The sequence below is a fragment of the Actinoplanes teichomyceticus ATCC 31121 genome (assembly GCF_003711105.1).
Classification (GTDB): domain Bacteria; phylum Actinomycetota; class Actinomycetes; order Mycobacteriales; family Micromonosporaceae; genus Actinoplanes; species Actinoplanes teichomyceticus.
Map to the genome: position 1 here is coordinate 7,470,690 of NZ_CP023865.1, position 111,702 is coordinate 7,582,391.

Below are 111,702 nucleotides of genomic sequence, written 5' to 3' on the forward strand. Positions count from 1 at the left end.
GTGGACATGCCCAGCCGGAGGGTGCCCAGGGCGTACCGCCGGGCCTGCTCCAGCTCCTCCTCACCGGGTGGGAGGCTGGCGATGCGGCCCAGTTCGTACGTCGTCTCCAGCAGGGACGGGCCGGTCACCTCGGTGGCCACGTCGGCGGCGGCCAGCAGGGCGGAGCCGGCCACGAAGTGCTCGATCACCGAGTGCGAGCCGTACGTGTAGCCCTTGTCCTCGCGGATGTTCTCCACCCAGCGGGACGAGAAGTACCCGCCGAACACCATGTTCGCCAGGGTGAGGGCGGCGTAGTCCGGGTCGGTACGGGTCAGCGCGGGCAGCGCGATCCGCAGCGACGACTGCACCGAGCCGGGCCGGTCGACCAGCAGCAGCGGGCCCGGCCGCAGCGCCGGGGTGGGCGGGACGACGCCGTCGCCGGCCGCGCCGGTCCAGCCGCCCAGCATCTTCTCCGCCAGGTCGATGGCCTGCTCCGGATCGATGTCGCCGACCAGGACCAGGGTCGCGCCGTCCGGCCGGACCCGGTCGGCGTGCAGCCGGCGCAGGGCCTCCGGCTCCACGGCACGGACCTCGTCCGGCTCCGGGGTCTGCACCGCGTACGGGTGGCTGCCGTACATCCGCTTGAGCAGCGCGACCCGCGCCAGGTGCGAGGGCTGGCTGAGGGCCACCTGGATGTGGTCGACCAGGCGCTCGCGCTCGGTGACCACCTCCTCGCCGGGGTAGGCGGCGTCGGTGAGCACGGCGGCCAGGATCTCCAGGGTCCGGCCCAGCCCGCCGGCCAGCGCGTTGCCGCTGATCTGCAGCCGGTCCGGGTCCAGCCCGGCGGCCAGGCCACCACCGACCGCCTGCAGCTCGGCGGCGATGTCCAGCATCGACATCGTGCCGGTGCCGGTGAACAGCGCCTGGGACAGCAGTGTCGCCGGGGCCAGCGGGGCCCGGCCGAACGGGATGCGCAACCGCACCTCGACCAGCGGCACCGCGGCGCGGCGGATGGCGATCACGGTCAGCCCGGTGGGCAGCTTGCGCTCGGCCTGCGGGGGCAGGGTCAGCTCGGCGTCCGGGATCAGGTCCGGCAGGGCCTTGGTCACGCTGGTCATGCTGTGCCTTCCTTCGGCGTGCGCGGTGCGAGGCCGGGCGGCGGCGCGGCGCGGCGCCGCTGGGCGCGGAGGGTCATGCCGCCGCTCCGGGGATCACTTCGACTGCTGCGCGGCGCTCCGGCCGCAGGGTGGCCGCGGCCGCGACGATCTGCTCCGCGGTCACCTCACTGATCAGCTTGGGCAGCTCGTTGAGCAACTGCGGGCGGCCACGCTGCAGCTCCAGCACGGCCATCGGCAGGGCCCGGCCGAGCACCTCGTCGGTGCCCTGCAGCAGCCGGGCGCCCATCCGGGCCTGGGTGCGCTCCAGCTCGCCCGGCTTGAGGCCGTCGGCGACCAGGCGGTCCAGCTCCTCGTCGACGGTGCGCAGCACCTTGCCGGCGTCCCCGCCGGGCGGCATGTGCGCCTGCAGCAGCAGCGCCGTCGGGTTGCGGACCTGGTACTCGTCGCCCATGAAGCCGAGGTAGCCGCCGATGTTGGTGACCGAGCGGTCCCGCTGCACCAGGCGTTCCACCAGGCGGGCGGCGTCGCCGTCGGTGAGCACCTCGGCCAGCACCGCGAAGGGCAGGTACGCGTCGAAGGCGGCGATCGGGTCGGGCACGCGGTAGCCGGCGGCGACCGCGGGCAGCGGGGCGATGCGATCGGTGTACGACTCCCGCCGCTCGCCGTCCAGATCCGGCTCGGCGAAGTCGGGCAGCACCGGGGCCGGGCGGGCCGGCACGTCCCCGAAGTGCCGCTCGATCAGCGCGGTCGCCTCGGCCACGTCGAAGTCGCCGGCCACCGAGAGCACCGCGTTGCCGCAGGCGTAGTAGCGGTCGAAGAAGCCCTGCGCGTCCTCGACGGTGGCGCTCTCCAGATCCGCGAAGGACCCGTAGCCGTCGTGGGCGTTCGGGAAGGTGCGGAACATCACCGGGGGCAGCCGCAGCCACGGGAACCCGCCGTACGGCCGGTTCAGCACGTTGACCCGGATCTCCTCCTTGACCACGTCGACCTGGTTGCGCAGGTTCTCCTCGGTGAGCCGGGGGCCGCGCATCCGGTCGGCCTCGAGGAAGAGCGCCCGCTCCAGCGCGCCGGAGGGCAGCACCTCGAAGTAGTCCGTGTAGTCCAGGTGGGTGGAGCCGTTGAAGCTGCCGCCGGCCCCCTGCACGTGCCGGAAGTGGGCGAGCTTCTCCAGGTTCGCCGAGCCCTGGAACATCAGGTGTTCGAAGAGGTGGGCGAAGCCGGTCCGGCCCTCCGGCTCGCTGCGGATGCCCACGTCGTAGACGACGGCCACGCCGACGACCGGGGCGCTGCGATCCGGCGAGAGGACCACGCGCAGACCGTTGGCGAGGGTGAACCGCTCGACCGGGTATTTCGTCGCGGGAATCTGGATTCTGGACGCCACCAGGTGACATTAGCGCGCCGCGTGACCACCCGTGGGCCGACGTGTGGCGGCGTACGGGGAAGGGGGTTCCGGTCCCGTCATGCGGTCGGACGCTTGACGCACTAAACCTATCTGTTCCACTATTCCCATCCAACAGATAGATTAAGCGAAGTTTGATCCGCTGGGAGGGAGCTCCGCCGTGTACGTCTCGGCACGCACGGACTACGCGGTCCGCGCCATGCTCGCCGTCACCGCGGCGCATCCGCGCCTGGTCAAGGCCGCCGGCCTGGCCGCCGCGCAGGACATCCCGCTCAGCTTCCTGCAGGGCATCCTGCTCGATCTGCGCCGCGCCGGGCTGCTGCACAGCCACCGCGGCGTGGACGGCGGGTACGCCCTGGCCCGCGCGGCCGAGGAGATCACCGTCGGCGACGTGGTACGCGCCGTCGGCGGCGCGCTGACCACGGTCCGCGGCCTCCCCACCGCGACCGCGACCTATCACGGGGCGGCGACCGCGCTGCACGACGTGTGGATCGCCGTCGAGGCGGCCATCGAGGGCGTGGTCGACCACCGGACCCTGGCCGAACTCTCCACCACCTCAATAAAGCAGAACTAGGAGTAAGTGAGCATGAGCTCCCGCGCCGTACGTGCGCTCGCCCTTGCCACCGCCGCGCTCGCGGCGACGACCGCGCTGGCCGCCTGCGGATCCGACGACGACACCGGCGCCAAGGCCGACACGCCGGCCGGCGCCGCCGCCGAGGCGAAGTCCGTCCGGCTGGGTTACTTCCCGAACATCACCCACGCCCCGGCCCTGGTCGGCGTGCAGAAGGACCTCTACAAGAACGCCCTGAGCGGCACCGAGCTGAAGACCCAGACCTTCAACGCCGGCCCGGCCGCGCTGGAGGCGTTGCTGTCCGACGCGATCGACGCCACCTACATCGGCCCGAACCCGGCGATCAACGGCTGGATCAAGTCCAAGGGCAGCGCGCTGAAGATCATCGCGGGCAGCACCTCCGGTGGCGCCGGCCTGGTCGTCAAGCCGGGCATCAACAGCGTCGCGGACCTCAAGGGCAAGAAGATCGCGACCCCGCAGCTGGGCAACACCCAGGACGTCGCGCTGCGCGCCTACCTCAAGCAGAACGGGCTGAACGCCGACACCAACGGCGGCGGCGACGTCTCGATCCTGCCGCAGGACAACGCGACCGCGGTGCAGGCCTTCGCCCAGGGCGCGATCGACGGCGCGTGGGTGCCCGAGCCGAGCCTCAGCAAGATGCTGCTGGAGTCCAAGGGCAAGCTGCTGGTCGACGAGAAGACGCTGTGGCCGAACCAGCAGTTCGTCACCACGCACCTGATCGTCAGCCAGAAGTTCCTCAAGCAGTACCCCGGCACGGTCACGAAGCTGCTGCAGGGCCACATCGCCGCGGTCGACTACATCACCGGGCACGACGCCGACGCGCAGAAGGCGGCGAACGCCCATCTGGAGTCGCTGACCGGCAAGGCGCTCAAGGACGAGATCCTGGCCGCCTCGTTCAAGAACCTGAAGTTCACCAACGACCCGATCGCGTCCTCGCTGTACACCAGCGCGCAGCACGCGCAGGACGTCGGCCTCCTGGCGAAGGTCGACCTCAAAGGCATCTACGACCTGGGCCCGCTGAACGAGCTGCTCAAGGCGGCCGGGCAGCCCGAGGTCAGCGACGCCGCGGCATCCTGACCCATCGACGGGAGGGCGAGCGAGAGCATGAGCATCCTCGACACCACCAGTGTTCGTACCGCATCGGTCGTGCGGATCGAGAACGTCTCCAAGACATACGGTTCGGGCAGCGATGCCCTGCTCGCCCTCGACCGGGTGTCGCTGGACGTCCGGCAGGGCGAGTTCGTCTGCCTGCTCGGCGCCTCCGGCTGTGGCAAGAGCACATTGCTCTCGCTGGTCGCCGGGCTGGACCGGATCAGCGGCGGGACGCTGGACACCGGCGGCCGCAAGGTGGCGCTGATGTTCCAGGAGGCCGCCCTCTTCCCCTGGCTGTCGGTGTCCGGCAACGTCGAGCTGCCGCTGCGGCTGCAGGGCGTCGGCAAGGCCGAGCGCCGCAGGCGGGCGGCCGAGCTGCTGGAGATCGTCCGGCTGGGCGGCTTCGGCGAGAAGCGGCCGCACGAGCTGTCCGGCGGGATGCGGCAGCGGGTCGCGCTGGCCCGGGCGCTCGCCCAGAACGCCGACGTGCTGCTGATGGACGAGCCGTTCGGCGCGCTCGACGCGATGACCCGCGACATCCTGCACGACGAGCTGGAGCGGATCTGGCGCGAGCAGGACCTCACCGTGCTGTTCGTGACGCACAACGTACGGGAGGCGGTCCGCCTCGGGGACCGGGTGATCCTGCTGAGCAGCCGGCCCGGCCGGGTGATCGAGGACTACCCGATCAAGCACCCGCGCCCCCGGCGCATCGACTCCTCCGAGGTCTCCGGCCAGGCCGGCGAGATCACCGACCGGCTCCGCGCGGAGGTCGCCCGTCATGCCAACTGAACCCCCCGCACCGACGAAGTACGCGGGTGCCCGCGCCGGCCTGGAGGGCCTGCTCGCGCCGGAGACGGCCGGCCTCGGCCCGGAGCCGCGGAAGGCCGGGACGCCGAGCTCCGACGAGGTCAGCGGCCTGGACGCCCTGGAGCTGGCCCCCAGGCGGGAGAAGGGCAACCCCGCCCTGCGCCTGTGGAGGAGCGCCTGGCCGAAGCTGCTGGCCGTCGTCATCGTGCTCGCGGCCTGGGAGCTGGCCTACCTGAGCGAGTGGAAGCCGGCCTACGTCTTCCCCTCCCCGTTCGAGGTCTTCCCGCAGCTCGGGGACCTGGTCACCACGGCGGACTTCTGGGACGGCGTGCGCCTGACCATGACCCGGGCGGTCACCGGGTTCGCGCTGGCGGTGGCGATCGGCACGGTGATCGGCGCGGCGGTGTCCCGGTTCGCCCCGCTGCGGGCCGCCATCGGCTCGTTGATCACCGGCCTGCAGACGATGCCGTCGATCATGTGGTTCCCGCTCGCCATCCTGCTGTTCCAGCTCGGCGAGCAGGCGATCATGTTCGTGGTGGTCATCGGCGCCGCGCCGTCGGTGGCCAACGGCCTGATCAGCGGCATCGACTACGTGCCCCGGACCTGGCTGCGGGTCGGTCAGGTGATGGGCATGACCGGCCTGTCCCGGTACCGGCACCTGATCCTGCCGGCGTCGCTGCCGAGCTTCGTCTCCGGGCTCAAGCAGGGCTGGGCGTTCTCCTGGCGCAGCCTGATGGCCGGCGAGCTGCTGGTCATCGTGCCCGGCACGGTGTCGATCGGGGTACGGATGCAGAACGCCCGGGACCTGGCGGACACCCCGCTGGTGATCAGCTACATCCTGGTGGTCCTGGTCATCGGCATCCTGATCGACCAGCTGTTCAACCTCGCCGACAACGCGCTGCGCCGGCGCTGGGGGCTGACCGGCAGCTGACCGGCGCGGGCGTCCACCGGCCCCGCTCAGAGCACCCGGACCGACTCCAGGACGTCCTCGACCACGTAGTCGAACTGCTTGTGGGTGCCGGGCACGGAGACGTACAGCACGGCCGCCGTGGGCCGGCCCACGTCGATGATCGCCACCGCGGACAGCTCCTCGGTGGCGGTCAGCCCGGCCGCCTCGAAGCGAAGCCGGAACTGGCTCACCCAGGCCGGGCGCCCGCCCAGGGTGGTGAGCTCGTCGCGGAGCGGCTCCATGGTGTTCGGTTGCGGGTAGTACTCGGCGCGCACGTCCGCCGCGACCTGCCGGCCCACACACTCCAGGTCCAGCGAGACGGCGTCGTTGTCGGCCGCCGGGACCGCCGCGGACAGGATCGAGGCGTGGTACTCCCCGCCGCTGTAGACCTCGGTCACGAAGTGCTGGCCGACCCGGTAGGGCACCTGCAGGGTGCCGGCCCGCCACACCTCGTTCCAGGCCTGCCAGGGCGCGCCGTACCGGCGGTAGGAGATGCCGGCGTCGCGGTCGACGGTGCGGGCGCCGGCAGCCGGCGGCGGCGCGGTGGGCGTACCCGTGGCGCCGCCGCCCGGCGACACCGCCGGGGCCGGACAGGCCTGGGCCAGCGGCGGCCGGACGTCGGTGGGCGCGGACGCCCGGTCCCGGAACGGGTCCCCGGCGCCGCCGAACGCCACCACCAGCAGCGCCACCAGGCCGCCGGCCAGGATCAGACCGGCCACCCCACCGAAGATCATCAACTGCCGCCGGCGCCGCTGCGGACCGGTCGGCGGCGGCGCCGCCGGCGGCGGTGATGGCGGCGGTGGCACCAGCGGGGGTACGCCGGACGACGTGACCGTGCCCGACGACCACGCCCCGCCCGGCCCCGGCCGGGCGACACCCTGGGACTGCGGCTCGGACATGGCCTCCAGTGAACACCACACCGCCGGGAAGCGTCGCGCCGACGTAGGGCCGGAACACACCCGGACAAAGTCCACCCGTCCCAGTTGTTTCCCAGAGATGTCCGCTACCGTGCTGTCATGGAACTGGTGTATCCCCCGGTAGTGGCGTTGGCCAAGACGATGTTCCGGGTGCTCGACCTGAAGATCGAGGTCGAGGGCGGCGAGAACATCCCGCGCGCGGGCGGGGCGGTTCTGGCGAGCAACCACTCGAGCTACCTGGACTTCATCTTCTGCGGCCTGGGCGCCCAGCCGGCACGCCGCCTGGTCCGGTTCATGGCGAAGAAATCCGTGTTCGACCACCGGGTCAGCGGCCCGCTGATGCGCGGTATGCGGCACATCCCGGTCGACCGGCGCGCCGGCACCGCGGCGTTCCGCGAGGCCACCACCGCGCTACAGAACGGGGAGGTGGTCGGCGTCTTCCCGGAGGCGACGATCAGCGAGTCGTTCACCATCAAGGAGCTCAAGACCGGCGCGGCGCGGATGGCGCAGGAGGCCCGGGTGCCGCTGATCCCGATGGCTGTCTGGGGTCCGCACCGGCTGTGGACCAAGGGCCGCAAGAAGGAGCTCACCAAGCGGCACGTCCCGGTCCTCATCAAGATCGGCGAGGCCGTCCAGATGCCGGAGGGCGCCACGCCGGAGGCCCTCACGGCGGCCCTCAAGCAGCGACTCACCACGCTGCTCGACGCGGTGCAGCGGGCGTACCCGGAGAAGCCCACGGGCGACGACGACCGCTGGTGGCTGCCGGCGCACCTCGGCGGCACCGCGCCGCTGCCCCGGCCCGCGGCCGCGGTCTGACCACCGGCGCCACATCCGGGCCCGGGCTCACGCCCACGGTCCGGCGGGAGACGCGACGCGTCCTGTCCGGCAGGCAGACGCCGCGCCCCCCGGTCCGCTAGCCCGGTCCGCTAGCCCGGTCCGCTAGGCAGACGCCGTGGTCGCGGTCCGGCAGACAGCCACCGCAGTCGCGGTCCGGCAGGCAGCCGCGGCAGCCGCGGTTCCGGTAGGCAGGCAGGTGGAGGAAGGCTCCGGGTGCGCCCGGGGCCTTCGCTGTTCGGCGGCCCCGGAGGCCCGGAGTGCAGCGGGCGTCCACGGGCGGGAACAACGTCGCTCCGCGAGCGCCGCAGACACCGGGGAGCGGGAACAACATCGCCCCCGGAGCACCGCAAACACCCGGGAACGGGAACAACATCGCCCCCGGAGCACCGCAAACACCCGGGAACGGGAACAACATCGCCCCCGGAGCACCGCAAACACCCGGGAACGGGAACAACATCGCCCCCGGAGCACCGCAAACACCCGGGAGCGGAGACGACATCGGCGCCGCGCCCATCCGGGCGCGGCGCCGATTTCACGCGCTGTCACTGGCCGCCAGGTGGCGGCCAGTGATCAGACCGCGCGGATGTTCGCGGCCTGCGGGCCCTTCTGGCCCTGGGTCACCTCGAACTCAACCCGCTGGTTCTCCTCCAGGCTGCGGTAGCCCGACATCTGGATCGCGGAGAAGTGGGCGAAGACGTCGGCGCCGCCGTCGTCAGGGGTGATGAACCCGAAGCCCTTGTCCGCGTTGAACCACTTCACAACGCCGGTAACCATGCTCGTCTCCTAGACGGTCGATCGTTCCCGCCCATCATGGACGGAAACGAGGTGGTAAGACCCGCGTTCTGCGGGGCTCGTGTCGCCGTACTGATCGCCCGTACCGGAGAAACCCGGGTTACGACAAAGAGCGCCTGGGGCAGACTTCCCCACAGGCGCTCCTGAGTACTTGGGAACCAAACTGACAACGCTCGCGAGCGTAGCACGACGAGAGGGGCCGGGACGTGCTTGGCGTACAAATGGCGTGGCGCCTCAGAACCGCCGGACTGGTGTGGAAGCCCAGGCTCGGCGACCGGTTCGCGATACCGGACCGGGATCTCGACGAGGAGGTGTTCGTGCTGAGCAACATGACGGTTCAGGTTCACGACCGGCCGGAAGGGCAGATCATCGGATTCAACGGTACGACCGAGTGGGCCCTCGACGACGTGGAGATCGATGAGACCGTCTGGCTGCCCCGCGAGGATCAGTTGCGGGAACTCCTCGGCGGGACGTTCCGCGAGCTGCGACGCGACCCCGCCGGCTACCGTGTGCGCGTCGAGCTGCTCGGCGACACGCTGACCTTCCCGGCGACCGCGGCCGCGCCCAGCGCCGAGGAGGCGTACGCCACCGCCCTGCTGCACCTGCTCGCCGCGGCCGGCGCCACCCCGGCCACCCCGCCACCCCGGGGCGCCGCGATCACCGCTCCTCCTCCGGGATCTCCGTGATCAGAGCGGCCAGCGCGGCGGCGTCCATCAGATCCGTGGGACGGACGGTGACCTGCTCCCGGACGTAGTGGAACCCGGCCCGGACCCGGTTGACCGGGACGCCGGCCAGCGTGGCCCAGGCGAGCCGGTACGCGGACAGCTGCACCGCGGCGGCCTCGGCCTCGGCGCCGGTCGGGCGGCGGCCGGTCTTCCAGTCGATGACGTCGAAACGGCCGCCCGGGTCGGCGAAGACGGCGTCCATCCGGCCGCGCACCACCACCCCGCCGATCGTGGTGGCGAACGGGACCTCCACGTCGACCGGGCTGCGATCGGCCCACTCCCCGGTCAGGAACGCCTCCTGCAACGCGGCCAGCTCCTCGTCCCCGGCCGCGTGGTCGTCCGCGGCGCCGGGCAGCTCGTCGATGTCGAGCAGCCGGGCCGCGCCGAACCGCTGCTCCAGCCAGAGGTGGAAGGCGGTGCCCCGGCGCGCGTGCGGGGCCGGGCGCTGCGGCAGCGGGCGGCGCAACGAGCGGGCCAGGGCCTGCGGGTCGCGGCGCAGCACGACCAGCTGCGACACGGACAGGTGCGGGGGCAGCGCGACCTCGATCGGGCCGTCCCGGCGGGTGCGTTCCGCCCGCTCGGCGAGCAGCAGCCGGGCCTCGCGACGCCAGCGCGCCACGTCCGGGTCCACCTCCGCGGTCACCCGGTCCGCGGCCGATGCGGCGGCGAGCAGCGCCGCGCGGTCCGGCGCCGGTGCCGTCTCGGCGGGGGCGTGGGCACGGTCGGGCGGCTCCGGGCGTACCGGGAATGGTTGCTCGGCGGGAATCGGCGCGGCACCCGGGCCGGCCAGCCCGGCGAGGTCGGCCGCCAGGCCGGCGCGGGCCGCGACCACCGGATCGGCCGCCGCGAGATCGGCGAAGGCCTCCGCCGCGGAGGCGTCCGGATCGGCGATCATGCGGCGGATCAGGTCGGCGGCCACCGCCATCGCCGGGCGGCGCAGGCCGAGCGGATCGGCCGGCCACTCGGCGGTGGCCACCGCCTCCTCGCTCGGGTTGGTCTCCCCCGGCGCCGGCTCGGGCGCCCAGACCGCCACCACCCCGGCGCCCGCCGCGCACACCGCGCGCACCTCGTCGAGGAAGACCGACGGGCCGCGCGGGCGCTTCACACCGTCACCCCACCAGTACCCGGAGCAGAGCAGCAGGCGGCGGGGGCGGGTCACCGCGACGTACGCCAGGCGGCGCTCCTCCCGCTCGTCGTGCTCCCGCCAGGCCCGGCCGAAATCGGCCAGCGCGGCGGCCACGTCCTTCTGCTCCAGAGCCTCGTCCAGATCCAGCCGCGGCAGCCCGGACGCGTCGCCACGCAGCGGGAACGGCAGCACCCCGAGGCCGCCCAGATAGTGGTCGGAGCCGCGGGCCAGGCCCGGCCACACGCCACGGCTCAGACCGGCGACCGACACCACGTCCCACTCCAGGCCCTTCGCGGCGTGCGCGGTGAGGATCTGCACGGCGCCCTCCACCACGTCCACCTGGCCCGGTTCGAGCCCGCGCTCCTCGGACTCGGCGGCGGCCAGGAAGGCCAGGAAACCGGCGAGCGTGCCGGTCTCGTTCTCGTTGCCGTAGCGGGTGGCGGCCTCGCCCAGCGCGTCCAGGTGGGCGCGGGCCAGACCGGCGTCACCGGCCGCCCAGCCGCGGACCGCCACCTCCACGTCCAGTCCGATGGTCCGCTCGATGTCCGCGAGCAGGTCCGGCAGCGGCTGGTCCAGGCGCTGCCGGAGGGCGGCCAGCTCCCGGCTGTACGCGGCCAGCCGGGCGAAACCCTGCACCGAGTACTGGTGCGGGCTGCCCAGATCGGCCATCGCCTCGACCAGGGTGGCGTCGTCCAGCCGGTCCGCCGTCACCTCGTCCGGCGTCCCGCCCGCACCGGCGTGCGCCGCCCGCGCCGCGGCGATCGCCCGGGCGCGCCGGTGCAGGGCGACTAGATCACGCGGGCCGATCCGCCAGCGCGCCCCGGTGAGCAGCCGCAGCAGCGAGGCGCCGTCGGTCGGGTCGGCGAGCACCCGCAGCGTGCACACCACGTCCCGGACCTCCGGGGTGTCCAGCAACCCGCCCAGGCCGACCACCTCGACCGGCAGGCCACGGGCCCGCAACGCCTCCTCGATCACCGGGATCTGGCTGCGCACCCGAACCAGCACCGCGCTGGTCGGACGGCGCTCCAGCGGGATCTCCTCGGCCAGGGCCTTCGGCATCCCGGCGGCCAGCCGCCAGGCGGTCAGCATCGAGTCGGCGATCCAGGCCGCCTCCTCGGCGTACGTCCGGAGCAGCGCGCAGGAGACGGTGCGGCCACCGACCGCCTCGGCCACCCGGGCCGCCGGTTTCAGCACGCCCACCCGGGCCCGCAGCGGCGCGGACACGGCGTTCGCCACCTTGAGGATCTCCGGGCGGTTGCGCCAGCTCCGGGTCAGGCTGTGCACCCAGGCCGGGTGGCCCTCGGCGTCCGGGAACTCGTCCGGGAAGCGTTCCAGCGTGCCCGCCGACGCGCCCCGCCAGCCGTAGATCGACTGGCACGGGTCGCCCACCGCGGTGACCGGGTGGCCGCCGCCGAACAGGTTGTTCAGCATGGTGACCTGGGCGTGGCTGGTGTCCTGGTACTCGTCCAGCAGGACCACGCGGTACCGGCCTCGCTCGATCTGCCCGACCTGCGGATGATCCCGGGCCACCAGCGCGGCCCGGGCCATCTGGTCGCCGAAGTCCATCGCCTCCAGGTCGAGTTTGCGCTGCTGGTAGAGGCGGACCAGGGGCAGCAGGGTGAGCCGGTGCTGCTGGCGGCGCAGCATCTCGGAGACGTCGGAGTACATCCGGCCCGGGAAGGACTGCACCTCGGCGAAGAAGCGGCCGGTCCAGGCGGCCAGGTCGTCCGGGGTCAACAGGTGCTCGGCCAGCTCGGCGGAGAGCGCCAGCACGTCATCGGTGACCGTGCCCGGCGCGCGGTTCAGCCCGGTCATCTCCCCGGTGTACGCCCGGACCAGGGAGTCCACGATCTGCCAGCGCGCCGCCTCGGTGAGCAGCCGGGCGGACGGCTCGAAACCGCCGCGCAGGCCGTGCTCGGTGACCACCCGGGCGGCGTACGAGTGATAGGTGGCGATGGTGGCCTCGCCGGCCAGCGCGTCGTCCCGCCCGCCCAGCCGGCGGGCCAGCTGCCCGAGCCGGGTGCGGACCCGCTGGGCCAGCTCGCCGGCCGCCTTGCGGGTGAAGGTCAGGCCGAGGATCTCCCCCGGGTGCGCGTAGCCGTTCGCCACCAGCCAGACCACCCGGGACGCCATGGTCTCGGTCTTGCCGGACCCGGCGCCGGCGACCACCAGCAGCGGTTTCACCGGGTGGGCGATGATCGCGGCCTGTTCGTCGGTGGGCGGTGGCAGGCGCAGCAGGCGGGCCAGCTCGGCCGGGGTGTAGCGGGGGCCGGCGTCGGCGTGCTTCCTCGTCATTTCGGGGGTTCCACCACTTGCCTGCCCTTACCGGAGATCGGGCAACTCGTGCGTACCGGGCAGACCCGGCAGCGGCTGTTCGCCACCGCGGAGAACGTCGCGGCGGCCATCGTCTCGGCGGTGCGGCGGACCATCGCGTACGCCCACTGCGGGTCGTTCGCCTCGGTGATCGGCACCTGCATCTGCTCGCGGGCCTCCCGTCCCAGGCCCAGCTGCACCAGCGCGGCGCCGCCGCTGTCGGTGCCGTAGTCGGCGAAGGCGCCCGCGTCGACCGCCGCCTGGTAGCCGGCCAGCTGCGGGTTCTCCGCGACGTCGGCGGCGACCGCGGTCGACTTGCCGGTCTTCAAGTCGATCACCACGAGCCGGCCGGCCTCGTCCACCTCCAGCCGGTCCACCCGGCCGGTCAGCTGGATCGGCCGGTTCTCGTCCTCCAGCCGGACGGTGAACTCGTGCTCGATCGCCAGCAGCCGGCGCGGGTTCGCCGCCAGCCAGCGCAGCAGCTTGTCCACCATGGCCTGGGCGCGTTCCTGCTCCGAGCCGGCCATCCAGCGGGCCGCCAGCTCGATCGTGTCGAAGCGGGCCGAGACGTACTCGACCAGCTTCTCCCGGTCGGCGTGCGCGTCCTCGGCCAGCATCGCCGCCGCGTGCACCAGGTTGCCGATGCCCTGCGCGGGACCGGCCGGTGGCGCGCCGCCGTGGCGTTCCAGCAGCCAGCGCAGGCTGCAGCGGAGGGCACTCTCCATCGCCGACGGGGTGACCTTGACCGGGTCGCCCGCGTCGACCAGGGGGCGGTCGTCGGAGAGCGGGCGCAGGCCCCACCACTCGTCCGGATGGGCGCCGGGCACTCCGGCGGACGCGAGGCGGGCGAGCTCGGCCGCGGCGGCGCGGCGGCGGCTGGGTGTCTCGCCCGCCGACACCACGACGGTACGCAGCTCGGCGACCAGGGCGGGGAGGGTCAGCGCCCGGGGGGCGCGGCCGACCGGGATCTCGACGTCGTGCCCGGCCTCGGTCCCCGGCCCGGGCGCCGTGTCGTGGTCCGCCTCCCGGTCCTGGTCCGCCTCCCGGTCCTGGTCCGCCTCCCGGTCCTGGTCCGCTTCCTGGGCGTGGCCGACTTCGTTGCCGTGCCCCGCCTCCTCGCGGGTGGGTTCGGCCGGCTCGCTGTCACCTTCCGCGCCGAAAGCGGTGTCGCCGGGCAGCGACAGGTCGCCGGACGGGCCGGGGTCGCCCGGGACCGGCGGCTCATCCGACGGGCCGGCGTCGTCCGGGACCGGCGGCTCATCCGACGGGCCGGCGTCGTCCGGGACCGGCGGCTCGGGTGGTGGTGGCGCGTCGGCACCCGGGTCGGCGCCGGGGCCCGGCGGCTCCACGCCGGCCGCGGCCAGCTCGCTCAGGAAGCGGCTGGGCTGCTCCTCGATCGCCGAACCGCCGGTGCCCACCGCGGCCACCGCGGTGGCCACCAGACGGCGACGGGCGCGGGTGGCGGCCACGTAGAACAGCCGCCGCTCCTCGTCGAGCAGCGCGGAGGTCTCGGCGACCACCGCCGCCGAGCCGGACGCGGGCCGCCCGGCGACCGCGTCGACCAGCCGCTCCGACCCGAGCAGGCTGCCGCGCAGGCGTAGATCGGGCCAGATGCCCTCCTGCACCCCGGCCAGCACCACGACGTCCCACTCCAGGCCCTTCGCCGCGTGCGCGGTGAGCAGCCGGACCGCGTCACCCCGGTCGGCGCTCGGCGCGATCGTGTCGGCGGGCAGGTCCTGGCCCAGCACGTGGTCGAGAAACACCCCGACGCCGGCGCCGGGCAGCCGGTCGACGAAGCGGGCGGCGGCGTCGAAGAGCACCACCATGGCGTCCAGATCACGGTCGGCGGCCTCGGCCCGCCACTGCCGGGCCCGGGCGGCCTGCGCCGGGTCGGTGACGCGCAGCTCGCCGGTGCTCATCGCGTACCACCGGTCGGCGAGCCCGCTGGCCCGCCAGACCGTCCACAGCACGTCCTCGACCGAGGCGCCGGGCTCGGCGGCGGCCGTCCGGGCAACGGTGAGCAACCGGGCGATGGTCTGTGCCGGGCGAGCCCAGCGGCGTTCCACCATGTCCAGGCCGGCCGGGTCGCGAACCGCGTCGACCAGCAGCTCGCCGGACGGGCGCCGGTCCCCCGCGGCCAGCGCCAGCGCGCGCAGTCCCTGGCGCAGCCGCCGTTCGGCGAGCGGGTCGGCGCCACCCAGCGGCGAGTGCAGCAGCGCCACCGCGGCCTCCTCGTCGAGCACCTCCGGGTCCAGCGAGCAGCGCAGCAGGAGCAGGAACGGCGCGACCGCGGGCTGCAGGTGCAGCGGCAGGTCCTCGGCGTGGATCACGGTGGGCACGCCGGCCGCGACCAGGGCCCGCTGCACCGAGGGCTGCTGCAGGGTGGCGGAGCGCATCACCACCGCCATCCGCGACCAGGGGATCCCGTGGAGCAGGTGGGCCTCGCGCAGCGCGTGCGCGATGAAGGCGGTCTCCGCGGCGGGCGACCGGAACGTCCGCACGACCGCCTCGGCCACCGGCCCGGCCGGCGCGGCGTCAGCCGGACCCGACGACCGCACCGCGACCGGACCGGACGACCCGGCAACCACCGGCGCGGCGTCAGCCGGATCAGCCGATCGGACCGCGACCGGGCCGGACGACCCGGCAACCGCCGGGTCGGCGGCGGGTTCCGGGCCGGGCTCGGGAGGCGGGACCATCGGGCGGTGCCCGATCGGGCCGCGCATCCGGCGGGCCACCCGGGAGGTCGCGGTGAGCAGCGACGGCGCGGCCCGGTAGTTGGTGTGCAGGATCACCGTGTGGGCCGGAGCACCGGCCGCGGTGCGGAACCGGGCCGGGAAGTCGGCGACCACTTCCGGCGCGGCGCCCCGGAACCCGAAGATCGACGAATCCGGGTCGGCGAACGCGACCAGGGGCTTGCCGCCGCCGGCGACCTGGGCAAGCAGGTCCACCTGGGCCGGGTCGGTCTCGGCGAGCTCGTCGACGAAGACGAAGGCGAGGCGACGGCGCTCCGCGGCCAGCAGGTCCGGCTCGTCGGCGAGCAGTCCGGAGGCGGCCCGCACCAGCTCGGCCGGGTCGTAGGCGACCGAGCCGCGGGTGGTGGCGTCGCGCAGGGCCAGCACCTCGACGTACTCCCGGAGGAAGCGGGCGGCCGCCGACCAGTCGTCGCGGCCCAGGTCCGCGCCGAGCCGGGCGAGCTCGATCGGGCCGACGCCCCGCTCGGCGGCACGCTGCATCAGGTCGCGCAGCTGCTGCGCGAAGGCCCGGGTGGGCAGGGCCGGCCGCAGCTGCTCCGGCCACCCGATGGTGTCGGCGGCGTCCGGGTCCTCCACCACGGCCAGCAGCTCCCGGATGATCAGGTCCTGTTCCGGGCCGGTGAGCAGCCGCGGGGCGGGCTCGCCGCGCTCGGCGGCGGCACGGCGGAGCAGGCCGAAAGCGTACGCATGGAAGGTCCGCACCAGCGGCTCGTGCACGATCCGCCCGGCGTCCCCGGCGATCCGCGCCTCGATCCGGTCACGCAGCGACGCCGCGCCGCGGCGGCCGAAGGTGAGCACCAGGATCCGCTCCGGGTCGACGCCCTCGGCGATCCGGGCGGCGACCGCCTCGACCAGCACGGTGGTCTTGCCGGTGCCGGGGCCACCGACGACGAGCAGCGGGCCGCTGGTGTGCGCGGCCACCCGGGCCTGCACGGGATCGGCGCGCAGCTCGGGCGCGACCGGGCGGGGACGCCGGACCAGGCGGTAGTCGGGCCGGCGCACCGGGGACGGGGGGACCGGCGTGCTCACGGCATCAATAAGAGCACGCCGGTACGACGTTTCCCCGGGGTCACCCGGTGACGGCGGCCTCGATCGCGTCCAGGGCGTCCGGGACGGTGCGGGCCACCAGCACCATGTCCATCGCCCCGGCCCGGACGAACTTCGCGCCGACCAGCCCGTTCAGCCAGCCGATCAGGCCGTCGTAGAAGCCGTCCGGGTCGAGCAGGACCATCGGCCGGCGGTGCACGCCGAGGGTGGCGGTGGTCCACACCTCGAACAGCTCGTCCAGGGTGCCGAGGCCGCCGGGCAGGGTGAGGAAGGCGTCCGACCGGTCGATCATCAGGTTCTTCCGGCCGGCCATGTCGTCGGTGACGATCAACTCGTCCGAGCCGGTGTCGGCCACCTCCAGGTCGACCAGGCGCTGCGGGATGATCCCGACGGTGTGCGCGCCGGCGGCCCGGGCGCCGGTGGCGACCGCGCCCATCATGCCGACGCGGCCGCCGCCGGAGACCAGGGTGTGTCCCCGCTCGCCGATCGCCCGGCCGGTCGCCGCGGCCAGATCGAGCCAGCGCTGCTCGATGGTGTTCGAGGAAGCGCAGAAGACGCAGATGGCGGCCATCAGGCGGACGCCTGCGCCGCGCCGGCGTCCACGATGATCCGGACCGCCTCGTCGACGTCGTCGGTGATCTGGATCAGGCCGAAGTCGGCCTCGCTGATCTTGCTGTCGTCGAGCATCCGCCCTCTGATCCAGTCGAGCAGGCCGCTCCAGTAGTCGACGCCCATCAGGATCACCGGGAACCGGGTGACCTTCCGGGTCTGGACCAGGGTGATCGCCTCGAACAGCTCGTCCAGCGTGCCGAAGCCGCCGGGGAGGACCACGAAGGCCTGCGCGTACTTGACGAACATGGTCTTGCGGACGAAGAAGTACCGGAAGTCGATGCCGATGTCGACCCAGTCGTTGAGGCCCTGCTCGAACGGCAGCTCGATGCCGAGCCCGACGGACATCCCGCCGGCCTCGGTGGCGCCCCGGTTCGCCGCCTCCATCACGCCCGGGCCCCCGCCGGTGATCACCGCGTACCCGGCCCGGGCGAGCGCGGCGCCCAGGTTCGCGGCGAGCTCGCACTCCGCGCTCTCCGGTTTGCTGCGGGCCGAGCCGAAGACGCTGACCGCCGGGGGCAGGTCGGCGAGGGTGTCGAACCCCTCGACGAACTCGGAGAGTATTCGCAGGGCGCGCCAGGCGTCCTTGGTCTTCCACTCACCGCGATGATGTGAGTCGAGCAATTTCTCGTCCGCGGTACTCGGTGGCACGGCCTCCCGACGCAGTGTGACGGCACCGCGATGACGCTGCGGCGCGGCCGGTGGTCGCCCGTTGGTGCTGTCGGTCATGCGTCCAAGGTAGTGCGGACGGTCAGTACCCGGTGAATAACCGGCTGCGTTTCGGTAAGAGGATTGCGGCCCGGAGACCTTTTTGCCAGATTGAAGCAACGGACGGTAGCTCTGGCACGTCTATACAGTTACCGCACCGCGTCCACACGGCAGGCACGGCGCCCGGGCCCCGGGTGTCCCGGTGAAAGGGCGGCCACCGTGACGAACCGATACGAGCGGCTGAGAATGCACCGTCGGATGCAGCGGCGGATCCAGCTGGTGGTGGAGGAACGCCGCGTCGCGTTCGCGGCGCGGGAGTCCGAACCGGGTGTCGATCCGGAGGCCACGATGGAGATCCCGCCACCGGAGCTGCCGGTGGTGGTGCCGCAGCGGGCGATCGGCCGGGTGGCCGTCCCCCAGGCCTGAGACCCCGCCGCGCCGCCGCGGCATCCCGGCTCAGCCGGCCGGGCCCACGAAAGCGCCGCGCCGCCGCGGCTCAGCCGGCCAGCCAGCGGTGCAGGGTGGCCGCGCCGTCCCGGATCCGGCCGATCTCGACGTGCTCGTCGGGCGCGTGCGCCAGCGCCGGATCGCCGGGGCCGTAGTTCAGCGCCGGGATGCCCAGCGCCGCGAACCGCGCCACGTCGGTCCAGCCCAGCTTGGCGGCCGGCACGGCGCCCACCGCGGCCAGGAAGTCACGGGCGGCCGGGGCGCTGAGCCCGGGCAGCGCGCCGGGCGCGGAATCGGTGACCTCCAGGTCGTACCCGTCGAAGACCTCGCGCAGATGTTCCAGCGCCTGCCGCTCCGAACGGTCCGGGGCGAACCGCAGGTTCACCTCGACCGAGCACTCGTCCGGCACGACGTTTCCGGCGATGCCGCCGGCGATCCGCACGGCGTTCAAGCCTTCCCGGTACGTACATCCGTCGATCGTCACGGTCCGCGGGTGGTAGTCCTCCAGCCGGCGCAGCACCTCACCGGCGGCGTGGATGGCGTTCACCCCGCGCCAGGCCCGGGCGGTGTGCGCGCGCCGCCCGTGGGTGCGCACCAGCGCCCGCATCGTCCCCTGGCAGCCGGCCTCGATCGAACCGTACGTCGGTTCGAGCAGCACCGCGAAGTCGGCGCGCAACCACTCGGGGTGACTGGCGGCGACCCGGTTGAGCCCGTTGTACTCGGACTCGATCTCCTCCGCCTCGTAGAACAGGTAGGTGACGTCGTACGCCGGGTCGGGCAGGGTGGCGGCCAGATGCAGCGCGATGGCGACACCGGACTTCATGTCCGACGTCCCGCAGCCGTAGATGAGATCGTCGACGACAGTGGACGGCCAGTTGTCGTTGATCGGCACCGTGTCCAGGTGACCGGCCAGCACCACGCGCTGCTCACGACCCAGGTCGGTGCGCGCCATCACCGTGTTGCCGACGCGCTCGACCCTCAGGTGACCGGCGCGGCGAAGGACGTCCTCCACACAGTCGGCGATCACCTTTTCGTCGCGGGACACGGACTCGATGTCGACCAGGGCACGAGTGAGCTCGACCGGGTCGACCAACACGTCCGGGGTCAGCGGGTTGGCCATGAGCGCACCATACAAGGCCGTCCCGAGCACCGGACGCACCTGATCCACCGACCCCGGCCCTAGTAGGGTTCACCTCGTGGATACCGCGATCTCGACCTCGCCCGCCTGGGGCGTCGGCCTTGCCACCGTCACCGCCGAGGGCCAGGTGCTGGACACCTGGTACCCGTCCGGGTTCCTCGGTCTGGGCGACGAGCCGGCCGACGTGCCGGCCCTGCCGGCCGGGCTGACCGGCCCGAAGCTGCTGCCCGGACTCTCGACCGTCGAGGTCCGGACCACGATCAAGTCGCTGGCCGAGCCGATCGCCGACGCCGCCGAGGCGTACCTGCGGCTGCACCTGCTGTCGCACCGCCTGGTCCGGCCGAACGAGCTGAACCTGGACGGGATCTTCGGCCAGCTCGCCAACGTGGCCTGGACCTCGGCCGGTCCGTGCCCGCCGGACCGGGTCGACGAGCTGCGCTTCCTGGAGCGCGCCGCGGGCCGGCACCTGGCCGTCCACGGCGTCGACAAGTTCCCGCGGATGACCGATTACGTCACCCCGTCCGGGGTCCGGATCGCCGACGCGGACCGCGTCCGGCTCGGCGCGCACCTGGCCCCGGGAACCACGGTCATGCACGAGGGATTCGTCAACTTCAACGCCGGCACGCTGGGCACCTCGATGGTCGAGGGCCGGATCGTGCAGGGTGTGGTGGTCGGCGACGGGTCCGACATCGGCGGCGGATCGTCGATCATGGGCACGCTGTCCGGCGGCGGCAAGGAGAAGGTCCGGATCGGCGAGCGCAGCCTGCTCGGCGCGAACGCCGGTGTCGGCATCTCGCTCGGCGACGACTGCGTGGTCGAGGCGGGCACCTACATCACCGCCTCGTCGAAGGTCGCGTTGCCCGACGGTCGTGTGGTGAAGGCCATCGAGCTGTCCGGTGTGAACAATCTCCTGTTCTGGCGGAACTCGGTCACCGGCGCCCTGGAGGCCCGGCCGCGCAAGGGCACCGGCATCGAACTGAACAGCGCGCTGCACTCGAACTGAATCTATCGGCCTCGCTGGCGTTTGCCGGCCTCGCTCCGCTCGGCGGCATTTCGCCCCTCTGAGTCGATGACGAGAGCGCCGGACACGACCACGCTTCGCTTGTCGTGTCCGGCGCTCTCGTCATCGACGGGCGAAATGCGCTCGGGGCACGGTTACGGCGGCCCGGCGTCCACGGGGACGGAACGCGACCGGGCACGGCGCGACAGCGCGACGTCCACGGAGACGGAACACGACCGGGGCACCGTGCGACAGCCCGGCGTCCACGGGGACGGAACGCGACCGGGCACGGTGCGACGCCCGGGCTTCGACGGGCGGAGCCCGCTTGGGGGGCGCGGTACCGCGGTCAGTGCAGGGCTGCGGCGGCGGCCGATCGTACGGCGGTGGTCAGGGTGGTCAGCAGCGCTGATTCGATTCGCCAGCGCTGCCAGTAGAGCGGGACGTCCAGGTGCCGGCCGGGAGCGAGGTCGACGTACTGACCGGAACGCAGCAGCGGCAGCGCGTTGCGCTCCGGGACCGCGCCCCAGCCCAGCCCCAGCCGGATCGCCTCGTTGAAGGCCGCCGCGGCGGGCACGTGGTGGATCAGCGGGGCGGCCGGCGACAGTCCCAGCAGGGACAGGAACCGGTGCTGGAGCTGATCCTTGCGGTTGTAGACGATCATCGGAGCGCGGCTCAGGTCGGTGACGTCCAGGCCGGGGGCGGCGACCGCGAGGTAGCGCATCGCGCCCAGTCGCTCCACCCGGCAGCCCTGCACCGCCACGTTCTCGGCGGTGACCGCGGCCATCGCGGCGCCGGACCGGAGCAGGTCGGCGGTGTAGTCCTGATCGTCGGTGTGCAGCTCGAACGTGGCGCCCGGGACCCCGGCCAGCACCGGCAGGAACCAGGTGTTCAGCGAATCGACGTTGACCACGATGGAGATCCGGGTGCCGCCCCGGGCCTGGGCCAGCGCCTCCCTCTCCAGCAGCGCGACCTGCCCGGCGAACCGGACCAGCGCCGCCCCGGCGGCCGTCGCCGTGCACGGTCGGGCCCGGCGTACCAGGACCTGCCCGACGGCACGTTCGAGCGCCTTGATCCGCTGGCTGACCGCCGAGGTGGTGACGTGGAGCTCACGTGCGGCCGCCTCGAAACTGCCCTGCTCCACGACGGCCTGGAAGGTCGCCAGCTGCACCCGGTCCATGATTAAGTATCGCTAATCAACCTCAAGAATCTTGAGCTGGAGTGAAGCGGGGCGCCCCCGTAGCGTCGGGGCCATGCTCACCTCCGCCCTGGCCGGTTTCGCCGCCTCCGCCGTACTGATCATCGCGATCGGCGCCCAGAACGCGTTCGTCCTGCGCCAAGGGCTGCGCCGGGAGCACGTGCTCTGGGTGGTCCTCACCTGCGCGCTCTCCGATCTGGCGCTGATCTCGGCGGGCATCGCCGGCCTCGGCGCGGTGGTGTCCGCCCAGCCGGCCCTGGTCACCGTCATCCGGTGGGTCGGCGCGGCGTTCCTGATCGGCTACGCGGCGCTGGCCGCCCGCCGGGCCCTGCGCCCGGCCAGCAGCCTGGACCCTGCCGGCAAAGCGCCGTCCACGCTGCGTGCGACCCTGCTCACCTGCCTGGCGCTGACCTATCTCAACCCGCACGTCTATCTGGACACCGTGCTGCTGCTCGGCTCGGTGGCGCAGCAGCACGCGCACCGCTGGATGTTCGGTGCCGGCGCGGCCGCCGCCAGCCTGGTCTGGTTCACCGCGCTCGGCGCCGGCGCGCACCGGCTCGGGCCCCTGCTCGCCCGGCCCGGCGCCTGGCGGGTGCTGGACGGCCTGATCGCCCTGGTGATGGCCGGGGTGGCGGCGACCTTGCTGATCCCGGCTTGACCCTCAAGCAGGTCGAGGCAGCAGAGTGGGTGGCTGTGCGGAGCGAGATGCGCAACATCGGCGAGGCGGCCCGGGCCAGTGGGCTGACCGTCAGCGCGCTGCGGTACTACGACGGCGCGGGCGTGCTGGTCCCGGCGGCGGTGGACCCGGCGACCGGGTATCGCCGTTACACCGCCGAGCAGATCCGGGCGGCCCGCCTGATCGCCGGGCTGCGCCGGGTCGGCATGCCGGTCGCCGAGATCGCGCGGACGGTGCGCGACCTGGAGCGCCCCGACCGGGTACGGGATCGGCTCGACGCCCACCTGAGCCGCCTGGAGGCCGGCCTGGCCGACGCGCGTCGTGAACTCCTCCGCCTGCACAGTCTGCTCGATCTGGAGGAGAACCGGATGACCCGAGTCACCCTGTCCGCCGCCGACCTGACCGCCGCGCTGGACGCGGTGCGGTTCGCCGCGACCGACCCGATCCCCGGGACGCAGCTGCCCGGCGGCGTGCTGTTCGAGATCGGTGACGGCACGCTGACCGTGGCCGCCACCGACCGCTACCGGCTCGCGGTGGCCACCGCCCCGGCCGCGGTCGAGGGCCCACCGGCGCGGCCGTACCTGCCGCTGGCCTTCACCGACGAGCTGCGGCGGATCGGTTCCGGCCCGCTCATCCTCGACGTCGCCACCGATCGGGTACGCGCCGAAGCCGGCGGCCGTGAGCTGCGCGCCGAACCGCTGGACTTCGACTTCCCCGACCACCGCCGCCTGATCGGCCCCACCGGCACGACTCCCCGCCGGATCACCGTCGATGCCGACGAGCTGCGCCGGCTGGTGAGCGGCGGCCCGGAGGTGCGGCGCGAGCACGACGGGGCGCAGTACCCGGTCACCGTCCTGGCCCCGGACCCGTCCGGGGGGCTGCGGGTGGCCGCCGAGTCGGAGTGGGCCGCCGACGCCGCCGCCCACGTGGCGGTGAACCGTGAGTTCCTGCTCCAGGCGGTCGACGCCGGCGGCCCCGGCCAGCTGCTGCTGGACCTCGACGGTCCGGTCCAGCCGTTGACCATCCGCAGCGCCGCCGACGACTCCCGGCTCTCCCTGCTGATGCCGGTGCGCGCCGGCGATCCGGTGCGTTGAGTCGCGGAATGAACACGGTTCAGCCACGACTTCCGCGCACGGTGAGACCACCGCGACTTTGAGCGCACGCGCTGGCTACCGTCGGCGTGTGCGCAGCAGTCCGCCGGATGACGACCTCAACACCGCAGCCGCCGGCGCGTCCATGACCGGGTGGGAGTTCGCCTGGTTGGACGGGCTGGCCGTGGCGTCCGAGCCGTCCTGGTCGTACCCGGAGATCGCCCGCCCGCTCCTGCGTTCCGCCGCCAGCCTGCTCGACCTGGACACCGGCGGCGGCGAGTTGCTCGCCGAGTTCGCGCCGCTGCCGCCGTACACCGTCGCGGTGGAGAGCTGGGCCCGCAACACCCCGGCCGCCCGGGAGCGGCTCGCCCCGTTCGGCGTGGAGGTGCTCACCGAGCTGCCGGCCGGGGAGAACGAGTTCGACGTGGTGCTCAGCCGGCACGGCCGGCTGCCCGCCGCCGACGTGGCTAGGCTGCTGCGGCCCGGCGGCGTGCTGCTCACCCAGCAGGTCGGCAGCGCCGACCTGGCCGAGCTGAACGACGCGCTCGGCGCCGCGCCGCCACACCCGAGGCGGTGGGACGCGGAGGTCGCGGCGGTCGCCCTGACCGCCGCCGGTCTGCGGGTGACCGACGTCCGCGAGGAGCATCCCGAGCTCGCCTTCCGGGACATCCGGGCGGTGATCCACCATCTGCAGACGGTGCCGTGGCAGGTCCGCAACTTCACCCCGCAACGGTACGAACGGCAGCTGGCCCGCCTGTCGGCGATCATCCGAGCCCGCGGTGAGTTCACCGTGCGCGCGCACCGCTTCCTGGTGCAGGCGGAGCGCCCGACAGAGGTGTAATCCGGAAGCCTCTTTCAGGGGAGGACCCCGGCGATCGGCTTAACCCGTTCGGGGCCGGCGGCCGGGTTTTCGCTGGGCCGCCGCCGGTCCGGACTGCCGGCAGCAGCGTCTCCGGCGGCGCGGCGGCCACCGCTGACGGGCTCGCCGGTGGAGCCGGTGGCGCGACCCGGCTGTCCTACGTCGACCCAGGTCACCGGGTGTGCCCGCGGCTGCGACCGGCCACCGGGCGCCGGTTTGCTCCGCTTTGCTCACTCCTGCGGGGTAACCGGAACAGTTTCGTGGAATAGCCGGATCATCGGCCTCCGGGGGGCTGGAATACCTATCGCCGGGTCTGCTCCGGTCCGCCATCTTTGTCGCAGCGCCGGGCGGCCCACGGGCCCCGGCGGACACCCGATCGACCGCGCCCGGCGGTTCCGTCGCTCCGCAACCGACGGACCGCGCCGCGCGAACCGTTCCCGAAGGAGCCTTCCCATGCGCAAGCTCACCAAGCGTTCCGCCGCCGTCCTGACCGGCGCCGCCGTCCTCGTCATCGGCGCGGGAGCGGCGTTCGCCGCGATCGGCTGGTCGATCGACGGCACCGGCCGGGCCAGCGGCAAGGCGGCCGAGGTCAAGGCCCTGACGGCGACGTCGACGTTCGCCGGGAACCTGTACCCGGGCGCCAGGGTGGAGCTCGCCACCAGGGTGAAGAACCCCAACGAGTTCACCGTCACGCTGGACGGCACGGTCGGCGTCGCGGGCGCCACCGTCACCCCGGCCGACGCCAACGCGACCGACTGCCAGAACACGCTGGTGGGCACCCCGGGCATCATCGACGCCACCTTCCCCGGCACCCCGGACATCCCGCCCGGCCCGGAGTCCGACGTACCGGCCTCGGTACGGATCGGCGATCTGCCGCAGACCTGCGCCGGGAAGACGATCAAGATCGACTACACGTTCAAGGGCGTGAGCAAGGCCGCCTGATCGCCCGCGGAGCGGGCCGGCGACGGCCGCCCGCTCCGCCTCCTCGACCCTCGGGACGGTGCCATGTCGAAGCGCTGGTGGGCCGCGGCCGCATCGGCGGCGGTCCTGGCCGCCACCGCCCTCGGCGCGGCGGGGACCGGGTACGCCGACGCGAGCGGCTGGACCGTGACCGGCCACCCGGCCGAGTTCACCGCGAAGGTGGCCCGGATGCCGCGCGGCGTGGTTCCCGACGTGACCCGGATGCCGCGCGCCCATCCCGAGCGGACCCGGATGCCGCGCGGCACGGATCCGGAGGTGGCCCGGATGCCACACGGCACGGATCCGGAGGTGGCCCGGATGCCACACGGCACGGATCCGGAGGTGGCCCGGATGCCACACGGCACGGATCCGGAGGTGGCCCGGATGCCACACGGCACGGATCCGGAGGTGGCCCGGATGCCGCGCGGCACGGATCCCGGGGTGGCCCGGCCGGACGGCCCGGCCACGGTCCGCTGGAGCGCCCAGGAGATCGTCCCGGGCGTCCGGATGGACCGCTACGTGGTCACCGCGCACCACGTGAGCGAGCCACCGCGACCGGACATCAGCCGCACCGTGACCGCCGGCGGCGGCGCCACCGGGTCGGTCACCTTCACCGCCGCCGAGCTGGCCGGCGCGACGTGGCGGTGGACGGTGGCGCCGCGGTACCGCGCCTGGACCGGCGCGCGCAGCGCCCCCAGCCGCGCGCTCGCCTTCCCCGCCGCGGCGCGGCCGGAGCGCGCGATCCCGGTCACGCCGCCCACACCGGCCGCGGACGCCGGAAAGACGCCACGGTCACCGGTGCCGGCCGCCGGGGAGACGCCACGGTCACCGGCCCCGGACGCCCGGGAGACGCCCGAATCACCGGCCCCGGACGCCCGGCAGACGCCGCGGCCGCCGGCCCCGGACGTTCCGCCCGCGCCGGCCGGCGGCCCGGGAAGCGCTCCGGCGCCGGGGGCGAGCCGATCAGCCGCGGACCCGGACGCCGGTCCGCCGCCACCCGTGCCGTCCGGTCCGGCCACGCCGTAGCCGCCCCCACCCCTCGAGCCCCCGGTGCGCACCCACCGGGGGCTCGAGGCCGTCGGCTCGACGGGTGCGGATTTGGGCTGCCGGGCAGCGGTCCGCTAAGCGGGCATCCGTGCAGGTTGTGGGCGTGTCAAGCGACGACGTGGACGGTTCGGTAGGGACCCTGGAAGGTGGCCGATCCCTCGGCCAGGGTCAACCGGTCGGGTAGATCGTTCCGATTTATGCGCCTACAACGGCAGACGGAAAACCGATCACATCGGACATCTCTATCAGGGAACGTTGTATGAACGCCAGTCCGGCCTTTTCCACCGGCGTCCGAGGAGGAACGAGCCGCATGTCACATCCGAGCGATCCCCCCGCGGCCGCCGCCCCGGGAGCGGACTCGTGATCCGACGTGACGTCCTGACCGGCTTCGGTGCGGGCGCCGGGCCCGACCGCGGCCGGGCCACCGAGACGCGGATCGAGCTCGGCAGCACCGACCTGGAGGAGCCCACCTGGGAGGTGCGGGGGCCGCGGAAACGCCGGTTCGACCGCCGGTCCCGGACCATCCTGGCGGTGGCCGCGGTCGCGGCGCTGCTCGTCAACGCCGGGGCGGCCTGGGCCTACTGGCGGATCACCCAGCCCGGGCCGGCCGCGCAGCCGGTCGCCGTGACGATCGACATGGTGCTGCCCGGCCACAACGACCTGAACCGGACGCTGCGCCCGGGTGGCACCGGCAACCTGACGGTCACGGTCACCAACGAGCGCGACGTGCCGATCAGGATCACCTCGATCCGCACCGGACCCGGCAACGTGGTCGCCGATCCGGAACACCGCGACGCCGGGTGCACCGTCCCGGGCGTACGGATCAATCGGTCGTATTTCCCGGTCTCCTGGGAGGTCGCGCGCAACACGGTCGGCGCGTTCACCGTGCGGGACGCGCTGACCATGCCGCACGGCGTGCCGCAGGCGTGTGTGGGGGCGACCTTCACCGTGCCGCTGCGGGCGCGAGGCGTCGAGCGCTGAGGTTTCCGCTCGGCGCATCCCGGTCAATCCAGGTGTCATGACCAGGATTTCCGTAGTGACCGGCGCGAGTGGTGGCATCGGCCGGGCGGTCGCCCGGCGCCTGGCGGCGCGGGGCGACACCGTCGCCCTGCTGGCCCGCGGCGAGGAGGGGCTGGCCGGGGCCGCCGAAGACGTACGCCGGGCCGGCGGCATCGCGCTGCCGATCGAGCTGGACGTGGCCGACTACGAGGCGGTGGACGCCGCCGCGGAACGGGTGGAGAAGGAGCTGGGCCCGATCGGGCTCTGGGTCAACAACGCGTTCTCCAGCGTCTTCGCCCCGTTCGTCGAGATCGAAATGCCGGAGTTCGTCCGCACCACCGAGGTCACCTACCTGGGTTACGTCTACGGCACCCGGGCCGCGCTGTCCCGGATGCGCACCCGTGACCGGGGCGTGATCGTGCAGGTGGGGTCGGCGCTGGCATACCGCGGGATCCCGTTGCAGAGCGCGTACTGCGGGGCCAAGCACGCGATCCAGGGCTTCACCGAATCGCTGCGGGTCGAGCTGCTGCACGAGAAGAGCAACGTGCACGTGACCATGGTGCAGATGCCGGCGGTGAACACCCCGCAGTTCGGCTGGGTGCTGTCCCGGCTGCCGCGCAAGGCGCAGCCGGTGGCCCCGATCTACCAGCCCGAGCTGGCCGCCTGCGCGGTCGAGTACGCCGCCGACCACCCGAAGCGCCGCGAGTACTGGGTCGGCGGGTCCACCGCGCTCACCCTGGCCGCGAACGCGGTCGCGCCCGGTGTGCTGGACCGGTACCTGGCCCGCACCGGGTTCCAGGGGCAGCAGACCGACGAGCCCCGCCCGGCGGACCAGCCGGCGAACCTGTGGGACCCGGCGGACGGGCCGGGCGAACCGGACCCGGGCGCGCACGGGGACTTCGACGACCAGGCCAAGTCGCGCAGCGTGCAGCTGTGGGCGTCGCAGCACCACGGGGTGCTGGCCGCGGTGGGTGGCGGGCTGCTCGCCGCCGGCGCCGCCTGGGCCTTCGGCCGCCGCTGAGGCATCCGGCCGTCCGGCGACCCGGGGTCAGGCGTCGCCGGGCCGGTCGGGCAGGACCGGCTCGGTGATCGTGACGGTGACCCGGACCCGGGCGCGCACGATCTGCAACTCCGGTTCGAGGGCGAAGCCCGGGCCGCTCCCGTCGCGCGCCGACCCGGCCGCGAAGGCGATCGGGGCCGCCTCGTCCGGGATCGCGTCATTGATCTCCACCAGCCGGTCCACCCGCGCGCCGACCGCGGCCGCGTACTCCGCGGCCCGGGCCAGCGCGTCGGTCACCGCGGCCCGGCGCGCCTCGGCGCCCGCCCGGCCGCCCGGCCGCAGCCGCCAGTACGGCCCCGCGACCTCGGTCAGCTCCTCGCCGGCCAGCCGGACGAGCAGATCGCCGAGCCGGGTGAAGTCGGTGACCAGCACCCGGGTGCCGACGCTGCCGTGGTGGGCCCGCACCTCGTCGGTGCGCCGCCGGGTCTGCGGGTGGACGTGCAGGCCTTCGCTCTCCCGGCGCTCGATCGCGGCGGCGAACTCGTCCAGCACGGCGCCGTGCGCGGCGGCGCGCTCGGCGAGCCGCTCCAGCACGGCCTCCCGGCTGCGGCCGCTGGTGGCGGCCCGGACGTGGACGAGCGCCTGCTCGGGCGGCACCTCCCGGACGGCCTCGCCGTGGGCGACGACGACCGGGGGGCGCTCCACGATCACTGCTCGGGCTGCTCGGCGAACGGCTCGGCGAGCCGGCCGGCGGCCGCGGCCACCCGCTCGTCGGTCGCGGTCAGCGCGATCCGTACGTGCTGGGCGGCGGCCGGACCGTAGAACGCGCCCGGCGCGGCCAGGATGCCACGGCGGGCCAGCCGGTCGACGGTCTGCCAGCAGTCCTCGCCACGGGTCGCCCAGAGGTAGAGCCCGGCCTCCGAGTGACTGATCTGGAAACCGGCCTTGACCAGGGCGGCACGCAGCGTCTCCCGGCGCGCGGCGTACCGGTCGCGCTGGCGCGCCACGTGCTCCTCGTCCTCCAGCGCGGCGACCATGGCGGCCTGCACCGGGGCCGGCGGGATCATGCCGGCGTGCTTGCGCACCGCGAGCAGCTCCCGGACCAGGGCGGGGTCGCCGCCCACGAAGCCGGCGCGGTAGCCGGCCAGATTGGAGCGCTTGGAGAGGGAGTGCACGGCCAGCACGCCGGTGTAGTCGCCGCCGGTCACCTCGTCGGCGAGCACCGACACCGGCTCGGTCTCCCAGCCGAGCGACACATAGCACTCGTCGCTGACCAGCACGGCGCCGCGCTCCCGGGCCCAGGCGACCATCTTGCGCAGGTGCTCGGCGGGCAGGACCCGCCCGGTCGGGTTGGACGGCGAGTTGACCCAGACCAGCTTGACCCGGGCCGGGCCGGCCGCGGTGAGCGAGTCGGACCGGACCACCTCGGCGCCGGCCAGGCGCACGCCGACCTCGTACGTCGGGTAGCAGACCTGCGGGATGACCACCGTGTCGCCCGGGCCGACGCCGAGCAGCGTCGGCAGCCAGGCGACCAGCTCCTTGGATCCGATGGTGGGCAGCACGCCCAGCTCACCCGAGGCGTGACAGGCCCGGGCCAGCCAGCCGGCGATCGCGGCACGCAACCGCGGGGTGCCCGCGGTCAGCGGATAGCCGGGCGTGTCGGCGGCCTCGGTGAGGGCCTGCCGGATGACCGGGGGGACCGGGTCGACCGGAGTGCCGATGGAGAGATCGACGATGCCGTCCGGGTGGGCGGCGGCGAGCCTCTTGGCCGGCTCCAGCAGGTCCCAGGGGAAATCCGGCAGGGCCGACGACAGAGCGCTCAGTGTGCGTCCCCGCGCGGCGGCTGGGCCGCCACGAACGTCGCGTCCTTCTCCACCTTGCCGACCTTGGAGGCGCCACCGGGCGAACCGAGATCCTCGAAGAACTCGTAGTTCGCGTTGGTGTAGTCCTTCCACTGCTCCGGGACGTCGTCCTCGTAGAAGATCGCCTCGACCGGGCAGACCGGCTCGCAGGCACCGCAGTCGACGCACTCATCGGGGTGGATGTAGAGCATCCGGTTGCCTTCGTAGATGCAGTCGACCGGGCATTCCTCGATGCATGCCTTGTCGAGAACATCGACGCAGGGCTCAGCGATGATGTAGGTCACGGGTCTTTCCCTTCAAAGCCATGCCGCGAGAACCGCCGACGACAAATGCAGAGCCTAGTATTCCCGCCGAAGGAGGTAACACGTGCTCCGACAGCAGGATGTGGGACACCGGGTGGTGGTACGGCGAATTGTAGGCGTATCCGCGGATCGGCCGCTGTACACGGATGCGCTCGGCGAGCTCGTGGACCTGACCGAGACCGATCTCACACTCGCCACCGACAAGGGGACCCTGCGGGTGCCGCTGCGCGAGGTGCACCGGGCCAAGCGGGTCCCGCCGGCGCGCCGCCCGCACGCGGCCGCGGTGATCGCCCTGGAACTCGCCGCCGACCAGGCGTGGCCGGCCCCGGTCCGGGCCCGGCTGGGCAGCTGGCTGCTGCGGGCGGCGGGCAACTGGACCGGCCGGGCGAACTCCGCGCTCGCCGTCGGGGACCCGGACCGCCCGCTGGAGGCGGCGATCGACGCGGTCGAACGGTGGTACCGCGAGCACGGCCAGCGCCCGCTGATCAACGCGCCGATGCCGCTGGCCGCCCCGGTCAACGCGATGCTGGACGGGCGCGGCTGGTCCACCCGGCCGCTCACCCTGGTGCAGACCGCCCCGCTGGCCCCGATCGTGGCCGACGCGGCGAGCGCCGACCTGCCGCCGGTCGATCTGGCCGACTCCCCCGGCGACGACTGGTACGCGATGGTGGCCGCGCACAAGGGCCGGTTGCCGGAGGCTGCGATCCGCATCCTCACCGGCGTACCGGAGAAGGTGTTCGCCCACGTCCGCGACGCGGACGGCGACCTGATCGCGGTCGCCCGCGGCGCGATCACCGGGCCGGACCGCTGGCTGGGGATCTCGCTGGTGCAGACCGCGCCGGCCGCGCGGCGGCGCGGGCTGGGGCGGCACGTGGTCCGCGGCCTCGCCCGGTGGGCCGCCCAGCACGGGGCGACCCGCGCCTACCTGCAGGTGGAGGAGCGGAACACGGCGGCGGTGGGGTTGTACACCCGGATGGGCTTCAGCACCCACCACACCTACCTCACCCGTGAGGCGCCGGAGTCCTAGCGCCGGACGACCCGGCGCGGCCGGCTGGTGCGCAGCCGGCTGAACGCCTGCAGCGAGCGGGAACGGTAGTCGCGGGCGAGCATCACGGCGGTCCAGTAACCGACCAGCGTGCCGGCGATCGCGCAGCCGCTGTAGAGCCAGATCTGCGCGAAGAACTCGCCGCCGCCGTTGGCGAACGGCTGGCTGCCGCTGAGGAACGGCCCCACCAGGACGGTCACCAGCATCCCGGCGAGCGCGCCGACGCCCAGGTCGGGCAGCCAGTCGCTGGGCCGGCGGTACTGGCACCAGCGGAACGCGAGCGTCCCGAGCACCACCGCCACCAGCGCGAACATCACGATCGACCCGCGGCCCTGCGCGGTGTCCGAACCACCGAATCCGATGCGGACGGCCAGCCGGGCCACCGCGTTGATCGCGAACAGGGCGACCGCCAGCACCGTGATCCGGAACCAGCGCTGCTGCCTCATCAGTCCTCCCGGGAAACGATTCGTGGGCGGGATCGTAGCGCCGGACGAACCCGCGGTGCTCGATCTCCCGGTCATCTTCGCGGATGGTGCGCGTCGCTTGCTGGAGAGCGCCTGTGAATAGCCTGATAATCAGGGCCGCTTCAGCGGTTTCATGATCATCCGGTACGCGCGGGCGGCGAAGGCGAGGCTGCCGGCCAGGATCATCACCAGGGCCACCCAGTTGTCGCTGCCGAGCAGGTAGTCGCCCTCGGTGGTGCGGGTCCCGGCGGCGGCCAGCATGAGCAGGGTCCACAGCGCCCACGGCACGCCGATCGCCCAGTTCCGTCCGATCGTGGTCAGGGCGAACCAGGACAGCGCCAGGTTGACGCCGACCGTGACCGGGATGGCCAGGCCGACCAGCTGGCCGCCGCCGGCCCAGATCGCCAGGTCGCCGTGGAACAGGCCGGTCACCCCACCCACCCGCAGCACGCTCAGCTGAAGCTCCAGCAGCGTGGCGACCACGGTGGCGGCCACACTGACCAGCACCCCGGCCACCCGCAGCACCGCATCCCAGTCGCGGCCGGTGGCGGCCGGCGCGGTCTGCCCGGGAGCCTGCGACACGGTCATCTGCCGTCCAGATCGAGCCCGGCGAACAGGTCGCTCTCCCACTTGTGCGGGCCCTCGCCCGGGCCGCGCTCGCCCTTGACGAGCGTGTAGTACTCCACGCCCATGAACTCGCCGCCGAAGTCGCCGGCCATGCCGTACAGCCAGGAGTTGTCCGGGATCTGGGTGGCGTGCGCGCGCATCGCGGCGGTCTTCTTCGCGTAGTGGTCGGTGCCGTCGATCCGGGCGGCGATCTGCTCGTCCGGCGTGCCGAACGGCAGGTCCTCCACGCGCTCCACGCCGGCGAACGGGTTGTGCTCCGACTCGCGGAACGCCGCCATGCCGTCGCGCAGCACGCTCAGCGGCATCGCGGTCCAGTAGATCTTCTCCGGGGCGTCCGGACCGGCCAGCTCGGCCGCCCGCATCGCGACCCGGTGCGCCTGGATGTGGTCCGGATGGCCGTAGAAGCCGTTCTCGTCATACGTGATCATGACCTGCGGGCGCAGCTCGCGCATGATCTCCACCAGGTGCCCGGCGGCCTCGTCCAGGTCCGCGCCCCAGAAGGCGCGCGGGTGCTCGTTGGTCGGCAGGCCCATCATCCCGGAGTCGCGGTACCGCCCCGGGCCGCCCAGCATCCGGTGATCCGTGACGCCCAGCGCGGCGCAGGCCCGCTCCCACTCGACCAGCCGGTAACCGCCCAGCTGGTCGGCCTCGGCGGCGGCCAGCCGCGACAGCGCCGGCACGTGGATCTCGCCCTCCTCGCCGAGGGTGCAGGTCACCAGCGTCACGTGGGCGCCGGTGGAGGCGTAGTGCGCCATGGTCGCGCCGGTCCCGATGACCTCGTCGTCGGGGTGGGCGTGCACCAGCAGCAGGCGGCGGGCGGGCAGCGAATCGGGTGCGGTCCGGTCGAGCGTCACGGCCGATACTGTACGCGCGACCACCGACCGCCCGGCTCGGCGAGCCCACGGTTTACCCGGCGGGAGCCGGTCGTGATCAGCGATGCTGGGGGGCGTGGATTACCCCGGACTCGCCGGGCGCACCGGCGACTTCAGCCACGGCGCCCCCCATGCCGTCACGGTCGGCGCCGACGGGGCGCGGGTCGCCTTCCTGCGCTCGCGCGGCCCGCGGGACCCGGACTCCGGGCTCTGGGTGCTGGACGTGGCCGCCGGTGACGAGCGGTTCGTCGCGCCCGGGCCGATCGCGTCGTACGCGGTGGATCAGGACGCCCGGGTGGCCGCCTTCACCCGCGGCGGCCGGCTGTTCCGCGTCGATCTGACCACGGCGACGGTGACCGCGATCCCGACCGCCGGTGCGGCGCACGACCCGCGCCCGGACCCGCAGGGCGTCCGGATCGGCTACCTCACCGATCCGGACGGGTCGGCGTCGCTGCGGGTGCACGGGCCGGAGGGCGACCGGCTGCTGGCCGGCGAGCCGGGCAACGCGTGGCGCGAGCACGGCGGCAGCATCGCGTGGGGGGTGGCCGGAGCCGGCGCCGCCGAGTTCGGCCGGACCCGCGGCTGGTGGTGGTCGCCGGACGGCGGCCAGGTGCTGGCGGTGCGTACCGCGGGCGCGACCAGCCTGCACCTGCTCGACCTGGACGGCGGCTGGGTGGACGTGCACTGGGACCGGGAGACGTACCCGCACCTGGCCCAGGTGCGCTGGTCCGCCGGCGGCCCGCTGATCACCGTGCTGCGCCGGATGCAACAGCACGGTCTGGTGCTGTCGGTGGACCCGCGCACCGGGGAGACCCAGGTGCACGCGGAACTCGCCGACGCCCGCTGGGTGGAGCCGATCCCGGGCACGCCGCGGCACCTGCCGGACGGCCGGGTGCTGGTCGGCGGGGAACTGGCGCACGACGGGTTCGACGCGCGTTGCCTGTTCGCCGACGGCAGCCTGCTCACCCCGCCCGCCCTCTACGTCCGGCGGGTGGCCGGCACCCTGGCCCGCGCCGGCGCGGCCGCCGGGGCGCCGGACCTGATCGTCGAGGGCAATCTGGGCGATCCCGCGGCGCGCGAGGTGTTCCGGGTACGCACCTCGCTGGGCGGGGGCGGACCGGAGGTGACCCGGCTGACCGAGTCCCGCGGCGAGCTCGCCGTCGGCGGGGACGTGCTGGTCGCCGGCGCTCAGGTGTGGCGGGGCGACCGGCGGATCGGCACGCTGCGGTCGCTGGCGGCGTCGCTGCCGTACCGGCCGCGGCCGGTGCTGGAACGGGTCACCGACCGGCGGCTGCCGGCCGCCGTGCTCTACCCGGACGGGTTCGTCGGCGGCAGCCTCCCGGTCCTGCTCACCCTCGGCGACGGGCCGGGTCACCAGCAGGTGTGCGCGGATCCGGCTGCCTGGCAGGAGCGGCAGTGGTGGGCCGACGCGGGGTTCGCCGTGGTCAGCGTCGACTCCCGGGGCACGCCCGGGGTGGCCCCCAGCTTCGAGAAGGCGGTGCACCGGCGGCTCGCCGACCTGGCCCTGGCCGACCAGGCGGACGCCCTGCGGGCGCTCACCGGCAAGCACCCCGACCTGGACCTGACCCGGGTGGTGGTGCGCGGCCGCGGGACGGGCGGGTGGCTGGCGGCGCTGGCCGTGCTGCGCCGGCCCAGGCTGTTCCGCGGCGCGGTGGCCCGCGAGCCGGTGCTGGACTGGGGTGACCTGCCGCGTCCGATCGCCGAGCGGTACCTGGGCGATCCGGCCGACTCGGCGCACGTCTACCGCAACCACAGCCTGGCCGCGGCGGTCGCCGAGGCGGAGCCGCACGGGCCGGTCCTGCTGGTCGGGGCGCAACTGCCGGGACTGACGTCGGTCCCGTCGGCCTCCCTGGCCGAGGAGCTGGCCTTCCTGCGGGAGGTCGTGTCGTGACCGGAAAGATAGGCACGGGACGCGTCGATATCCGACCAGTGCTCGTGCGACGGTCGTCTCCCGACCGGCCGGGAGACGCCATGACCTCCACGATCTTTACCAGCGGCGGCCCTCACCGAGCCGGAGTTGCCGGCCATCGGCGGAACCGCCCGAGCGCATCGAGCTCTGCGACGGGGGCCTCTGCATGACACCCGCGCCGCCCCCTCGCCAGCAGTACTTCTCCGCCGGGCCGGCGGTTCGGCAGGCCCGCCGGCAAGGGCGCCGCCTGCGGTCACCGTGACGATCGCCCCGGCCGAACTGCTGCCGCCGCGGTGAGGTGAGCCGGAATTCGTCGCGCCCGCCCCATAGGGTCGGGGGATGAGCCACTTCGATGAGGCGGGCGCGGCGGTGCAGGCCGCGCTCGACGCCGGCGCCCGCTATGCGGATGCCCGTGTCATGGTCTGCCGCACCGAGTCGATGACGGCCCGCGACGGCGCCGTCGAGGATCTGGGCTCCGACGAGAGCGCGGGCCTGGGCGTGCGCGCCCTGGTCGGCTCGAGTTGGGGCTTCTACGCCGTACCGGATCTCGCGGAACCCTCGGCCCGCGCCGCCGGGCGGCGGGCCGCGCAGATCGCCGCGGCCAGCGCCCAGGTGGCCGGCCCGCCGGCCGAGCTGGTCCCGGCCGCCCCGGTGGTGGCCAGCTGGGCCAGCGACTGCGTGATCGACCCGCTGTCGGTGCCCCTGGCCGACAAGGGCGACCTGCTGGTGCGCGCCACCGCCGCGGCCAAGGAGGCCGGCGCCGACCTGGCGCAGGCGAACTACGCGATCTGGGACACCCACAAGTGGTTCGTCTCCAGCGAGGGCCACCGCATCGACCAGCACATCCGGGAGTGCGGCGGCGGCGTCACCGCGCACGCCATCGGCGACGGCGAGGTCCAGCGCCGCTCGCTGCCCGGGCAGTACGGCACCCGCGGCTGGGAGCTGATCGACGAGCTCGACCTGGTGGGCAACGCGCCGCGGCTGGCCGAGGAGGCGCGGGCGCTGCTCACCGCGCCGCTCTGCCCGGCCGGCGAGACCACCCTGATCCTCGGCGGCTCGCAACTCGCCCTGCAGATCCACGAGTCCGTCGGGCACGCCATCGAGCTGGACCGGATCCTCGGCTGGGAGGCCGCCTTCGCCGGCACCAGCTGGCTCGACCTGAGCCGGCTCGGCACGCTGCGGTACGGCTCGGACCTGATGAACATCACCATCGACCCGACCTTCCCGGGTGCGCTGGGCAGCTTCGGGTTCGACGACGAGGGCACTCCCGCGGCGAAACGGCACGCGGTCCGCGACGGCATCTGGGTGGGCGTGCTGGCCGGGCGGGACTCGGCCGCGGTCGCCGGGCTGGACTACGCCGGCAGCGTCCGGTCCGACGGCTGGGCCCGGCTGCCGATGGTGCGGATGACCAACGTCGGGCTGGAGCCCGGCCCGCACACCCTCGACGAGATCATCGCGGCCACCGACGACGGCGTGTTCATGGACGTCAACCGGTCCTGGTCGATCGACGACCGGCGGCTGAACTTCCAGTTCGGCTGCGAGATCGGGTTCGAGATCAAGAACGGGAAGCGGGGAAGGATGCTGCGCAACCCGACCTACACCGGGATCGGCCCCCGGTTCTGGCAGTCGATGGACATGCTCTCGTCCGAGACGGTCGCCTGGGGCACGCCGAACTGCGGGAAGGGTCAGCCCGGCCAGGTCGGGCACACCGGGCACCCGGCCGCGCCGGCCCGGTTCACCGACGTACGGGTGGGGGTGCGCGGATGAGCGCCGAGCTGCAGATCGCGGCGAAGGTGGTGGAGCTGGTCCGGGCGCTGGCCGGCCGCTCCGCCGAGGCCGAGGTCACGGTCCGGCACCACGCGCTGGCCCTGACCCGGTTCGCCAACTCGGCGATCCACCAGAACGTCGCCGAGGCGAGCACCGGCGTGCGGCTGCGGCTGCACCTGGACGGGCGGACGGCGGCCGGGTCCACCACGCTGACCGGAGCCGACGGGCTGCGCTCGCTGGTCGAGCGGACCATCGCGGCGGCCCGGGTGACCCCGCCCGACCCGGCCTGGGCCGGTCTGACCAGGCCGGCCCCGCTGCACGTCTCGGCCAATCACCCCGGTTCCGGGGAGCAGTCCGGGCTGGCGTTCGGCTTCGACGAGGCGACCGCCCGCGCCACCCCGGCCGAGCGGGCCGAGCGGGTCCGCGCGTTCGTCGACGCGGCCGGCGGCCTGGAGACCGCCGGTTACTGCCGGACGGCGTACATCTCGGCCGCCTTCGCCAACACCGCCGGGCAGGCCGTGACGGGCCGGACGGCGGAGGCGGCGATGGACGGCATCGCCCGCGCCGGCGGCGCCGACGGCGTGGCCCGGCTGGCCACGTCCCGGCTGGCCGGTCTGGACGGGGCGGTGCTGGGCGCGCGGGCGGCGGCCAAGGCGCGCGCCGGGGCCGAGCCGGTCGAGCTGCCCCCGGGGCGGTACGAGGTCGTGCTGGAGCCCACCGCGGTCGCCGACCTGCTGCACAACTTCGCGGTCTTCGGGTTCAACGGGAAGGCGTACGCGCAGAAGCAGTCCTTCGCCGAGCTGGGCACGGCGCAGTTCGACCCGTCGGTGACCATCGTGGACGAGCCGCTGGGCAGCCGTGGCGAGCCGGCGGCCGGCCTGCCGTTCGACGACGAGGGCACGCCGAGGCGGTCGCTGGTGCTGGTCCGCGAGGGGGTGACCCGGGCGGTGACGCACGACCGCACCTCGGCGGCCCAGGTGGGCGCGGAGTCCACCGGGCACGCCGCCCCGGGCTCGCGCTCCTGGGGCCCGTGCCCGGCGCATCTGCGGCTGGAGGCGGCCCCGCTGGCGGCCGGCGGGAGCGACGGCGGGCCGCCGATGATCGAGGCGTCGGCCCGGCCGCTGGTCGCCCGGATGCGCCGCGGCCTGCTGGTCACCGACCTCTGGTACACCCGGGTGCTGGACCCGAAGACGCTGGTGGTGACCGGGTTGACGCGCAACGGCGTCTGGTTGGTGGAGGACGGCGAGGTGACCGGGCCGGTCGGCAATCTGCGCTTCACCCAGTCGTACCCGCAGGCGCTGGGGCCGGGCCGGGTGCTCGGCATCGGCGGTGAGTCGGTGCTGCTGCCGGACTCGTGGGCCGACTCGCGCTACGCCGCGCCCGCGCTGCACCTGGCGTCCTGGAACATCACCGGGAACGCCTCCGGATAGATCAGCTAGCGTATAGGTGACCGTCTTTGCGGACCGGGATGATGTTTTTGTGACGTACTTGGCATCCCCGGTCCGCAAAGTGTCGGACTCTCGGCGTAACGTGTGCCACACATCACCGTCGCGCGAGGACGGCTGACGGCGGGCACCCGTGTGCCCGCGCCCGGCCGGCCCCGCGCACCTGACGCGGCACCGGCAGGGGGATGGCATGACGACCACGGCGACGAGGCCGGGCGCGGGACGGGCACGCGCGGCGATCTCGGCACGGACACTGCGCACCGATCGGTGGTGGCTGGCGCCGCTGATCACGTTCCTCGGGCTGAGCGCCTGGGTGGCGTACGCGACGGTCCGGGTCTTTCTGCACAGGTGGTTCTACGTCGAGGACTACCACTATCTGACGCCGTTCTACTCACCGTGCCTGACCGACCGGTGCGCCGGCGCGGCCGAGTTCGGCACTCCCCTGCCGAACGTCGCGCTGATCCCGGAGGCGGCGTTCACCCTGCCGTTCCTGCTGCTCTTCCGGCTGACCTGCTACTACTACCGGAAGGCGTACTACCGGGCGTTCTGGCTGTCCCCGCCGGCCTGCGCGGTGCCGGACCGGCACCGGACGTACTCCGGCGAGACCCGGTTCCCGCTGATCTTCCAGAACGCGCACCGGTACGCGTTCTACGCCGCCTTCGTCATCTCGATCATCAACACCTGGGACGCGGTCCGGGCCCAGACCACCGGTCTCGGCCTGGGCAACGTGATCCTCTGGGTCAACGTGATCATGCTGTGGGCGTACACGCTGTCCTGCCACTCCTGCCGGCACATCGTCGGCGGCCGGCTCAAGCACTTCTCCGCGCACCCGGTGCGATACCGCTTCTGGACCCTGGTGTCCACGCTGAACACCCGGCACATGCAGCTGGCCTGGATCACCCTCGGGACGCTGGCGCTGACCGATTTCTACATCATGTGGGTCTCGGCGGGCTGGTTCGGCTTCCACGACCTGCGACTCATCGGCTGAGAGGCATCGACGATGACGAACACTGTCGAACGCCACCTGTACGACGTCGTGGTGATCGGCGCCGGCGGGGCCGGACTGCGCGCCGCGATCGAGGCCCGGCTGGCCGGCAAGCGCACCGCGATCATCTCCAAGTCGCTGTTCGGCAAGGCGCACACGGTGATGGCCGAGGGCGGCGCGGCGGCGGCGATGGGGAACGTAAACAGCCGGGACAACTGGATGGTGCACTTCCGGGACACCATGCGGGGCGGCAAGTTCCTGAACAACTTCCGGATGGCCGAGCTGCACGCCAAGGAGGCCCCGGAGCGCATCTGGGAGCTGGAGACGTACGGCGCGCTCTTCGACCGGACGAAGGACGGCAAGATCTCCCAGCGCAACTTCGGCGGGCACGAGTACCCCCGGCTCGCGCACGTCGGCGACCGCACCGGCCTGGAGCTGATCCGCACCCTGCAACAGAAGATCGTCTCGTTGCAGCAGGAGGACCACGCCGAGACCGGCAGCTACGACTCGCGGATCCGGGTCTTCCAGGAGACCACGATCACCGAGCTGCTGCTCGACGGCGACCGGGTGGCCGGCGCGTTCGGCTACTACCGCGAGTCCGGTGACCTGCTGCTGTTCGAGGCGCCCGCGGTGGTGCTCGCCACCGGCGGCGTCGGGCGCAGCTACAAGGTCACCTCGAACTCGTGGGAGTACACCGGCGACGGCCACGCGCTCGCCCTGCGGGCCGGCGCGACGCTGATCAACATGGAGTTCCTGCAGTTCCACCCGACCGGCATGGTCTGGCCGCCGAGCGTGAAGGGCATCCTGGTCACCGAGTCGGTCCGGGGCGACGGCGGGGTGCTGCGCAACTCCGAGGGCAAGCGGTTCATGTTCGACTACGTCCCGGACGTGTTCCGCAAGCAGTACGCCGAGACCGAAGAGGAGGCGGACCGCTGGTACGACGACCCGGACAACAACCGCCGCCCGCCCGAGCTGCTGCCCCGCGACGAGGTGGCCCGGGCGATCAACAGCGAGGTCAAGGCGGGCCGTGGCAGCCCGGCCGGCGGCGTCTTCCTGGACGTGTCCACCCGGATGCCGGCCGAGACGATCATCCGGCGGCTCCCGTCGATGCACCACCAGTTCAAGGAGCTGGCCGACGTCGACATCACCAGGGAGCCGATGGAGGTGGGCCCGACCTGCCACTACGTGATGGGCGGGGTCGAGGTGGACCCGGACACCGGCGCGGCGTTCGGCTCGGTGCAGGGGCTGTTCGCGGCGGGCGAGGTGTCCGGCGGCATGCACGGCTCGAACCGGCTCGGCGGCAACTCCCTCTCCGACCTGCTGGTCTTCGGCAAACGGGCCGGGGAGCACGCCGCGGCGTACGTCGACACGCTGCCGGCCCGCCCCCGGGTGTCCCGGGTCGACGTGGCCGCGGCGACCGAGGTGGCGCTTGCCCCGCTGGTCCGCGCCGAGGGCGAGAACCCGTACACGTTGCAGCAGGATCTGCAGGCGGTGATGGGTGACCTGGTCGGCATCATCCGCCGGGAGGGCGAGCTGACCGACGCGCTGAAACGGCTGCACGAGCTGCGGCTGCGGGTGGCCACCGTCGCGGTCGGCGGCGGCCGCCGCTACAACCCCGGCTGGCACCTGGCGCTCGACCTGCGCAACATGCTGGTCGTCTCGGAGTGCACGGCGAAGGCCGCGCTGGAACGCGAGGAGTCGCGCGGCGGGCACACCCGCGAGGACTTCCCGCGGATGAGCCCGCAGTGGCGGCAGATCAACCTGGTCTGTTCGCTCGACGAGACCGGCGAGGTGCAGCTGGAGCGCAAGCCGGTGCCCCGGATGCGCGACGAGCTGCTCCGTCTCTTCGACCACAGCGAGCTGGCGAAATACATGACCGACGAGGAACTCTCCGAGTGGGAGGCGCGGTGAAACGCCATTTTCGTGTCTGGCGGGGTGACTCGTCCGGCGGGGACCTGCAGGACTTCGACGTCGAGGTGAACGAGGGCGAGGTCGTACTCGACATCATCCACCGGTTGCAGGCCACCCAGACCCCCGATCTGGCCTGCCGGTGGAACTGCAAGGCCGGCAAGTGCGGCTCCTGCTCGATGGAGATCAACGGCATGCCGCGGCTGGGCTGCATGACCCGGATGTCGACGTTCACCCCGGACGAGACGATCACGATCACCCCGCTGCGGACCTTCCCGGTGATCCGCGACCTGGTCACCGACGTCTCCTTCAACTACGAGAAGGCCCGCGAGACCCCGGCCTTCGCGCCGCCGGCCGGCGTCGCGCCCGGGCAGTACCGGATGCAGCAGGTCGACGTGGAACGCAGCCAGGAGTTCCGCAAGTGCATCGAGTGCTACCTCTGCCAGAACACCTGCCACGTGGTCCGCGACCACGAGGAGAACAAGACCGCCTTCTCCGGCCCGCGCTTCTTCATCCGCGCCGCCGAGCTCGACATGCATCCGCTGGACGCCCGCACCGACCGTAAGCAGTACGCCCAGCAGAGCCAGGGCCTCGGCTTCTGCAACATCACCAAGTGCTGCACCGAGGTCTGCCCGGAGCACATCAAGATCACTGACAACGCCATCATCCCGATGAAGGAGCGCGTCGTAGACCGTCGATACGACCCATTGGTCCGCCTCGGCCGCAAGATCTTCCGCCGCGACCAGCTCCCCGACCCGCCGGACAACATGGCCCCGTCCCGCAGCGAGGGCGTCAGCGGCGTCGGCGCCGGCATGACGTACACCAGCGCCCGCCTCCCGGAGGGCCCCCCGGTCGGCCCGGACGGCCGCCTCGAGATCGCCGAACTCGCGGCCCCGCTGCAGGGCGGCCTCTCACCCTTCGGCGAGGACATGACCTTCCCGCTCCCTCCGGAGCGCGTCGCCTACCACCACCCCGACCCGGACCGCCCGGCCGCCGATCCGCCCACGGCAGGCGGCCGGCACTGACCTTTCCCGGTACGACCGGGGGAGCCCCGCCCGCGGTCACGCGCCCCGTGCCGGTCCCGCGCGGCGCGGCCCCCACCCCGGACCGCAACGCGCCCCGAGGCGGCGCGGGGCACGGCGGCGCGGGGCACGGCGGCGCTGGGCGCGGGGTCACGGCGCGGCCGGGCGCGGGGTCACGGCGCGGCCGGGCGCGGGGTCACGGCGCGGCCGGGCGCGGGGTCACGGCGCGGCCGGGCGCGGGGTCACGACCGAACGCGACATCGCGGCCAGACGCAGGGTCGTGGCCGAGCGCGAGGTCATGGCGTAGCGCCGGATCGCGGCCAGACGCGAGGTCGCCGCCGGGGAGCAGGAGCGCACCGGGCCACCGGGTGAGGGCGACGGGCGCGGTGGCGCATAGAGTCCGCGCATGCCCTCGCTCGTCACACCGGCCCTCGCCACCGGCACGCTGGCCCACTCGGCGCAACCGGAGATCACCGGGGACGGTGTGCTGCTGCGGCCGTGGTGTGCGGCGGACCGGCCGGCGGTCGTCGCGGGGTATGCCGATCCGGCGATCCGGCGCTGGCACTGCCGGGCCATGAACGATGACGAGGCGGCGGCCTGGATCGCCCGCTGGCCCCGGCGCTGGCAGGAGGAGAGCGGCGCCGGCTGGGCCGTGACCGTCCCGGCCGGCGACGCACCGGATCTCCGCGTGGCGGGGCAGATCAGTTTCCGGAGGATCGATCTCGCCGAGGGCGTGGCCGAGCTCTCCTACTGGGTACTGCCCGAGTTCCGCGGCGGCCGGATCGCCCCGCGCGCGCTGACCGCCCTCACCACCTGGGCCTTCACCGGTCTGGGCCTGCACCGGCTGGAGCTGAACCACTCGACCGCGAACCCCGCGTCCTGCCGGGTAGCCGCCCGGAGCGGGTACCCGGCCGAGGGCACCAGACGCAGCGAGGCCCGGCACGCCGACGGCTGGCACGACATGCACCAGCACGCCCGCCTCGCCACGGACTGACCGCTCACTCCCCCACCGCACGGTGACGCTCGGCCACCGTGCGGCCGGCCGATCCCGGCCCCGCGCGTAACCGCCGTCGGCACCGGCTCGGGAAACGGTGGCGCGGGGTGACGTCGTAACGCGGGTTGCGCACGCGCCGGGGCATCGGCGCTGCGATGTTCCGGGACCGGGCAGGAAGCCGGGAGTGCGTGGGCGGGTCAGTGCGGGTCGGCGGGCCGGCCGCCGTCCGCGGTCAGGGTGAGCTGCATGATGGCCACGTCATGCCACGCGTCGTGTTTCCAGCCGATCCGGGGATGGGTGCCGACCGATCGGAAGCCCAGGGCGGCGTGCAGGCCGAGGCTGGCGTCGTTCGGCAGAGCCGTCTTGGCGACCGCGACGTGGTAGCCGCGGGAGGCCAGGCGGGGCAGCAGGACCCGGTACAGCGCACGGCCGGCGCCGGTGCGGCGGCGACCGAGCTCCAGGTAGACGCTGACCTCGCAGGACCATCGGTAGGCCGGGCGGGCGGCGAACGGCCGGGCGTACGCATACCCGATCACCCGGCCGGCGTCCTCGGCGACGAGCCAGGCGTGCGTGGCGGCGGCCTCGGTGATCCGGCCGGCCATCTCGGCGGCGCTGGGCGGCTCGGTCTCGAAGGTGATCGCGGTGTCCAGCACGTACGGCCGGTAGATGGCGGCACAGGCTTCCGCGTCGGCGGTGGTGGCGTCCCGGATGGTCAGCGACATGTCGATCATAGTAATCAGAATCGCGCACTATAGTGACAGCGTGCCCGACGACCTGACCGAGGAACTCGCCGCCACGTTGCGCGCCGTGCGTACCGAGAGGGAACTGACGCTCAACGCCCTCGCCACGCGCTCCGGCGTCTCCCGGGCGATGATCGCCAAGATCGAGCGCGGCGCGGCCCAGCCCACCGCGGCGCTGCTCGGACGCCTCGCGGCGGCACTCGGGATCACGCTGTCCGAGCTGTTCTCGCGTACCGAGAAGGATTCTCGGCGGTTGATCCGCCGCGCCGACCAGGCGGTGTGGATCGATCCGGAGACCGGCTACCGGCGGCGCTCGGTCTCACCGCCCGGCGGCGCCGCCCAGCTCGTGGAGGTGGAGTTGCCGCCGGGGGCGTCGGTGGCCTGTCCCGCGGACGCCTTCGCCCCGGCCCGGCACCAGATCTACGTGCTGGACGGGCGGCTGCGCTTCCGCGAGGGCGACGTCGTGCACGACCTGGACGCCGGGGACTGCCTGGAGCTGGGCCCACCGGCGCCCGGCGAGTACCACAACCCGGCCGGACAGCCCTGCCGTTACCTGGTGATCCTCAGCCCGGGCCGAGGGCTGCGGGGCTGATCCGCGACGAGCACGGCCACGGGCGTACGGATCAGGGGGCCCGGGTCCCGGGTTTTCCGGCGGGCCGGAGAGCCAGGCCGTCGGGCAGCCGCTCCAGCACTGACACGAAGGCGTCACGCGTCGATGACCCCGGGCTGGCCCGGCGGCGTTCGTCGGCGCCATCGCCGGGACCTCGCGGGTGGGCGTGACCGCCGGGACCCCCGTGGGGGCGTGACCGCCGGGACCGCCGTGGGGGGCGTGACCGGCGGGACCTAGGCCGTCGCCGGTCTCGTACCCGCGCCGCGGTTGTCCACAGGGACCGGCGAGCCGTCGAACGTCAGTACTAATATGGCGGCATGAGCAGCGCTTACCAGCCTTCGATGCTCGATCTCGTGTCGGGTCCGTCCCCGGCGCTCGAGCCACTGTCCGGGCTCACCCGGCACCGGCTCACCGCGGGCGCCTGGGTCGACGTGCTGCCCGGGTGGTTGCACGGGTCCGACGCGGTCTTCGAGACCCTGCTCGGCATCGACTGGCGGGCGGAGCGGCGCAAGATGTATGACGGCGTCGTCGACGTGCCGCGGCTGCTGCGCTGGTTCGGCGAGGGTGAGCCGCTGCCGCACCCCGCGCTGACCGAGGCGCGCCAGGCGCTGAACTCGCACTACGCCCAGGAGCTGGGCGAGGAGTTCGTGACCGCCGGGATGTGCCTGTATCGCGACGGGCGGGACAGCGTGGCCTGGCACGGCGACACGATCGGCCGGTCGTCGACCCAGGACACCATGGTGGCGATCGTGTCGCTGGGGTCGCCGCGCAATCTGCTGCTGCGTCCACGCGCCGGTGGCCACGAGACGTTGCGATTCCCTCTGGGACACGGCGACCTGATCGTGATGGGCGGTTCGTGCCAGCGGACGTGGGAGCACGCGGTGCCGAAGACGGCGCGGGCGGTGGGTCCACGCGTCAGTGTGCAGTTCCGGCCACGGGGCGTGGCCTGACGGCAGTCAGCGAGCCGCCGGGCGGGCCCGGGAGCACGACCTGACGGCAGTCAGCCAGCCGCCGGGCGGGCCCGGGAGCACGACCTGACGGCAGTCAGCCAGCCGCCGGGCGGGCCCGGGAGCACGACCTGACGGCAGTCAGCCAGCCGCCGGGCGGGCCCGGGAGCACGACCTGACGGCAGTCAGCCAGCCGCCGGGCGGGCCCGGGAGCACGACCTGACGGCAGTCAGCCAGCCGCCGGCGGGCGCAGGCATGGCCCGGCGGCGGTCAGCCAACCGCCGGGCCGGCGCGAGCACGACCCCACGGCGGCCAGCCATCTCCGGGCGGGCGCGGCGGATAAAGCGCCGTGGCGCGCCGGCGTGGGTGCATCCCGGCGGCATGGCCCGACATTGCGGCCATCAAGGCGACGAGCGCCGTGGCCACAGCCGGCGCAGCGATCGATCCCGCGCAGCGGCGGCGGGTCAACGCTCGGGGCGTGGATCGTTCGGTGGAACGCTGCCGCGTCAGGTCAGCGGTGGCGCACCGAGTCAGGGCGGCACGACTCGCTCATCCGGGCGCGCGTTCCGACTGATCACGGGGTGGGGCCGAGGCAACGGTCGCCTCGGGTAACGGGGACGTTGCAAGTAGTTGACGAGACGGATCAGAAAGTTACACTCCTAGTGTAAATAGTTGACCATCACTCTCCACTGTGGACCACTGGGTCCGATAGAGGTGGCCATGTCGACGAAAGCCCCTGCTCACGAGCTTGCGCTCGACCACATAACGGTTCGCTTCGGCGGGCTGACCGCTCTCGATGACGTCTCACTGCGCGTACCCGCGGGGCGGATCGTCGGCGTCATCGGGCCGAACGGCGCCGGTAAGACCACGCTTTTCAACGTCATCTGCGGATTCGTCACGCCGACGTCCGGCCGGCTCACCCTGGGTGGCCGGCCCTGGCGACCCCGGCCGCACCACCTCAACCGGCTGGGCATCGCCCGCACGCTGCAGGGGGTCGGCCAGTTCGGCGGGCTCACCGTGCTGGAGAACGTGCAGGTCGGAATGCGCGGCCGACCCTCGGACCAGCCGGAAGGCGGCATGTCCGCGCGGGCAAACGACGGACACGTGCGGTCCGGGAACACCACGAACGACCCGGCAAACGACGGACACGAGCCGTCCGGGAACACCACGAACGACCCGGCAAACGACGGACACGAGCCGTCCGGAAACACCACGAACGACCCGCGGAACAACAGACACGAGCCCGCCAGCAACACCACGAACGACCCCGGGAACGACGGACCCGGGCCGGCAAACGGCATGAACCGCCCGCGGTCCGGCGCGCCGGACCCGCTGGGAGGCGGTCCGGGGAGTTCGCCCAGCGGCCCGAACCCGCGGGCCGGCGACCCGACCGGGGCGCGCAGCACCGCGGACCGGCGGGCGGACGGGTCGGATGGGCGGGCGCGCAGCACCGCGGACGGGTCGGATGGGCGGGCGCGCAGCACCGCGGACCGGCGGGCGGACGGGTCGGATGGGCGGGCACGCAGCACCGGGCGCGGCTGGTGGGCGGGCCGGGAGCGGTGGTCCGAGCGGGAGGCGCTCGCCGCCCTCCGGAGGTGCGGCGTCGCGCAGTACGCCAACGAGCTTCCCGGCGCGCTGCCGTACGCGATTCGCAAGCGCATCGAGCTGGCCCGCGCGCTCGCCGCCCGGCCGCGGATCCTGATGCTCGACGAGCCGGCCGGTGGGCTGGATGCCGAGGAGATCTGGTGGCTGGCCGAGCTGATCACCACGGTGGGCACCACGGTCCTGCTGGTCGAGCACCACATGGACCTGGTCATGTCGGTCTGCGACGAGATCCTGGTGCTCGACTTCGGCAAGCCTGTCGCGCTCGGCTCCCCGGCCGAGATCAGCGCGAACGAGAAGGTCACCGAGGCGTACCTGGGAGCGGCGGCGTGAGCCGCGGGGGCCGTGCCGGCAACGGCCGCCCGGAGAGGGACGGCATCGGGACCAGCCGCCACGAGCGGGCCGGGAACGGCCGGCCGGAGAGGGACGGCACCGGCACGAGCCGCGGGGAGCGGACCGCCAACGGGCACCGGGAGACGAGCGGCACCGGCCTGAGCCGCGGCGAGCGGGCCGCCAACGGCCGGCGGGTGGGCCGGGGCGGCGGCATGAGCCGGGACGAGCGGGCCGGGAACGGCCGGCGCGGCGCGGGCGGAGAGCCGGAGTGAGCGCGCTGCTGGAGGTGGACGGGCTGACCGCGGGGTACGGCGCGGCGCCGGTGCTGCACGGCGTGCGGCTCAGCGTGCAGCCCGGCGAGATCGTCGCGGTGCTGGGGGCGAACGGGGCGGGCAAGACCACGCTGCTGCGTGCGCTCTCCGGGCTGGTCCGGGCGACCGGGGGCACGGTCGCCTTCGACGGCGAGGATCTGCGCCGGGTCCCGGTGGAGCACCTGGTACGCCGCGGGATCGCGCACGTGCCGGAGGGCCGCGGGGTGGTCACCGAACTCACCGTGGACGAGAACCTGCGGCTCGGTGGGCTGTGGCGGCGTGACCGCGCGGACGCGGCGCGCGCCCTGGACGAGGTCTACGACCTCTTTCCGGCGCTGGCACAACGGCGTGCCAGTGCCGGGCACCAACTCTCCGGCGGTGAGCGGCAGATGCTGGCGCTGGGCCGCGCCCTGGTCGGCCGTCCCCGGCTGCTGCTGCTGGACGAGCCGTCGCTGGGCCTGGCGCCGCGGATCACCGCACAGATCATGGCGCTGCTGCGGGACCTGCGGGAACACACCGGGTTGACGGTGCTGCTGGTCGAGCAGAACGTCCGCAGCGCACTGTCCATCGCGGACGCGGGGGTCGTGCTGGCGCTGGGCCGCGTGGTCACCCGCAACAGCGCGGCGCGCCTGCGTGACGACGCCGACCTGCGGCACGCCTATCTGGGTTTCTGAGCCGGCACGGCGACCCCCGGACCACACCGACGACCCGCGCGGCGGCCGGCACACCGGCGAGCCACGGCCGCCGCGGCACACCGGCAAGCCACGCCGCCCCGGCACACCGGCGAACCGGAGCGCCCCGGCACACCGGCAAGCCACGGCCCGCCCCGGCACACCGGCGAAACCGGAGCGCCCCGGGGACCACGCACCCGGCGCGACATGGCACGAGAGCAGCGGCGACGACGGGACCGACGAGAGATGACGACATGGACAGATTCGTTTACCTGACCTTCGACGGACTCAGCCGCGGCGCGGTCTACGCCGCGTTCGCACTGGCCCTGGTGCTGATCTGGCGGGCCGCCCGGATCGTCAACTTCGCCCAGGGCGCGATGGCGGTGGCCGCCGTCTACGTGGCGTACTCGGTGACGAACGCGACCGGCTCCTACTGGCTCGGGTTCGCCGCGGCGATGGTGTTCGGCCTGCTGCTCGGCGTCGCCGTCGAGAAGGCCGTGATGCGCTTCGTCGACCACTCCTCCCCGCTCAACGGCGTGGTCGTCGCACTCGGCCTGGTCCTGATCGTGCAGGGCGTGCTCGGCATCGTCTACGGCAACGAGTACCGCCCGGTGGCGACCCCGTTCCGGCGCGACGCTTTCGAGATCGGCGGCATCGCGGTGCTCAGCCGCTACGACGTCTTCGTCTTCGCGGCGGTGGGTGCGGTGGTCGTCGCGCTCACGGTGCTGTTCACCCGTACGGCGATCGGCCTGCGGATGCGTGCCGCCGCGTTCGCCCCGGACGTCTCCCGGCTGCTCGGGGTGTCGGTGAGCGGGATGCTGACGCTGGGCTGGGCGCTCGCCGCCGCGGTCGGCTCGCTCGCCGGGATGCTGGTCGTCCCGACCGAGCTGGGCCTGCATCCCACCGCGATGGACGTGGTGTTCGTGTCCGCGTTCACCGCCGCCGTGGTGGGTGGCCTGGACAGCCCGATCGGCGCGGTGACCGGTGGCCTGATCGTCGGGCTGCTCCTCTCCTACGTCAGCGGCTACCTGGGCGCGACGGTCGCCCCGATGGCGGTGCTGGCGCTGCTCGTGGTCGTGCTGCTGGGCCGGCCGGGCGGGTTGTTCGCCAGGTCCCGGGCGAGGCTGGCATGACCGGCAGCGTGACCGAGGTGGCGCGGCCCGGCACGGCCACGCCCGTACCCGAGATCCGCGGACGACGGCGGATCCCGCCGATCGTGCCGGTCCTGATCGGCGCCGTGGTGGTGGCGGCACTCAGCTACGTCCTGCCGCCGTTCCGCAACTACCAGCTCGCCACGGTCGGCGCGTACTTCACGGTGACCGCCGGGCTGACCGTCCTCACCGGACTCAACGGCCAGCTCTCGCTGGGGCACGGGGCGCTGATGGCGACCGGCGCCTACGCCTTCGCGCTGGCGCAGAACAGGTGGCTGACCATGCCGCTGAGCTTCCTGGCGGCGATCGCCGCCACGACGCTGGCGGGTGTGGTGATCGGGCTGGCCGCGGCCCGGCTGCGCGGCCCCTACCTGGCCGGGCTGACCCTCGCGGTGGCGGTCGTGGTGCCGTCGGTGACCAGCACGTTCGACGAGACGTTCCACAGCGACATGGGCCTGTCGGTGGCGCTGGACCCGCCGCCCGGGACGATCCCGGTGGAGCGTTGGCAGGCCTGGCTGTGCTGGGCGGGCGCGCTGGTCACCGTGCTGCTGCTGGCGATGCTGGTGCGCGGCCGGTTCGGGCGGGACCTGCGCGCGGTGCGCGACGACGAGACGGCGGCCCGGCTGGCCGGGGTGCACGTGGCCCGTACCCAGGTGCTGGCGTTCGTGGTCAGCGCGGCCTGCGCCGGCCTGGCCGGCGCGCTGTTCGCCGTGCTGGCGCAGAGCGTCTCCCCCGGCGCGTTCCCGCTGACCCTGTCGCTGTTCCTGGTGATGGCCATCGTGATCGGCGGTCTGGGCCGGCTGACCGGCGCGCTGTGCGGGGCGGTGCTGCTGGTCGCGCTGCCCGCGCTGGCGCAGACCGCCGGGGAGCGCTCCGGTTCGCAGCATCTGGAGGGCAACCTCGCCTTGGTGATCTTCGGCGTGGTGCTCGTCGTCGTCATGCTCGCCGCTCCGGGCGGCCTCGCATCCATCAGATTCACCAGACAGTCCAGGAGGAACCGATGAAACGCACCACGGCGGCTCTTCTCGCCGTCCTGCTGCTGGCAGCGGCCTGCGACAGCTCCGGCGGGGGCGGGTCCAGCACGAGCGACGTGCCGGGGGTGACCGATTCCGAGGTCGTTGTCGGCACGCACATGCCGCTGACCGGCCCGGCCGCGGCCGGCTATTCCAAGATCGCACCGGCCACCAAGGCGTACTTCGACTTCGTCAACGCGAACGGCGGGATCCACGGACGGAAGATCACCTACAAGATCAAGGACGACGGCTACAACCCGGCGACCACCCAGCAGGTGGTGCGGGAGCTGGTCCTGCAGGACAAGGTCTTCGCGATCCTGAACGGCCTGGGCACCCCGACCCACTCCGGGGTGCTGGACTTCCTGAAGACCAACCGGGTGCCGGACCTCTTCGTGGCCAGCGGCAGCCGCAGCTGGAACCAGCCGGACAGGTACCCGGGCACGTTCGGCTTCAACCCGGACTACACCGTCGAGGGCAAGATCCTGGGCACCCACGTCAGGAGCGCGTACCCCGGGAAGAAGGTCTGCTTCCTCGGCCAGGACGACGACTTCGGCCGGGACAGCCTGGCCGGGGTCGAGAAGATCCTCGGCCCGGTGGCGGCCAAGCAGACGTACGTGACCAGCAGCCCGAACGTCGGCCCGCAGATGGGCGCGCTCAAGGCGGCGGCCTGTGAGGTCGTCGTGCTGGCCACCGTGCCGGGCTTCACCGCGCTGTCGCTGGGCACCGCCTCGAAGATCGGCTTCAAGCCGCAGTTCGTGGTCAGCAACGTGGGCGCCGACCCGGCCACCGTCGGCAAGGCGCTGGGTACGGCCGCGCCGCTGCTGGAGGGCGTGGTCTCGGCGAACTACCTGCCGCTGACGACGGACGACGCCAGCCCGTGGATCCAGCTCTTCAAGAGGGTCAACGCCGAGCACAACGGCGGCGCGGAGTTCGACAACAACGTCGTCTACGGGATGTCGGTGGCCTACCTGTTCGTGCAGTCGTTGCAGGCCGCGGGCCGTGACCTGACCCGGGACGGGATCGTCGCCGCGGTGCGCCGCAACGGCTTCCAGGGGCCGGGTCTGGTGCCGCTGCGGTTCGCCGACAAGGATCATGCGGGGTACGGCGGGGAGCGGCTGACCCGGGTCGAGGGCGGCAAGGCGGTGTTCTTCGGGCCGGCATACACCACCGACGACGGTGACGCGGCGGTGCAGCCGCACACCGGCCCGGTCGTGACACCGCCGCAGAACGGCATCCCGGCGGCGTAATATCCGCACTCTGAGTGCAGAAAACTAGGAGGTAGTGCGATGGCGGATCAGGTGGCGATCGTGACCGGAGCCAGTCGCGGCATCGGATTCGCCGTCGCGCAACGCTTCGTCGCCCAGGGCGCGCGGGTGGCGATCACCGGGCGGGACGCGGACGCGCTGGCGGCCGCGGTGCGCGAGCTGGGCGGCCCGGACGTGGCCCTGGGGATCGCCGGCAAGGGCGACGACCCGGCACACCGGGCGGCCGTGATCGACGCGGTGGGCGAGCGGTTCGGGCCGGTCACCACGCTGGTCAACAACATCGGGATCAACCCGGCGTACGGGCCGCTGGCCACCCTGGACCTGAACGCCGCCCGCAAGATGGCCGAGGTCAACCTGATCGGCACGCTCGGCTGGGTGCAGGAGGCGCTGCGCGGCGGGCTGGCCGACGCCGGCGGCTCGATCGTGAACATCTCCTCGGTGTCCGGCGTGCGACCGGCGCCCGGCATCGCGTTCTACGGCACCACCAAGGCCGCGCTGATCCACCTCACCGAGGAGCTCGCCGTCGAGCTGGCGCCGAGGGTCCGAGTCAACGCGGTCGCGCCGGCCGTGGTCAAGACCCGCTTCGCCACCGCTCTGTACGAGGGGCGCGAGGAGCAGGTGGCGGCGACGTACCCGTTGCAGCGGCTCGGCACCACCGACGACGTGGCCGGCGCGGTGGCCTTCCTCTGCTCCGCCGACGCCGCCTGGATCACCGGCCAGACCATCGTCATCGACGGCGGGGTCACCCTCACCGGGGCGGTGCAGTGAAGCGGGTCGTGGTGACCGGCGCCGGCGGCGGGATCGGCGCGGCCCTGGCCCGGCGGTTCGCCGCGGACGGCGCCCGGGTGGTGGTCAACGACCTGAACGCCGACGCGGCCGCCGCGGTGGCCGGACAGATCGGCGGCGTCGCGGTCACCGGCGACGCGGCGTCCGAGTCCGACGTACGCCGCCTGGTCGCGACCGCCGAGGCCGAACTGGGCGGGATCGACCTGTTCTGCTCGAACGCCGGCGTGCTGACCGCCGGTGACGAGAACACCCCGGACGAGAGCTGGCAGCGCGACTTCGGGGTCAACGTGATGTCGCACGTGCACGTGACCCGCGCGCTGCTGCCGACGTGGCTGGACTCGGGCCGGCCGAAGCGGCTGCTGATCACGGTCAGCGCGGCCGGGCTGCTGACGCTGCTGGGCAGCGCGTCGTACTCGGTGACCAAGCACGCGGCGCTGGCCTACGCCGAGTGGCTGCGGGCGACGTACGCCCACCGGGGTCTGATCGTGCAGGCGCTCTGCCCGCAGGGGGTCCGCACCGACATGCTGACCGGCGGCGCCGCCCGCGGCAGCGGGAGCGCGGCGCTGCTCGCCGAGGGGGCGCTGGCCCCGGAGGCGGTGGCCGACCTGGTGGCCGAGTCGCTGACGGGCAACGGGTTCCTGATCCTGCCGCACCCGGAGGTGGCCGACTACTACCGCTTGCGCGCCACCGATCCGGACCGTTGGCTGGGTGGCATGAACAAGTTGCAGCGCGGCATCGAGGAGGGCGCGGCGTGATCGGGCGCGTGGGAAGCGGATCGCCGGTGGGCGCGGTGAAGGGCCTCGACCTGGAGCGGCTGCGGACCTACCTGGACAGTCCACCGCTGAGCGCGGCGATGTTCGCCGGCGGCCGGTCCAATCTGACGTACGCGGTCACCGACGGGACCAACCGCTGGGTGCTGCGCCGCCCGCCGCTCGGGCACGTGCTGCCCACCGCCCACGACATGGCCCGCGAGCACCGGGTCCTGGCGGCGCTGTCCCGGGCCGGTTTCCCGGTGCCCCGGCCGCTGCTGCTCTGCGCCGACACCGACGTGATCGGGGCGCCGTTCTACCTGATGGAACACGTCGACGGGACGATCTACCGGGACGCCGCGGAGCTGGCGAAGATCGATCTGCGCCGCCTGACGCTCACCCTGGTGGACACCCTGGCCGACCTGCACGCGCTGGCGCCGGAGGAGATCGGGCTGGGTGACTTCGGCCGGCCGGAGGGCTTCAACGCCCGCCAGGTGCGCCGCTGGAAACAGCAGCTGGACGCGTCGCGCAGCCGGGAGTTGTCCGGTATCGAGGAGTTGCACGCCCGGCTGGCCGCCGACATCCCGGCCGGCGGCCCGGGCGCGGTGGTGCACGGCGACTTCCGGCTGGACAACGTGCTGATCGGCCCCGACCTGGCGGTCAACGCGGTGCTGGACTGGGAGATGTCGACGCTCGGCGACCCGCTCAGCGACCTCGCCCTGATGCTGGTCTACGCCGGCCGCCCGTTGCTGGTGCGCGACGGCACGCCGGTCGCCCCGCTGGACCTGTCCGGCCACCCCGGGCTGGACGAGATGGCCGCCCGCTACGCCGCGCGCAGCGGCCGCGACGTCGGTGATCTGCACTGGTACGTGGGATTCGCCGCGTTCAAACTGGCCGTCATCCTGGAGGGCGTGCACTACCGCTTCACCAGGGGCCAGACCGTCGGCGCCGGCTTCGACACCGTGGGCGCGATGGTGCCCGAGCTGATCGAGCAGGGCCATCGAGCGCTGGAAGGACACTGATGGACTTCGAGTTCGACGCGAGGACCGAGGACTACCGCAAGCGGCTGCTCGCCTTCATGGACGAGCACGTGTACCCGGCCGAGGCGGAGTTCCATGCCGGGGGCGACGGCTGGGAGCCCCCGGCCGTACTGAAAGAACTGCAGGCCCGGGCGAAGGACGCCGGCCTCTGGAACCTCTTCCTCCCGGGCGAGCACGGCGCCGGGCTGACCAACCTGCAGTACGCGCCGCTCGCCGAGATCACCGGGCGCAGCCCGGCGATCGCCCCGGCGGCGCTCAACTGTGCCGCGCCGGACACCGGCAACATGGAGGTGCTGGCCGAGTTCGGCACTCCCGAGCAGCGGGAGCGGTGGCTCAAGCCGCTGCTCGACGGCAGCATCCGCTCCGCCTTCGCGATGACCGAGCCGCAGGTGGCCTCCTCGGACGCCACCAACATCGGCACCCGGATCGAACGGGACGGCGACGAGTACGTCATCAACGGCCGCAAGTTCTACATCACCGGCGCGATGAACCCGAACTGCCGGATCTTCATCGTGATGGGCAAGACCGACCCGGACGCGGACCGGCACGTGCAGCAGAGCCAGGTGCTGGTGCCGCGCGACACCCCGGGGCTGACCGTCAAGCGGGGCATGACCGTTTTCGGCTACACCGACGGCGACCACGGCGGCCACGCCGAACTTGTCTTCGAGAACGTCCGGGTGCCGGTGGGCAATCTGATCGGCGTGGAGGGCGGCGGCTTCGCGATCTCCCAGGCGCGGCTCGGCCCGGGCCGCATCCACCACTGCATGCGGCTGATCGGCATGGCCGAGCGCGGTCTGGAGCTGATGTGCACCCGGGCGCTGGGCCGCATGCCGTTCGGCAAGCCGCTCGCCGAGCAGGGCGTGATCCAGGACTGGATCGCCGAGTCCCGGGTCCGGATCGAGCAGGCCCGGCTGCTGGTGCTCAAGGCCGCCTGGCTGATGGACACGGTCGGCAACCGGGGCGCGCACACCGAGATCCAGGCCATCAAGATCGTGGTGCCGTCCGCCGTGGAGTGGATCCTGGACAAGGCGATCCAGGCGCACGGCGCGGCCGGGGTCAGCCAGGACACGCCGCTGGCCGCGCTCTGGACGGCGGCGCGCACACTGCGGCTGGCCGACGGCCCGGACGAGGTGCACAAGCGGTCGCTGGCGCGCCGCGAGCTGAGCCGTCACCGGAGCCGTCCGTGACCACACCGCCACGCGTGGACGGCCGCACCGCCCGGTCCGAGCGGACCCGCAACGCGATCGTCGACGCCCACCTCCAGCTGATCGCCGACGGCGACCTGCGCCCCACCGCGGACCGGATCGCCAAGCTGGCCGGCGTCTCGCTGCGCGCGCTGTGGAGCCACTTCGCCGACATGGAGGCGCTGATGGCGGCCAGTGGGCAGCGGGTGCTGGCGCAGCGCGACGCGTCGTACCGGCCGATCCCGCCGGACCTCCCGCTGCCGGAGCGGATCGAGCGGTTCTGCGCGCAGCGGGCCCGCCTGCTGGAGGAGATCGGGCCGGCGGCGCGGGCGTCCGCCCTGAAGGAGCCGTTCTCCGACGCGCTGCAGCGCTACCGGCGACTCCACGTCGCCCGGGTACGGGACGAGCTGACCAGCACCTTCGGCGAGGAGATCGGGTCGGACGAGGACCTGCTGAACGCGCTGACCGCGATCAGCCTGTGGCCGGCCTGGTCGACCTGGCGCGAGGCGATGGACCTGCCGGTGGAGGCGGCGCAGGCCGCCCTGGCACGCGGCGTGCACGCCCTGCTGCACGGCTCGGACTGAGCCCGCCGGGCGCGGCGGCGGACCACGCCGGTCCGCCGCCGTGCCCGGTCAGAGCTGGACCACCGAGCGGGCCCCCTCGCCGCGGGCCATCCGCTCGAAGGCGGCCGGCACGTCGGCCAGCCGGATCCGGTCGGTGATCAGGTGGTCCAGCGACAGCCGGCCGTCGAGCACCTCGCGGGCCAGGGCCGGCACCTCCAGGTCCGGGTCGGCCTGGCCGTACACCGACGCCCGCAGCGTGCGCGCCGACGAGAAGACGTCCAGCGCGCCGATCTGCACCATGTCGTCGGCCGCGCCCATCCCCACCACGGTGACCTGGCCGCCGCGCCGGGTGGCCCGCCACGCCGCGCGGATCGTCGACGCCCGGCCGACGCACTCGACGGCGTGGTCCGCGCCGCGCCCGCCGGTGCGTTCCCGCACGTCCCTGGAGAGCGCGTCGGAGGACACCACGAACTCGGTCGCGCCGGCCGCCTCGGCCAGCCCCTTCTTCGCCTCGCTGACGTCCACCGCGATGACCTGCCCGGCGCCGGCCGCCCGGGCCGCCGCGACCACCGACAACCCGACCCCGCCGAGACCGATCACCAGCACCGACTCGCCCGGCTGCACCCTGGCGGTGTTGCGCACCGCGCCCGAGCCGGTCAGCACCGCGCAGCCGAGCAGCGCGGCCAGGGCGAAGTCGAGTTCCCGGGGGACCACGATGACCGCGCTCTCCGGCGCCACGACCTGCTCGGCGAAGGCGCCCAGCCCGAGACACACGTGCACCGGGGCGCCGTCCAGGGTCATGCCGTTCTCCAGCGCGGCCACCCCGGACGAGGTGGCGCACAGCCACGGCTGCCCGTGCTCGCAGAACCAGCACGAGCGGCACGGCGGCTGCCAGTTGAGCACCACGTGGTCGCCGACCGCGGCCCGGGTGACGTGCTCGCCGACCTCGACCACCTCACCGGCGGCCTCGTGCCCGAGCACCAGGGGGTGCGGCGGCCGTAGCGTCCCGTTGACCATCGACAGGTCGGAGTGGCAGACACCGGCCGCCCGGATCCGGACCCGCACCTGGCCGGGACCGACCTCGGGCAGGCGCAGTTGCTCGACGCCGGCCGGGACACCGGCCGAGCGGACCACCAGAGCGGGAATGTAGTGGCTCATCGCTGGATCGCCTTCACCTGCTGGAACTCCTCCAGACCGTACCGGCCCAGCTCGCGGCCCACGCCCGACTGCTTGTATCCGCCGAACGGCGCTAACGGGTTGAACGGGCCGCCGTTCACGTCGACCGCGCCGGTGCGCAGGCGCCGGGCCACCGCGAGGGCGTGCTCGGCGCCGCCCCAGACCGCGCCGGCCAGGCCGTACCTGGAGTTGTTGGCGATCGCCACGGCCTCGTCGTCGGAGTCGAACGGGATGATCGACAGCACCGGCCCGAAGACCTCCTCCTGGGCGATCTCGCTGTCCGGGTCGACGTCGGCCAGCACGGTGGGCGCGACGAAGTGGCCGGTCGGCGGCACCGGCGCGTCGAGCCCGCCGGCGACCGGGCGGGCGCCGGCGCGCTCCAGGAAGCCGCGGACCCGTTCCCGCTGGCCGGCGGAGACCAGCGGGCCGAGCCGGGTGGCCGGGTCGAACGGGTCGCCCGTCGGATAGCCGGCCGCGGTCTTGGCGGCCAGCGCGACCGCCTCGTCGTAGTGGCTGCGGTGCACCAGCATCCGGGTCCACGCGGTGCAGGTCTGGCCGGAGTTGAGGAACGCGTTGCCGACCCCCACCTTGACCGCCTTCACCACGTCGGCGTCCGAGAGGATCACGTTCGCCGACTTGCCGCCCAGCTCCAGGGAGACCTTGGCGATGCGGTCGGCGGCGGCGTGCGCGATCGCCCGGCCGGTCGCGGTGGACCCGGTGAACGAGATCATGTCGACGTCCGGGTGGCTCGCGATCGCCGCGCCCACCACCGGGCCGGTCCCGGTGACCAGGTTCAGCACGCCGGCCGGCAGGCCCGCCTCGTCGGCGGCGTCGATCAGCAGGTACGCCACCAGCGGGGTGAGCTCGCTGGGCTTGAGCACCACCGTGCACCCGGCCGCCAGCGCCGCCCCCACCTTGGCCACCACCTGGTGCAGCGGGTAGTTCCACGGGGTGATCGCGCCGACCACGCCGGCCGCCTCCCGGGCGATCAGCGAGTTGCCGATCGTCTCCTCCTCGACCGGCTGGGCGGCCAGGTCGGCGTACCCGCGAAGCACCGTGAGCGGCAGCCCGGCCTGCACCGCCTGGGCGACCTTGAGCGGACAGCCCAGTTCGAGCCCGACGGTGCGGGCGATCTCGCCGGAGCGCGCGGAGAGCGCCCGGTGCAGCCGGTCCAGGGCGGCGCCGCGCTCGGCCGCCGGAGCGCCGGCCCAGCCGTCGAAGGCCTGCCGGGCGGCGGAGACCGCGAGGTTCACGTCCTCGGCGGTCCCGGCCGGCACGTGCCCGATCACCCGCTCGGTGTACGGGTTCTCCACCTCGATCCGGTCGCTCGACTCGGGCGGCACCCACGCGCCCCCGAGGTAGAGCTTGTCGCGGAATTCCGACGTCATCGGCGTACCCCTTGGTCGTAGTGGTCGGACAGGCCGGCGATGAGCACGTCCAGCCCCAGTTCGAAGGCGCCCTCGTCGACCGCGGCGCGGTGGGCCGCCAGTTCGTGGGCGCGGTGCAGGTGCGGGTAGCGGTCGTAGAGCTCCGGGTCGTCGGCGAAGCCGAGCGCGAACGAGCCGAGCGCGGATCCGGTGATCAGGTAGCGCATCAGCGCGCCGATGTGGGTGGCCCGCGACCGCGACCAGCCGGCGTCGATCAGCGCGCCGTAGACCGCCTCGGCCATGGCCAGCCCGTGCGGGCGCCGGCCCGGACCGGTGGCCAGCACCGGGACGATGTTCGGGTGGGCGGCGAGCACCGCGTGGTACGACCTGGCCCACAGCCGCAGCCCCTCGCGCCAGTCGCAGTCGGCGAACACCCCGATGTCCACCTGCGCGACCACCGCCTCGGCGACCGCGTCGACGATCTCCGCCTTGGTGGCGAAGTGGTTGTACAGCGACGGGCCCTGCACGCCGAGCTCGGTGGCGAGCCGGCGCATCGACAACGCCTCCAGCCCTTCCGCGTCGATGAGGGCGGAGGCGGCCTCGACGATGCGCTCGCGGGTGAGCAGCGCCTGCCGGGGCCTGGCCATCTCGGAAACTCCCTGGGAATCGGAAATCAACACTGGACGCGCAAAAACTTACGCCGCTAGTTTATGCGCAAGCTGCGACGTACATCACTTCGCGAGCCGCGGAGCGAGGCGCAACAGACGCAGGACGATCGGAGGGCACCCAGCATGACGACTCTGTCCCTGGCCACCGTTCTCGCCGAGAGCGCACGGCGCCACCCGGAGACGGTCGCGGTGATCGACGCGGGCGCCCGGATCACCTATCACCAGCTGTGGGAGCAGACCCGGGCGTACGCGGCGGGCCTGCGTGAGCTGGGCATCGGGCCGGACGACACGGTGGCCGTGATGATCCCGAACGTCGCCGACTTCCCGCGGGTCTACTACGCCGCGCTGGCCGTGGGCGCCCGGGTGGTGCCGGTCTCCCTGCTGCTCACCCCGGAGGAGGTCGCCTACGTGCTGGCCGACAGCGGCGCCCGCCTGCTGGTCACCCACTCGGCGATGCTGCAGGTGGGCGCGGCCGCGGCACGGATCTCCGGGACCCCGCTGGTCAACGTCGGGCCGCTGCCGGCCGATCTGCCCAGCTCGCCGGACCGCCTGGAGGAGGTGTCCGCCCGGGTGCCCGCGCTGCCCACCTACGTGACCCGCGAGGCCGAGGACGTCGCGGTGATCCTCTACACCAGCGGCACCACCGGCAAGCCGAAGGGCGCCCTGCTCACCCACCTCAACCTCGTCATGAACGCCGCGGTCAACGTGTTCGACGTGCACCCGCTCACCCGCGAGGACGTGGTGCTCGGCTGCCTGCCGCTGTTCCACACCTTCGGCCAGACGGTCGGGATGAACGCCACGTTCCGGCTGGGCGGCACGCTGGTGCTGCTGCCGCGGTTCTCCGGCGAGGCGGCGATCGAGCTGATGCTGCGGGAGAACGTGACCATCTTCCACGGCGTGCCGACGATGTACATCGGCCTGCTGGAGGCCGCTGCCAAGGCGGAGCGGCTGCCCCGGCTCAAGCTGTGCGTGTCCGGCGGGGCGTCGCTGCCGGTGGCGGTGCTGGAGCGCTTCGCCGAGGCGTTCGGCTCGCACATCTGGGAGGGGTACGGCCTGTCCGAGACGTCCCCGACGGCGACCACGAACCAGCCGGCGTTCGGCGCCCGGGCGGGCACCGTCGGCCACCCGATCTGGGGCGTCGAGGTGGAGATCGCCCGTCCGGAGGTGCCGGAGCGGATCGAGTTCCTGCCCACCGGCGAGCTGGGCGAGATCGTGATCCGCGGGCACAACGTCTTCGCCGGCTACCTGAACCGGCCGGAGGCGACCGCGGAGGCCGTCGTCGACGGCTGGTTCCGCACCGGCGACCTGGGGGTCAAGGACGCCGAGGGCTTCATCAGCATCGTCGACCGGACCAAGGATCTGATCATCCGGAGCGGCTTCAACGTGTACCCGCGCGAGGTGGAGGAGGTCATCGCCCGGCACCCGGCGATCCAGCAGGTCGCGGTGATCGGGGTGGCCGACGCGACGCACGGCGAGGAGATCTGCGCGGTGGTGGTGCCCGGCGACAGCCCGCTGACCGAACAGGAGCTGATCGACTGGTCCCGGGAGCGCCTGGGCAAGCACAAGTACCCGCGTCAGGTCCGGTTCGCCGAGTCGCTCCCGCTCGGGCCCAGCATGAAGGTGCTCAAGCGGGAGCTGCGCAAGCAGTACTCAGGTCAGTAGCCGTCGGAGCTCCGCGACGATCGGGACGTCCGCGGGCAACCACGGGACGCTGTCCAACTGGTCCACGGCCAGCCAGCGCAGGGCGGAGTGCTCCAGCGCCTGCGGGACGCCGCCGTCGAGCACCTCGACGGCGTAGACCCGCAGCACGGCCCGGCCGTGGGCCAGCGGCACGTCCGGGCCGACCCGCGACCCGACCTCGACCGTGATGCCGAGCTCCTCGGCGCACTCCCGGGCCAGCGCCTGCTGCTCGGTCTCCCCCGGCTCCACCTTGCCCCCGGGGAACTCCCACTTGCCGGCCGCCTCCGGCGGGGCGCTGCGCTGGCAGGCGAGCACCCGCCCACCCGCGGTGATCACCGCCGCGACAATCACCCTGGGTGATGGCGGCGCCTTGACGTACTGTTCCGACGGCATGAGATCCAAGATCGCACAAAAGTTCACCGATCAGGTTGCCCGAGCCGCCCCGATCGTCACGCAAACACGGATATGTGGGCGTGGACACGGCTGTCCCGACGGACGACACTGTGCGTACCGACCATGACGACACGGCGACAGTTCGGCCACAAGCCGGCAACGACGCTTTGGGGGGTGCGGCCATGCGGGCTAGAAAACGCCGGAACAACACCGGCTCCGACTATCTGAACGACGCCCTCGCGCTGTTGAGCGGCTGGACCCGCGACGGCGTGCAACTGCGCCGTGATCTCGCCTGCGACGACAGCCAGCACGCCGCGCTGACCGAACGGATCAAGGTGGCCGCGGACACGCTGTCGATCCGGCCGAGCATCCGGCGCGTCGACGGCCACACGCAGATCTGCCTGGGTGATCGGGACGGCGAGGCCATCACCGACGGTGACGTAACGCTCGCGGCGCGCATCGAGGATTTCTACCGCACCGTGGTCCAGACCCCGTAGGGCCCGCGACTACGCTGCGCCGCATGACTGACGTCGCATACGACAACAAGGGCCAGCTCGAACAGATCCAGAGCGGCCTGCTCGACGGAGAGACGATCATCGCCGTGTACGACGCGATCGGCGCCGGCACCGGGTTCATCGGCCTGACCGACCGGCGGATCATCATCCAGGACCGGTCCTTCGTCGGAAAGAAATTCGCCATCACCAGCATCCCCTACTCCAAGGTGAGCTCGGTGAGCGTGGTCAGCAACAAGAGCTGGGCCGGCCAGTTCTTCTCCAGCGGCGAAATCGCGATCACCGTCGGCACGCACGTCTACGAGATCGAGTTCCGCGGCTCGGACAAGGCCCACCACGTGCACCAGGTCATCCTGAGCCACGCCGCCTGACGGCTCACCGCCCGCCGACCGCCTGGGTCAGATCCCACACGTAACGGCGGCCGGCGGGTTTCTCGTCGCGCCAGATCACCTCCCACCGGCCGGACGGATCCTGCACCGGCTCGCTGAGCGCGCCGTACCCCTGCCGCTCCTTGACGCTCGGCGGCTGATCGTTCTGGGGGAACGCGAAGGTCACCACGAAGCGGGTGAACGCCGACGGCGTGCCGCTCGCGGTCGGCAGCCGGTCCTCCCAGATCAGCTGGTCCCAGCCGCGCTCGCGCAGCGGGCGCCACAGCCCCAGCGGCCGGTACTCGACCTGCCACTCGGTCGGCGTGGTCATCGCCGGGTCGAAGATCATCCAGACGCGCAGCAGCCGGGTCTGCTCCAGCGGCAGCGCGGTGATCGTGCCGGTGGTCTGCCGGCGCGCCTTGAACGCGATCTCGTCGAGCCGGGCGATCCGGTCGTCGTCGGTCGGGATGATCGGCCGCATGGTCCGGTGGGTGACCAGCGGCTCCGGGGTGGTGACCCGCTTCTCGACGATCCGGTCGCTGTCGTCGTCGTCGCCGACCGTCACGATCACCTCCAGGGTCTCCTGGAAGAGCGGCTTCTCCCGGTCGCTGATCCGCTGGATGGCGTCCAGGTAGTGCTGGTGCCCGGCCCGTTGCAGGGCGAGCGCCTTGGTGGCCTCCTGCAGTTCGGTGCGCAGCTGGCGGATCTTCAGGACGAAGGCGATCTGCCAGAACCGGATGACGAAGTAGAGCAGGCAGGCGAGGAAGGACGCGGTCAACGTCCACTGCGCCGCCCGGTCCGGGATCTCGACCAGCTGCGCGACGCCGGAGGCCAGCCCGATGAGCACGACCAGGACGTTCAGGGTGCCCCTGAACACGGTCTGATACTTGGACGGCGTCGCTGGCATTCTCCCCATGATGCCGAGCGATCCTTACCGGACAAATCCCATCGAAGAGTGACGTGACCCGATCCGGGACCCCTGTTCGGCCTGGCTTTGCGAGCCGTTCGGTGGACGTCACATGCCACTTCGGCCACCGCGCTGGCGGTTACCAACTAGTAACCGTTGCTGGGCGAAATCCGCTCACCGCATGCTACGGGAGTTCACCGCAATCGATCGGTGCCCCCTTGACCCCCGGAGGAGATGCCGGTGCTGGCTCACGTGCAGAAGCCGCTGGCCCCAAGACCCGGCCACGACAGGCTCGGCGGTGATCTCGATCCGGCTCCCGCGGGCGGCGGGGAGGGGGGTCAGCCGCACCGGCTCGCGATGCTCCTCGGCGCCAACACGGTCCTCGCGTTGGCGCTGATGCTGTCCGCGGTGCTGGTCGTGCTGGCGACCGCCGCGCTGCACTGACCCCCGGTCGCGCCGTCAGCGGAAGCTGCCGCCCTCGCCACCACGGGTGCGGGGCCGCTTCGCCATCGTCTTGCCGGTCCGATCGGACATCGCTCTCCTCGACAAACGTTCCCTGGCGCCACCGCCCGGCGGTGGCGCGCCGCCTGACTGCGGGTGACTCCGCAGACTCAAACGGAGTCGATCGCGGTGCGGTTGTGGTCCGCCGGAGAGTCTAGCCGGACAAGATGTTCAGTTCGGATATTCCGGGAGAACCCGGGTTGGCAGCGCGGTCTCGGTCACGCTGCCGTCGGCGGCGCGCCGGAGCTCGTACCCCTGTGGCCCCTCGCGGTCCGCGACCACCTCCACCAGGGACGTGCCGCGGTACACCAGCCCCGCGCCGTCGTCGGTGGCGAAGCCGTCCGGCAGCGTGCCGTCGCCGATCAGCTCGTGCATCTTCGGCCGGCGCTGCTCCTCGGCGTCGTAGTGCACCCCGTTGCTGTACGGCAGCCAGCCCAGTCCGTCGGTGAACCCGCGCAGCCGGAGCCCGAAGCTGTCCGTGCTGCCGCCGGCGTGCCAGCAGATCGAGCCCGCCGAGACGCCGCTCATCACCACGCCGGCCTGCCACGCCTCGTGCAGGATCTCGTCCAGACCGTGCACCCGCCACACCGCGCACAGGTTCGCCACGCTGCCACCGTCCACCCAGATCACGTCCTGGGCCAGCAGGTGCGAGCGGATGTCGTCGACGTTCGGCATCGGGAACAGCTGCAGGTGCGACATGGTGAACCGGGTCCCGGCGAAGGCCGAGTAGAACGCCCCGATCCGGCTGTCGGGGTCACCGGTCGCCTGGGTCAGCACACAGATCTTCGGCGCGGCGCCGGCGTTGGCCAATTCGGCCGCGAAGTGGTGGATCCGGCCGGGCCGGATGTCGAAGTTGCCCCGCCGGCCGCGCTGGAACCCGGCGCTGGTGGCGAGGATCGTGGGAGTTTCCGCCGTCATCGCAACATCATCGCGCAGGCCTCGGTCGTCTCCAGCACAAGATCCGCGGCGATGTCGATGGCCAGCGTGAGCCGCACCGGATCGTTGCCGACCGCGGCGAACGCGGCGTCCACCCGCTCGGCGAACTTCGCCGGCGCGCCGGGCAGCCGCCCGGCCGCGGCCACCGCGCCCTTCTCGTTGATCAGGTACTGGCCGGCCGCGCCGTGCAGCGCGTGCGCGCAGACCCCGGCCAGCCGGAACAGGCACCCGGCGACATAGCCGGTGTCGCATCGGGACACCCCCTTGCGGGCCAGGCCGACCAGGAAGTCGGCCTCCCACAGGCCGGCGACCAGCGCCTCGGCCAACGGTCGCGGATAGACCACGACGCGGCGTCGCAGCGCGGCCAGCTCGCCGGTCGGATCGGCGAGGATGCGACCCAGGGCCAGTTCCCCCGGGTACGCGAAATCCGGGACCCCGAGCGGGTGACCGGCCTGGGTGTGGAACTCGTACCGCCCCTGCTCCGCGTCCGCCCAGCACCGGTGCACCCGGTCCAGGTCCCGGTAGATCCAGTCCACCGGGTGGTCGCCGATCCGCAGCCACCCGCCGCCGTCCACCCACGGCCCCCACTCGCCGGGGGCGGTGACCCGGGCCTGCTCGCCGGCCACCTCGACCGCCAGCTCGCCGAGCCGGCCGGTGTCGAACGGCGCCCGGTAGTACACCCCGAGGTCGGTGTCGGACTCGGGGGTGTGCGCCTGCCGGGCCCGGCTGCCGCCCAGCACCACGCCGACCACCCCGGCCACGGTGGTCAGGCGCTCGGCCATCCCGGTCAGCTCGGCATCGGTGAGAGCCATGCCGCCACCCTATGCCCGCCGGCCGCCCGATTCAGCACTCGGTGGCCGGTTCCCGTCGTACGTCGGCCGGCGCCTCCGGATCGATCACGTCGAGATCCGTACCGGCGGCCGCGTCGCGCTCGGCACCGGCGGCCGCGTCGCGCTCGGCACCGGCGGCCGCGTCGCGCTCGGCACCGGTCTCCGGCGCCGGCGGCGCGGATGCGTCGGCGACCGGCCGGTCCGGCTCGGCCGGGCACGCGGTCCGGCCCAGCGGGACGCAGAGATCCAGCGCGCTGACGCACCGCGGCTCCCGGTGCACGCCGAAGACCACCACCCGCTCCTCCGGCTGCCGGGTGACCGTGGTGTCCAGCACCCGGCGGTCGCTGGGCTTGCCGTCGATCAGGGTGACCAGGTAGCGGACCGTCTCCTCGCCCGGCACGCCCGGGGCCTGCACCTTCCGGATGCCGCGCGGCAGGCTGTGGTCGCGGATCACCCGGGTCTCGAACGGGATGGGCCGGGTCTCCACATCGGTCCGGGTGGTGACCACCGGCCGCGCGGCGGCGGAGCTCTTCGCGGCGGTCTCGCGCCGCCTCGGCGCCGCGGAACGCGGTTGCCGTGATCCGGTGCGGTCGGCCGGGTCCTCGGCCCGGGCACGGCTGAGCTCGGCGCCGGTCGCCGCGGCGGTCCGTGCCGGCTTGGCGACCGGCGGCGGGGCCGGGCGCACCGGCACGTGCACCCGCCGCCGCGGCGGCGGGGCGGCCGCGGCCGCCTCCCGGCTGACGATCTCCGGACTCTCCTCCAGGCGCGCGGCGCCCGGGTCGGCGGCCAGGGCCTGCTCGACGGCCGGCTGACCGCCCTCGTCCCCGGCCAGCATCGCTGCGCCGGCCGCACCACCACCGAGGACCACCAGCAGCGCGCTGATGCCGGCGGCCATGCGGACACCGAACGGCAGGCGGGCCCACCAAGACTTTCGTGGCATTTGAAGCAGTTGCTGCCATGAGTCACTAGTTGTCTGGTTTTGCACCAAAGCATTGTGACTCTCCGAGAGCGGAAGGCAAGTGTCCCCCGGTCCCCCGAAATGCTGACCGGCGCCGCCCGTAACCGTGCCGGCGCGTTCCCTTCGCGGGGAGACAGCGCCGTCCCGCCCGGGCGCGCCCGGTCACCGGCCCGGCGAACGACCGGTCACGGGTGTGCGCACCGGCCGTACGATCACAGACATGCCACCAGCCCCCGGCCCTCTCGACCCCCTGAGCCCGGAGGAGGAGGCGGTGATGCGCGCGCTCGGCCGGTTCCTCCTCGTCATTCCACGCGCCCTGGACGCCGACCTGATGCGCGAGCAACGCATGTCAGCCAGCGAATACTCCGTGCTGCGCCACCTCTCCGAGGCCCCGGACCACCGGATGCGGATGAGCGAGCTCGCCGCCGCCTGCGACATGTCGCTCAGCGGCATGACCCGGCTCGCGGCGAAACTGGAGTCCCTGGGACACCTCGAACGCATCCGCTGCGAGGAGGACGCCCGCGGGGCCAACGCGGTGCTCACCGACCGCGGCCTGGAGCGGCTGCGGGAGGCCTGGCCGACACATCTGGCCAGCGTGCGGCGGCACATCTTCGACCACCTGGGCGAGCTGGACCTGGACCGGCTGGCGGCGGCGTTCTCCGCGATGGCCACCGACGTCTGACCGGGCGCCTCAGCGGTCCCGCAGGTCACGCTCGAAGCAGCGGGAGATCGTCGAACCCCGGTACACGCCGTAGAGCGGGATCTCGCGGTAGCCCTCCCGCCGGTAGAACCGGATCGCCTCGGGCTGCTCGGAGCCGGTCTCCAGGCGCAGCGTCGTCCACCCCCGACGCACCGCCGCGTCCTCCAGGGCGCGCAGGATCGCGGTGGCCACCCCGGAGCCGCGGTGCCCGGGCGCCACGTACATCCGCTTGATCTCCGCGCTGTGGTCGGTGAGACGCCGCAGGGCTCCGCAACCGATCGCCGGGGCGCTTCCCGGCCGCGCGCCGCCGGCGGATGCGGCGCGCCCGGATCCGCCGGCGGCGCCGGCCGGGACGGCGTCTGCCGGGACGGCGGCGGGCGGGACGGCGTCTGCCGGGTCGGCGGCGGGCGGCTCGGCGACGGCCGGGTCGGCGACGGCCGGGTCGGCGACGGCCGGAGCTTCTCCACAAGCGACCAGGAAGAGGTCGATGTCGGACGCGGACGGCGGGCCGCCCGGCTCGTGGTCGTCACAGCCGTAGCGGGCGTCCAGTTCGGCCCGCTGCGCCCGGCGCAGGGCGGCGCCGGCCGGGTCGCTCCAGGACCGTTCCTCGATCGTCCAGGTCATGGCACCCACCCATCGCCGCGAAGTCATAACAAGCGTTACGGTAACATCCGTTACGAAAAGGGGGTGCGACCCGTGTCACGATGGTCCGACCGGTCCGCGCAGGCCGAGACGCTGTCCCGGGCGGTCTGGGACGTGCTGGCCACGCAGGGCCTGGAGCGCCTCACCGTGCGAAGCGTCGCGGCCGCCGCCGGCTGCACCACCGGCCTGGTCATGCACCGTTTCCCGAACCGGCGCGCGCTCCTGCTGCACGCCCGGCAGCTGCTGCACGAGACCACCCGGGCCCGGGTCGAGGCGCTGGAGGCCGCCGCCGCGAACCCGCGGGCCGCGCTGCGGGCCGTCCTGCTGCAGGGCATGGCGACGGACGAGCGGACCCGGCAGGAGTCGATCGTCTGGATGGGCTTCCTGGCGGCCGCGTTTTCCGACGGCGAGCTGATCGCCGAACATCGCCGGAACAACCACGCCTGGCGTACCCGGGTGGAACGCCTCACCGCCGCCGCCGCGCCGGACTGGCCCGCCGCGCGGGTCGCCTCCGCGGCGCTGGCGCTGATCGCCATGGCCGAGGGCGCCGCCGCCTTCGCCGCGGCCGATCCGGCCGCCTTCCCGGCGGCGCGGCAGGCGGAGATGTTGGACGCCGCACTGACCGCTTTCGGTCTCCTCGACCGTACGACGTAGCCGCCCCGCCCCGGTCGGCGGCGGCGCGCTCAGCGCAGCGCCGGGAAGATCACCCCCGCGACCACGGCGCCGGCCAGCGCGCCGGCCACCACCTGCGCCGGGGTGTGCGCGGTCAGCCGCACCCGGGCCCACCCGCCGAGCAGCACCAGCGGCGCCCCGAGCAGCGCCGCCGGCCCGTAGATCGCGGTCAGCGTCGCCAGGGTTCCGGCGGCCACCCCCGCGTGGATCGACATCTTCCACCACCGCGTGACCAGCGCGAAGATCACCAACCCGACGCCGCCCGCGGCCAGCAGCGCCAGCACCTCGCGCGGTGCGCCGAGCAGCACCAGCACGACCAGCCCGGCGGCGAGCGACCCCAGCCCGAACAGCAGCGGCACCCGCCGGTCGGCCCGATCCGGGATGTGATGGTCGGTCAGGCGTCCGGTCCGTACCCCGTGCAGCACGTACCCCAGCGGAATGACCGCCGCGAACACCGCCCCGGGCAGGCCCCACCAGCGCGAGACGCCCGGCGTCTCGCCGGCGTGCCAGCCCACGACCATCAGCAGCGCCGCCACCAGCACCGCCGGTGCGAGCACCTCGGAAATGATGCGGGCGATGCGGTCGCCCACGGCCGGCCCGGCGTTGATCACGCCCCATTCTGGCAAACCGGTCACCGGCGATCCGGCTCGACGACCGGAACCGCCCGGAGCCCGGGCTTCCCACGCCGTTCCCGGCCGATCTGGAGATCGGCCGGTGCCGGGTCGCAGCGGCTGAGCCGGATCCCTCCGGGTCGGCGCACCTTCGGGAGGTTCGGGAACCGGAACTTCCCTCGCCGCTGAAAGACCTGCGGGGCCGGCCGAAGCATGCTCCGGGGCCAGCCAGCCGATGAGGGATCACCTCCGAAGCGGCGGCCGGAGTAGAGCTCGGCCGCCGCACCCTGTCCTCTACCAGGGAGCACCGATAGCCATGCAACCCACCATCGGGGAGACCATCGCGCAGATCCGGCGGGCCCGGCCGTTGACTCAGGAGCAGCTGGCCGAACGCGCCGACATCAGCGTCGAGACCATCCGCGAACTGGAGCAGGGCACGTCCGGCGGCCAGCCCCGGATGTCGACCCTGAACACCATCGCCCGGGCACTGGGGGTGCCGACCTCGCGCCTGCTCGGCAACGCCGCGCACCCGGGCTGGCACGCGTCCTGGCTCGCCGCGAACTACGCCCGGGGGGTGGGAACGACCCGCCGGGTTCGCCGCCTGGCGGCCCGGCTGGTCCCTGCCCGGCGCCGATGATCTGCGTCGGCTGCCCGAGGACGGGGTGGCCAGGGTGCCGTGCGTGTTCGGTCCGAGTATCGCCGAGCTGACGGCGCGGATCGCCGCGATCGAGGCGCGCCATGCCGATGCGGAGGCCGAGTCGGAGAGGTCCCGGGCGTCGATCCGGCGGGGGATCAGGTAGGCCGATCGCCGGGGGCCGCACCCGCAAGGGTGCGGACCAGCGGCCCCCGAGAAGCGGCCCGACCAGGGCTGATGACGCTGAACTACACGTTGAAGCGGAACTCGACGACGTCGCCGTCCTTCATGACGTAGTCCTTGCCCTCCATGCGGACCTTGCCGGCGGCCTTCGCCGCCGCCATGGAGCCGGCCGCCATCAGGTCGTCGAAGCTGACGATCTCCGCCTTGATGAAGCCGCGCTGGAAGTCCGAGTGGATGACACCGGCGGCCTCGGGGGCGGTCGCGCCGACCGGGATGACCCAGGCGCGGGCCTCCTTCGGGCCGGCGGTCAGGTACGTCTGCAGGCCCAGCGTCTCGAAGCCGACCCGGATCAGCCGGTTCAGGCCCGGCTCGGACTGGCCGGTGGACTGCAGCAGCTCCAGAGCCTCGTCCTCGTCCAGCTCGATCAGCTCGGACTCGATCTTCGCGTCCATGAACACGGCCTCGGCCGGGGCGACCAGGGCACGCAGCTCGTCCAGGAACGCCTCGTTACCCAGCTCCGCCTCGTCGACGTTGAAGACGTACAGGAAAGGCTTGGTGGTCAGCAGGTGCAGCTCGCCCAGCAGCGACAGGTCGATGCCGGCGGAGGCGGCCCCCTGGTACAGCGTCACCCCGTCGTTGAGCAGCTTGAACGCGGCCTCGGCCGCGGCCACCGCGGCCGCCTTCTCCTTCTTGAGCTTCGCTTCCTTCTGCAGGCGCGGCAGCGCCTTCTCCACCGTCTGCAGGTCCGCCAGGATCAGCTCGGTGTTGATCGTCTCGATGTCGTCGGCGGGCGACACCTTGCCGTCGACGTGCAGCACGTTCGGGTCGGAGAACGCCCGGACCACCTGGCAGATCGCCGACGCGTCACGGATGTTCGCGAGGAACGCGTTACCCCGGCCCTGGCCCTTGGAAGCGCCCCGGACCAGGCCGGCGATGTCGACGAAGCTGACCGGCGCGGGCAGGATCTTCTCGCTGCCGAACAGCTCGGCGAGCTTCCCCAGCCGCTCGTCGGGCAGCCCGACCACGCCGACGTTGGGCTCGATCGTCGCGAACGGGTAGTTCGCGGCGAGCACGTCGTTCTTGGTCAGGGCGTTGAACAGGGTGCTCTTGCCGACGTTGGGCAGGCCGACGATTCCGATGGTGAGGCTCACGGAACGCCAGTCTACGGGCTGTCCACCGCCGGTCCGGCGGCCGCCGGTGCACGCCGCCGGCCGCCGGGTGGGGCCCGGCCGGCGCACAGGCCACGCCGATGTCCGAAACCCGCCAGCCGACGGGCGCCGGATGAGCGCAGACTCGACGGCATGGAACTGGACTTCGAGCGGTGCTACCGGGCGGTGGACAGCCGTGACCAGCGGTTCGACGGCTGTTTCTACACGGCCGTACGCACCACCGGGATCTACTGCCGCCCGTCCTGCCCGGCCGTCACGCCGAAACGCGAGAACGTCACGTTCTATCCGAGCGCGGCCGCCGCCCAGCGTGGCGGCTTCCGAGCCTGCCGCCGGTGCCGTCCGGACGCGGCGCCCGGCTCACCGGAGTGGGACGCCCGGGCCGACACCGTCGGGCGGGCGATGCGGCTGATCGGCGACGGTGTCGTCGACCGGGAAGGCGTCACCGGGCTGGCGAGCCGGCTCGGATACACCGAACGGCACCTCAACCGGATGCTGACCGCGGAACTCGGCGCGGGGCCGCTGGCGCTCGCCCGGGCCCAGCGGGCGCAGGCCGCCAGGATCCTCGTGGAGACCACCGATCTCGGACTGGCGGAGATCGCGTTCGCCGCCGGATTCGGCAGCGTGCGGCAGTTCAACGACACGATGCTCGAGGTGTACGCGCAGGCCCCGGGAAAGTTGCGGGAGACGCGGCCGGTGATCCGGGGCGAGGCCGGGGTGATCAACCTGCGGCTGGCGTACCGGGCGCCGCTGCACGTCGGCTCGCTGCTCGAGTTCCTCGGGGCGCGGACCCTTCCCGGGGTCGACGAGCTGGACGGCGACACGTACCGGCGGGGGTTGGTCCTGCCACACGGCGGCGGGAGCGTGGCGCTGCGGCCGGCCGAACGGTGGGTGCACGCCACCCTGCGGCTCAGTGATGTCCGGGATCTCGCGCCGGCGGTGGCGCGGTGCCGGCGGCTGCTGGATCTGGACGCCGACCCGGCCGCGGTGGACGGGACGCTCGGTGCGGATCCGGCGCTGGAGGCGGTGGTCCGGGCCGAGCCCGGGGTCCGGGTGCCGCGGGCGGTGGACGGGTTCGAGATGGCGGTTCGCGCCGTGGTGGGGCAGCAGGTGAGTGTCGCCGGGGCGCGGACGACGCTGGGGCGGTTGATCCGGGTGGCCGGGGTGCGGGTGGCCGGTGGGAGCGGCGGTGAGGGAGCGGAGGACGGCGCCGGGGCGGCGGGTCCGGTGGGGGGAATCGGCCCTTCGGGCCCCGCCCCCGCCCCCGCTCACCAACTCACCGGCTTTCCGGCCGCCGCCGTCGTCGCCGAGCTTCCGGACGCCGCCTTCGGCATGCCGGCCGCCCGCCGCGACACCATCCGCGCCGTGGCCGCCGCCGTCGCCGACGGCAAGCTGGACCTGGAGCCCGGCGCGGACCGCGCCGAGACCACCGCCCGCCTGCTCGACATTCCCGGCATCGGCCCGTGGACGGCCGGTTACGTCGCGATGCGCGCGACCGGCGACCCGGACGTCTTCCTCGCCACCGATCTGGCCGCCCGCCGGGGCGCGGCCGCGCTGGGCCTGCCGGACTCGGCGAAGGCGCTCGCCGCGCACGCCGAACGCTGGCGCCCCTGGCGTTCGTATGCGCTGGTCCGTCTCTGGCGATCGGCCTGACCCGACGCTACCGCGGGACCGGCCCGGGATCCGCTTGTCCACAGACGGGCCCGGTCCACAGACGATGCCCCCGGCCGACGCCGGTCGGTCAGGCTGGAACCCCCGAAACAAGGAGTTGATCGGCATGTTGCGTCACTCGACGATGGACACTCCCGCCGGCCCGTTCACCCTGGTCGTCGCGGATTCCGGGGCGGTGCGCGCGTCCGGTTTCACCACCGACGTGCCGGAGCTGATCCGGCTGGTCCACCCGTCGCTGGTGGAGCCGGCCGAGGCGGCCGACGATGTCGGCCCGGCGCAGGCCGCGGTGCGGGCGTATTTCGACGGTGACCTGCTCGCCCTGGACTCGGTGGCGGTGCAGCAGCGCACCGGCGGCGTGTTCCTGGCCCATGCCTGGCAGGTGATGCGTGAGATCAAGCCGGGCGACCCGGTGACCTATTCGCGCTATGCCGAGCTCGCGGGGCGGCCCACGGCGATCCGGGCGGCCGCCGCGGCGTGCGCACGCAACGCGGTGGCCCTGATCGTGCCGTGTCACCGGGTGCTGCGGACGGACGGGTCGCTGGGCGGCTACCGGTGGGGTCTGCCGGTGAAGTCGTGGTTGCTGGAGCACGAGTCGGCCCGGTGACGCCACGCCCGGCGGGTCCCCGGGTCGTCCACGGCGGCGAGGACGTCCGGCCGGGGCATCGCGGGCCCGGCGACCGCTACCCGCCCGGTGCGAGAGCGGTCGGGCTCACGCTGACCACCGTGCCGGTGCGGCGGGCCCGCTCCGCGGCCCACACGACCCGGTGGCTGTCGAGGCTGGCGGCCGCCCCGGAGCCCAGCGCGGACTGGTCGCGGGTGGCGACCGCGGTGAGGAACGCGTCGATCAGGCCGGCGTCACCGCCGCCGTGGCCGCCGGCCGCGGTGCCGCCGTCGCCGGACGGGACCGGGATGACCCGCTGGCTGCCGTCGCGGAAGTCGGTGACGGTCAGGGTGCGGCCGTCCCCCTCCAGACTGCCGTGACTGCCGAAGATCCGGGTCCGCCGGTAGCCGTCCGACGGCGAGAACGCGACCATCGTCAACGACGCGGTGGCACCGCCGGCGAACTCGAAGTTGACCACCTGGTGGTCGACGACGTCGTTGTCGCACAGGTAGGCGCACCGGCCGTACGGGCCGGTGCGCAGCGCGTGCAGCACTCCCGCCTCGGTGGCGTCCGAGGTCACCGGACCGAGCGGCCAGCGTTCCCGGCGCGGGTCGCCGAGGCAGCCGAGGTACAGGCGTTTCGCCGAGTACGGGCAGCTGCCCTCCACCGCGCAGTCCAGGCACCGGTCCGCGGCCCCGTCCGGCTGCCGGTCCGGCCGGAAGTGGTGGAGCCCGCCGAACGACGACACCCGGGCCACGTCGTCCCCGACCATGTGCATGATCCAGTCCACGTCGTGGCAGGACTTGGTGAGCAGCATCGGGCCGGACCCGGTCTCGGAGCGCCAGTGGCCGCGGACGTACGAATGGGCGTGATGCCACCACCCGACCGGTTCGAGATGCTGCACGTTGACCACGTCGCCGAGCGCACCGTCGCGGATCAGCTCCCGCACCATGGCGGTGTACGGCGTGTACCGCAACACGTGACACACCCCGAAGATCCCTCCACCGGCCACGGCGGCCCGGACGATCCGCCGCGCGGCCTCCTCGGTCGGCGCCATCGGCTTCTCCAGCAGCATGTCGTACCCCTGCCCGAGCAGCGCGACGGCCGGCGCCTCGTGCAGCTGGTCCTGCGTCGCGACGATCACCGCGTCGGCCACCCGCGGCCGGTCGAGCAGCTCGGTCCAGTCCCGGTGGATCCGCTCGGCGGGCAGCCCGAACTCGGCGGCGAACCGTTCCCGCCGCCCGTCGTCGGGCTCCGCGACGGCGACCACCCGGGCCCGCCCGGTCTCCGCGGCGACCCGTGCGTACATCGTGCCCCGGTGTCCGGCACCGACCACCGCGACGCTGACGACCGATTCCGTCATTCCGCCCTCCACGTGCGCATCCGTGACGGCGGGCACCGGGTCCCGGGCGGCAAAAGCGAGGATCCCGGGAGCGGAACCCGTGGTTCGGTCCACCATAGAAGGCATGCCGATCGCCCCGGAGGATGTCGAGGCGCCGGCCGCGGACACCGTGCTGTTCCGGTCGTCGCCGGCCCGGACGTTCGTCACGGTGTTCGCCGTGCTGATGCTGGCCTACCTGGTGGTGTCCCCGGTCGTGGGGCGTATCGCGCGGGACACCGGCGATCCCTGGTGGGTGACCGCCGTGCAGGCGGTCATCGTCGGCGCCACGGTGGCGGCGTTCTACTCGCTGTCCGCCCGGGCCGCGCTGACCACCTGGGTGCGGGTGTCGGCCGGTGGCCTGGAACTGGCCGCGCAGGGCAGCGACCCGGTGCTGCTGGCCTGGGCGGACGTGGCCGCGGTGACGGTGCGGCGCAGCGGGCTGCGCACCGTGCTGGAGGTGACACCGGTCGATCTCGACACGGTCCATCCGGTGCAGGATTCCGGTGTGGGCGGGCCGCCGCTGACCGAGACGTCGCGGGGACCGGCGTTCGTCGCCGACCTGACGCAGATCTGGCCCAGTCCACGGGCACTGCGGCGGGAACTGGTCCGCCGGCTGCACCCGTACCCGAAACCCATCCTGGTCCGCCCGCCGCAACCCTGGTGACGGCGGCGTCTTCCAAGACCCTTTCCGGGTACGACCCGGCCGTCCCGCCCGCGGTCACGCGCCCGCCCCCACACGCGCGAGGTGGCCGCACCCCACATCCGCACCGCGCCGCCAGGCCGCACCCGCACCGCGCCGCCGGGCCGCACCGCGCGCCCGAGCCACACCGCGCCGCCAGGCCACACCGCGCGCCCGAGCCACACCGCGCCGCCAGGCCACACCGCGTCGCCGGGCCGCTTCCCGGAGCGGAGAAGCCGCCGGCTCCGGCTCCGGGGGCGGGCCCGCCCCTGCCGGTGATCGGCTCCGCGCGGACGGCCCCGGATCAGAAGTCGCCGCCGGAATCGCCGCCACCCCAGCCGCCGCCGGAATCGCCGCCACCCCAGTCGCCGCCGCCGAAGTCGCCGATGCCGTCGGCGTCGCCGAGGTCGCCGCCGTCCTGCAGGCCGTCCTGGTAGCCGTCGGCGTAGCTGCCGTCGAAGTCACCGAACGCCGGCGAGAACAGCGCATCGAAGACCAGCATCCCGCCGAGGACACCGGCGCCCGCGCCGAGCGCGGTCTTCCAGACCGGCGTCGAGTACCACCCGGCCGGCACCGGCCGGCCCTGCACCCGGCCGCCCGGGTAGTAGTACGGGGTGTCCGGGCCCGGCTGCGGGCCGGCCCGGTACGCGTGCCCCTGCACACTGACCTCCCGCTCCCGGGTGAGCTGCCCGGCGCCGCGGGCCGCGGCCAGCGGCGGCAGCTCCGGTCCCGGGTCGAGGCCCATCGCGAGCCGGGCGGCCCGGACGTACGCCAGCCCCTCCAGCGCCGACTCACGGGCCAGCTCGAACTGCCGTACCGTGGTGGCCTGCTGCAACTGGCCACCGGCGGCGTTGTACCGCTCGCTGGCGTCGGCGAGCGCCTGCCGCGCGGCCGGGTCGTCGGCGTGCAGGTTCATCACCTGGCCGCCGAGTCGCTCGTACCACCGCTGCGCCTCGGCGCGCGCGTCGTCGAGCTGGGTCTGCTTCAGCTTTCCGCCGCCGCGCTGCACGACGACGACGATCAGGGCGACGATCGCGACGATGGCCAGGACGAGCAACATGCCGTTCATGTTTCTCTAGGTACCCCCGATGGTCTTGTCGTACCGTTCTGGCAATCTGCGGTGGTGACGTACTCGACGCTCGCGGTGATCGTGGTCTGCCTGGCAGCCGGCGCCGCCCTGGGCTGGTTGGCCGCGCGGGCCCGCACGGCGGCCGACATCGCCCGGCTGGAGGCGACCGTGGTCGCGGCCCGTGACGGCGAGCAGCGGCTGGAGCAGTCGATGCGCGCGCTGTCCTATGAGGCGACCGCGCAGTCGCAGGAGGCGGTGGCCCGGGCGGTCGCGCCGCTGCAGGACACCCTGCGGCGGTACGAGGAGCGCGTCGCCGAGCTGGAACGCGAGCGGGTCGACGCGTATGCGGAGCTGCGCGAGCAGGTCCGGGCGATGGGCGCGGTCTCCACCGAGCTGCGCGGCGAGACCCGGCAGCTGGTGTCGGCGCTGCGCACGCCGCAGGTGCGCGGCCGCTGGGGTGAGCACCAGCTGCGGCGCATCGTGGAGGCGGCCGGGCTGCTGGAGCACTGCGACTTCGCCGAGCAGGTCACCGGCGAGACCGACCGGCAGGGGGTACGGCCCGACCTGGTGGTCCGGCTGCACGGCGGGCGCAGCGTGGTGGTGGACGCCAAGGCCCCGCTGGAGGGCTATCTGTCGGCGATGGAGGCGCGCGACGAGCGCGACCGGGACCTCTTCCTGGACCAGCACGCCCGGCATCTGCGGGCGCATGTGGACGCGCTGTCGGCGAAGGCGTACTGGACGGCGTTCGAGTCGGCCCCGGATTTCGTGGTGCTGTTCGTGCCGGCCGACCCGTTCCTGGACGCCGCGCTGCAGCGCGACCCGGTGCTGATGGAGTACGCGTTCCGCCGCAACGTGGTGCTGACGACCCCGGCCACGCTGATCGCGATGCTGCGCACGGTCGCGTTCTCCTGGCGGCAGGAGACGCTGACCGGCAACGCGGTGGCGGTGCACACCCTGGCGCGGGAGCTCTACGGCCGGCTGTCCACCTTGGGCGAGCACGTGAGCCGGCTCGGGGTGTCACTGAACGCCGCGGTCAGCGCGTACAACCGGGCGGTCGGGTCGCTGGAGTCACGGGTGCTGGTCAGCGCCCGCAAGCTCGCCGAGATGGGCGTCTCGGACGACGAGCTGCCGCAGCCGCCGCAGGTGGAGATCGCGCCCCGGCAGCCGCAGGCGCCCGAGCTCAGCTAGCCTGCGCGGCCTTCATGTCGCGGCGCAGCTCCTGCGGCAGCGAGAAGGTCAGCCGCTCCTCGGCGGTGGTGAACTCGGTGACCTCGCCGAACCCGCGCTCGGCGAGGTGCGCCAGCACCTCCATGACCAGTTCGTCGGGGACGCTGGCGCCGGACGAGACGCCGACCGTGGTGGCGCCCTCCAGCCACTCGTCGCGGATCTCGGAGGCGTAGTCGACCAGGTGACCGGCGCGGGCGCCGGCGCCGAGGGCGACCTCGACCAGCCGCACCGAGTTCGAGGAGTTGGTGGAGCCGACCACGATCACCACGTCGCACTCCGGCGCGATCTCCTTGATCACGTGCTGGCGGTTGGACGTGGCGTAGCAGATGTCGTCGCTGGGTGGCGACTGCAGCAGCGGCAGCCGGGTCTTGAGCCGGGCCACGGTCTCCATGGTCTCGTCGACCGAGAGCGTGGTCTGCGACAGCCAGACGACCTTGGACGGGTCGCGGACGACGACGTTCTCCACGTCGTCGGGGCCGTCGACCAGCTGGATGTGCGCGGGGGCCTCACCGGCGGTGCCGATGACCTCCTCGTGGCCCTCGTGGCCGATCAGCAGGATGTCGTAGTCGGCGGCGGCGAACCGCCTGGCCTCGTGATGGACCTTGGTGACCAGCGGGCAGGTCGCGTCGATGGCCTTCAGGTTGCGCTCGCGCGCCTGCTCGTGCACCTCGGGCGCGACGCCGTGCGCGGAGAAGACCACGGTGGCGCCCTCGGGGACCTCGTAGTTCTCCTCGACGAAGATCGCTCCGCGGGCTTCGAGGGTGCTGACCACGTGCTTGTTGTGCACGATCTGCTTGCGCACGTAGACCGGGGCGCCGTAGAGCTTCAGCGCCTCCTCGACGGTCTGCACGGCGCGGTCGACGCCGGCGCAGTAGCCGCGCGGCTTGGCGAGCAACACCCGCTTGCGAGGTTCAGTCACCCGGCCATGGTACGTGCCCGGCCGCGCCACCCGCGCTCCTGCGATCAGTGCCACAGCCCTGGCGGCCGGGTGGTACAGATCTTCCATGACCACGAGCGGCCGGATCGCCGGTCACCCGGTCCAGGTGATGCTGGGCGCGCTCACGTGCGCGCTCGGCGCCGTCGCCACGGTGTTCACCCCGGCCGGGCTCGTGCCGCTGGCCGCCGGCCTGATGCTGATCTTCCGGCACCGGCTGCGGGTGCCGGTCGCGGCCCTGGTGGCCGGCGCGGCCGTCGGCGCGGTCGCCGGCCCGTGCGCCACCCTGGTCGTGCGCAGCGAGCGACTCTGCTGCATGTTCGGCTGGTCCGAGGCGCGCGGCTGGCCGTTCGCCTGGCTGTCGCGCGGCGCCTCGGCCGACGACCCGGTGACCGCCCGGCGGCTGGGCCGCTCGGCCGGCTGGGAGGCCGACCCGGTGCAACTGGCCGGGACCGTGGTGCTCTGGGCGTACGCCGGCTTGCTGGTCTTCGCCGTCCTCGGCCTGGGGTGGCGGGCGTGGCGCGGGCGCCGGCCCGCCACGACGGCACGGTGAGGCCGCCCATCGCGGGCTTCTGACCCGTTTGGCCCCGTAATAGTAATTAAGGGCGGATAATCGGGTTCATGAGCGCCGAGCGGGACGACGCGTGGCCCTCGATCCCGACGGTGCTGCGGGTGATGGCCGGCTGGTTCCTGCTCGGGGTCGGGCTGCTCGACCTGGCCACCGGGGTGGACGGGCCCACCTACGTGCTCTTCCACGTGGTGCTGGCGCTCGGCGGGGCGATCCTGCTCGCCCTGCACCGGATCGACCCGAGCCGCGCCGGGTACGCGGCCGGGGCGCTCGTCGCGCCGGTCGGGCTCGGGCTCGGCCTGCTGCCCACCACCGCCCGCTGCTGCCTGGCGTGGTACCCGCAGCGCCGCGGCTACCCGTTCCCGTTCCTGGGCGCCGGCGGCGGGACGCATGTCGACGCCCGCTACCTCGCGGCCGACCTGGTCTTCTGGGCGTGTGCCGGGCTGGTCGCGATGGCCGTGGTCCGGATCGTGGAGCGGCTGCGGCCGGAACGGCGCACCCCGGTCGACGTGAGCGGCTACGTGGCCCGGCACGCCGAGGAACGCGCGTACGTGGCGCAGCATCGCGCCGACGAGAATGTCGGAGGGCTGACCTAGTCTGGCCGGGTGAACGAACCGCAGGCTCCCACCGGCCCGGCCGGCAGCGCGGGCGGACCGCCGAAGAGCACCGCCGACGAGCCGTGGCCGGTGCGCGTGGTCAGCCAGAAGGTCGGCGCCTGGATCGCCCGGCTCGGCTGGGTCTGGGTGGACGGCCAGGTCGCCCAGATCAGCCGCCGGGCCGGTTCCGGCGTGGTCTTCCTGACCCTGCGCGACCCGTCGGCCGACCTGAGCCTGACCGTCACCGCGCACCGCGACGTGCTGGAGGCGGGGGCGCCCGACCTGTCCGAGGGCGCCCGGGTGACGCTGCACGCCAAGCCGGAGTTCTATCCGGCCCGCGGCACCCTGAGCCTGCGCGCCGACGAGATCCGCCAGGTCGGTCTGGGTGAGCTGCTGGCCCGCCTGGAACGGTTGAAGAAACTGCTGGCCGCGGAGGGCCTGTTCGCCCGGGAGCGCAAGCGCCGGCTACCGTTCCTGCCCACCCGGATCGGCCTGATCACCGGGCAGAACACCGCCGCCGAGCGGGACGTGCTGATGAACGTGCGCCGCCGCTGGCCGGGCGCCGCGTTCCGCACCGCGCACGTGACGGTGCAGGGACCGAACGCGGTGCCGCAGATCCTCAACGCGCTCAAGGTCCTGGACGACGACGAGACGGTGGACGTGATCGTGATCGCCCGGGGCGGCGGCAGCGTGGAGGATCTGCTGCCGTTCTCCGACGAGGCGCTGTGCCGGGCGGTGTTCGCCGCGCGCACGCCGGTGGTCAGCGCGATCGGCCACGAGACCGACACCCCGCTGCTGGACTACGTCGCCGACCTGCGCGCCTCCACGCCGACCGACGCGGCCAAGCGGATCGTCCCCGACCTGGCCGACGAGCTGCGGCTGATCGAGCACGCCCGGCAGCGGCTGGACCGCGCGGTGCTGACCCTCATCGACCGGGAACGGCACCGGATCGAGGCGTGGCGGTCCCGGCCGGTGCTGGCCCGCCCGCAGACGCTGATCGACCAGCGGTCCACCGAGGTCGCCGCGCTGCGCGAGCGGGCCGGGCGCAGCCTGGAGCACCGGGTGCGCCGGGCCGACGACGAGCTGCGCCACACCCTGGCCCGGCTGCGCGCGCTGTCACCGCTGGCCACCCTGCAGCGCGGCTATGCCATCGTGCAGCGTGCCGACGGGCACGTGGTGCGCGCGGCCGGCGAGGTGGTCCCGGGCGATCCGCTGCGGATCCGGGTGGCCGAGGGTGAGTTGACGGCAGTGGTCACGGCAGGAGAGGGCGAATGAGCGACGAGAGCCTGAGCTACGAGCAGGCGCGGACCGAGCTGGCCGGCGTGGTGGAGCGGCTGGAGCAGGGCGGGGGCAGCCTGGAGGAGTCGCTCGCGCTGTGGGAGCGGGGCGAGCGGCTCGCCGACGTGTGCCAGCGCTGGCTGGACGGCGCGCGGGAGCGGATCGACGCGGCCCGGGCCGCCCGCGCCGCCGAGTAGGGCGGCGGGCCGCTCACCTCAGCGACGCGGCGCACGCCACCAGGCCGACCTCAGCGACGCGGCCCACGCCACCAGGCCGACCTCAGCGACGCGGCCCACGCCGCCGGGTCTACCTCAGCGACGCGGCGAACGTCTCCAGGCTCCGCTGCTCGGCCTTGCCGACGATCAGCACCGTCCGGTCCCCCTCGGTGAGGACCAGCGCGGTCTCCCCCGGCCGAGCGTCGTAGACCATCCAGGTGCGCTGCTCGGTCCGGTACGCCCCGGTCCGCCTGCCCTCCTTGCCGACCTCGGCCGGCACCAGCGTCGCCGCCGGCGTGGTGCTCTCCACCAGTTGCAGCGGCGCGTCGTCCGGGTCGACGTACCCGATCCGCAGGGTGATCCCGCCGTTGCCGCGCTGGACGGTGGCCGCGGTGACCCGCCAGTCGTCACCCAGCCCGGACGGCCGCAGGACGGTGAACTCCCGGGCGGCCGACTCGAACGAGGCGGCCGGGTCGACGGTCATCGGCTTGTCGCCGTCGAGCACCACCCGGTAGAACGTGAGCAGCAGCGCGATCGGCACGATCAGCACCAGCAGCGACAGGGCCATGTCGCGCGGCGACCGGCCCTCACGCTTGGTCAGACGCGGCCGGTCCGGCCCGGTCTCGGTAGCAGCGGGTTCCACCTGCTCATTGTTAACCATGTCGCGGATGCGGGACTTGGCACGTCCTCGGATGCCAGGATCAGAGGATCCACCAACCCCGCAATGACGCGAGGAGGCCGACATGCCTGCCCGGATTCCCCAGGATCTCGACCGCAACATCGCCCTCGACCTGGTCCGCGTGACCGAGGCGGCCGCCATGGCGGCCGGCCGATGGGTCGGGCGCGGCGACAAGAACGGCGGTGACGGCGCCGCCGTCGACGCCATGCGCAAGCTGATCAACTCGATCCAGATGCGCGGCGTCGTCGTGATCGGCGAGGGCGAGAAGGACGAGGCCCCGATGCTCTACAACGGCGAGCGGGTCGGCGACGGCACCGGTCCGGAGGTGGATGTCGCGGTCGACCCGATCGACGGCACCACCCTGATGAGCAAGGGTATGCCGGGGTCGGTGTCGGTGCTCGCGGTCGCCGAGCGCGGGGCGATGTTCGACCCCAGCGCGGTCTTCTACATGGACAAGATCGCGGTCGGGCCGGACTGCGCCGACGTCGTGGACATCGACGCCGGCACGGCGGAGAACCTGCGCCGGATCGCGAAGGCGAAGCGGTCCAGCGTCTCGGACGTGACCGTGTGCATCCTGGACCGGCCGCGGCACGCCCGGCTGGTGGAGGAGGTCCGGCAGGCCGGCGCGACCATCAAGTTCATCTCCGACGGCGACATCGCGGGGGCGATCTCGGCGGCCCGCGCGGAGTCCGATGTGGACGTCCTGATGGGTATCGGCGGCACGCCGGAGGGCATCACCGCGGCCTGCGCGATCAAGTGTCTGGGCGGCATGATCCAGGCGAAGCTGTGGCCGCGCGACGACGCGGAACGGCAGAAGGCGATCGACGGCGGGCACGACCTGGACCGGGTGCTGACCACCGACGACCTGGTCACCGGGGACAACTGCTTCTTCGTCGCGACCGGCGTCACCTCCGGCGATCTGCTCAAGGGGGTACGGTACCGCTCCGGCGGGGCGCACACCCAGTCGATCGTGATGCGCTCGAAGAGCGGGACGATCCGGGTGATCGACTCGTACCACCGGCTGGAGAAGCTGGCGTTGTACTCCGCGGTGGACTTCGACGGCCACCTGCCCAGCGTGCCGATCGGCGACGAACCGGTCATCTGACCCGGCCGGTGGCGGCCCGTCCCGCGCCGGTCCCGGGGCGGGACGGGCGCCACGCCGCCGCCCGGCCCGGCACGTCACCGGCGGCGGAACAGGAACGCGGCGACGAAACCGCCGATCAGGCCGAGCAGGTGGCCCTGCCAGGACACCGCCCGGTCGGTCGGCAGGATGTTGTAGACCTGGTACCAGTAGAGCAGCCCGATGAACGCGGCCACGGCCAGGTTCCACCAGCTGCGCTCGACGAAGCCGCGGGCGAAGAGCAGGCCAAGGTAGCCGAAGATGACCCCGCTGGCGCCCACCACGACGGTGCCCGGGTCGCCGACGAACCACACGCCCAGGCCGCTGACGAGCATGATGACGAACGTCGACCAGATGAACCGGCGGGCGCCGCCGGCCAGCGCGAACGTGCCGACCAGGATGAGCGGGACCGCGTTGCCGTAGAGGTGGTCCCACCCGGCGTGCAGGAACGGGCTGAACAGCACGCCGTCCAGGCCGTCGACGTGCCGCGGCACGATCCCGCCGGCCAGGTCCAGGGTGCCGGCGCCGGCGGCCACGTCCAGCGCCTCGACCAGGAAGAGGATCGGGATCACCGCGCACATGGTGACGAACGCGCGGCCCAGCGCGGCGTAGAAGGCCTCGGTGCCGAACGTCGCCGCGCCGGCCCGCGTGTCGGGTACCCAACTCATCTTTCGATGTTCCCAGGTGGGCGCGGCGGCGGCCAGCGCGACGAGGGTCAGGACAGCGCCCGGGTGGCGGCCAGGATCACCGTGCGGAACCTGGAGATCTGCGTGTAGACCCCGGGGTACGCGTCCCGGGCGCAGCCCAGCCCCCAGCTGACGATGCCGACCTGGGCCCACCGGCCGTCCCGGCCGCGGCGCACCATCGGGCCGCCGGAGTCGCCCTGGCAGGTGTCGACGCCGTGCCGCCCGGCGCAGATCGACTCCTCCTGGACCAGCACCACCTTCGCCGGCAGGTACGACCTCGCGCACACGGCGTCCGGGATGGTCGGCACGGTGGCGTAGTGCAGCCGGCGCTCCTGGCGCAGCGAGCCCTCCCGGGTCTGGCCCCAGCCCATCACGGTGACCTGGCCCTGATCACCGGAGGCGTCCGGGACCAGGGCCAGGGTCGGCAGGCTGAGCACCCGGTCCAGCTTGACCACGGCCCAGTCGTCGCCGCGGGTCTCGGTCTGGAACTCGGCCGCGCGGACCACCTCGACCGAGCGAGCGGTGACCGCGTTCTTCGCCTTCAGGTCGGTGACCCCGGCGGTCACCGTGATCCGGTCGTTCGGCCCGGTGGGGCCGACGCAGTGCCCGGCGGTCAGCACCACCCGGGGCGCGGTGAGGGCGCCGCCGCAGCCCATCGAGAGCCGCACCACCCAGGGGAACTCGCCGGCCTTCGCGACGTTGCCGCCGACCACTTCGAGTTTCGGCCGTCCGCCGGCGCGGGCCGGGACGTCACCGGCGGCGAGCACCGCCGCGACGGTGGCGACCAGAACCAACGAGGCGACATTTCGGACCATACAGACATTTGATCACAATGGAACAGGGCCGCACGGCTTTGCCGCGCGGCCCCGGAGCCGAGCCCTCAGTACCAGCCGACGCTCTCGGAGTGGTTCCAGGCGCCGCAGGGGGTGTTGTAGCGGTCCTCGATGTAGCCGAGACCCCACTTGATCTGGGTGGCCGGGTTGGTCTTCCAGTCGTCCGCGACCGACGCCATCTTGCTGCCGGGCAGCGCCTGCGGGATCCCGTACGCACCGGAGCTGCTGTTGGTGGCCCGGTGGTTCCAGCCGCTCTCGCGCTTCCACAGCCTGTCCAGGCACGGGAACTGGTCCATCTTGAAGCCGGCGTCGAGCATCAGCGCGCAGCCGATCTCGCGACTGCCGGAGTACTCGTCGCACGAGGACGGGATCTCGCCGGTGTACGGCACCGCCCCGCCGGACTCGGCGGCCTTGGCACGGGCCTCCTTCTCCGCGGCGGCCTTCTTCGCGGCCTCCTCGGCGGCGATCGCCTTCTTCTCCAGCGTCCGCGCCTTGGTCGCGGCGGCCTTGGCCTCCACGGCGGCCTTCGCGGCGGCGGCGTCCTCCGCCGAGCGACGGTACGCACGAGCCGCGGCGTGCTCGGCCTGACGCTGCTTGAGCAGCTGCAGCTCCTCCGCGTTGGCCTGCACGACCAGCTGCGCCTCGGCGCTGCGCTGCTGGACGTCCCGGTCCTGTCCGAGGTACACACCGCCGCCGAGACCCGCCACGAGCAGACCGACAGATGCGGTGCGAACTCCGAGCCGGCTCCAGAGCCGATTCACGAAGATTCCCTTCGTCGGGGGCAATGAACGCGGCACGCCTCCACCGTGGGTGGACGATCGTGCCGCGAGCACCGCGACCCGACCGGCCGCCGCCTCGCACCCGCGAGGGGGTGGCCCCTGTCGATCTCCGACCGCGCGGCCACGCGATGGTGCTCGCCAGACACCATGGCGCAGCGTGATGTGGATGTGAAATGCCAGCGCGGATCTGTGATGTTAGTCACCGAAATTATTACTACATTCGGGACAAAAGATCCGCGCTGGCGTCACCTCACAGAGGAATGTCCTCCAGCAGATCGGTGACCACCTCGGCGATCGGCGACCGCTCCGAACGGGTCAGCGTGACATGGGCGAAGATCGGATGCCCCTTCAGCGCTTCGATGACCGCGGTGACCCCGTCGTGCCGGCCGACCCGCAGGTTGTCCCGCTGCGCCACGTCGTGGGTCAGCACCACCCGGGAGTTCTGGCCGATCCGGGAGAGGACGGTGAGCAGCACGTTGCGCTCCAACGACTGCGCCTCGTCCACGATGACGAACGCGTCGTGCAGGCTGCGCCCCCGGATGTGGGTCAGCGGCAGCACCTCCAGCATGCCGCGGGCCAGCACCTCCTCGACCACGTTGGCGTGCACCACCGCGCCGAGGGTGTCGAAGACCGCCTGCGCCCAGGGCGACATCTTCTCCGACTCGCTGCCGGGCAGGTAGCCGAGCTCCTGGCCGCCGACCGCGTACAGCGGACGGAACACCACCACCTTCTTGTGGCGGTTGCGCTCCATCGTCGCCTCCAGGCCGGCGCACAGCGCCAGCGCGGACTTGCCGGTGCCCGCCCGGCCGCCCAGCGAGACGATCCCGACCTGCTCGTCGAGCAGGATGTCCAGAGCGATCCGCTGTTCGGCGGAGCGGCCGCGCAGCCCGAAGGCGTCCCGGTCGCCGCGGACCAGCTTCACCGTCTTGTCCGGATTGACCCGCGCGAGCGCCGAGCCGCGCGGTGAGTGGATCACCAGGCCGGTGTGGCAGGGCAGGCTCTCCGCCTCCTCCAGCTCCAGCTCCGCACCGGAGTAGAGGGCGCTCACCTGCTCCTCGCCGAGCTGCAGGTCGGCCATGCCGGTCCAGGTCGGATCGCTGGCCTGCCCGTGGCGGTACTCGTCGGCCGCCAGGCCCACCGAGGCGGCCTTCACCCGCAGCGGCATGTCCTTGCTCACCAGGGTGACGTCGCGGCCCTCCGCGGCCAGCCCGAGCGCCACCGAGAGGATCCGGGTGTCGTTCGAGTCGTTGCGGAAGCCGTGCGGCAGCGCGCTCTGGTCCGCGTGGTTCAGCTCGACGCGCAGCGTGCCGCCCTCGTCGTTGCAGAGCACCGGCTGGTCCAGGCGGCCGAACTTGATCCGCAGCTCGTCCAGCATCCGCAGGGACTGCCGGGCGAACCAGCCGAGCTCGGGGTGGTGACGCTTGCCCTCCAGTTCGGAGATGACCACGAGCGGGACGACCACCTCGTGATCGCCGAACCGGCGGAACGCCGCCGGATCGGACAGCAGGACCGAGGTGTCCAGGACGAAGACCTTGCCAGCGGGGGCGGGCTCGGCGTCGGCGTGCCGGTCCCGGGTCCGGCGACGCGTGCTCGTGGCACCGGTCCTGGTGACCTTGTCGGCCGGGTCGGAAGAAGAGGCGACACCGGCATCGGTACGGCGAGATGTCACAGGCCTGCTCCAGCGGGCGTGCAACCCGCCACCCGCGGTCCGCCACCTCCGGCCGCCGGCACGTGCACAGGGACGGATTGCGGGCCCTGTGGCGCATGTTGTCGCAGGTCCGGGCCGGCCGGCTGGCTCGGGATGACCCCGTGCCATGACTCAAACGCTAGCGGTCAACCGCCTCCCGCGGTAGTGCGCAAAATCGGGCACCGACGGGTGACGCTCGACCCATGCCAACTCGCCTGGGCGTAAAAGCGGACCGACCGCGGGTAATCTGACCCCGTGGCAGAGACCGAGCGTCCGACCCATCCCGCGAGCGCTGACGACGCGTGGGCGCGCACCGCCCGGCACGCGTCCAGCACCACGTTCTTCTTCGATTTCGACGGTGTTCTCTCGCCCGTCACCAAGGACCCGTCCGCCTCCCAGCCGGTGCCCGAGAGCCTCGGGGTGCTGGAGCGGCTGGCCGCCAAGGTGGCCCGGGTGGCCATCGTCTCGGCCCGGCCGGTCGACTTCCTGCGGTCGCGTTTCGGCGGCCTGGAGCACGTCGACCTCTACGGCCTCTACGGCCTGGAGGTGCTGCACGAGGGCGACGTGGTCACCAAGCCCGCCGCGCTGGAGTATGCCGAGCCGATGGCCGCCCTGGCCGCCGAGGCCGAGGCGGTGCTGAGCCGGCCGGTCTTCGTGGAGTACAAACGGCTCTCCGTCGCCCTGCATTACCGCGAGTGCCCGGAGCGCGCCGACGAGGTGGAGCGCTGGGCCCACGAGCGCGCCGAGCGGGCCAACCTGAAGATCCAGCGCGGGCGCATGGTGGTCGAGTTGAAGCCACCGGTCGACCAGGACAAGGGCATGGTCATCACCGAGGCGGTGCGGGACACCGGCTGTGCGTGGTATTTCGGTGACGACATGTCCGACATCAAGGCGTTCGACGCGCTGCGCGCCCGCGAGGCGGTCGATCCGGCCTTCTTCGGCATGGCGATCGCGGTGGCCAACGACGAGACCGGCGCCGAGGTGTCCAGCGCCGCCGACCTGACCCTGGCCTCGCCGACGGCGGTCGCCGAGTTCCTCACCGAGGGCCTGCGCCGCCTCTGAGCGAAGCCGTCCGCGCCCCTTCTCCGCACGGTGGACGGAGAAGGGGTCAGGCGCCGTAGCGCCGTTGCCGGTTGCCGTAGGAGCGCAGCGCGCGCAGGAAGTCGATGCGCCGGAAGTCCGGCCAGTTGGCGTCGTGGAAGTAGAACTCCGAGTGCGCCGACTGCCAGAGCAGGAAGCCGGACAACCGCTGCTCCCCGCTGGTCCGGATGACCAGGTCCGGGTCGGGCTGGCCGCGGGTGTAGAGGTGCTCGGCGATGTGCTCGACGTCGAGGATCTCGGCCAGCTCCTCCAGGGTGCCGCCGGAGGCCGCGTGCTGCTGCAGCAGGGAGCGCACCGCGTCGGTGATCTCGCGCCGGCCACCGTAGCCGACCGCCATGTTGACCTCGACGCCGCCGCTGCGGTCCCGGGTCTTCTCCTGCGCGGCCTTGAGCGTCGCCGCGGTGCCGGCCGGCAGCACGTCCAGCGCGCCCACCATGCGCAGCCGCCAGGGGTTGCCCTCCTCGGCCAGCTCGGTCGCCAGGTCCTCGATGATTTTCACGAGCGGGTCCAGCTCGGCGGCCGGGCGGCGCAGGTTGTCGGTGGCCAGCAGGTAGAGCGTGACGTGCTCGATGCCGGCCTGGTCGCACCAGGTGAGCAGCTCCTTGACCCGGGCCGCGCCGACGCGGTGGCCGTCGTTCGGGTCGACGAAGCCCATCTCCCGGGCCCAGCGGCGGTTGCCGTCGCACATCACACCGACATGGCGGGGCACCGGCTTGCCGGCCAGTTTTCCGGCGAGCCGTCGTTCGTAGAACGAGTAGACCAGGGACCGCAGACTCATCACCGCAAAGGGTAGCCACCCCGCCGGCGCGCCCGAGCGGCGACCATGCGCCTGGGGAACGATCCGGGTCCGGATACGCCCGATCGGGCCACCGGCCTCGGCCGTCCGGGCGACCGCACGCGACGGTCGCCCGGGCACGGATCAGGCGTCGGCCAGGCGGGCGCGCAGCGCGTCGAGCTCGGCCCAGAGCACCGCGGGCAGCTTGTCGCCGAACTTCTCGAACCACTCGGTGACCTGCGGCAGCTCGGCCAGCCACTCGTCCTTGTCGACCCGCAGCACGGCCTCGATGTCGGCCGGGTCGAGGTCCAGGCCGCTCAGGTCCAGCGCGGCCGGGGTGGCGACGTGCCCGATCGGGGTCTCCACCGCCTCCGCCTTGCCGTCCAACCGCTCGACCACCCACTTGAGCACCCGGCTGTTCTCGCCGAAGCCGGGCCAGAGGAACCGGCCGTCGTCGCTGCGGCGGAACCAGTTCACGTAGAAGATCCTGGGCAGTTGGGACGCGTCGCCGGAGGCGCCCTTGGCCATGTCGATCCAGTGCTGGAAGTAGTCGCCGGCGTGGTAGCCGATGAACGGCAGCATCGCCATCGGGTCGCGGCGCACCACGCCGACCCGGCCGACCGCGGCCGCGGTGGTCTCGGAGGACAGCGTGGCGCCCAGGTACACCCCGTGCACCCAGTCGCGCGCCTCGGTGACCAGCGGGACCGTGGTCTTGCGGCGGCCACCGAAGAGGATCGCGTCGATCGGCACGCCGCGCGGGTCGTGGTACTCCTCGGCCAGGATCGGGCACTGCTCGATCGGGGTGCAGAACCGGCTGTTCGGGTGACTCGACGGCGCCTCCGACCCCGGCGTCCAGTCGTGACCGGTCCAGTCGGTCAGGTGCGCGGGCGGCTGCCCCATGCCCTCCCACCAGATGTCGCCGTCGTCGGTCAGTGCCACGTTGGTGAAGATGGAGTTGCCCTTGGCCAGGGTGCGCATGGCGTTGGGGTTGGTGTGGAAGTCGGTGCCGGGCGCGACGCCGAACAGCCCGAACTCGGGGTTGGTGGCCCAGAGCCGGCCGTCGGGCCCGAAGCGCATCCAGGCGATGTCGTCGCCGATGGTCTCCACCTTCCAGCCCGGCAGGGTCGGTTCGAGCATGGCCAGGTTGGTCTTGCCGCAGGCCGACGGGAAGGCGCCGGCGATGTAGCGCACCCGCCCCTCCGGTGAGGTCAACTTCATGATCAGCATGTGCTCGGCGAGCCAGCCCTCGTCGCGCGCGGCCACACTGGCGATGCGCAGCGCGTAGCACTTCTTGCCGAGCAGCGAGTTGCCGCCGTACCCGGAACCGAAGGACCAGATCTCCCGGGTCTCCGGGAAGTGCGAGATGTACTTCGTCTCGTTGCACGGCCACGCCACGTCGGCCTCACCCGGTTCCCGCGGGGCGCCGATCGAATGCAGACAGGGCACGAAGTCCGCGTCGTCCCCCATCGCCCGCAGGACCTCGGTTCCCATCCGGGTCATGATGCGCATGCTCGCCACCACGTACGGGCTGTCGGTCAGCTCCACACCGAACATCGGGTGCTCGGCGTCGAGCGGCCCCATGCAGAACGGGACGACGTACATCGTGCGGCCGCGCATGGAGCCGCGGTACAGCCGCGTCATCCGGGACTTCATCTCGGCCGGGGCCATCCAGTTGTTGGTGGGCCCGGCGTCGGCCTCGTCGACCGAGCAGATGAAGGTGCGCTCCTCCACCCGCGCCACATCGGACGGGTCGGTGTGCGCCCAGAACGAGTTGGGTTTCTTCTCCGGGTCCAGCCGGACCAGCGCGCCGGACGCGACGAGCTCGTCGGTCAGCCGGGTCCACTCGGCCTCCGAGCCGTCGCACCAGACGACGCGTTCGGGCGTCGTCAGGGCGGCGACCTCGTCGACCCATGTCAACAGGCGGGAGTGGGAGGTGTGCGGGTGAGACAAAGTGAAGCTCCTTCGGTCGGCACTGACCAATGACGGAACGGCCGGAAAGTCCGGCAGGTGTCATGGGAGTCACATCAGCCTAAGCCCGATACCCGTACATTCATCGGAACATCCTGTGGACAACCCCACATTCTTTGGCTGCGATGCGCGATCACGATTGATTCTTCGCCGCTTGGCGCACGAGCGCGCAGTGCGGCCAGCCACACCGTCACTCCCGGCAACTTTCGCAAAACGGACTTAGAGCCGTAGACTTTCACGTAATCGGGCTTACCTCGCACTTCCTGCCACAGGAGGCGGAATGACGACCCCCGGCAACGACGTGGACTCGGACACGGATCTACTCGCGGCCGTCCGGGCCGGCGACACCGCCGCGTACGGGACGCTCTACGAGCGCCACCACGCGGCGGCGCGACTCTTCGCGTACGGCCTGGCCCGCGACCCCGCCGACGCCGACGACCTGGTCGCCGAGACGTTCGCCAAGGTGTTCGCGTCGCTGCGGGCCGGCCGGGGCCCCCTGGTCGCGTTCCGCGCCTACCTGCACACCACCATGCGGCACGTCTGCTACCAGCGGGCCCGCTCCGACCGGCGGCTGGAGTTCACCGACGACCTGAGCCGCTACGACCCCGGCGAGCCGTTCACCGACCCGGCCCTGGCCCAGCTCGAACGCAGCTTCGCCGCGGCCGCGTTCCGCCAGCTCCCGCCCCGCTGGCGGGTGGTGCTGTGGCACACCGAGGTGGAGGGCAGCACCCCGGCCGAACTGGCCCCGCGGATGGGCCTGACCCCGAACGCGGTGGCCGTGCTCGCGCACCGCGCCCGGGAGGGCCTGCGCAGCCTCTACCTGCAGCAGCACGTGACCGCGGCGGAGCACCCCGAGTGCCGGTGGGCCGGCGAGCGGCTGGGCCCGCAGGTGCGCGGCCGGCTCGCCCCGCGCGACGCGCACCGGATGCGCACCCACCTCGGGCGGTGCGCGGACTGCCGCGGGCGGCTCGCGGAGATCCGGGAGATCGACGGCTTCCGGCATTCCGGGTACCGGCCGCGCCACCATGCCGGTACCGCCGGTTGAGGTTGTGCAACGAGATGAGCGGCACGTGCCCGCCGGCGGTAACCTCGGTCCCGTGCCCCCGACCTCACCGCGGCCGCCCGGACTGCCCGCCCGGCTGCGGGCACTGGCCCGGGAGGCGGGCCGGTTCGGGACCGTCGGCAGCGTCGCGTTCGGCGTCGACCTGCTCCTGTTCAACCTCCTGCTGAACGCCGGCAGCGAGACCCTGCTCGCCAAGACGGCCTCCACGATCGTGGCGACCACGCTGGCGTTCGCCGGCAACCGCTTCTGGACGTGGCGTGACGGCGCACACACCCACCTGGCGCGGCAGTACACGACTTTCTTCGCGCTGAACGCGATCGGCCTGGGTATCGCGCTGGCCTGTCTCGCCATCAGTCACTACGGCCTCGGACAGCTCTGGCCGGCGCTGCAGAGCCCGCTCGCCGACAACATCGCGGGACAGCTTGTCGGCACCGCGGTGGGTACCATATTCCGATTCTGGTCATATCGAAGATTCGTGTTCCGGGCCAACGCCGTCCCGGTCACGGCGGCCAGGACCGGCAGTGTGACATCGCCGTCATCCGCGCCACAGTGATGCGGCGTCCCCGCCTCCTCCCCATAAGGTTGCCCAATGCCCTCAGCCACTCCGCTGACGGAACGCCTGCGCCGTCTCGCTCCGGAAGCCATCGCCTTCGGCATCATCGGAGCCGGCAACACACTCCTGTACATGGCGATCACCTACGTCGCGCTGCCGATCGGGGCGGTCAAGGCGAGCGTCGTCGCCACCGTGGTCACCACCACCCTGGCGTACCTGGCGAACCGGTACTGGACCTACCGCCACCACACCCGCACCGCGCTGCGCCGGGAGTACACGCTCTTCTTCGGGTTCAACCTGATCGGCATGGTCATCCAGTCCGGCATGGTGGCCGTCGGCAAGTACGGCTTCGGCCTCACCGAGCAGGACGACGAGCTGGCCTTCCTCGGCGTCACCCTGGTCGGCATCGGGATCGCCACGGTGTTCCGCTTCTGGGCGTACCGCACGTTCGTCTTCCTCAAGCCGCCGGTCGACGGGCACGAGGGCTCGATCACCGAGATGGACGCGACCGCCGGCCTGGCCGAGCTCAGCGCGATCGAGGTGCCCGGCAGCGCCGCCGAGCTGGACGCCGCCCGCCTGAAGGATTCCAGCCCGCTCAGCTGACGGGGCGCCGGAACGGACCGCGACGCGGCTCCGGCGTCTCCGGCTCCTCCTCGTCCTCCTCCTGCGGGCTGAGCTCGATCAGCTCGTACAGCGTGGTCTGCACCCGCTGGGCGTGCGGCACCCCGGTCAGCCGGGCGCTCTGCTCCCCGATCGAGTCGATCACCAACGTGCCGGTGCCGAAGATCCGGTCCAGCAGCGACTGGGTCAGCGCGTGGTCGTTCACCCGGTTCAGCGGCAGGTCGCGCCGCTCCCGGGCGAAGACCCCCTCCTGCAGCAGGATCCGCTCATCGGTCAGCACGTAGTGGGTGGACCGCCACTGGGCCAGCGGATAGGCCCCGTACCGGACCCCGTGGTACAGCATGATCGCGGCGACCAGGCCCAGGCCGATCCGGCCGCCCTCGTTGTCCGGCAGCAGCACCCAGGCCATCACCAGCGCGGCCAGGGTGAGCAGCAGCACCAGGACCGGGCCGGCCACCGACCTGCCGTGGGGACGCAGGTGGAGAACGACCTCCTCCTGCTCGGAGAGCACTTCCGCCGGGAACGCCACGCGGTCAGCGTACGTGCAGGACGTCACCCGCCGAGACGCGATGTTCGGCGCCATCCACCGTACGGACCACCAGCCGGCCGTCCCGGTCCACCGTGGTCGCCTCGCCGGTCAGCTCGCCCCCGCCGGGCAGCAGCACCCGCACGGCCCGCCCGATCGTCGCGCACCGCCGCCGGTACTCGCCGAGCAGCCCGCACATCTCGGCGTCGCCGGCGGCCTCACGCCAGCCGCCGTACCACCGCTCCAGGCCACGCAGCAGCGCCCGCAGCAGCGGGTCCCGGTCGAAGTTCTCCGCGCCGGCCACGCGCAGCGAGGTGGCCGGCACGCCGGTCGTCTCCGGCAGCTCCTCGGCCCGGGTGCTGACGTTCAGCCCGATCCCCACCACGATCGCGTCGCCGGCCACCTCGGCCAGGATCCCGGCACACTTGCGGTCGTCGACGAGCAGGTCGTTCGGCCACTTCAGGGCGGCCTCCACACCGGCCACCCGGGACACCGCCCCGGCCAGCGCCACCCCGGCCAGCAGCGGCAGCCAGCCGACCGCGCCGGGCGCGGCCGCCGGCCAGTCGCGGGCCGGATCGGCGGCGCCGGGCCGCAGCAGCACGCTCAGGGTCAGTCCGGCCCGGGCCGGACTGACCCACTGCCGGTCCCGCCGGCCACGGCCGGCGACCTGCCGCTCGGCGACCACCACCAGGCCCTCCGCCGCGCCGTCGCGGGCCGCCGCGGCGGCGTCCGCGTTCGTCGAGCCGGTCTCGGCACGGACCTCGATCCGCGACCAGAGCCCGCCCGGCTGCACCAGGGCGCGGGTCAGCGCACGCTCGGAGAGCGGCGGGCGGTCCAGATCGGTGTACCCGGAAGCGGCCATCCTGGCAGCCTATGCCCCGTCCGGACCGGCCCGCGCCGGGGCACAGCGCGGCCGGCTCGCGGGGTGCCGCCGCGAGCCCTCGGCGCCGGGCCGGCCCAGCGTTGCCGCAGCGGAACCTCCCCGCCCCGGCCCACCGGTCAGTGGTGCGGCCCGGCCGAGTGGCGGCTCACGTAGGACGACTCCGGCTCGGCGGCCGTGGCCGGGCGGGGGCGCGGCCGCGAGCGGGCGCCGCGGCCCGGCGGTTCCGCCTCGGCCGCCCGGTGGCCGCGCCGCAGCGGGTCATCGGCGGCCTCCTCCCCGGTACGCGGCGCGGGCGGATTGTCCGCGGGAAACGGGCCGGTCGGCCCGTGGTCGTCGCGTTCCGCCCACGAGCGGGGCAACCGGACCCGGTGGTCCGGGTCGCGCGGCCGCCAGGTCGGCACCAGGGTGGTCGGCTCGGCGGCCTGCATCGGGCTCAGATCAAAACCGGTCGCCGGCTCGTAGTCGGGGACGGCGGGAAGGCGCTCCACCGGGACCGGCCAGCCGTAGCCACGGGCGGACGGCTCCGGGTCGGCGTAGAGATCGTCGGGGACCGGGGTCCAGTAGTCGCCGGAGGGCGGGCGGTCGTCGAGATCGCGGTAGCGCGGGCGGACCCAGCCGTCGATCCGGTCGCCGTAGCCGCGGTCGGAGCGGTCGACCGGAGCGACCCGGGGCTCAGGGACCGGCTGGGCGTAGCGGGCCTCGTCGACGTACCGGAGGTCGCCGGTGGTCGCGGCCCAGCCGGCGTCGTCCGGCGCGTGCTCCGTCGGCGGGCCGGCCCGCCAGGCGCTGTTGTCGATGAACCGGGACACCTCGCTGGCCGCGGTGACCCGCGGATACGCCCGCCCCTCCCCCGGCCGGCCGGGTGCCGGAGCGGCCCCGTGGCGGTCCGCCGGGTAGCCGTCGGCGCTCGGCCGGCCGGCGTCCGCAAGGTGGTCCTCGGCCCAGGAGCGGGGGGTGCCGGCCGTGACCGGCGCGACGAGATCCTCGCCGGGTGCACGGTCCAGGAGCGGCCAGGCCCGCTCGCCGTCGCAGGAACCGGCGGCCGGCCCGGCCTTCCCGGCCGGCTCGGGACGCGGCTCCGGCTCGCCGATCCATCCGCTCTGCCCGGCCGGCTCGGGACGCGGCTCCGGCTCGCCGATCCAGGACGCGGCGGTGCGCGCGGAGCGCTCGGCGTACGCGCCGGCCGGTTCGGCGGCGTCCGCCTCCGTCCCGGCGTGTTCGTCGCCGGTTCGAGCAACGGTCCGCACGTATCCGTCGCCGGCCGGAGCCTCGCCGGCGTACCCGTCGCCACCGGCCCGGCCCCGATCGGCCGTGCGGTATTCGTCGCGGCCGGCCTGGGCCTCGTCGGTGTACCCGTCGCCACCGGTCCGGCTCCGGGCCGTGCCGGTGTACTCGTCGCCGCCGACCCCGCCCCGATCCGCCCGGGCGTACCCCTCGGCGCCGGGCCGGCCGTAGTCGTCGGCGCCGGGCCGGCCGGGCACGGGCGGGCCGCTGCCGGGATCGGTTCGCGGTGCGGAGCGGGCGGCCGGGGTGCCCGCCGGTTCCCGGTGGTCGGGCCGGTCCGGCTGCCGGTCGTCCGCCGTGCCGGTGGCCGGCAGGTCCTCCGGAGCCGGTGGCGCGGCGGGGCCGTTGCGGGCCGGGTCGCCGGAGCGGCGACGGCCGGGCGGCGGCGCCGGCCGCGACCGGCCAGGCTCGCCGTCGTCCCCGCCCCCGAAGAGCACGGTGCGGAAACTGATCATTGTGGCGAGGCCCCCCGCGATGAGAGCCAGCCCGGCCGCGGTCATCCAGTTCGTCACGTGAGACGTAACGAATGGGGCAAGCGGTATGAAACGGACCCGTAGCGACGCCCACCACGCGCGCTACGGGCTTGGATACGATCATCGGGAGTGCACCGCCGCCCTCGACGCGTGGAGACCACCGTGACAACGCAGCCCGACATCCACACCACCGCCGGTAAGCTCGCCGACCTCGCCAACCGCACCGAGGAGGCGGTTCACGCGGGATCCGCGCGAGCCGTCGAGAAGCAGCACGCGCGCGGCAAGAAGACCGCCCGGGAACGGATCGAGCTGCTGCTCGACAAGGATTCCTTCGTCGAGCTGGACGAGCTCGCCCGGCACCGGTCGACCAACTTCGGACTGGGCGGCAACCGGCCGTACGGCGACGGCGTGGTGACCGGATACGGCACCGTCGACGGCCGTCAGGTCTGCGTGTTCTCGCAGGACTTCACGGTCTTCGGCGGCTCGCTCGGCGAGGTCTTCGGCGAGAAGATCGTCAAGGTGCTCGACCTGGCCATGAAGATCGGCTGCCCGGTCATCGGGATCAACGACTCCGGCGGCGCCCGGATCCAGGAGGGCGTGGTCGCGCTCGGCCTCTACGCCGACATCTTCTTCCGCAACGTCCGGGCCAGCGGCGTCATCCCGCAGATCTCCCTGATCATGGGCCCGTGCGCGGGCGGCGCGGTCTACTCCCCGGCGATCACCGACTTCACCGTGATGGTGGACCAGACCTCGCACATGTTCATCACCGGGCCGGACGTGATCAAAACGGTCACCGGCGAAGAGGTCGCGATGGAGGAGCTGGGCGGGGCGCGCACCCACAACACCCGCAGCGGCAACGCGCACTACCTGGCCTCCGACGAGGAGGACGCGATCGACTACGTGCGGGCGCTGCTGTCCTACCTGCCGAGCAACAACCTCGACGAGCCGGTGGCCTACGAGGAGCCCGCCGACCTGGCCGCCGGCGACGCCGACCTGGCGCTGGACACCCTGGTGCCGGACTCGCCGAACCAGCCGTACGACATCAAGACCGTGGTCACGACGGTGGTCGACGACTTCCTGGAGGTGCAGCCGCTCTACGCGCAGAACATCGTGGTCGGCTTCGGCCGGGTCGAGGGGCGGCCGGTCGGCGTCGTGGCCAACCAGCCGATGCATCTGGCCGGCACGCTCGACATCGCGGCCAGCGAGAAGGCCGCCCGGTTCGTGCGCACCTGCGACGCGTTCAACATCCCGGTGCTGACCTTCGTGGACGTGCCCGGATTCCTGCCCGGCACCGGACAGGAGTGGGACGGGATCATCCGGCGCGGCGCCAAGCTGATCTACGCGTACGCCGAGGCCACCGTCCCGAAGGTCACCGTCATCACCCGCAAGGCCTACGGCGGGGCGTACGACGTGATGGGCTCCAAGCACATCGGCGCGGACATGAACTTCGCCTGGCCGACCGCGCAGATCGCGGTGATGGGGGCGCAGGGCGCGGTCAACATCCTGTACCGCGGTGAGCTGGCGGCGGCCGAGGACCCGGAGGCGCGGCGGGCCGAGCTGATCCGCGAGTACGAGGACACCCTGGCGAACCCGTACATCGCGGCCGAGCGCGGCTACGTGGACGCGGTGATCCGCCCGTCGGACACCCGCGCCCAGGTCACCCGGGCACTGCGGATGCTGCGCACCAAGCGGGAGACGCTGCCGCCGAAGAAGCACGGCAACATCCCGCTGTGACCGGCCTCAGACGCCGGCCGGCAGCCACTGGCCGGCCAGCAGGAACGCGCCCGTGACCAGGGCGGCCAGATCGACGGCGAGGAAGACGCCGACCCAGAACAGCGCGGGCACGTGGGTGATCCGGGCCAGCTGGTCGGCGTCCGAATCGCGCATCCGGCCACGGCCGCGCAGGCGCTGCAGCTCGAAGACCGGCCGCACCCCGCCGAAGAGCAGGAACCAGACTCCCGCGTACGCGAAAGCGGACTGCACCTCGGGTGACGCGTACCAGGACACGGCGACCACGATCGCGCCGGTGACCAGCAGCGACAGCACGCCGAACAGGTTCCGGATGTTGATCAGCATGAGCAGCAGCAGGACCACGGCGAGCCACAGCAGCAGGGTGATCCGGTTGCCGCCGAGCAGCCAGGCCCCCAGCACACCGACCAGCGACGGCGCGATGTAGCCGCCGAGCAGGGTCAGGATCATGCCCGGACCGGTCGGCCGCCCCGCGGACAGGGTCAGCCCGGACGTGTCGAACTCCAGCCGGATGCCGCGCAGCTTGCGCCCGGTCAGCAGGGCGAAGAGCGCGTGCCCGCCCTCGTGCGCGATGGTCACCGCGTTGCGGGCCACCCGCCAGACACCCCGGACCGCCACCGCGAGGAAACCGGCCACCGCGGTCAGGAACACCAGCATCCCGGGCGGGTCGGGCTGTGCACCCAGCAGCTGGTCCCACAGGTCGTTCACACCGTCGATCGACAACACGCGGGGGACTGTAGCCGATCCGGCCGTGCGTGACGTCGTACCGATCGGGTGGGACAGGGGGAACCGGGTCGAGGGCGCGGCCTATGCGCGCCGCCGCACCACGGCCTTGGCCGGGGCGGGGGCACGGTGCCCGAAGTTCCGTGCGGTCACCAGTGCGCCGGCCGCGACCAGCAGCCCGGCGACGATCAGCACCATCGTGAGGGGCCCCGCGGCCGCCGCGACGATCGCGACGTCGGCCAGGGCGACGAGCATCCACAGCGCCAGCGTGGGCTTACTGCCGTGCCTTCGGCAGTTCATGACGCACCTCCGTTCGTGATCCTCAACAACTACCCGCGTTGCCGGAAATCACGCATGAGGCTCACATCCGAAGTCGGCCGGGGCCCGGTCCGGTAGGTCGGGGAGCCGCCCGGGCCGGTCCCGGAAGCGGCTCCCGCCCGTGGCGGGGCGCTTCAGTCCACCTTGAAGCTCGCGAAGATCGCGTCGAGGTCCTTCCGCCCCGCGTCCCAGTCGTCCGGCGGCGTGTACCAGCAGATGTGGAACGTCTTGCCGTCGACCGAGAAGCCCCGCTTGAGCACGTGCAGGCGGTTGCCGCTGCCGGTGTTGTAGAAGTACTCCCAGTCCGCCGCGGAGCGGCCCTGGAAGGTCACCGGCTTGATGCTCTCCCCGCTGAACCCGCCGTGGTCCGCCCCCTGGAAGGCCTTCACCGGATCGCCCTGGTCACCGTCGAACCGGAAAATGATCAGCAGCCGGTTGTTCCACTTGACCCGGGTCTCCTGACCGCCCCGGCTGTCGAACTCGGCCTCCGGCGGCAGCGCGACGGAGTACCCGGAGAGGCTGGTCGTCCGCCAGTTCGCCGGAACACCGGCCGCCGCGGCGCTGGACGGCCGCACCGTGGACGGGGTGGTGCTCGGCTTCGGCGCCGGCGCGTTGCCGCCGGTACGGCCGGACGACTGGGTGGGCGCCGGTTTCCCGGTGGACACGGCCGACGGGGTGGTCCCGCCCGTCTGCTCGTCGCCGTCGCCGAACGCCTGCACCACAATGATCCCGACCAGCAGCAGGAACGTCAGCACGATCGCCGCGCCGATCACCGCCTGCCGGCGGGTCAGCGTGGTGCCGAAAACGGTGACGCCGCCGACCGGGCGGGCCGCCGGGCGGACCGGCATCGGATTCCACGCCGGACGGTTCGACGGGGTGAAGCCGGCCAGCGGCGGCACCACGCGAGTCGCCCCGTCGGCCGGGGCCGCCGGGGACTGCGGAACGACCCGCGTGAGATCGACGACCGAGGTACGGTCCTCATCGGACACCGCCGGAACCGGGCGGCGGCCGGGGGTCAGCGGCGTGACGGGCCGCTCCGGAACCTTGGCGGTCTTGGGCTCGGCGCTCGCCGCGGCGGGTCGCGCCCCGGGAGTCACGGACTTGGCCTCGACGACCGTGTCGGCGTCCGGCTCGACCTCGGGGATCTGCGGCGCCGCGGTCGCGGGGATCGCCGCCGCGGTTCCGGGCTCGGTGATCGCGGCGGCCGCCTTCGGTGCGGCGGTGGGCGTGGCCGTGCTCGCGGCGGCGGCCGGCGCGGCGGGCTTCGGCGCGGCGGTCGACGCGGCCGCGCTTGCGGCGGCCGTGCTCGCGGCGGCCGTGCTCCCGGCGGCCGTGCTCGGGGCGGCAGTCGGCGTGGGTTGCTCCGGCGCAGCGGGCTGCACCGGCGACGACGGCGTGCCGGTCTGTGCGGACGGCTCCGGCGCGGCCGGGCCGGGGGCGGCAGCCAGCGCGGCCGGCTGCGGTGCGGCAGTCAGCGCGGCCGGCTCCGGCGCGGTGGGCTCCGGCGCGGTGGGCTCCGGCGCAGCGGGCGGCGGTGCGGCAGCCGGCACGGCCGGCTCCGGCGCGGCAACCGGTGCCGGTGACTTCGGTTCGACCTGCGCGGGTGACTCTTGCGCAGCGATCCGCGCGGCCGGCTCCGGAGCGGTGGTTTCCGCGGAAGCCTTGGGATCGGTGGCCCCCGCCGCGGTCTCGGCGTCGGCGGTCTTCGCCCCGGACGCCCGAGGGGCCTCGGCCGCCTGGGGTTCGTCTGCCTCAGCGGGCGGCTCGGGCTCGGTGGGCGCGGCCGGATCGGCGGGTGTCCCCGGCGCGGCCTTGTCGTCCGCGGCCGGTCGCTCCGCATCATCGGACCGCGCGGCGGGCGCCGCATCTCCCGTGCCGGACCCGGCCGTCTGGGATCCGGCCGCCGACGGCTCCGCCTTCGCTCCGCCCGCCCCGGCCTCCGGGGTGGTGGCGGCATCATCGGTGGACCCGGCGGCCCTCTCCGCCGAGGCCGAGGCCGAGGCCGAGGCCGCGGGCGCGCCGGCGGGCATGTCCGGCTTGCCGGCGCCCGTCGGTTCAGCGGCCGGCGCGGCAGCCTTGCCGGTCTCGCCGCTCCTGTCCGTCGGGCCTGCGACTTCGGCTTCGGCTGCGGGCGTCGCGGCGTCGGCGGCCACCGGCGCCGAGACTTCCGCGCTCGGCGCGGTGGCGCTCGGTGCGGTTGAGGTCGGTGCGGTCGCGCTCGGCGCGGTCACGTTCGGCGCGGTCGCGCTCGGCGCGGTGGCGCTGCTCGACTGCGCCGGGGCGCCGGTGGCCGCGGATCCCGTGTCGACGCCCTTCGCGGCCGGGCCGCCCGGGGCGGACGCGGGCTGCGGCTCGGCGGCCGGTTTCCGGACCACCGCGGTGGCCTGGTCCGGCGTGGACTGCTCGGCCGGCACGACCGGGAACGCGCCGGTGGCCGCGGCCAGTGACCGCTCGTGCTCCGGAGCGGCCTGCTTACGCCGGTTGGCGGCCACGTCGGCGGCGGTGAAGCCGACCCGCGCGGTGTTCACGACCGGCGAGGACGGCTCGACCGGGGTGGCCCGGCCGGACACCGGGCGGACGCCGCGAGGACCGGCCGGCGGCGTCTGGCGCGTACCGGAAAGGTTCTCCGGCCCGCGGGCGCCGGGCAGGTCACCGGGCTGGCGGACGCCGGAGAGGCCGCCGGCCTGACCGGGCGGGTTGCCGGGTCCATGCGTACCGGAGGGGTTCCCCGGCCCCCGCGTACCGGAAAGGTTGCCGGGCTGGCGCGAACCGGGAGGCGCCGGCGGCTCGTCGCGGACCGGAGGCGCATCGACCTTCGTCGCGTCCAGCGGTCGGTGACCCGGACGCGCCGGAGGGGCGGGCGGCACCGGGTTGCCCACCGTGGCCTTGCCGGGCGCGAAGACCGGCCGGCCGGGCGGCACCGGTGGGATCGTCGGACGACCGGGGTTGCCGCTCTGCGAACGGCTCGGCGGGTCGGCCGGGCGCGGGGAACCCGGCGGGCGCGGGGTCGGCACGACCGGCGCCGAGCCGGTGGCGGTGACGAACCCGCTGCCCGGCAGCACCGGCGGCCCGCCCGGACCGCTCGGCAGCGACGGCCGCTCGCGGCCGACCCCGGGACGGCGCATGGTCGGGCTCATCGGGAAGCTCAGCTTCGAGCGCCGCCCGGCGGCGCGCGCCAGCAGCCGCTCCGCCTCATCGGCATCGATGCGGTGCGCGGGATCCTTGCGCAACAGACCATTCAGTACGGGCTTGAGGGGTCCCGCGTTCCGCGCCTGCGGCACGTTCTCGGTGGCCAGCGCGGCGAGCGTGGCGATCGCCGAGGGGCGGGCGAACGGCGACTGGCCCTCGACCGCGGCGTAGAGGGTCGCGCCCAGCGACCACAGGTCGGCGGCCGGACCGGCCGTGCCGTCCCGGGCGCGCTCGGGAGCGATGTACGCCGGGGAGCCGAGCACCAGGCCGGTACGCGTCACGTTCGGGTCGCCGGGGACCGTGGCGAGACCGAAATCGGTCAACACCACGCGGCCGTCGCCACCGATCAGCACGTTGCCCGGCTTGATGTCACGGTGCACGACCCCGGCGCGGTGCGCGGCCTTCAACGCGTTCAGCACACCGAGACCGATCTCGGCGGCACGGACCGGGTTGAACGGGCCGTCGGCGGCGATCGTGTCCTGCAGCGAGCGGGACGGCACGTACTCCATGACGATCCACGGGTCGGCGTCCGTACGCAGCACGTCGAAGACACGCACCACGTTGATGTTGTTGAGCCGGGCGATGGCCCGGGCCTCGCGCAGGGAGCGCTCACGCATCTCCTGCCGCTCGGCCGGAGTCAGCCCGGGAGGCGGGACCAGTTCCTTGATCGCCACCTCGCGGTGCAGGACGACATCGGTCGCCCGCCAGACACGGCCCATCCCGCCCTGACCGAGCGGCGCAACGAGCCGGTACCGATCAGCGACGATGAGCGGGGGAGAAGAAGACATCACGCAGAAAATACCTGGTTCTGTCGAGCGGCCGCGAATTGATCAGCCGAGTGTGGGACACGTGTCACCGGAAGCCGGGGCACCCGTCGTACGCTCGGCCAATGAACGAGGAACCGCTGGTCGGCGTCGTACGTGGAAGCCTAGACGATCATGAACTGGCCGCCCTGGTCGCCATCCTGGCAGTCCGATCCACGACGGTCAATTCCGGAACAGCGCCACAGACCACCTCAGACTGGATCCGATCAGCCCGTCCGGCCGGTCGCCCACGCTCCTGGAAATCCTCCGGCCTCCCCCGCTGAAGCTCTGTCCACAGGGGCTTCCACAGGGGTCGATGTGGCCCGGTGTGAGCGGTTAGCCTCGCTGCGTGGCTCCCAACGACGACCTCGACCCGGCCCGGGTCCGCGACGGCGGCCAGATCGCGGCCGACATCACCGCGATGGAAGAGTTCGCCGCCAGACTTCTGGCGGATGTCGCCCGCGACTACGCCCCCCACGCCGACACCCTCGCCAACCGCATGCTGGCCCGGCTGCCGGCGGCGGACGCGGGCTTCGGCGAGCTCGTGACGTTCGTCAACGCGCTCGAGTCGGCACAGGAGACCTGCCAGCAGAACATCTACAACTTCGCGAACGGCACGCACGGTTTCGCGAAGGCCGCCGAGCAGGTCAGTCAGCAGTACACGGGAACAGACGCCTTCGCGCGGGCCCGGCTCGGCGACATCGAATCGGCGCTCGTCACGGCCGGCCTGCTGCCACCGACCCCACGCCCTTCCGGATCACCGAGCGAGCCGAGCCCATCAGGCGCCGACTCCCCGATTGACACCACACCGGCGGCGGACGCGTCCACGTCGCCATCGACGGAGTCGGCGCCGTTCATTCCATCCGGTCCGTCCGCCCAGGAGGGCTCCTGATGTTCGCGGACTCCGACAACGGCGGCGGCACCGACTGGATGCAGCGGACCGTCCCGCAGATGTGGGCGATGCTGGCCCCGCACGACGGGGCAGCCCACAAAGACCTGCTCCTCACCTGGAAGCAGTCCGCCGACCTGCTGGTGGATCACCTCACCCGGGTCAAGCGGTACCGAGACAACCTCGCCGAGGCCTGGCCCCCGGAGAAGAGCGCCGCCTCCGCCACATACCTCGGCCGGCTGGACGACCTGATAGACCATTTGAGCGCGACCTACCACGCGACGGTGGAGAATCATCGAGCCCTCGGCGCCGCCACGTCAGCCCTGGTCAGTGCCCGCCACAGGCTGGAAGCAATCTATCGCGAGCATGCGGCGAATCAGCAGGAGCTGGCTGACATCGCAAGGAAGCGGCAGACGAGCGGGGAAGTCGTCGGCAAGTGGCGAGAAGTGACATTGACCCCGGCCGCGGTAAGCGAGTCCAGGCAGATGGAACTGCAGCTTCAGGCGCAGTCGGTGATGTCGACATTGAGCACGGACCTGGCCATGGCCCAACTGAACATCAATAACCCCAAACCCTATAATCCCTCACAGAGTTTCGAATGGAGCGAACCACTCCACCCTATATCGATAGACGCCTCGCCGCGAATGCAGGATCGAATTCCACCATCACCCACGGGTCAGCCCGAAAGCCCTAGCATTGCAGCGATAAAAGACAACTCAGTTAGTTTCGGGATCAGCAGTCCGAACAATCAGCCACGGCCTTCTTTACCCGATTCAGCGACTAATCCCGGCCCATGGCCTGCTTCAACGCCGGGGAACCCTGGACCGGCCCTAAGCGGCATAACCACACCCGCCGCAGGACCACCGTTACATCAACCCGCACTTATTCCACAGGGAAGCGGAACTGAAGCTAATCCCACGACAGGAGGGACAAATCTTCCGCTCACGCCCGGACCTACATCACTGCCATCCCGCTTGAGAGACACACGAACCTCTATTAATCACGCTACCCATCCTAATTCCCCTGCTCATGGAGCCCAAGTTCCAACACAGGGTGGCATGATCGGCGGCGCCCCAGTGAGCGACAGCACTCACGCGAGAACGAATCCAGGGAGGACACAGCGCGTCAATCCAAGCGGGGGAATTATTGGTCAACCAGTCGTCACTGGAGGCAGCCCCATCCGCGGGACGTCACGATCGGGCGATCCCGAAGCTAGAGATAATCATTGGGACCCGGATAATCCTTGGGCTACAGGGCACGGAATATCACCAATAATAACCCCTCCGGAGAAGCAAAAAGTAGATCCCGGACCAGCCATTGGACTGCCATAGCATGAGGATGATTGCCAACGCAGCTCTCGCCTTAACGTCAACACTCACGCCGATCAACGACTTTCATGCAGATTATGTGCGAGATTCGGAGTGGCATCTCAAATATCTTGATATCGAGACTGCGCATGCGATCACGAAGGGCAATGACGTCACCATCGGCCTCGTTGATACCGGCGTCTTCCCTCATCGGGATATCGTTAACAACCTACTCAATGGAGCCGACCTTACGACCACAAATGGCACTCAAGGGAAAAAAGACCGAGATGGGCACGGAACAGAGATGGCCGGGCTTATCGTCGGCCACGGGCACAATTACACAGAAGGCATACTTGGTATAGCGCCGTCGGCACACCTACTTCCAATAAAGTCATATGAGGTGGCGCGCCCGGACTCCAATCTGGCCGGCGGGATCAAGGCAGCCGTAACCCATGGGTCCATGGTTATTAACGTGTCTGCCGGCACTAGCCCTTCGATAGCGCTCCGGGCCGCCGTAAGCACGGCTGCACAGTTCGACGCAGTTATCGTGGCCGCCTCAGGGAACGATCAAACCGCAGCCGGATTCGGGTATCCGGCAGCACTCCCTGGCGTACTTGCTGTCGGAGCAATCAATCGAAGCGGGAAGCACGCCTCCTTCTCCATCACGGGTCCAAACATGGATTTATGTGCCCCCGGAGCGGAAATTTCTACGACCGGATTGAACAACACGTACCGCAAGGCTCAAGGCACCTCGGCCGCTACGGCGATTGTTTCGGGGGCGGCGGCGTTGGTCCGGGCCAAGTTTCCGGAGCTTTCGGCACCGGAAGTCATTCATCGGCTGACCGCCACCGCCACGGACATCGGACCGCCAGGCCGGGATGAGCAGTGCGGTTACGGCGTGCTCAACATCGTCAAGGCGCTCACCGCAGACGTGCCACCGCTGGTGGGCGCGTCTGACTCCGGGCCGACGGTGGGTTCGCCATCACCGGGAGCGACGGCGGAAGGACCACCCGCTGGAAGCGGCACCGGCGACTCTGAGAGCCGGAAGGTCGCTGTTCTCGGCGGGATCGCCACGGTGTCGGCAGCCTCCGTCCTGGTCGCTTTCCTCTCGGCCCGCCGACGGCGCCGAAAACAGCCCTGATTTTGTGCATCCTGGCGCACATCGGTGTCCCGACCCGGATTCCGAGGTCGGCCTCCGACGGCCGGGCGGCACACCCGGGACAACGCGAACCTCTGGCAGAAAAGGGCAAGCACGGCGCGGTCAAGACCACGGCAACAGCAACAGCAACAGCAACAGCAACGGCCACGATCGGCGGCACGGCCACGACCACGACAACGGGTAAGCCGACGGCCACTAACAGAAGCGGCGGGGCGACCAAGACCACGACCAAGACCACGACCACGACCACGAACAGCAGCGACGACGCGACCCAGGCAAGACAGCACACACCCACGACCGGACGACACATCGGCACCAGGCAAGGCACCACAAAAGCAGCAGGCGGCGCACCCCCGAAGCGCCCCAACCCACCACCCCGAACCAGGTTCGTCGGCATTCGCGGGCTGAACATGGGCCTTGCGCACACTTTGGCACGCCTCGGGTCTGTAGTCTCACTTTTCGTGCAGAGTGACAACGCGTACCGGCTGATTCTTGCCTCCGCCAGCCCTGCCCGGCGAGCGCTGCTCACCGGGGCCGGGATCGACGCGGAGGTCATTGTCAGCGGCGTGGACGAGAGCGTCGTGGAGGCGGAGGACGCGTACACGTTGAGTCTTGCGCTGGCACGGATGAAGGCGCGCACCGTGGCGGCGGAGCTGCCGGCGGATCCGTCGGCGCTGGTGCTGGGCTGCGACTCGGTGCTGGCGTTCGAGGGCGAGGTCTTCGGTAAGCCCGCCGACGCGCAGCAGGCGGTCCAGCGCTGGATGGCGATGCGCGGCAAGTCCGGGGTGCTGCACACCGGACATCACCTGACCGGGCTGGTCAGCGGGCTGCAGGCGGAGGGCGTCGGCACGACCGTGGTGCATTTCGCCGACGTGACCGACGCGGAGATCGAGGCGTACGTCGCTTCCGGTGAGCCGCTGCAGGTGGCCGGCGGGTTCACGCTGGACGGCCGTGGTGGCGCGTTCGTCGAGCGGATCGAGGGCGACCCCGGCAATGTGATCGGGCTGTCCCTGCCGCTGCTGCGCACGCTGCTCGCCGAGATGGACATCCCCATCACCGCGCTGTGGCGCCACTGAGTGCCGGCGCCCGGCCCTACTGTGCCGGAAGCGGCGTCCCGGTCTCCAGGTAGGTCTTGAGGCTGGAGAGGATCGACGGCCAACCCTGGCTCACCTGTTCGCGGATGGTGCTGCCCTCGTCGAACCCGTCGTGGATGACCGTGAGTTTGACCAGGCTGCCGGACTGCTCGATCTCGAACGTCACCCTCGACCGGCTCTCCCGGGTGACCCGCTCCAGCCACTCCGCCGAGAAGTCGTACCGCTGCGCGAACTCGGGCGTGAACGTGTGCCATGTGTAGGACAGCCGCCGGTGCGGCACCGCCTCCAGGACGACCTGCTCCGGGTCGGTGATGGACAGGTCGCCGACCCGCCAGGTGACCGGGGCGCCGGCCGTCCAGTCCGTGTCGAGTTCGACCCCCCAGTACCGGCTGGTGAACGCCGGGTCGGTGAGCGCCCGCCAGAGTTTCTCCGGCGTGGTCGCGATGTACGTGGTGTAGACGAAACCCATCGGTGCACCCTCCAGCGTGGTCTTGAGGTCGGCGAGCGCCTGGACGTGCCGCCGGTCGTATCGGCTGATCCAGCGGTCGGCGATGGCGTTGACCGGCGCGACGTCGAGGTGGTGCAGCTTCTCGCGCCCGCGCCACGTGGTGCTGACCAGGCCGGCGGCCTCGAGCACCATGAGGTGTTTGCTCACCGACTGGCGGGCCATGCCCAGACCGGAGCAGAGCTCGCGCAGCGTCTGGCCGTTCCGCCGGTTCAGGCTGTCGAGCAGGTGCCGCCGGCTGGGATCGGCCAGCGCCTTGAACACCTCGTCCATCGCGTCACCATCCGAAGGAAAAATGCAGCCGTACGGCTGCACGAATGATATGCAGCCTCACAGCTGCATATCAAGACCGGGGAGCGAGAACCGGTCGCGTACGGACGCGAGCCCCCCTCAGGTCGGGAGGCGACGCTGAGCTGAACTCCCGTTAGGCTCTAGCCGTGCGGAAGATATTGATCGCCAACCGTGGCGAGATCGCCCTCCGGGTCATCCGGGCCTGCAAGGACGCCGGCCTCACGAGCGTCGCCGTCTACGCCGACGGCGACCGTGACGCCCCACACGCCCGGCTCGCCGACGAGGCGTACGCACTGGACGGCGAGACCGCCGCCGACACCTACCTGCGCATCGACAAGCTACTGGAGGTCGCCGAGCGCAGTGCCGCCGACGCGGTCCACCCCGGGTACGGCTTCCTGTCGGAGAACGCCGAGTTCGCTCAGGCCGTACTGGAAAGTGGTCTGACCTGGATCGGGCCGAGCCCGCAGGCGATCCGCGACCTGGGGGACAAGGTCACCGCGCGGCACATCGCGCAGCGCGCGGGGGCGCCGCTGGTGCCGGGCACGCCGGAGCCGGTGGCGGGAGCCGCCGAGATCGTGGCGTTCGCCGAGGAGCACGGGCTTCCGGTAGCGATCAAGGCGGCGTTCGGCGGTGGCGGCCGCGGGCTGAAGGTGGCCCGCACGATCGAGGAGATCCCGGCGCTGTTCGAGAGCGCCACCCGGGAGGCGGTGGCGGCGTTCGGCCGCGGCGAGTGCTTCGTCGAGCGCTACCTGGACCGGCCCCGGCACGTCGAGGCGCAGGTCATCGCGGACGTGCACGGCAACGTGGTGGTGGTCGGCACCCGGGACTGCTCGCTGCAACGCCGGCACCAGAAGCTGGTCGAGGAGGCGCCCGCGCCGTTCCTCAGCGACGAGCAGCGTCGACGGATCCACGAGAGCGCGAAGGCGATCTGCCGGGAGGCCGGCTATCACGGCGCCGGCACGGTGGAATATCTGGTCGGCCAGGACGGGACGATCTCGTTCCTGGAGGTGAACACCCGGCTGCAGGTGGAGCACCCGGTCAGCGAGGAGACCACCGGCATCGACCTGGTGCGCGAGCAGTTCCGGATCGCGGCCGGCGAGCCGCTGGCGATCACCGAGGATCCGCAACCGCGTGGGCACGCCATCGAGTTCCGCATCAACGGCGAGGACGCGGGGCGCAACTTCCTGCCGGCGCCGGGCACGGTGACCGCGCTGACCTGGCCGTCCGGGCCCGGTGTGCGGGTCGACTCGGGGGTCGAGGCGGGCAGTGTGATCGGGGGCAACTTCGACTCCATGCTCGCCAAGATCATCGTGACCGGCGCGACCCGGGAGCAGGCGCTGGAACGCTCCCGGCGGGTGCTGGACGAGACCGTCATCGAGGGCATCGCCACGGTCCTGCCGTTCCACCGCGCGGTCGTCCGCGACCCGGCCTTCACCAGCGAGCCGTTCACCGTGCACACCCGGTGGATCGAGACCGAGTGGGCCAACGAGGTGCCGCCGGCCGCCCCGCCGGCCGCCACCGGCGGCGAGGCCGCCGAACGCGAGACCGTCGTGGTCGAGGTGGGCGGGCGGCGCATCGAGGTCCGCCTGCCCCGGACCCTGCTTTCCGGTACGCCCGCAGCCCCGTCCCCGAGGCGGCCGGCGTCCAGCCGTCCGCGGGGCGGCGGGTCCGCCCCGGCCCCGAGCGGTGACACCCTGACCGCCCCGATGCAGGGCACCGTCGTCAAGGTCGCCGCGCAGAACGGCGACCGGGTCACCGAGGGTGACGTGATCGTGGTGGTCGAGGCGATGAAGATGGAGCAGCCGCTGCCGGCGCACCGATCCGGCATCGTCTCCGGGCTGTCCCTGGAGGTCGGCGCCCCGATCACGGCCGGCGCCGCGGTCTGCACCATCGCCGACGATCCCGGCACGGGCGAGCAGCCCTGACGGCCCGTGCGCTGGGCGCCGGGCCGCGCCGTCGCCGGCCGGCCCGGCGTGGCGGGCCGGCCCTCTAGCGGCCCATCTGGCGGACGCGGCCCAGGATCACCCGGGCCGCCACCACCGGGTCCTCGTGGGTGCTGTCCGGGAAGGCGCCGCTGAGCCACAGCGTGGCGAAGCCGTGCACCATCGACCAGGCCGCCAGCCCGACCTCGCGTACCTCGTCGGGGACCAGCTCGGACGTGCCCTCCTTCGCCGGCCGGGCCGGGACCTCGACCCGGGATCCGGCCAGCGGCGCGTCCGGCAGGTCGGTCATCCCGGCATACAGCGCGTCGGCGGCCCGGCGCCGGGCGGCCAGCAGGTCGGGGTCGTCGGCGTGGTAGAGGTCGGTCCGGAACATCACCTCGAACTGCGCCCGGTTGGCCAGCGCGAACCGCAGGTACGTCACCCCGAGTTCGAGCAGGCTGCCGCTGGCCAGCCGGGAGGTGGCCAGCGCCTTGGCGAGCTGCTCGAACCCGTCCGTGGCCAGGGCGGTGAGCAGCCCGGCCCGGTCCGCGAAGTGGTGACCGGGCGCCGCGTGCGAGACCCCGGCGCGGCGGGCCAGGTCACGCATGCTCAGGGCGGTCACACCGGACTCCGTGATCGCCTCGGCCGCCGCCTTGAGCAGGGCCCGGCGCAGGTCACCGTGGTGGTAGCTGGACCTGGTCATCGAGCCAGGATATCTAGTCGGTGTCAAGATCCCCGCGGGCGCGACGGCCCCGAGGGCGGGCTCCCGGATCCGACTCTCCGGGGCGGGCCCGGCGGTCGACTCCCTGGGGCGGGCCCGGCGGCCAGCTTCCGGGGGGACGGGCCCGGCGGTCGGCTCCCGAGAGCGGACCACGGTCACGACCATTGACAGCACCTTCTGCCCCTGCTCACACGCCAGATGCCGTGACCGGGCATTGGTGACTTCGCGGAAGGGCCCTTGGACCCGTACGAACATGCCAGCAGGTCGAACGAGAAAGGATTGTTGCCTGACATCGCAATAGAGTTCAAAATTTGGTTTATTATCCTATTTGTTGAGAATAGCCGAGATATTATCTCGTTTTGGTAGGTGCAATACGGCAAGATCACTGATACGGTCGCTGGGCGGTTGAGATGGGTGAGAGGCTTGAATACGCAGTGACGTGCTTGACTCCTCATCAGTGACCGTGGGCGATACGCACGGGGTGTGATCGCCTTCAAGCACCTCAGAAAGGAACC

General features: G+C 72.9%; 108 protein-coding genes and 2 pseudogenes (1 of these 110 cut by a window edge). 63 read left to right on the plus strand and 47 right to left on the minus strand.

The window, feature by feature from the left end:
* A protein-coding gene (locus ACTEI_RS32770; protein ID WP_122981174.1) for a M16 family metallopeptidase crosses the window boundary here: on the minus strand, window positions 1-1,097 show its 5' portion. Its footprint begins 229 nt before the window's first position; 1,097 of the gene's 1,326 nt are visible here — the first part of the coding sequence; its start codon is at window positions 1,095-1,097; its stop codon lies off the left edge, out of view.
* Window positions 1,098-1,170: 73 nt separating this feature from the next.
* The gene (locus ACTEI_RS32775) at window positions 1,171-2,478 is read right to left on the minus strand and encodes a M16 family metallopeptidase (RefSeq protein ID WP_122981175.1); all 1,308 of its coding nucleotides are present in this window, start codon (window positions 2,476-2,478) and stop codon (window positions 1,171-1,173) included.
* 178 nt (window positions 2,479-2,656) lie between these two features.
* Here ACTEI_RS32775 and ACTEI_RS32780 point away from each other — a divergent pair, with 178 nt between their 5' ends.
* Genes ACTEI_RS32780 through ACTEI_RS32795 form a run of 4 tightly spaced genes read left to right on the plus strand, consistent with a single transcriptional unit; the run spans window position 2,657 to window position 5,918 of the window.
* Entirely contained in the window at window positions 2,657-3,070 is a 414-nt protein-coding gene (locus tag ACTEI_RS32780) for an RrF2 family transcriptional regulator (protein WP_122981176.1), read from the plus strand.
* Between the two features lie 12 nt (window positions 3,071-3,082).
* Window positions 3,083-4,165: an ABC transporter substrate-binding protein gene (locus ACTEI_RS32785; protein WP_122981177.1), complete on the plus strand. Its 1,083-nt coding sequence runs from the start codon at window positions 3,083-3,085 to the stop codon at window positions 4,163-4,165.
* 27 nt (window positions 4,166-4,192) lie between these two features.
* Complete coding sequence (locus ACTEI_RS32790) at window positions 4,193-4,969, plus strand: ABC transporter ATP-binding protein (RefSeq protein WP_122981178.1); 777 nt, start codon at window positions 4,193-4,195, stop codon at window positions 4,967-4,969.
* Entirely contained in the window at window positions 4,959-5,918 is a 960-nt protein-coding gene (locus ACTEI_RS32795) for an ABC transporter permease (protein ID WP_122981179.1), read from the plus strand. The genes ACTEI_RS32790 and ACTEI_RS32795 overlap by 11 nt, the downstream gene beginning before the upstream one ends.
* A gap of 26 nt (window positions 5,919-5,944) precedes the next feature.
* Here the strand turns inward: ACTEI_RS32795 and ACTEI_RS32800 are convergent, their stop codons facing one another.
* Window positions 5,945-6,835 (minus strand): hypothetical protein, encoded by an 891-nt coding sequence (locus ACTEI_RS32800; protein WP_122981180.1) that lies wholly within the window; start codon window positions 6,833-6,835, stop codon window positions 5,945-5,947.
* A gap of 117 nt (window positions 6,836-6,952) precedes the next feature.
* On the opposite strand from ACTEI_RS32800, the gene ACTEI_RS32805 reads away from it, so the two are divergent.
* Complete coding sequence (locus tag ACTEI_RS32805) at window positions 6,953-7,669, plus strand: lysophospholipid acyltransferase family protein (protein WP_122981181.1); 717 nt, start codon at window positions 6,953-6,955, stop codon at window positions 7,667-7,669.
* Window positions 7,670-8,260: 591 nt separating this feature from the next.
* On the opposite strand, the gene cspE is transcribed toward ACTEI_RS32805, so the two are convergent.
* Window positions 8,261-8,464 (minus strand): transcription antiterminator/RNA stability regulator CspE, encoded by a 204-nt coding sequence (gene cspE / locus ACTEI_RS32810; RefSeq protein WP_030442529.1) that lies wholly within the window; start codon window positions 8,462-8,464, stop codon window positions 8,261-8,263.
* Between the two features lie 269 nt (window positions 8,465-8,733).
* Between cspE and ACTEI_RS32815 the strand changes: the two genes are divergently transcribed.
* Complete coding sequence (locus tag ACTEI_RS32815) at window positions 8,734-9,168, plus strand: pilus assembly protein CpaE (protein ID WP_239082136.1); 435 nt, start codon at window positions 8,734-8,736, stop codon at window positions 9,166-9,168.
* Here the strand turns inward: ACTEI_RS32815 and ACTEI_RS32820 are convergent.
* Genes ACTEI_RS32820 through ACTEI_RS32835 form a run of 4 tightly spaced genes read right to left on the minus strand, consistent with a single transcriptional unit; the run spans window position 9,140 to window position 17,784 of the window.
* Window positions 9,140-12,628 carry an ATP-dependent helicase gene (locus ACTEI_RS32820; protein ID WP_122981183.1) on the minus strand — a complete coding sequence of 1,163 codons (3,489 nt, stop codon included), beginning with the start codon at window positions 12,626-12,628 and terminating at the stop codon, window positions 9,140-9,142. The two genes, ACTEI_RS32815 and ACTEI_RS32820, sit on opposite strands and share 29 nt — an antisense overlap.
* Window positions 12,625-16,428 (minus strand): ATP-dependent helicase, encoded by a 3,804-nt coding sequence (locus ACTEI_RS32825; RefSeq protein ID WP_164466216.1) that lies wholly within the window; start codon window positions 16,426-16,428, stop codon window positions 12,625-12,627. Before ACTEI_RS32825 ends, ACTEI_RS32820 begins: the two co-directional genes overlap by 4 nt.
* A gap of 40 nt (window positions 16,429-16,468) precedes the next feature.
* Window positions 16,469-17,017, minus strand: a complete 549-nt coding sequence (locus tag ACTEI_RS32830; protein WP_122981185.1) for an LOG family protein — start codon at window positions 17,015-17,017, stop codon at window positions 16,469-16,471.
* On the minus strand, window positions 17,017-17,784 hold the full coding sequence (locus tag ACTEI_RS32835) for an LOG family protein (protein WP_122981186.1): 768 nt from the start codon (window positions 17,782-17,784) through the stop codon (window positions 17,017-17,019). Before ACTEI_RS32835 ends, ACTEI_RS32830 begins: the two co-directional genes overlap by 1 nt.
* A 198-nt stretch (window positions 17,785-17,982) precedes the next feature.
* On the opposite strand from ACTEI_RS32835, the gene ACTEI_RS32840 reads away from it, so the two are divergent.
* A complete protein-coding gene (locus tag ACTEI_RS32840) occupies window positions 17,983-18,189 on the plus strand; it encodes a hypothetical protein (protein WP_122981187.1) in 207 nt (68 codons plus the stop codon).
* Between the two features lie 70 nt (window positions 18,190-18,259).
* Here the strand turns inward: ACTEI_RS32840 and dapE are convergent, their stop codons facing one another.
* Window positions 18,260-19,330, minus strand: a complete 1,071-nt coding sequence (dapE, locus tag ACTEI_RS32845; RefSeq protein WP_122981188.1) for a succinyl-diaminopimelate desuccinylase — start codon at window positions 19,328-19,330, stop codon at window positions 18,260-18,262.
* A gap of 76 nt (window positions 19,331-19,406) precedes the next feature.
* Here dapE and dapD point away from each other — a divergent pair, with 76 nt between their 5' ends.
* Window positions 19,407-20,351 carry a 2,3,4,5-tetrahydropyridine-2,6-dicarboxylate N-succinyltransferase gene (gene dapD, locus ACTEI_RS32850; protein WP_187645859.1) on the plus strand — a complete coding sequence of 315 codons (945 nt, stop codon included), beginning with the start codon at window positions 19,407-19,409 and terminating at the stop codon, window positions 20,349-20,351.
* A gap of 343 nt (window positions 20,352-20,694) precedes the next feature.
* On the opposite strand, the gene ACTEI_RS32855 is transcribed toward dapD, so the two are convergent.
* Window positions 20,695-21,528 (minus strand): LysR family transcriptional regulator ArgP, encoded by an 834-nt coding sequence (locus ACTEI_RS32855; protein ID WP_122981189.1) that lies wholly within the window; start codon window positions 21,526-21,528, stop codon window positions 20,695-20,697.
* A gap of 70 nt (window positions 21,529-21,598) precedes the next feature.
* Between ACTEI_RS32855 and ACTEI_RS32860 the strand changes: the two genes are divergently transcribed.
* The 7 genes from ACTEI_RS32860 to ACTEI_RS32890 all read left to right on the plus strand — a co-directional run bounded on the left by ACTEI_RS32860 (window position 21,599) and on the right by ACTEI_RS32890 (window position 28,196).
* Window positions 21,599-22,201, plus strand: a complete 603-nt coding sequence (locus ACTEI_RS32860) for a LysE/ArgO family amino acid transporter (RefSeq protein ID WP_122981190.1) — start codon at window positions 21,599-21,601, stop codon at window positions 22,199-22,201.
* 47 nt (window positions 22,202-22,248) lie between these two features.
* Window positions 22,249-23,313, plus strand: coding sequence for a DNA polymerase III subunit beta family protein (locus tag ACTEI_RS32865; RefSeq protein ID WP_122982561.1), 1,065 nt, complete (start codon window positions 22,249-22,251; stop codon window positions 23,311-23,313).
* Window positions 23,314-23,401: 88 nt separating this feature from the next.
* Complete coding sequence (locus ACTEI_RS32870; RefSeq protein ID WP_122981191.1) at window positions 23,402-24,151, plus strand: class I SAM-dependent methyltransferase; 750 nt, start codon at window positions 23,402-23,404, stop codon at window positions 24,149-24,151.
* Window positions 24,152-24,622: 471 nt separating this feature from the next.
* Entirely contained in the window at window positions 24,623-25,111 is a 489-nt protein-coding gene (locus ACTEI_RS32875) for a hypothetical protein (protein ID WP_122981192.1), read from the plus strand.
* 63 nt (window positions 25,112-25,174) lie between these two features.
* Window positions 25,175-26,155 carry a hypothetical protein gene (locus ACTEI_RS32880; protein WP_122981193.1) on the plus strand — a complete coding sequence of 327 codons (981 nt, stop codon included), beginning with the start codon at window positions 25,175-25,177 and terminating at the stop codon, window positions 26,153-26,155.
* 381 nt (window positions 26,156-26,536) lie between these two features.
* Window positions 26,537-27,157 (plus strand): hypothetical protein, encoded by a 621-nt coding sequence (locus ACTEI_RS32885; protein WP_122981194.1) that lies wholly within the window; start codon window positions 26,537-26,539, stop codon window positions 27,155-27,157.
* Between the two features lie 37 nt (window positions 27,158-27,194).
* Window positions 27,195-28,196 carry an SDR family oxidoreductase gene (locus tag ACTEI_RS32890; protein WP_122981195.1) on the plus strand — a complete coding sequence of 334 codons (1,002 nt, stop codon included), beginning with the start codon at window positions 27,195-27,197 and terminating at the stop codon, window positions 28,194-28,196.
* Between the two features lie 27 nt (window positions 28,197-28,223).
* On the opposite strand, the gene ACTEI_RS32895 is transcribed toward ACTEI_RS32890, so the two are convergent.
* Genes ACTEI_RS32895 through fdxA form a run of 3 tightly spaced genes read right to left on the minus strand, consistent with a single transcriptional unit; the run spans window position 28,224 to window position 30,321 of the window.
* Window positions 28,224-28,880, minus strand: a complete 657-nt coding sequence (locus tag ACTEI_RS32895; RefSeq protein WP_122982562.1) for an SIMPL domain-containing protein — start codon at window positions 28,878-28,880, stop codon at window positions 28,224-28,226.
* Window positions 28,881-28,882: 2 nt separating this feature from the next.
* Window positions 28,883-29,998 carry a succinyldiaminopimelate transaminase gene (gene dapC, locus ACTEI_RS32900; protein ID WP_222942267.1) on the minus strand — a complete coding sequence of 372 codons (1,116 nt, stop codon included), beginning with the start codon at window positions 29,996-29,998 and terminating at the stop codon, window positions 28,883-28,885.
* Window positions 29,995-30,321, minus strand: a complete 327-nt coding sequence (gene fdxA / locus ACTEI_RS37935) for a ferredoxin (RefSeq protein ID WP_122981197.1) — start codon at window positions 30,319-30,321, stop codon at window positions 29,995-29,997. Before fdxA ends, dapC begins: the two co-directional genes overlap by 4 nt.
* An 82-nt stretch (window positions 30,322-30,403) precedes the next feature.
* On the opposite strand from fdxA, the gene ACTEI_RS32910 reads away from it, so the two are divergent.
* The gene (locus ACTEI_RS32910; protein ID WP_122981198.1) at window positions 30,404-31,366 is read left to right on the plus strand and encodes a GNAT family N-acetyltransferase; all 963 of its coding nucleotides are present in this window, start codon (window positions 30,404-30,406) and stop codon (window positions 31,364-31,366) included.
* Here the strand turns inward: ACTEI_RS32910 and ACTEI_RS32915 are convergent.
* From ACTEI_RS32915 to mshB, 3 genes are all read right to left on the minus strand, one after another.
* Window positions 31,363-31,830 carry a hypothetical protein gene (locus tag ACTEI_RS32915; protein WP_122981199.1) on the minus strand — a complete coding sequence of 156 codons (468 nt, stop codon included), beginning with the start codon at window positions 31,828-31,830 and terminating at the stop codon, window positions 31,363-31,365. The two genes, ACTEI_RS32910 and ACTEI_RS32915, sit on opposite strands and share 4 nt — an antisense overlap.
* Window positions 31,831-31,959: 129 nt before the next feature.
* The gene (locus ACTEI_RS32920; RefSeq protein WP_239082137.1) at window positions 31,960-32,436 is read right to left on the minus strand and encodes a hypothetical protein; all 477 of its coding nucleotides are present in this window, start codon (window positions 32,434-32,436) and stop codon (window positions 31,960-31,962) included.
* Window positions 32,433-33,329: an N-acetyl-1-D-myo-inositol-2-amino-2-deoxy-alpha-D-glucopyranoside deacetylase gene (gene mshB / locus ACTEI_RS32925; RefSeq protein ID WP_187645860.1), complete on the minus strand. Its 897-nt coding sequence runs from the start codon at window positions 33,327-33,329 to the stop codon at window positions 32,433-32,435. The genes ACTEI_RS32920 and mshB overlap by 4 nt, the downstream gene beginning before the upstream one ends.
* A gap of 82 nt (window positions 33,330-33,411) precedes the next feature.
* On the opposite strand from mshB, the gene ACTEI_RS32930 reads away from it, so the two are divergent.
* The 6 genes from ACTEI_RS32930 (at window position 33,412) to ACTEI_RS32955 (ending at window position 42,407) form a co-directional block, all read left to right on the plus strand.
* Entirely contained in the window at window positions 33,412-35,259 is a 1,848-nt protein-coding gene (locus ACTEI_RS32930) for a S9 family peptidase (RefSeq protein WP_372443190.1), read from the plus strand.
* A 357-nt stretch (window positions 35,260-35,616) separates the two neighbouring features.
* On the plus strand, window positions 35,617-37,044 hold the full coding sequence (locus ACTEI_RS32935) for a TldD/PmbA family protein (protein ID WP_122981201.1): 1,428 nt from the start codon (window positions 35,617-35,619) through the stop codon (window positions 37,042-37,044).
* Window positions 37,041-38,474, plus strand: coding sequence for a TldD/PmbA family protein (locus ACTEI_RS32940; RefSeq protein WP_122981202.1), 1,434 nt, complete (start codon window positions 37,041-37,043; stop codon window positions 38,472-38,474). The genes ACTEI_RS32935 and ACTEI_RS32940 overlap by 4 nt, the downstream gene beginning before the upstream one ends.
* Window positions 38,475-38,679: 205 nt before the next feature.
* Complete coding sequence (locus ACTEI_RS32945) at window positions 38,680-39,477, plus strand: hypothetical protein (protein ID WP_122981203.1); 798 nt, start codon at window positions 38,680-38,682, stop codon at window positions 39,475-39,477.
* Window positions 39,478-39,489: 12 nt separating this feature from the next.
* A complete protein-coding gene (locus ACTEI_RS32950; RefSeq protein WP_122981204.1) occupies window positions 39,490-41,385 on the plus strand; it encodes a fumarate reductase/succinate dehydrogenase flavoprotein subunit in 1,896 nt (631 codons plus the stop codon).
* Complete coding sequence (locus tag ACTEI_RS32955; protein WP_164466321.1) at window positions 41,343-42,407, plus strand: succinate dehydrogenase/fumarate reductase iron-sulfur subunit; 1,065 nt, start codon at window positions 41,343-41,345, stop codon at window positions 42,405-42,407. The genes ACTEI_RS32950 and ACTEI_RS32955 overlap by 43 nt, the downstream gene beginning before the upstream one ends.
* A 216-nt stretch (window positions 42,408-42,623) precedes the next feature.
* Here the strand turns inward: ACTEI_RS32955 and ACTEI_RS37560 are convergent, their stop codons facing one another.
* Window positions 42,624-42,812 carry a hypothetical protein gene (locus tag ACTEI_RS37560; RefSeq protein ID WP_145830759.1) on the minus strand — a complete coding sequence of 63 codons (189 nt, stop codon included), beginning with the start codon at window positions 42,810-42,812 and terminating at the stop codon, window positions 42,624-42,626.
* On the opposite strand from ACTEI_RS37560, the gene ACTEI_RS32960 reads away from it, so the two are divergent.
* Complete coding sequence (locus ACTEI_RS32960) at window positions 42,811-43,398, plus strand: GNAT family N-acetyltransferase (protein ID WP_122981205.1); 588 nt, start codon at window positions 42,811-42,813, stop codon at window positions 43,396-43,398. The two genes, ACTEI_RS37560 and ACTEI_RS32960, sit on opposite strands and share 2 nt — an antisense overlap.
* Before the next feature lie 197 nt (window positions 43,399-43,595).
* On the opposite strand, the gene ACTEI_RS32965 is transcribed toward ACTEI_RS32960, so the two are convergent.
* On the minus strand, window positions 43,596-44,120 hold the full coding sequence (locus ACTEI_RS32965; protein WP_203723546.1) for a GNAT family N-acetyltransferase: 525 nt from the start codon (window positions 44,118-44,120) through the stop codon (window positions 43,596-43,598).
* Window positions 44,121-44,160: 40 nt separating this feature from the next.
* Here ACTEI_RS32965 and ACTEI_RS32970 point away from each other — a divergent pair, with 40 nt between their 5' ends.
* The 14 genes and pseudogenes from ACTEI_RS32970 to ACTEI_RS33035 all read left to right on the plus strand — a co-directional run bounded on the left by ACTEI_RS32970 (window position 44,161) and on the right by ACTEI_RS33035 (window position 56,384).
* Window positions 44,161-44,730 (plus strand): helix-turn-helix domain-containing protein, encoded by a 570-nt coding sequence (locus ACTEI_RS32970; protein ID WP_122981207.1) that lies wholly within the window; start codon window positions 44,161-44,163, stop codon window positions 44,728-44,730.
* Window positions 44,731-45,065: 335 nt separating this feature from the next.
* Window positions 45,066-45,698 (plus strand): alpha-ketoglutarate-dependent dioxygenase AlkB, encoded by a 633-nt coding sequence (locus tag ACTEI_RS32975; protein WP_122981208.1) that lies wholly within the window; start codon window positions 45,066-45,068, stop codon window positions 45,696-45,698.
* Window positions 45,699-46,415: 717 nt separating this feature from the next.
* Window positions 46,416-46,736, plus strand: a pseudogene (locus ACTEI_RS39470) (ATP-binding cassette domain-containing protein); the annotation flags it as partial.
* Window positions 46,737-47,510: 774 nt separating this feature from the next.
* Complete coding sequence (locus ACTEI_RS39475; RefSeq protein WP_392390156.1) at window positions 47,511-47,630, plus strand: ABC transporter ATP-binding protein C-terminal domain-containing protein; 120 nt, start codon at window positions 47,511-47,513, stop codon at window positions 47,628-47,630.
* Window positions 47,627-47,902, plus strand: coding sequence for a hypothetical protein (locus ACTEI_RS32990; protein WP_122981209.1), 276 nt, complete (start codon window positions 47,627-47,629; stop codon window positions 47,900-47,902). The genes ACTEI_RS39475 and ACTEI_RS32990 overlap by 4 nt, the downstream gene beginning before the upstream one ends.
* Window positions 47,899-48,615 carry an ABC transporter ATP-binding protein gene (locus ACTEI_RS32995; protein WP_122981210.1) on the plus strand — a complete coding sequence of 239 codons (717 nt, stop codon included), beginning with the start codon at window positions 47,899-47,901 and terminating at the stop codon, window positions 48,613-48,615. Before ACTEI_RS32990 ends, ACTEI_RS32995 begins: the two co-directional genes overlap by 4 nt.
* 251 nt (window positions 48,616-48,866) lie before the next feature.
* On the plus strand, window positions 48,867-49,745 hold the full coding sequence (locus ACTEI_RS33000; RefSeq protein WP_122981211.1) for a branched-chain amino acid ABC transporter permease: 879 nt from the start codon (window positions 48,867-48,869) through the stop codon (window positions 49,743-49,745).
* Window positions 49,742-50,767, plus strand: coding sequence for a branched-chain amino acid ABC transporter permease (locus ACTEI_RS33005; protein ID WP_122981212.1), 1,026 nt, complete (start codon window positions 49,742-49,744; stop codon window positions 50,765-50,767). Before ACTEI_RS33000 ends, ACTEI_RS33005 begins: the two co-directional genes overlap by 4 nt.
* Window positions 50,764-52,023: an ABC transporter substrate-binding protein gene (locus ACTEI_RS33010; protein WP_122981213.1), complete on the plus strand. Its 1,260-nt coding sequence runs from the start codon at window positions 50,764-50,766 to the stop codon at window positions 52,021-52,023. Before ACTEI_RS33005 ends, ACTEI_RS33010 begins: the two co-directional genes overlap by 4 nt.
* Before the next feature lie 39 nt (window positions 52,024-52,062).
* A complete protein-coding gene (locus ACTEI_RS33015; protein ID WP_122981214.1) occupies window positions 52,063-52,809 on the plus strand; it encodes an SDR family oxidoreductase in 747 nt (248 codons plus the stop codon).
* A complete protein-coding gene (locus ACTEI_RS33020) occupies window positions 52,806-53,582 on the plus strand; it encodes an SDR family oxidoreductase (protein WP_122981215.1) in 777 nt (258 codons plus the stop codon). The genes ACTEI_RS33015 and ACTEI_RS33020 overlap by 4 nt, the downstream gene beginning before the upstream one ends.
* An 8-nt stretch (window positions 53,583-53,590) precedes the next feature.
* A complete protein-coding gene (locus ACTEI_RS33025) occupies window positions 53,591-54,598 on the plus strand; it encodes a phosphotransferase family protein (protein ID WP_425321049.1) in 1,008 nt (335 codons plus the stop codon).
* Window positions 54,598-55,803: an acyl-CoA dehydrogenase family protein gene (locus tag ACTEI_RS33030; protein WP_122981216.1), complete on the plus strand. Its 1,206-nt coding sequence runs from the start codon at window positions 54,598-54,600 to the stop codon at window positions 55,801-55,803. Before ACTEI_RS33025 ends, ACTEI_RS33030 begins: the two co-directional genes overlap by 1 nt.
* Window positions 55,800-56,384 carry a TetR/AcrR family transcriptional regulator gene (locus ACTEI_RS33035; RefSeq protein WP_122981217.1) on the plus strand — a complete coding sequence of 195 codons (585 nt, stop codon included), beginning with the start codon at window positions 55,800-55,802 and terminating at the stop codon, window positions 56,382-56,384. Before ACTEI_RS33030 ends, ACTEI_RS33035 begins: the two co-directional genes overlap by 4 nt.
* Before the next feature lie 48 nt (window positions 56,385-56,432).
* On the opposite strand, the gene ACTEI_RS33040 is transcribed toward ACTEI_RS33035, so the two are convergent.
* From ACTEI_RS33040 to ACTEI_RS33050, 3 genes are read right to left on the minus strand one after another with little or no spacing between them, the layout of a single operon-like run.
* A complete protein-coding gene (locus tag ACTEI_RS33040; RefSeq protein ID WP_122981218.1) occupies window positions 56,433-57,521 on the minus strand; it encodes an alcohol dehydrogenase catalytic domain-containing protein in 1,089 nt (362 codons plus the stop codon).
* A complete protein-coding gene (locus ACTEI_RS33045; protein WP_122981219.1) occupies window positions 57,518-58,927 on the minus strand; it encodes an aldehyde dehydrogenase family protein in 1,410 nt (469 codons plus the stop codon). Before ACTEI_RS33045 ends, ACTEI_RS33040 begins: the two co-directional genes overlap by 4 nt.
* Entirely contained in the window at window positions 58,924-59,553 is a 630-nt protein-coding gene (locus ACTEI_RS33050; protein ID WP_122981220.1) for a TetR/AcrR family transcriptional regulator, read from the minus strand. Before ACTEI_RS33050 ends, ACTEI_RS33045 begins: the two co-directional genes overlap by 4 nt.
* 144 nt (window positions 59,554-59,697) lie before the next feature.
* Between ACTEI_RS33050 and ACTEI_RS33055 the strand changes: the two genes are divergently transcribed.
* Entirely contained in the window at window positions 59,698-61,236 is a 1,539-nt protein-coding gene (locus ACTEI_RS33055) for a long-chain-fatty-acid--CoA ligase (RefSeq protein WP_122981221.1), read from the plus strand.
* Here the strand turns inward: ACTEI_RS33055 and ACTEI_RS33060 are convergent.
* A complete protein-coding gene (locus ACTEI_RS33060; protein WP_164466218.1) occupies window positions 61,225-61,647 on the minus strand; it encodes a (deoxy)nucleoside triphosphate pyrophosphohydrolase in 423 nt (140 codons plus the stop codon). The genes ACTEI_RS33055 and ACTEI_RS33060 overlap by 12 nt on opposite strands.
* 182 nt (window positions 61,648-61,829) lie before the next feature.
* Between ACTEI_RS33060 and ACTEI_RS33065 the strand changes: the two genes are divergently transcribed.
* Together ACTEI_RS33065 and ACTEI_RS33070 are read left to right on the plus strand one after the other, a co-directional pair.
* Window positions 61,830-62,144, plus strand: coding sequence for a 4a-hydroxytetrahydrobiopterin dehydratase (locus ACTEI_RS33065; protein WP_122981223.1), 315 nt, complete (start codon window positions 61,830-61,832; stop codon window positions 62,142-62,144).
* Window positions 62,145-62,167: 23 nt separating this feature from the next.
* On the plus strand, window positions 62,168-62,530 hold the full coding sequence (locus tag ACTEI_RS33070; protein ID WP_122981224.1) for a PH domain-containing protein: 363 nt from the start codon (window positions 62,168-62,170) through the stop codon (window positions 62,528-62,530).
* Window positions 62,531-62,534: 4 nt separating this feature from the next.
* On the opposite strand, the gene ACTEI_RS33075 is transcribed toward ACTEI_RS33070, so the two are convergent.
* Window positions 62,535-63,434 carry a hypothetical protein gene (locus ACTEI_RS33075; RefSeq protein ID WP_122981225.1) on the minus strand — a complete coding sequence of 300 codons (900 nt, stop codon included), beginning with the start codon at window positions 63,432-63,434 and terminating at the stop codon, window positions 62,535-62,537.
* A gap of 234 nt (window positions 63,435-63,668) precedes the next feature.
* On the opposite strand from ACTEI_RS33075, the gene ACTEI_RS33080 reads away from it, so the two are divergent.
* Window positions 63,669-63,878, plus strand: a complete 210-nt coding sequence (locus tag ACTEI_RS33080) for a hypothetical protein (RefSeq protein ID WP_372443191.1) — start codon at window positions 63,669-63,671, stop codon at window positions 63,876-63,878.
* 228 nt (window positions 63,879-64,106) lie between these two features.
* Here ACTEI_RS33080 and ACTEI_RS33085 read toward each other — a convergent pair whose 3' ends face one another.
* The 3 genes from ACTEI_RS33085 to ACTEI_RS33095 are packed head-to-tail and all read right to left on the minus strand — an operon-like array spanning window position 64,107 to window position 66,641.
* Window positions 64,107-64,853, minus strand: a complete 747-nt coding sequence (locus ACTEI_RS33085) for a Type 1 glutamine amidotransferase-like domain-containing protein (RefSeq protein ID WP_122981226.1) — start codon at window positions 64,851-64,853, stop codon at window positions 64,107-64,109.
* Window positions 64,850-65,683 (minus strand): nucleotidyltransferase domain-containing protein, encoded by an 834-nt coding sequence (locus tag ACTEI_RS33090; RefSeq protein WP_122981227.1) that lies wholly within the window; start codon window positions 65,681-65,683, stop codon window positions 64,850-64,852. Before ACTEI_RS33090 ends, ACTEI_RS33085 begins: the two co-directional genes overlap by 4 nt.
* A 31-nt stretch (window positions 65,684-65,714) precedes the next feature.
* On the minus strand, window positions 65,715-66,641 hold the full coding sequence (locus ACTEI_RS33095; protein WP_145830760.1) for a G5 domain-containing protein: 927 nt from the start codon (window positions 66,639-66,641) through the stop codon (window positions 65,715-65,717).
* Window positions 66,642-66,879: 238 nt separating this feature from the next.
* On the opposite strand from ACTEI_RS33095, the gene ACTEI_RS33100 reads away from it, so the two are divergent.
* Window positions 66,880-67,341 (plus strand): MarR family winged helix-turn-helix transcriptional regulator, encoded by a 462-nt coding sequence (locus tag ACTEI_RS33100; RefSeq protein ID WP_239082139.1) that lies wholly within the window; start codon window positions 66,880-66,882, stop codon window positions 67,339-67,341.
* A gap of 9 nt (window positions 67,342-67,350) precedes the next feature.
* On the opposite strand, the gene ACTEI_RS39480 is transcribed toward ACTEI_RS33100, so the two are convergent.
* Window positions 67,351-67,983 carry a GNAT family N-acetyltransferase gene (locus ACTEI_RS39480; RefSeq protein WP_372443192.1) on the minus strand — a complete coding sequence of 211 codons (633 nt, stop codon included), beginning with the start codon at window positions 67,981-67,983 and terminating at the stop codon, window positions 67,351-67,353.
* A 72-nt stretch (window positions 67,984-68,055) separates the two neighbouring features.
* Here ACTEI_RS39480 and ACTEI_RS33115 point away from each other — a divergent pair, with 72 nt between their 5' ends.
* Window positions 68,056-68,655 carry a TetR family transcriptional regulator C-terminal domain-containing protein gene (locus ACTEI_RS33115; protein WP_122981230.1) on the plus strand — a complete coding sequence of 200 codons (600 nt, stop codon included), beginning with the start codon at window positions 68,056-68,058 and terminating at the stop codon, window positions 68,653-68,655.
* Window positions 68,656-68,684: 29 nt separating this feature from the next.
* Here ACTEI_RS33115 and ACTEI_RS33120 read toward each other — a convergent pair whose 3' ends face one another.
* Window positions 68,685-69,308 (minus strand): phosphoesterase PA-phosphatase, encoded by a 624-nt coding sequence (locus tag ACTEI_RS33120; protein ID WP_239082140.1) that lies wholly within the window; start codon window positions 69,306-69,308, stop codon window positions 68,685-68,687.
* 292 nt (window positions 69,309-69,600) lie between these two features.
* Between ACTEI_RS33120 and ACTEI_RS33125 the strand changes: the two genes are divergently transcribed.
* Window positions 69,601-69,921 (plus strand): helix-turn-helix domain-containing protein, encoded by a 321-nt coding sequence (locus tag ACTEI_RS33125; RefSeq protein WP_122981232.1) that lies wholly within the window; start codon window positions 69,601-69,603, stop codon window positions 69,919-69,921.
* Between the two features lie 245 nt (window positions 69,922-70,166).
* Here ACTEI_RS33125 and ychF read toward each other — a convergent pair whose 3' ends face one another.
* A complete protein-coding gene (gene ychF, locus ACTEI_RS33130) occupies window positions 70,167-71,252 on the minus strand; it encodes a redox-regulated ATPase YchF (protein ID WP_122981233.1) in 1,086 nt (361 codons plus the stop codon).
* A 150-nt stretch (window positions 71,253-71,402) separates the two neighbouring features.
* Here ychF and ACTEI_RS33135 point away from each other — a divergent pair, with 150 nt between their 5' ends.
* On the plus strand, window positions 71,403-72,920 hold the full coding sequence (locus ACTEI_RS33135; protein WP_122981234.1) for a DNA-3-methyladenine glycosylase 2 family protein: 1,518 nt from the start codon (window positions 71,403-71,405) through the stop codon (window positions 72,918-72,920).
* Window positions 72,921-73,044: 124 nt separating this feature from the next.
* Window positions 73,045-73,542 (plus strand): methylated-DNA--[protein]-cysteine S-methyltransferase, encoded by a 498-nt coding sequence (locus tag ACTEI_RS33140; protein WP_122982570.1) that lies wholly within the window; start codon window positions 73,045-73,047, stop codon window positions 73,540-73,542.
* A gap of 76 nt (window positions 73,543-73,618) precedes the next feature.
* Here the strand turns inward: ACTEI_RS33140 and ACTEI_RS33145 are convergent, their stop codons facing one another.
* Window positions 73,619-74,902, minus strand: coding sequence for a Gfo/Idh/MocA family protein (locus tag ACTEI_RS33145; protein WP_122981235.1), 1,284 nt, complete (start codon window positions 74,900-74,902; stop codon window positions 73,619-73,621).
* A gap of 103 nt (window positions 74,903-75,005) precedes the next feature.
* On the opposite strand from ACTEI_RS33145, the gene ACTEI_RS33150 reads away from it, so the two are divergent.
* The gene (locus ACTEI_RS33150) at window positions 75,006-75,584 is read left to right on the plus strand and encodes a hypothetical protein (RefSeq protein WP_164466220.1); all 579 of its coding nucleotides are present in this window, start codon (window positions 75,006-75,008) and stop codon (window positions 75,582-75,584) included.
* Between the two features lie 319 nt (window positions 75,585-75,903).
* Here ACTEI_RS33150 and ACTEI_RS33155 read toward each other — a convergent pair whose 3' ends face one another.
* Window positions 75,904-76,668, minus strand: a complete 765-nt coding sequence (locus tag ACTEI_RS33155) for a hypothetical protein (RefSeq protein ID WP_122981237.1) — start codon at window positions 76,666-76,668, stop codon at window positions 75,904-75,906.
* A gap of 54 nt (window positions 76,669-76,722) precedes the next feature.
* On the opposite strand from ACTEI_RS33155, the gene ACTEI_RS33160 reads away from it, so the two are divergent.
* Window positions 76,723-77,856, plus strand: a complete 1,134-nt coding sequence (locus ACTEI_RS33160; protein WP_122982571.1) for a DNA recombination protein RmuC — start codon at window positions 76,723-76,725, stop codon at window positions 77,854-77,856.
* Here the strand turns inward: ACTEI_RS33160 and ACTEI_RS33165 are convergent.
* Window positions 77,849-78,901, minus strand: a complete 1,053-nt coding sequence (locus ACTEI_RS33165) for a 4-hydroxy-3-methylbut-2-enyl diphosphate reductase (protein WP_372443193.1) — start codon at window positions 78,899-78,901, stop codon at window positions 77,849-77,851. The genes ACTEI_RS33160 and ACTEI_RS33165 overlap by 8 nt on opposite strands.
* Here ACTEI_RS33165 and ACTEI_RS33170 point away from each other — a divergent pair.
* The 4 genes from ACTEI_RS33170 (at window position 78,900) to ACTEI_RS33185 (ending at window position 81,468) form a co-directional block, all read left to right on the plus strand.
* Entirely contained in the window at window positions 78,900-79,382 is a 483-nt protein-coding gene (locus tag ACTEI_RS33170; RefSeq protein WP_122981239.1) for a hypothetical protein, read from the plus strand. The genes ACTEI_RS33165 and ACTEI_RS33170 overlap by 2 nt on opposite strands.
* A gap of 68 nt (window positions 79,383-79,450) precedes the next feature.
* The gene (locus ACTEI_RS33175) at window positions 79,451-79,993 is read left to right on the plus strand and encodes a hypothetical protein (RefSeq protein ID WP_122981240.1); all 543 of its coding nucleotides are present in this window, start codon (window positions 79,451-79,453) and stop codon (window positions 79,991-79,993) included.
* Between the two features lie 9 nt (window positions 79,994-80,002).
* Complete coding sequence (gene xseA / locus ACTEI_RS33180; protein WP_122981241.1) at window positions 80,003-81,268, plus strand: exodeoxyribonuclease VII large subunit; 1,266 nt, start codon at window positions 80,003-80,005, stop codon at window positions 81,266-81,268.
* A complete protein-coding gene (locus ACTEI_RS33185) occupies window positions 81,265-81,468 on the plus strand; it encodes an exodeoxyribonuclease VII small subunit (protein ID WP_122981242.1) in 204 nt (67 codons plus the stop codon). Before xseA ends, ACTEI_RS33185 begins: the two co-directional genes overlap by 4 nt.
* A 109-nt stretch (window positions 81,469-81,577) precedes the next feature.
* On the opposite strand, the gene ACTEI_RS33190 is transcribed toward ACTEI_RS33185, so the two are convergent.
* Window positions 81,578-82,129 (minus strand): DUF4245 domain-containing protein, encoded by a 552-nt coding sequence (locus ACTEI_RS33190; protein ID WP_239082141.1) that lies wholly within the window; start codon window positions 82,127-82,129, stop codon window positions 81,578-81,580.
* Between the two features lie 100 nt (window positions 82,130-82,229).
* On the opposite strand from ACTEI_RS33190, the gene glpX reads away from it, so the two are divergent.
* Window positions 82,230-83,270 carry a class II fructose-bisphosphatase gene (glpX, locus tag ACTEI_RS33195; protein WP_122981244.1) on the plus strand — a complete coding sequence of 347 codons (1,041 nt, stop codon included), beginning with the start codon at window positions 82,230-82,232 and terminating at the stop codon, window positions 83,268-83,270.
* 74 nt (window positions 83,271-83,344) lie between these two features.
* Here the strand turns inward: glpX and ACTEI_RS33200 are convergent, their stop codons facing one another.
* From ACTEI_RS33200 to phoH2, 4 genes are all read right to left on the minus strand, one after another.
* Complete coding sequence (locus tag ACTEI_RS33200; RefSeq protein ID WP_122981245.1) at window positions 83,345-83,953, minus strand: rhomboid family intramembrane serine protease; 609 nt, start codon at window positions 83,951-83,953, stop codon at window positions 83,345-83,347.
* 47 nt (window positions 83,954-84,000) lie between these two features.
* Complete coding sequence (locus tag ACTEI_RS33205) at window positions 84,001-84,786, minus strand: S1 family serine peptidase (RefSeq protein WP_122981246.1); 786 nt, start codon at window positions 84,784-84,786, stop codon at window positions 84,001-84,003.
* 65 nt (window positions 84,787-84,851) lie between these two features.
* The gene (locus ACTEI_RS33210; RefSeq protein WP_122981247.1) at window positions 84,852-85,565 is read right to left on the minus strand and encodes an aggregation-promoting factor C-terminal-like domain-containing protein; all 714 of its coding nucleotides are present in this window, start codon (window positions 85,563-85,565) and stop codon (window positions 84,852-84,854) included.
* A 268-nt stretch (window positions 85,566-85,833) separates the two neighbouring features.
* Window positions 85,834-87,252 carry an RNA 5'-3' helicase PhoH2 gene (gene phoH2 / locus ACTEI_RS33215; RefSeq protein ID WP_122981248.1) on the minus strand — a complete coding sequence of 473 codons (1,419 nt, stop codon included), beginning with the start codon at window positions 87,250-87,252 and terminating at the stop codon, window positions 85,834-85,836.
* 273 nt (window positions 87,253-87,525) lie between these two features.
* Between phoH2 and otsB the strand changes: the two genes are divergently transcribed.
* Entirely contained in the window at window positions 87,526-88,332 is an 807-nt protein-coding gene (gene otsB / locus ACTEI_RS33220; protein WP_122981249.1) for a trehalose-phosphatase, read from the plus strand.
* Window positions 88,333-88,378: 46 nt separating this feature from the next.
* Here the strand turns inward: otsB and ACTEI_RS33225 are convergent, their stop codons facing one another.
* Window positions 88,379-89,149, minus strand: a complete 771-nt coding sequence (locus tag ACTEI_RS33225; RefSeq protein ID WP_122981250.1) for an isoprenyl transferase — start codon at window positions 89,147-89,149, stop codon at window positions 88,379-88,381.
* A 141-nt stretch (window positions 89,150-89,290) separates the two neighbouring features.
* Window positions 89,291-91,096 carry a phosphoenolpyruvate carboxykinase (GTP) gene (locus ACTEI_RS33230; protein WP_122981251.1) on the minus strand — a complete coding sequence of 602 codons (1,806 nt, stop codon included), beginning with the start codon at window positions 91,094-91,096 and terminating at the stop codon, window positions 89,291-89,293.
* Between the two features lie 298 nt (window positions 91,097-91,394).
* Here ACTEI_RS33230 and ACTEI_RS33235 point away from each other — a divergent pair, with 298 nt between their 5' ends.
* The 3 genes from ACTEI_RS33235 to ACTEI_RS33245 are packed head-to-tail and all read left to right on the plus strand — an operon-like array spanning window position 91,395 to window position 93,333.
* Entirely contained in the window at window positions 91,395-92,159 is a 765-nt protein-coding gene (locus ACTEI_RS33235) for a sigma-70 family RNA polymerase sigma factor (protein ID WP_122981252.1), read from the plus strand.
* Window positions 92,160-92,211: 52 nt separating this feature from the next.
* Window positions 92,212-92,730: a GtrA family protein gene (locus tag ACTEI_RS33240; RefSeq protein ID WP_239082142.1), complete on the plus strand. Its 519-nt coding sequence runs from the start codon at window positions 92,212-92,214 to the stop codon at window positions 92,728-92,730.
* Between the two features lie 36 nt (window positions 92,731-92,766).
* On the plus strand, window positions 92,767-93,333 hold the full coding sequence (locus ACTEI_RS33245) for a GtrA family protein (protein WP_122981254.1): 567 nt from the start codon (window positions 92,767-92,769) through the stop codon (window positions 93,331-93,333).
* On the opposite strand, the gene ACTEI_RS33250 is transcribed toward ACTEI_RS33245, so the two are convergent.
* The 3 genes from ACTEI_RS33250 to ACTEI_RS37565 form a co-directional block, all read right to left on the minus strand.
* The gene (locus tag ACTEI_RS33250; RefSeq protein ID WP_239082143.1) at window positions 93,326-93,880 is read right to left on the minus strand and encodes a PH domain-containing protein; all 555 of its coding nucleotides are present in this window, start codon (window positions 93,878-93,880) and stop codon (window positions 93,326-93,328) included. The genes ACTEI_RS33245 and ACTEI_RS33250 overlap by 8 nt on opposite strands.
* A gap of 4 nt (window positions 93,881-93,884) precedes the next feature.
* Entirely contained in the window at window positions 93,885-94,739 is an 855-nt protein-coding gene (locus tag ACTEI_RS33255) for a biotin--[acetyl-CoA-carboxylase] ligase (protein ID WP_122981256.1), read from the minus strand.
* A 137-nt stretch (window positions 94,740-94,876) separates the two neighbouring features.
* Window positions 94,877-96,556: a hypothetical protein gene (locus ACTEI_RS37565; RefSeq protein ID WP_164466222.1), complete on the minus strand. Its 1,680-nt coding sequence runs from the start codon at window positions 96,554-96,556 to the stop codon at window positions 94,877-94,879.
* Between the two features lie 123 nt (window positions 96,557-96,679).
* On the opposite strand from ACTEI_RS37565, the gene ACTEI_RS33265 reads away from it, so the two are divergent.
* Window positions 96,680-98,251 (plus strand): acyl-CoA carboxylase subunit beta, encoded by a 1,572-nt coding sequence (locus ACTEI_RS33265; protein WP_122982572.1) that lies wholly within the window; start codon window positions 96,680-96,682, stop codon window positions 98,249-98,251.
* 6 nt (window positions 98,252-98,257) lie between these two features.
* Here the strand turns inward: ACTEI_RS33265 and ACTEI_RS33270 are convergent, their stop codons facing one another.
* From ACTEI_RS33270 to ACTEI_RS33280, 3 genes and pseudogenes are all read right to left on the minus strand, one after another.
* Window positions 98,258-98,992 (minus strand): M50 family metallopeptidase, encoded by a 735-nt coding sequence (locus ACTEI_RS33270; RefSeq protein WP_122981257.1) that lies wholly within the window; start codon window positions 98,990-98,992, stop codon window positions 98,258-98,260.
* An 81-nt stretch (window positions 98,993-99,073) separates the two neighbouring features.
* Window positions 99,074-99,289 carry a hypothetical protein gene (locus tag ACTEI_RS33275; protein WP_122981258.1) on the minus strand — a complete coding sequence of 72 codons (216 nt, stop codon included), beginning with the start codon at window positions 99,287-99,289 and terminating at the stop codon, window positions 99,074-99,076.
* Between the two features lie 2,783 nt (window positions 99,290-102,072).
* A pseudogene (locus ACTEI_RS33280) lies at window positions 102,073-103,284 on the minus strand (serine/threonine-protein kinase); the annotation flags it as partial.
* Window positions 103,285-103,385: 101 nt separating this feature from the next.
* Here ACTEI_RS33280 and ACTEI_RS33285 point away from each other — a divergent pair.
* The 4 genes from ACTEI_RS33285 (at window position 103,386) to ACTEI_RS33300 (ending at window position 107,730) form a co-directional block, all read left to right on the plus strand.
* Window positions 103,386-103,583 (plus strand): acyl-CoA carboxylase subunit epsilon, encoded by a 198-nt coding sequence (locus ACTEI_RS33285; RefSeq protein WP_122981259.1) that lies wholly within the window; start codon window positions 103,386-103,388, stop codon window positions 103,581-103,583.
* Window positions 103,584-103,648: 65 nt separating this feature from the next.
* Complete coding sequence (locus tag ACTEI_RS33290) at window positions 103,649-104,191, plus strand: hypothetical protein (RefSeq protein WP_122981260.1); 543 nt, start codon at window positions 103,649-103,651, stop codon at window positions 104,189-104,191.
* Window positions 104,192-105,526: 1,335 nt separating this feature from the next.
* Window positions 105,527-106,636 (plus strand): S8 family serine peptidase, encoded by a 1,110-nt coding sequence (locus tag ACTEI_RS33295; protein ID WP_164466224.1) that lies wholly within the window; start codon window positions 105,527-105,529, stop codon window positions 106,634-106,636.
* Window positions 106,637-107,115: 479 nt separating this feature from the next.
* Window positions 107,116-107,730: a Maf family protein gene (locus ACTEI_RS33300; protein ID WP_122981262.1), complete on the plus strand. Its 615-nt coding sequence runs from the start codon at window positions 107,116-107,118 to the stop codon at window positions 107,728-107,730.
* Between the two features lie 16 nt (window positions 107,731-107,746).
* Here the strand turns inward: ACTEI_RS33300 and ACTEI_RS33305 are convergent, their stop codons facing one another.
* Window positions 107,747-108,526, minus strand: a complete 780-nt coding sequence (locus tag ACTEI_RS33305) for an ArsR/SmtB family transcription factor (RefSeq protein WP_122981263.1) — start codon at window positions 108,524-108,526, stop codon at window positions 107,747-107,749.
* A 164-nt stretch (window positions 108,527-108,690) separates the two neighbouring features.
* Here ACTEI_RS33305 and ACTEI_RS33310 point away from each other — a divergent pair, with 164 nt between their 5' ends.
* Window positions 108,691-110,469, plus strand: a complete 1,779-nt coding sequence (locus tag ACTEI_RS33310; protein ID WP_122981264.1) for an acetyl/propionyl/methylcrotonyl-CoA carboxylase subunit alpha — start codon at window positions 108,691-108,693, stop codon at window positions 110,467-110,469.
* A 64-nt stretch (window positions 110,470-110,533) separates the two neighbouring features.
* On the opposite strand, the gene ACTEI_RS33315 is transcribed toward ACTEI_RS33310, so the two are convergent.
* Complete coding sequence (locus tag ACTEI_RS33315) at window positions 110,534-111,169, minus strand: TetR/AcrR family transcriptional regulator (protein WP_122981265.1); 636 nt, start codon at window positions 111,167-111,169, stop codon at window positions 110,534-110,536.
* Window positions 111,170-111,702: the final 533 nt, after the last annotated feature.

What these genes read in the sequence shown, in the direction of transcription:
- ACTEI_RS32785 (WP_122981177.1), top strand. Translation starts at nt 3,083, where the DNA reads ATGAGCTCCCGCGCCGTACGTGCGCTCGCCCTTGCCACCGCCGCGCTC.
- ACTEI_RS32790 (WP_122981178.1), top strand. Translation starts at nt 4,193, where the DNA reads ATGAGCATCCTCGACACCACCAGTGTTCGTACCGCATCGGTCGTGCGG.
- ACTEI_RS32795 (WP_122981179.1), top strand. Translation starts at nt 4,959, where the DNA reads ATGCCAACTGAACCCCCCGCACCGACGAAGTACGCGGGTGCCCGCGCC.
- ACTEI_RS32800 (WP_122981180.1), bottom strand. Translation starts at nt 6,835, where the DNA reads ATGTCCGAGCCGCAGTCCCAGGGTGTCGCCCGGCCGGGGCCGGGCGGG.
- ACTEI_RS32805 (WP_122981181.1), top strand. Translation starts at nt 6,953, where the DNA reads ATGGAACTGGTGTATCCCCCGGTAGTGGCGTTGGCCAAGACGATGTTC.
- cspE (WP_030442529.1), bottom strand. Translation starts at nt 8,464, where the DNA reads ATGGTTACCGGCGTTGTGAAGTGGTTCAACGCGGACAAGGGCTTCGGG.
- ACTEI_RS32820 (WP_122981183.1), bottom strand. Translation starts at nt 12,628, where the DNA reads ATGACGAGGAAGCACGCCGACGCCGGCCCCCGCTACACCCCGGCCGAG.
- ACTEI_RS32830 (WP_122981185.1), bottom strand. Translation starts at nt 17,017, where the DNA reads ATGGCCGCCATCTGCGTCTTCTGCGCTTCCTCGAACACCATCGAGCAG.
- ACTEI_RS32835 (WP_122981186.1), bottom strand. Translation starts at nt 17,784, where the DNA reads ATGACCGACAGCACCAACGGGCGACCACCGGCCGCGCCGCAGCGTCAT.
- dapE (WP_122981188.1), bottom strand. Translation starts at nt 19,330, where the DNA reads ATGGCCAACCCGCTGACCCCGGACGTGTTGGTCGACCCGGTCGAGCTC.
- ACTEI_RS32860 (WP_122981190.1), top strand. Translation starts at nt 21,599, where the DNA reads ATGCTCACCTCCGCCCTGGCCGGTTTCGCCGCCTCCGCCGTACTGATC.
- ACTEI_RS32865 (WP_122982561.1), top strand. Translation starts at nt 22,249, where the DNA reads ATGCGCAACATCGGCGAGGCGGCCCGGGCCAGTGGGCTGACCGTCAGC.
- ACTEI_RS32875 (WP_122981192.1), top strand. Translation starts at nt 24,623, where the DNA reads ATGCGCAAGCTCACCAAGCGTTCCGCCGCCGTCCTGACCGGCGCCGCC.
- ACTEI_RS32880 (WP_122981193.1), top strand. Translation starts at nt 25,175, where the DNA reads ATGTCGAAGCGCTGGTGGGCCGCGGCCGCATCGGCGGCGGTCCTGGCC.
- ACTEI_RS32890 (WP_122981195.1), top strand. Translation starts at nt 27,195, where the DNA reads ATGACCAGGATTTCCGTAGTGACCGGCGCGAGTGGTGGCATCGGCCGG.
- ACTEI_RS32915 (WP_122981199.1), bottom strand. Translation starts at nt 31,830, where the DNA reads ATGAGGCAGCAGCGCTGGTTCCGGATCACGGTGCTGGCGGTCGCCCTG.
- ACTEI_RS32920 (WP_239082137.1), bottom strand. Translation starts at nt 32,436, where the DNA reads ATGACCGTGTCGCAGGCTCCCGGGCAGACCGCGCCGGCCGCCACCGGC.
- ACTEI_RS32930 (WP_372443190.1), top strand. Translation starts at nt 33,412, where the DNA reads ATGCTGGGGGGCGTGGATTACCCCGGACTCGCCGGGCGCACCGGCGAC.
- ACTEI_RS32935 (WP_122981201.1), top strand. Translation starts at nt 35,617, where the DNA reads ATGAGCCACTTCGATGAGGCGGGCGCGGCGGTGCAGGCCGCGCTCGAC.
- ACTEI_RS32940 (WP_122981202.1), top strand. Translation starts at nt 37,041, where the DNA reads ATGAGCGCCGAGCTGCAGATCGCGGCGAAGGTGGTGGAGCTGGTCCGG.
- ACTEI_RS32945 (WP_122981203.1), top strand. Translation starts at nt 38,680, where the DNA reads ATGACGACCACGGCGACGAGGCCGGGCGCGGGACGGGCACGCGCGGCG.
- ACTEI_RS32950 (WP_122981204.1), top strand. Translation starts at nt 39,490, where the DNA reads ATGACGAACACTGTCGAACGCCACCTGTACGACGTCGTGGTGATCGGC.
- ACTEI_RS32960 (WP_122981205.1), top strand. Translation starts at nt 42,811, where the DNA reads ATGCCCTCGCTCGTCACACCGGCCCTCGCCACCGGCACGCTGGCCCAC.
- ACTEI_RS37560 (WP_145830759.1), bottom strand. Translation starts at nt 42,812, where the DNA reads ATGCGCGGACTCTATGCGCCACCGCGCCCGTCGCCCTCACCCGGTGGC.
- ACTEI_RS32965 (WP_203723546.1), bottom strand. Translation starts at nt 44,120, where the DNA reads ATGTCGCTGACCATCCGGGACGCCACCACCGCCGACGCGGAAGCCTGT.
- ACTEI_RS32975 (WP_122981208.1), top strand. Translation starts at nt 45,066, where the DNA reads ATGAGCAGCGCTTACCAGCCTTCGATGCTCGATCTCGTGTCGGGTCCG.
- ACTEI_RS39475 (WP_392390156.1), top strand. Translation starts at nt 47,511, where the DNA reads ATGTCGGTCTGCGACGAGATCCTGGTGCTCGACTTCGGCAAGCCTGTC.
- ACTEI_RS33000 (WP_122981211.1), top strand. Translation starts at nt 48,867, where the DNA reads ATGGACAGATTCGTTTACCTGACCTTCGACGGACTCAGCCGCGGCGCG.
- ACTEI_RS33005 (WP_122981212.1), top strand. Translation starts at nt 49,742, where the DNA reads ATGACCGGCAGCGTGACCGAGGTGGCGCGGCCCGGCACGGCCACGCCC.
- ACTEI_RS33010 (WP_122981213.1), top strand. Translation starts at nt 50,764, where the DNA reads ATGAAACGCACCACGGCGGCTCTTCTCGCCGTCCTGCTGCTGGCAGCG.
- ACTEI_RS33015 (WP_122981214.1), top strand. Translation starts at nt 52,063, where the DNA reads ATGGCGGATCAGGTGGCGATCGTGACCGGAGCCAGTCGCGGCATCGGA.
- ACTEI_RS33030 (WP_122981216.1), top strand. Translation starts at nt 54,598, where the DNA reads ATGGACTTCGAGTTCGACGCGAGGACCGAGGACTACCGCAAGCGGCTG.
- ACTEI_RS33040 (WP_122981218.1), bottom strand. Translation starts at nt 57,521, where the DNA reads ATGAGCCACTACATTCCCGCTCTGGTGGTCCGCTCGGCCGGTGTCCCG.
- ACTEI_RS33045 (WP_122981219.1), bottom strand. Translation starts at nt 58,927, where the DNA reads ATGACGTCGGAATTCCGCGACAAGCTCTACCTCGGGGGCGCGTGGGTG.
- ACTEI_RS33050 (WP_122981220.1), bottom strand. Translation starts at nt 59,553, where the DNA reads ATGGCCAGGCCCCGGCAGGCGCTGCTCACCCGCGAGCGCATCGTCGAG.
- ACTEI_RS33055 (WP_122981221.1), top strand. Translation starts at nt 59,698, where the DNA reads ATGACGACTCTGTCCCTGGCCACCGTTCTCGCCGAGAGCGCACGGCGC.
- ACTEI_RS33060 (WP_164466218.1), bottom strand. Translation starts at nt 61,647, where the DNA reads ATGCCGTCGGAACAGTACGTCAAGGCGCCGCCATCACCCAGGGTGATT.
- ACTEI_RS33065 (WP_122981223.1), top strand. Translation starts at nt 61,830, where the DNA reads ATGCGGGCTAGAAAACGCCGGAACAACACCGGCTCCGACTATCTGAAC.
- ACTEI_RS33070 (WP_122981224.1), top strand. Translation starts at nt 62,168, where the DNA reads ATGACTGACGTCGCATACGACAACAAGGGCCAGCTCGAACAGATCCAG.
- ACTEI_RS33075 (WP_122981225.1), bottom strand. Translation starts at nt 63,434, where the DNA reads ATGCCAGCGACGCCGTCCAAGTATCAGACCGTGTTCAGGGGCACCCTG.
- ACTEI_RS33080 (WP_372443191.1), top strand. Translation starts at nt 63,669, where the DNA reads ATGCCGGTGCTGGCTCACGTGCAGAAGCCGCTGGCCCCAAGACCCGGC.
- ACTEI_RS33085 (WP_122981226.1), bottom strand. Translation starts at nt 64,853, where the DNA reads ATGACGGCGGAAACTCCCACGATCCTCGCCACCAGCGCCGGGTTCCAG.
- ACTEI_RS33090 (WP_122981227.1), bottom strand. Translation starts at nt 65,683, where the DNA reads ATGGCTCTCACCGATGCCGAGCTGACCGGGATGGCCGAGCGCCTGACC.
- ACTEI_RS33095 (WP_145830760.1), bottom strand. Translation starts at nt 66,641, where the DNA reads ATGCCACGAAAGTCTTGGTGGGCCCGCCTGCCGTTCGGTGTCCGCATG.
- ACTEI_RS33100 (WP_239082139.1), top strand. Translation starts at nt 66,880, where the DNA reads ATGCCACCAGCCCCCGGCCCTCTCGACCCCCTGAGCCCGGAGGAGGAG.
- ACTEI_RS39480 (WP_372443192.1), bottom strand. Translation starts at nt 67,983, where the DNA reads ATGACCTGGACGATCGAGGAACGGTCCTGGAGCGACCCGGCCGGCGCC.
- ACTEI_RS33125 (WP_122981232.1), top strand. Translation starts at nt 69,601, where the DNA reads ATGCAACCCACCATCGGGGAGACCATCGCGCAGATCCGGCGGGCCCGG.
- ACTEI_RS33135 (WP_122981234.1), top strand. Translation starts at nt 71,403, where the DNA reads ATGGAACTGGACTTCGAGCGGTGCTACCGGGCGGTGGACAGCCGTGAC.
- ACTEI_RS33140 (WP_122982570.1), top strand. Translation starts at nt 73,045, where the DNA reads ATGTTGCGTCACTCGACGATGGACACTCCCGCCGGCCCGTTCACCCTG.
- ACTEI_RS33145 (WP_122981235.1), bottom strand. Translation starts at nt 74,902, where the DNA reads ATGACGGAATCGGTCGTCAGCGTCGCGGTGGTCGGTGCCGGACACCGG.
- ACTEI_RS33150 (WP_164466220.1), top strand. Translation starts at nt 75,006, where the DNA reads ATGCCGATCGCCCCGGAGGATGTCGAGGCGCCGGCCGCGGACACCGTG.
- ACTEI_RS33155 (WP_122981237.1), bottom strand. Translation starts at nt 76,668, where the DNA reads ATGAACGGCATGTTGCTCGTCCTGGCCATCGTCGCGATCGTCGCCCTG.
- ACTEI_RS33170 (WP_122981239.1), top strand. Translation starts at nt 78,900, where the DNA reads ATGACCACGAGCGGCCGGATCGCCGGTCACCCGGTCCAGGTGATGCTG.
- ACTEI_RS33165 (WP_372443193.1), bottom strand. Translation starts at nt 78,901, where the DNA reads ATGGAAGATCTGTACCACCCGGCCGCCAGGGCTGTGGCACTGATCGCA.
- ACTEI_RS33175 (WP_122981240.1), top strand. Translation starts at nt 79,451, where the DNA reads ATGAGCGCCGAGCGGGACGACGCGTGGCCCTCGATCCCGACGGTGCTG.
- ACTEI_RS33185 (WP_122981242.1), top strand. Translation starts at nt 81,265, where the DNA reads ATGAGCGACGAGAGCCTGAGCTACGAGCAGGCGCGGACCGAGCTGGCC.
- glpX (WP_122981244.1), top strand. Translation starts at nt 82,230, where the DNA reads ATGCCTGCCCGGATTCCCCAGGATCTCGACCGCAACATCGCCCTCGAC.
- ACTEI_RS33200 (WP_122981245.1), bottom strand. Translation starts at nt 83,953, where the DNA reads ATGAGTTGGGTACCCGACACGCGGGCCGGCGCGGCGACGTTCGGCACC.
- ACTEI_RS33205 (WP_122981246.1), bottom strand. Translation starts at nt 84,786, where the DNA reads ATGGTCCGAAATGTCGCCTCGTTGGTTCTGGTCGCCACCGTCGCGGCG.
- ACTEI_RS33225 (WP_122981250.1), bottom strand. Translation starts at nt 89,149, where the DNA reads ATGAGTCTGCGGTCCCTGGTCTACTCGTTCTACGAACGACGGCTCGCC.
- ACTEI_RS33235 (WP_122981252.1), top strand. Translation starts at nt 91,395, where the DNA reads ATGACGACCCCCGGCAACGACGTGGACTCGGACACGGATCTACTCGCG.
- ACTEI_RS33245 (WP_122981254.1), top strand. Translation starts at nt 92,767, where the DNA reads ATGCCCTCAGCCACTCCGCTGACGGAACGCCTGCGCCGTCTCGCTCCG.
- ACTEI_RS33255 (WP_122981256.1), bottom strand. Translation starts at nt 94,739, where the DNA reads ATGGCCGCTTCCGGGTACACCGATCTGGACCGCCCGCCGCTCTCCGAG.
- ACTEI_RS33275 (WP_122981258.1), bottom strand. Translation starts at nt 99,289, where the DNA reads ATGAACTGCCGAAGGCACGGCAGTAAGCCCACGCTGGCGCTGTGGATG.
- ACTEI_RS33285 (WP_122981259.1), top strand. Translation starts at nt 103,386, where the DNA reads ATGAACGAGGAACCGCTGGTCGGCGTCGTACGTGGAAGCCTAGACGAT.
- ACTEI_RS33295 (WP_164466224.1), top strand. Translation starts at nt 105,527, where the DNA reads ATGATTGCCAACGCAGCTCTCGCCTTAACGTCAACACTCACGCCGATC.
- ACTEI_RS33305 (WP_122981263.1), bottom strand. Translation starts at nt 108,526, where the DNA reads ATGGACGAGGTGTTCAAGGCGCTGGCCGATCCCAGCCGGCGGCACCTG.
- ACTEI_RS33315 (WP_122981265.1), bottom strand. Translation starts at nt 111,169, where the DNA reads ATGACCAGGTCCAGCTACCACCACGGTGACCTGCGCCGGGCCCTGCTC.